General features: G+C 54.8%; 88 protein-coding genes and 2 tRNA genes (1 of these 90 running past the window's edge). 41 read left to right on the top strand and 49 right to left on the bottom strand.

Annotation, left to right across the window (positions count from 1 at the left end; translation table 11 throughout):
• Nucleotides 1-394 precede the first annotated feature (394 nt).
• Complete coding sequence (locus tag RBB63_RS14845) at nt 395-529, top strand: hypothetical protein (RefSeq protein WP_309385751.1); 135 nt, start codon at nt 395-397, stop codon at nt 527-529.
• 450 nt (nt 530-979) lie between these two features.
• Here RBB63_RS14845 and RBB63_RS14850 read toward each other — a convergent pair whose 3' ends face one another.
• A complete protein-coding gene (locus RBB63_RS14850) occupies nt 980-1,753 on the bottom strand; it encodes an ATP-grasp domain-containing protein (protein WP_309385752.1) in 774 nt (257 codons plus the stop codon).
• Nucleotides 1,754-1,845: 92 nt separating this feature from the next.
• Nucleotides 1,846-2,073, bottom strand: a complete 228-nt coding sequence (locus RBB63_RS14855) for a hypothetical protein (protein ID WP_309385753.1) — start codon at nt 2,071-2,073, stop codon at nt 1,846-1,848.
• 123 nt (nt 2,074-2,196) lie between these two features.
• Between RBB63_RS14855 and RBB63_RS14860 the strand changes: the two genes are divergently transcribed.
• Complete coding sequence (locus RBB63_RS14860) at nt 2,197-3,417, top strand: DUF1015 domain-containing protein (protein WP_309385754.1); 1,221 nt, start codon at nt 2,197-2,199, stop codon at nt 3,415-3,417.
• A gap of 242 nt (nt 3,418-3,659) precedes the next feature.
• On the opposite strand, the gene RBB63_RS14865 is transcribed toward RBB63_RS14860, so the two are convergent.
• On the bottom strand, nt 3,660-4,388 hold the full coding sequence (locus RBB63_RS14865; RefSeq protein WP_309385755.1) for a uracil-DNA glycosylase family protein: 729 nt from the start codon (nt 4,386-4,388) through the stop codon (nt 3,660-3,662).
• A gap of 42 nt (nt 4,389-4,430) precedes the next feature.
• Here RBB63_RS14865 and RBB63_RS14870 point away from each other — a divergent pair, with 42 nt between their 5' ends.
• Both RBB63_RS14870 and RBB63_RS14875 read left to right on the top strand, forming a co-directional pair.
• Complete coding sequence (locus RBB63_RS14870; protein WP_309385756.1) at nt 4,431-5,609, top strand: hypothetical protein; 1,179 nt, start codon at nt 4,431-4,433, stop codon at nt 5,607-5,609.
• 37 nt (nt 5,610-5,646) lie between these two features.
• On the top strand, nt 5,647-6,864 hold the full coding sequence (locus tag RBB63_RS14875; protein ID WP_309385757.1) for a GAF domain-containing sensor histidine kinase: 1,218 nt from the start codon (nt 5,647-5,649) through the stop codon (nt 6,862-6,864).
• Nucleotides 6,865-7,063: 199 nt separating this feature from the next.
• Here RBB63_RS14875 and RBB63_RS14880 read toward each other — a convergent pair whose 3' ends face one another.
• From RBB63_RS14880 to RBB63_RS14890, 3 genes are all read right to left on the bottom strand, one after another.
• Nucleotides 7,064-7,942 (bottom strand): SRPBCC domain-containing protein, encoded by an 879-nt coding sequence (locus tag RBB63_RS14880; RefSeq protein WP_309385758.1) that lies wholly within the window; start codon nt 7,940-7,942, stop codon nt 7,064-7,066.
• Complete coding sequence (locus RBB63_RS14885; protein WP_309385759.1) at nt 7,939-8,316, bottom strand: ArsR/SmtB family transcription factor; 378 nt, start codon at nt 8,314-8,316, stop codon at nt 7,939-7,941. Before RBB63_RS14885 ends, RBB63_RS14880 begins: the two co-directional genes overlap by 4 nt.
• 257 nt (nt 8,317-8,573) lie before the next feature.
• Entirely contained in the window at nt 8,574-9,635 is a 1,062-nt protein-coding gene (locus RBB63_RS14890; protein WP_309385760.1) for a glucokinase, read from the bottom strand.
• Between the two features lie 109 nt (nt 9,636-9,744).
• Between RBB63_RS14890 and RBB63_RS14895 the strand changes: the two genes are divergently transcribed.
• The 8 genes from RBB63_RS14895 (at nt 9,745) to RBB63_RS14930 (ending at nt 26,194) form a co-directional block, all read left to right on the top strand.
• Entirely contained in the window at nt 9,745-10,419 is a 675-nt protein-coding gene (locus tag RBB63_RS14895; RefSeq protein ID WP_309385761.1) for a mitochondrial pyruvate carrier family protein, read from the top strand.
• An 8-nt stretch (nt 10,420-10,427) separates the two neighbouring features.
• Nucleotides 10,428-10,934 carry an SPFH domain-containing protein gene (locus RBB63_RS14900; RefSeq protein WP_309385762.1) on the top strand — a complete coding sequence of 169 codons (507 nt, stop codon included), beginning with the start codon at nt 10,428-10,430 and terminating at the stop codon, nt 10,932-10,934.
• A 52-nt stretch (nt 10,935-10,986) separates the two neighbouring features.
• On the top strand, nt 10,987-13,101 hold the full coding sequence (locus RBB63_RS14905; protein ID WP_309385763.1) for a flotillin family protein: 2,115 nt from the start codon (nt 10,987-10,989) through the stop codon (nt 13,099-13,101).
• 69 nt (nt 13,102-13,170) lie between these two features.
• Nucleotides 13,171-13,548, top strand: coding sequence for a GxxExxY protein (locus RBB63_RS14910; protein ID WP_309385764.1), 378 nt, complete (start codon nt 13,171-13,173; stop codon nt 13,546-13,548).
• A 65-nt stretch (nt 13,549-13,613) separates the two neighbouring features.
• Entirely contained in the window at nt 13,614-19,088 is a 5,475-nt protein-coding gene (locus RBB63_RS14915) for a DNA repair ATPase (protein ID WP_309385765.1), read from the top strand.
• A 416-nt stretch (nt 19,089-19,504) separates the two neighbouring features.
• Nucleotides 19,505-22,045 (top strand): RCC1 domain-containing protein, encoded by a 2,541-nt coding sequence (locus tag RBB63_RS14920; protein ID WP_309385766.1) that lies wholly within the window; start codon nt 19,505-19,507, stop codon nt 22,043-22,045.
• Nucleotides 22,046-22,085: 40 nt separating this feature from the next.
• Complete coding sequence (locus RBB63_RS14925) at nt 22,086-25,277, top strand: FG-GAP-like repeat-containing protein (RefSeq protein ID WP_309385767.1); 3,192 nt, start codon at nt 22,086-22,088, stop codon at nt 25,275-25,277.
• Entirely contained in the window at nt 25,274-26,194 is a 921-nt protein-coding gene (locus RBB63_RS14930) for a cohesin domain-containing protein (RefSeq protein WP_309385768.1), read from the top strand. Before RBB63_RS14925 ends, RBB63_RS14930 begins: the two co-directional genes overlap by 4 nt.
• A 33-nt stretch (nt 26,195-26,227) precedes the next feature.
• Here RBB63_RS14930 and RBB63_RS14935 read toward each other — a convergent pair whose 3' ends face one another.
• Together RBB63_RS14935 and RBB63_RS14940 are read right to left on the bottom strand one after the other, a co-directional pair.
• Nucleotides 26,228-26,506, bottom strand: a complete 279-nt coding sequence (locus RBB63_RS14935) for a hypothetical protein (RefSeq protein ID WP_309385769.1) — start codon at nt 26,504-26,506, stop codon at nt 26,228-26,230.
• A 149-nt stretch (nt 26,507-26,655) separates the two neighbouring features.
• On the bottom strand, nt 26,656-27,585 hold the full coding sequence (locus RBB63_RS14940) for a PEP-CTERM sorting domain-containing protein (RefSeq protein WP_309385770.1): 930 nt from the start codon (nt 27,583-27,585) through the stop codon (nt 26,656-26,658).
• 126 nt (nt 27,586-27,711) lie between these two features.
• Between RBB63_RS14940 and RBB63_RS14945 the strand changes: the two genes are divergently transcribed.
• Together RBB63_RS14945 and RBB63_RS14950 are read left to right on the top strand one after the other, a co-directional pair.
• Nucleotides 27,712-28,752, top strand: coding sequence for a LacI family DNA-binding transcriptional regulator (locus tag RBB63_RS14945; RefSeq protein WP_309385771.1), 1,041 nt, complete (start codon nt 27,712-27,714; stop codon nt 28,750-28,752).
• Nucleotides 28,753-28,940: 188 nt separating this feature from the next.
• Complete coding sequence (locus RBB63_RS14950; protein WP_309385772.1) at nt 28,941-29,621, top strand: prepilin-type N-terminal cleavage/methylation domain-containing protein; 681 nt, start codon at nt 28,941-28,943, stop codon at nt 29,619-29,621.
• Nucleotides 29,622-29,694: 73 nt separating this feature from the next.
• Here RBB63_RS14950 and RBB63_RS14955 read toward each other — a convergent pair whose 3' ends face one another.
• From RBB63_RS14955 to RBB63_RS14985, 7 genes are all read right to left on the bottom strand, one after another.
• Nucleotides 29,695-31,626 carry a glycosyl hydrolase 2 galactose-binding domain-containing protein gene (locus tag RBB63_RS14955; protein ID WP_309385773.1) on the bottom strand — a complete coding sequence of 644 codons (1,932 nt, stop codon included), beginning with the start codon at nt 31,624-31,626 and terminating at the stop codon, nt 29,695-29,697.
• A 121-nt stretch (nt 31,627-31,747) separates the two neighbouring features.
• Complete coding sequence (locus tag RBB63_RS14960; RefSeq protein WP_309385774.1) at nt 31,748-33,502, bottom strand: hypothetical protein; 1,755 nt, start codon at nt 33,500-33,502, stop codon at nt 31,748-31,750.
• A gap of 133 nt (nt 33,503-33,635) precedes the next feature.
• Complete coding sequence (locus RBB63_RS14965) at nt 33,636-34,898, bottom strand: hypothetical protein (RefSeq protein WP_309385775.1); 1,263 nt, start codon at nt 34,896-34,898, stop codon at nt 33,636-33,638.
• A 402-nt stretch (nt 34,899-35,300) separates the two neighbouring features.
• Nucleotides 35,301-37,160, bottom strand: coding sequence for a M48 family metallopeptidase (locus RBB63_RS14970; RefSeq protein ID WP_309385776.1), 1,860 nt, complete (start codon nt 37,158-37,160; stop codon nt 35,301-35,303).
• Between the two features lie 92 nt (nt 37,161-37,252).
• Entirely contained in the window at nt 37,253-39,082 is a 1,830-nt protein-coding gene (locus RBB63_RS14975) for a bifunctional lysophospholipid acyltransferase family protein/GNAT family N-acetyltransferase (protein ID WP_309385777.1), read from the bottom strand.
• Nucleotides 39,083-39,166: 84 nt separating this feature from the next.
• On the bottom strand, nt 39,167-41,554 hold the full coding sequence (locus RBB63_RS14980) for a monovalent cation:proton antiporter family protein (protein ID WP_309385778.1): 2,388 nt from the start codon (nt 41,552-41,554) through the stop codon (nt 39,167-39,169).
• A gap of 68 nt (nt 41,555-41,622) precedes the next feature.
• Entirely contained in the window at nt 41,623-42,411 is a 789-nt protein-coding gene (locus RBB63_RS14985) for an aspartyl/asparaginyl beta-hydroxylase domain-containing protein (RefSeq protein ID WP_309385779.1), read from the bottom strand.
• Between the two features lie 132 nt (nt 42,412-42,543).
• Here RBB63_RS14985 and RBB63_RS14990 point away from each other — a divergent pair, with 132 nt between their 5' ends.
• The 6 genes from RBB63_RS14990 (at nt 42,544) to RBB63_RS15015 (ending at nt 47,736) form a co-directional block, all read left to right on the top strand.
• On the top strand, nt 42,544-44,097 hold the full coding sequence (locus tag RBB63_RS14990) for an exosortase/archaeosortase family protein (protein WP_309385780.1): 1,554 nt from the start codon (nt 42,544-42,546) through the stop codon (nt 44,095-44,097).
• Between the two features lie 31 nt (nt 44,098-44,128).
• Complete coding sequence (locus tag RBB63_RS14995; protein WP_309385781.1) at nt 44,129-44,623, top strand: hypothetical protein; 495 nt, start codon at nt 44,129-44,131, stop codon at nt 44,621-44,623.
• Nucleotides 44,624-45,897: 1,274 nt separating this feature from the next.
• Complete coding sequence (locus tag RBB63_RS15000; protein ID WP_309385782.1) at nt 45,898-46,437, top strand: coiled-coil domain-containing protein; 540 nt, start codon at nt 45,898-45,900, stop codon at nt 46,435-46,437.
• Between the two features lie 15 nt (nt 46,438-46,452).
• Nucleotides 46,453-46,971: a hypothetical protein gene (locus tag RBB63_RS15005; protein WP_309385783.1), complete on the top strand. Its 519-nt coding sequence runs from the start codon at nt 46,453-46,455 to the stop codon at nt 46,969-46,971.
• Nucleotides 46,972-47,017: 46 nt separating this feature from the next.
• Nucleotides 47,018-47,374 (top strand): hypothetical protein, encoded by a 357-nt coding sequence (locus RBB63_RS15010; protein WP_309385784.1) that lies wholly within the window; start codon nt 47,018-47,020, stop codon nt 47,372-47,374.
• 29 nt (nt 47,375-47,403) lie between these two features.
• A complete protein-coding gene (locus RBB63_RS15015; RefSeq protein WP_309385785.1) occupies nt 47,404-47,736 on the top strand; it encodes a hypothetical protein in 333 nt (110 codons plus the stop codon).
• A 517-nt stretch (nt 47,737-48,253) separates the two neighbouring features.
• Here the strand turns inward: RBB63_RS15015 and RBB63_RS15020 are convergent.
• The gene (locus RBB63_RS15020; protein ID WP_309385786.1) at nt 48,254-49,258 is read right to left on the bottom strand and encodes an NAD(P)H-dependent glycerol-3-phosphate dehydrogenase; all 1,005 of its coding nucleotides are present in this window, start codon (nt 49,256-49,258) and stop codon (nt 48,254-48,256) included.
• Between the two features lie 145 nt (nt 49,259-49,403).
• On the opposite strand from RBB63_RS15020, the gene RBB63_RS15025 reads away from it, so the two are divergent.
• Both RBB63_RS15025 and RBB63_RS15030 read left to right on the top strand, forming a co-directional pair.
• Nucleotides 49,404-50,633: an NAD(P)/FAD-dependent oxidoreductase gene (locus RBB63_RS15025; protein WP_309385787.1), complete on the top strand. Its 1,230-nt coding sequence runs from the start codon at nt 49,404-49,406 to the stop codon at nt 50,631-50,633.
• Nucleotides 50,634-50,762: 129 nt separating this feature from the next.
• A complete protein-coding gene (locus RBB63_RS15030) occupies nt 50,763-52,388 on the top strand; it encodes an FAD-dependent monooxygenase (protein WP_309385788.1) in 1,626 nt (541 codons plus the stop codon).
• Nucleotides 52,389-52,588: 200 nt separating this feature from the next.
• Here the strand turns inward: RBB63_RS15030 and RBB63_RS15035 are convergent, their stop codons facing one another.
• The 6 genes from RBB63_RS15035 to RBB63_RS15060 all read right to left on the bottom strand — a co-directional run bounded on the left by RBB63_RS15035 (nt 52,589) and on the right by RBB63_RS15060 (nt 56,106).
• Nucleotides 52,589-53,053, bottom strand: coding sequence for a tRNA (cytidine(34)-2'-O)-methyltransferase (locus RBB63_RS15035; protein WP_309385789.1), 465 nt, complete (start codon nt 53,051-53,053; stop codon nt 52,589-52,591).
• Between the two features lie 85 nt (nt 53,054-53,138).
• Nucleotides 53,139-53,612, bottom strand: a complete 474-nt coding sequence (gene smpB, locus RBB63_RS15040) for an SsrA-binding protein SmpB (protein ID WP_309385790.1) — start codon at nt 53,610-53,612, stop codon at nt 53,139-53,141.
• Between the two features lie 75 nt (nt 53,613-53,687).
• Nucleotides 53,688-53,903, bottom strand: a complete 216-nt coding sequence (locus RBB63_RS15045) for a DNA-directed RNA polymerase subunit omega (RefSeq protein WP_309385791.1) — start codon at nt 53,901-53,903, stop codon at nt 53,688-53,690.
• 193 nt (nt 53,904-54,096) lie between these two features.
• Nucleotides 54,097-55,011: a cation diffusion facilitator family transporter gene (locus tag RBB63_RS15050; protein WP_309385792.1), complete on the bottom strand. Its 915-nt coding sequence runs from the start codon at nt 55,009-55,011 to the stop codon at nt 54,097-54,099.
• Nucleotides 55,012-55,057: 46 nt separating this feature from the next.
• Nucleotides 55,058-55,513: a D-aminoacyl-tRNA deacylase gene (dtd, locus tag RBB63_RS15055; protein WP_309385793.1), complete on the bottom strand. Its 456-nt coding sequence runs from the start codon at nt 55,511-55,513 to the stop codon at nt 55,058-55,060.
• Entirely contained in the window at nt 55,513-56,106 is a 594-nt protein-coding gene (locus RBB63_RS15060) for a flavoprotein (RefSeq protein ID WP_309385794.1), read from the bottom strand. Before RBB63_RS15060 ends, dtd begins: the two co-directional genes overlap by 1 nt.
• A 185-nt stretch (nt 56,107-56,291) precedes the next feature.
• Here RBB63_RS15060 and RBB63_RS15065 point away from each other — a divergent pair, with 185 nt between their 5' ends.
• Nucleotides 56,292-57,806: a sensor histidine kinase gene (locus RBB63_RS15065; RefSeq protein WP_309385795.1), complete on the top strand. Its 1,515-nt coding sequence runs from the start codon at nt 56,292-56,294 to the stop codon at nt 57,804-57,806.
• A 61-nt stretch (nt 57,807-57,867) separates the two neighbouring features.
• Nucleotides 57,868-59,499 (top strand): peptide ABC transporter substrate-binding protein, encoded by a 1,632-nt coding sequence (locus RBB63_RS15070; RefSeq protein ID WP_309385796.1) that lies wholly within the window; start codon nt 57,868-57,870, stop codon nt 59,497-59,499.
• A gap of 180 nt (nt 59,500-59,679) precedes the next feature.
• Here RBB63_RS15070 and RBB63_RS15075 read toward each other — a convergent pair whose 3' ends face one another.
• A complete protein-coding gene (locus RBB63_RS15075) occupies nt 59,680-60,069 on the bottom strand; it encodes a hypothetical protein (protein ID WP_309385797.1) in 390 nt (129 codons plus the stop codon).
• A gap of 355 nt (nt 60,070-60,424) precedes the next feature.
• Between RBB63_RS15075 and RBB63_RS15080 the strand changes: the two genes are divergently transcribed.
• Nucleotides 60,425-61,426, top strand: coding sequence for a glycosyltransferase family 2 protein (locus tag RBB63_RS15080; protein WP_309385798.1), 1,002 nt, complete (start codon nt 60,425-60,427; stop codon nt 61,424-61,426).
• Nucleotides 61,423-62,301, top strand: a complete 879-nt coding sequence (locus tag RBB63_RS15085) for a polysaccharide pyruvyl transferase family protein (RefSeq protein WP_309385799.1) — start codon at nt 61,423-61,425, stop codon at nt 62,299-62,301. The genes RBB63_RS15080 and RBB63_RS15085 overlap by 4 nt, the downstream gene beginning before the upstream one ends.
• Nucleotides 62,302-62,345: 44 nt before the next feature.
• Here the strand turns inward: RBB63_RS15085 and RBB63_RS15090 are convergent, their stop codons facing one another.
• From RBB63_RS15090 to RBB63_RS15100, 3 genes are all read right to left on the bottom strand, one after another.
• Nucleotides 62,346-63,506 (bottom strand): hypothetical protein, encoded by a 1,161-nt coding sequence (locus tag RBB63_RS15090; RefSeq protein ID WP_309385800.1) that lies wholly within the window; start codon nt 63,504-63,506, stop codon nt 62,346-62,348.
• 217 nt (nt 63,507-63,723) lie between these two features.
• On the bottom strand, nt 63,724-64,815 hold the full coding sequence (locus tag RBB63_RS15095) for a hypothetical protein (RefSeq protein ID WP_309385801.1): 1,092 nt from the start codon (nt 64,813-64,815) through the stop codon (nt 63,724-63,726).
• A 206-nt stretch (nt 64,816-65,021) separates the two neighbouring features.
• Nucleotides 65,022-68,537 (bottom strand): transglutaminase family protein, encoded by a 3,516-nt coding sequence (locus RBB63_RS15100; RefSeq protein WP_309385802.1) that lies wholly within the window; start codon nt 68,535-68,537, stop codon nt 65,022-65,024.
• An 854-nt stretch (nt 68,538-69,391) separates the two neighbouring features.
• On the opposite strand from RBB63_RS15100, the gene RBB63_RS15105 reads away from it, so the two are divergent.
• Genes RBB63_RS15105 through RBB63_RS15115 form a run of 3 tightly spaced genes read left to right on the top strand, consistent with a single transcriptional unit; the run spans nt 69,392 to nt 72,039 of the window.
• The gene (locus tag RBB63_RS15105; protein WP_309385803.1) at nt 69,392-69,796 is read left to right on the top strand and encodes a hypothetical protein; all 405 of its coding nucleotides are present in this window, start codon (nt 69,392-69,394) and stop codon (nt 69,794-69,796) included.
• Entirely contained in the window at nt 69,781-70,908 is a 1,128-nt protein-coding gene (locus RBB63_RS15110) for a hypothetical protein (RefSeq protein WP_309385804.1), read from the top strand. The genes RBB63_RS15105 and RBB63_RS15110 overlap by 16 nt, the downstream gene beginning before the upstream one ends.
• Before the next feature lie 18 nt (nt 70,909-70,926).
• A complete protein-coding gene (locus RBB63_RS15115) occupies nt 70,927-72,039 on the top strand; it encodes a hypothetical protein (RefSeq protein ID WP_309385805.1) in 1,113 nt (370 codons plus the stop codon).
• Nucleotides 72,040-72,101: 62 nt separating this feature from the next.
• Here RBB63_RS15115 and RBB63_RS15120 read toward each other — a convergent pair whose 3' ends face one another.
• From RBB63_RS15120 to RBB63_RS15130, 3 genes are all read right to left on the bottom strand, one after another.
• On the bottom strand, nt 72,102-75,506 hold the full coding sequence (locus RBB63_RS15120; protein ID WP_309385806.1) for a protein kinase domain-containing protein: 3,405 nt from the start codon (nt 75,504-75,506) through the stop codon (nt 72,102-72,104).
• Between the two features lie 55 nt (nt 75,507-75,561).
• Nucleotides 75,562-76,107, bottom strand: coding sequence for an ECF-type sigma factor (locus tag RBB63_RS15125; protein WP_309385807.1), 546 nt, complete (start codon nt 76,105-76,107; stop codon nt 75,562-75,564).
• A 383-nt stretch (nt 76,108-76,490) separates the two neighbouring features.
• Nucleotides 76,491-77,336 carry a helix-turn-helix transcriptional regulator gene (locus RBB63_RS15130; RefSeq protein WP_309385808.1) on the bottom strand — a complete coding sequence of 282 codons (846 nt, stop codon included), beginning with the start codon at nt 77,334-77,336 and terminating at the stop codon, nt 76,491-76,493.
• A 129-nt stretch (nt 77,337-77,465) separates the two neighbouring features.
• Between RBB63_RS15130 and RBB63_RS15135 the strand changes: the two genes are divergently transcribed.
• Nucleotides 77,466-77,542, top strand: a tRNA-Met gene (locus RBB63_RS15135).
• A 717-nt stretch (nt 77,543-78,259) separates the two neighbouring features.
• On the opposite strand, the gene RBB63_RS15140 is transcribed toward RBB63_RS15135, so the two are convergent.
• The 6 genes from RBB63_RS15140 to prmC all read right to left on the bottom strand — a co-directional run bounded on the left by RBB63_RS15140 (nt 78,260) and on the right by prmC (nt 82,801).
• Nucleotides 78,260-78,349, bottom strand: a tRNA-Ser gene (locus RBB63_RS15140).
• A gap of 86 nt (nt 78,350-78,435) precedes the next feature.
• A complete protein-coding gene (locus RBB63_RS15145) occupies nt 78,436-79,038 on the bottom strand; it encodes a riboflavin synthase (protein WP_309385809.1) in 603 nt (200 codons plus the stop codon).
• A gap of 3 nt (nt 79,039-79,041) precedes the next feature.
• Nucleotides 79,042-79,947: an RluA family pseudouridine synthase gene (locus RBB63_RS15150; protein ID WP_309385810.1), complete on the bottom strand. Its 906-nt coding sequence runs from the start codon at nt 79,945-79,947 to the stop codon at nt 79,042-79,044.
• On the bottom strand, nt 79,944-81,215 hold the full coding sequence (locus tag RBB63_RS15155; RefSeq protein WP_309385811.1) for a hypothetical protein: 1,272 nt from the start codon (nt 81,213-81,215) through the stop codon (nt 79,944-79,946). The genes RBB63_RS15150 and RBB63_RS15155 overlap by 4 nt, the downstream gene beginning before the upstream one ends.
• Nucleotides 81,212-81,844, bottom strand: a complete 633-nt coding sequence (locus RBB63_RS15160) for a Maf family protein (RefSeq protein ID WP_309385812.1) — start codon at nt 81,842-81,844, stop codon at nt 81,212-81,214. The genes RBB63_RS15155 and RBB63_RS15160 overlap by 4 nt, the downstream gene beginning before the upstream one ends.
• Before the next feature lie 114 nt (nt 81,845-81,958).
• Entirely contained in the window at nt 81,959-82,801 is an 843-nt protein-coding gene (gene prmC, locus RBB63_RS15165) for a peptide chain release factor N(5)-glutamine methyltransferase (RefSeq protein ID WP_309385813.1), read from the bottom strand.
• A 15-nt stretch (nt 82,802-82,816) separates the two neighbouring features.
• Between prmC and RBB63_RS15170 the strand changes: the two genes are divergently transcribed.
• Complete coding sequence (locus RBB63_RS15170; RefSeq protein WP_309385814.1) at nt 82,817-83,182, top strand: DciA family protein; 366 nt, start codon at nt 82,817-82,819, stop codon at nt 83,180-83,182.
• 9 nt (nt 83,183-83,191) lie between these two features.
• On the opposite strand, the gene RBB63_RS15175 is transcribed toward RBB63_RS15170, so the two are convergent.
• The 3 genes from RBB63_RS15175 to RBB63_RS15185 form a co-directional block, all read right to left on the bottom strand.
• Nucleotides 83,192-83,905: an SDR family oxidoreductase gene (locus RBB63_RS15175; RefSeq protein ID WP_309385815.1), complete on the bottom strand. Its 714-nt coding sequence runs from the start codon at nt 83,903-83,905 to the stop codon at nt 83,192-83,194.
• Nucleotides 83,906-84,071: 166 nt separating this feature from the next.
• Nucleotides 84,072-84,617, bottom strand: coding sequence for a hypothetical protein (locus tag RBB63_RS15180; protein ID WP_309385816.1), 546 nt, complete (start codon nt 84,615-84,617; stop codon nt 84,072-84,074).
• 85 nt (nt 84,618-84,702) lie between these two features.
• Entirely contained in the window at nt 84,703-86,625 is a 1,923-nt protein-coding gene (locus tag RBB63_RS15185; RefSeq protein WP_309385817.1) for a tetratricopeptide repeat protein, read from the bottom strand.
• A 91-nt stretch (nt 86,626-86,716) separates the two neighbouring features.
• Between RBB63_RS15185 and RBB63_RS15190 the strand changes: the two genes are divergently transcribed.
• On the top strand, nt 86,717-87,727 hold the full coding sequence (locus RBB63_RS15190; protein WP_309385818.1) for a hypothetical protein: 1,011 nt from the start codon (nt 86,717-86,719) through the stop codon (nt 87,725-87,727).
• A gap of 17 nt (nt 87,728-87,744) precedes the next feature.
• On the opposite strand, the gene RBB63_RS15195 is transcribed toward RBB63_RS15190, so the two are convergent.
• From RBB63_RS15195 to ykgO, 3 genes are all read right to left on the bottom strand, one after another.
• On the bottom strand, nt 87,745-88,776 hold the full coding sequence (locus RBB63_RS15195) for a response regulator (protein ID WP_309385819.1): 1,032 nt from the start codon (nt 88,774-88,776) through the stop codon (nt 87,745-87,747).
• 245 nt (nt 88,777-89,021) lie between these two features.
• Nucleotides 89,022-89,270: a type B 50S ribosomal protein L31 gene (locus tag RBB63_RS15200; protein ID WP_309385820.1), complete on the bottom strand. Its 249-nt coding sequence runs from the start codon at nt 89,268-89,270 to the stop codon at nt 89,022-89,024.
• Nucleotides 89,271-89,289: 19 nt separating this feature from the next.
• Complete coding sequence (ykgO, locus tag RBB63_RS15205; RefSeq protein ID WP_189511251.1) at nt 89,290-89,415, bottom strand: type B 50S ribosomal protein L36; 126 nt, start codon at nt 89,413-89,415, stop codon at nt 89,290-89,292.
• Between the two features lie 166 nt (nt 89,416-89,581).
• Here ykgO and rpmB point away from each other — a divergent pair, with 166 nt between their 5' ends.
• Nucleotides 89,582-89,812 (top strand): 50S ribosomal protein L28, encoded by a 231-nt coding sequence (gene rpmB / locus RBB63_RS15210; protein WP_309385821.1) that lies wholly within the window; start codon nt 89,582-89,584, stop codon nt 89,810-89,812.
• 174 nt (nt 89,813-89,986) lie between these two features.
• Nucleotides 89,987-90,949 (top strand): nucleotidyl cyclase domain-containing protein, encoded by a 963-nt coding sequence (locus RBB63_RS15215; RefSeq protein WP_309385822.1) that lies wholly within the window; start codon nt 89,987-89,989, stop codon nt 90,947-90,949.
• Nucleotides 90,950-91,184: 235 nt separating this feature from the next.
• Here the strand turns inward: RBB63_RS15215 and RBB63_RS15220 are convergent, their stop codons facing one another.
• Entirely contained in the window at nt 91,185-91,598 is a 414-nt protein-coding gene (locus RBB63_RS15220; protein ID WP_309385823.1) for a hypothetical protein, read from the bottom strand.
• A 251-nt stretch (nt 91,599-91,849) separates the two neighbouring features.
• Here RBB63_RS15220 and RBB63_RS15225 point away from each other — a divergent pair, with 251 nt between their 5' ends.
• Nucleotides 91,850-92,887 (top strand): sugar phosphate isomerase/epimerase family protein, encoded by a 1,038-nt coding sequence (locus RBB63_RS15225; RefSeq protein ID WP_309385824.1) that lies wholly within the window; start codon nt 91,850-91,852, stop codon nt 92,885-92,887.
• A 3-nt stretch (nt 92,888-92,890) separates the two neighbouring features.
• Here the strand turns inward: RBB63_RS15225 and RBB63_RS15230 are convergent, their stop codons facing one another.
• Nucleotides 92,891-93,949 (bottom strand): DUF4034 domain-containing protein, encoded by a 1,059-nt coding sequence (locus tag RBB63_RS15230; RefSeq protein ID WP_309385825.1) that lies wholly within the window; start codon nt 93,947-93,949, stop codon nt 92,891-92,893.
• 118 nt (nt 93,950-94,067) lie between these two features.
• On the opposite strand from RBB63_RS15230, the gene RBB63_RS15235 reads away from it, so the two are divergent.
• The 3 genes from RBB63_RS15235 to RBB63_RS15245 are packed head-to-tail and all read left to right on the top strand — an operon-like array spanning nt 94,068 to nt 96,384.
• Nucleotides 94,068-94,712, top strand: coding sequence for a paraquat-inducible protein A (locus RBB63_RS15235; RefSeq protein WP_309385826.1), 645 nt, complete (start codon nt 94,068-94,070; stop codon nt 94,710-94,712).
• A complete protein-coding gene (locus RBB63_RS15240) occupies nt 94,709-95,338 on the top strand; it encodes a paraquat-inducible protein A (RefSeq protein ID WP_309385827.1) in 630 nt (209 codons plus the stop codon). Before RBB63_RS15235 ends, RBB63_RS15240 begins: the two co-directional genes overlap by 4 nt.
• A gap of 8 nt (nt 95,339-95,346) precedes the next feature.
• On the top strand, nt 95,347-96,384 hold the full coding sequence (locus RBB63_RS15245; RefSeq protein WP_309385828.1) for a PqiB family protein: 1,038 nt from the start codon (nt 95,347-95,349) through the stop codon (nt 96,382-96,384).
• A gap of 7 nt (nt 96,385-96,391) precedes the next feature.
• Here RBB63_RS15245 and RBB63_RS15250 read toward each other — a convergent pair whose 3' ends face one another.
• The 5 genes from RBB63_RS15250 to RBB63_RS15270 form a co-directional block, all read right to left on the bottom strand.
• The gene (locus RBB63_RS15250) at nt 96,392-99,538 is read right to left on the bottom strand and encodes an efflux RND transporter permease subunit (RefSeq protein ID WP_309385829.1); all 3,147 of its coding nucleotides are present in this window, start codon (nt 99,536-99,538) and stop codon (nt 96,392-96,394) included.
• A 19-nt stretch (nt 99,539-99,557) separates the two neighbouring features.
• The gene (locus RBB63_RS15255; RefSeq protein ID WP_309385830.1) at nt 99,558-100,697 is read right to left on the bottom strand and encodes an efflux RND transporter periplasmic adaptor subunit; all 1,140 of its coding nucleotides are present in this window, start codon (nt 100,695-100,697) and stop codon (nt 99,558-99,560) included.
• A 27-nt stretch (nt 100,698-100,724) separates the two neighbouring features.
• Complete coding sequence (locus tag RBB63_RS15260; RefSeq protein ID WP_309385831.1) at nt 100,725-102,134, bottom strand: efflux transporter outer membrane subunit; 1,410 nt, start codon at nt 102,132-102,134, stop codon at nt 100,725-100,727.
• A gap of 72 nt (nt 102,135-102,206) precedes the next feature.
• Nucleotides 102,207-102,815: a TetR/AcrR family transcriptional regulator gene (locus tag RBB63_RS15265; protein ID WP_309385832.1), complete on the bottom strand. Its 609-nt coding sequence runs from the start codon at nt 102,813-102,815 to the stop codon at nt 102,207-102,209.
• A 493-nt stretch (nt 102,816-103,308) separates the two neighbouring features.
• Nucleotides 103,309-104,880, bottom strand: coding sequence for a tetratricopeptide repeat protein (locus RBB63_RS15270; protein ID WP_309385833.1), 1,572 nt, complete (start codon nt 104,878-104,880; stop codon nt 103,309-103,311).
• Between the two features lie 246 nt (nt 104,881-105,126).
• Between RBB63_RS15270 and RBB63_RS15275 the strand changes: the two genes are divergently transcribed.
• Complete coding sequence (locus RBB63_RS15275; protein WP_309385834.1) at nt 105,127-105,417, top strand: hypothetical protein; 291 nt, start codon at nt 105,127-105,129, stop codon at nt 105,415-105,417.
• Between the two features lie 21 nt (nt 105,418-105,438).
• Here RBB63_RS15275 and RBB63_RS15280 read toward each other — a convergent pair whose 3' ends face one another.
• Nucleotides 105,439-106,227: a ParB N-terminal domain-containing protein gene (locus RBB63_RS15280; RefSeq protein WP_309385835.1), complete on the bottom strand. Its 789-nt coding sequence runs from the start codon at nt 106,225-106,227 to the stop codon at nt 105,439-105,441.
• A gap of 1,089 nt (nt 106,228-107,316) precedes the next feature.
• Between RBB63_RS15280 and htpG the strand changes: the two genes are divergently transcribed.
• A complete protein-coding gene (gene htpG / locus RBB63_RS15285) occupies nt 107,317-109,173 on the top strand; it encodes a molecular chaperone HtpG (RefSeq protein ID WP_309385836.1) in 1,857 nt (618 codons plus the stop codon).
• Between the two features lie 148 nt (nt 109,174-109,321).
• Nucleotides 109,322-115,343: the 5' portion of an RHS repeat-associated core domain-containing protein gene (locus RBB63_RS15290; protein ID WP_309385837.1), read on the top strand. Its footprint extends 305 nt past the window's final position; the window shows 6,022 of its 6,327 coding nt (coding positions 1-6,022); it begins with the start codon at nt 109,322-109,324; its stop codon lies off the right edge, out of view.

Below are 115,343 nucleotides of genomic sequence, written 5' to 3' on the forward strand. Positions count from 1 at the left end.
CGACGCTCAAGCCGCCTTGCTGGACACGAAAAATCACTGCGGCCTGATCGGCCAATCTAGATGAAAAGTGCTCTAGCAGGCTTGCTTCATTCAGTTAGATCTTGTCCATCTAAATGAGGTAGCGCGGAGCGTCCCCGCTCCGCAAGGATTGAAGTATTGGATCGAAGGTTCCGCTACAGGCTCGTTGCGCCCACACGCTTAAACGAACTCATCTTTCTGATTGTCGCTGCTTGCGGAGCGAGGACGCTCCGCGCCACCTTATCGGTGAGGCAACACCAAGCCTGCTAGGGACAGCAGGCTCCACCTTTTGCCACTCCATTGAAACTGCCCTGTCGATGTGTTGCGGGGGCTGAGGGGGGGGGGTAAAGTTGGTCGAAAAACTGGGAAAGAACGCATGGGACTACCCGGCGAAGACCGGCATGGGTTTCGCAAGGCGGGGACTGCAAGGAGCGGCGTGGACGTCCACGGGCAAACACCCGCCAACGCGACCATCGGCGCACGGTGGCGCTGGCCGACTATTGCAGCTTAGGAGTTCCCGCGCGCACGTGACATCGATGTCCCGCCACTGGCGGCGCCCCGCGCCGAGCCGACTTCGCCAGCGGCGAAATCAGGTCGGGTGAGCAGGACGCGTGTTGAAAGCCTGGGGGCGTCGCAGAATGGATTTTATCCGCGAATAAGCCCCGTCGACGGCTCCAGGAGCGAGCGCATCTTCATGCGAACGGAGTTACAGGGCGCACAGTTCGGCGCCCTATCGCTAGGTGGGGAAATTCGGAAAACATGGGAGAAATGGCGTTGGTGGATGGATGGAAAACGACCGTGCCGGCAGCAGACTCAAAGCCCACTCCCCCGCGCGATCAGGAGACTTTCCAGCATAGCAGCCCCGCCATTTTGCGCAAGCTATTTAAGTAAACATTTGAATATTAACAGTGAGTAGCTCTCACTATTAATCCGCGCTGATAATCAAGAGTTTATGAACGATTTACTCTAGCTCCAACGGGAAATAAAACTTACTGTTTACGACATCCTCCGCAGACGAGCATGCGCGAAGTAGCACTCGAAGGATTTCGGTTTCGTTGCCAGCATAAATGCCAGCGCCGAAGCACGGATTTGCTTCAACCACCGCCCATGCACCCGAGCGGGTTAAGCCAACGTCAATGACAACAGCCGGTGGCGTATTGCCATTCGAAGCCTGATATACTTCGGTAGCGAAAACCAGCGCTCTGGCGATATCAGAGTCCTCTCCATCGATATCCAAATCGCCATAAACCGAATATCGCGAACCGGAAACGGGTTCACCATCAAGCAGATGGATACGAAACTCCTTCTCAAAGTCGATCACCTCACTGACTAAAACCTGCTGTGTAGGCTCTAGGTCCTCTCTGGTCAGGATCGCATCAAGATCCTGATAAACGCCAGCGGTGAAAATCTTGTCGTCCGGCGGCTTGATAAAAGCGGGCAACGCAACCTGGCTGAGTTCAGAAAGCGGAATAAACTGGATTTTACGACTAGTTACTTCATCTGGGAGACCTACTAACCAATCGAGCGGAGGCTCTAAGAGCACTCGTCCAATTTGCGCAGCGACAATGCGGCAAAAAAGCGGCTCACCATAAATCGCCACCTCATCTTCGATGCATAGATCGGGCGAAATGCGCCAGCCATCCAATTGGCAAACAGACCACCCTTGCTGCATTGCTTCATCAGCAAGCCGTTTCCGGTCTTCCGTAACCCGTGGACTGAGAATTATTTGAGGCATGTTAATATGATTTACTTTCCGTGATTCAGCGCCGAAAGGCACTCTGCCAAGTTAACCTAGGTTGCATAGCTTGGGAGCTGATTTGCGAAAAATCATCTAAAGGTGGTTCTCTTTGAAGGACTGTTTGGGAAAAACACTAACTCTGTTAGCGGAGTCTCAAATTCATCGTTTGGAGCTGGACGTTCGCCGTTCATGACAACTGCCTTCTGATCGAGCCATCGGCGCACTTCTTTCTTACTGGCTTTCAATACTTTTCCGTTCCGTTCGATCATAGGCAGGTGGGCAATATTGCTAAGAATGTCTATGGCTTTCATTTTCATTACCTTATAGATATGAAATGATACAATCCATTCAACGCAAAAAATCCTCAGGCTACTCCCCCGCAAAATCCTCCGAAGCGCAGGCTTGCATGACGGGGCGAGTTCTGTTCCCTTGGCCGTCCCATGCGAATTCGTGCATTTCAAGGACTCCGACCCAAACCAGAAAACGCCGCAACCGTCGCGTCGCTTCCGTATGACGTTGTCAATACAGAGGAGGCTCGCGAGCTCGCGTCCGGCAACCCGCACTCGTTCCTGCGCGTCGTCCGCGCCGAGATCGATCTGCCCGCCGACACCGATCCCTACGACGCGTCCGTTTACGCGCAAGCGAAGCAGAACCTCGCCTCCCTCGAGGCCGATGGCGTGATCGAGCGCGAGAGCGAGCCCTGCATCTACATTTACCAGCAGAAGATGGGCGATCACGTGCAGCGCGGCGTTGTCGCCGTGTGCCACATTGAGGATTACGAAAACAACCTCATCAAGAAGCACGAGAAGACCCGCCAGGCCAAGGAAGACGACCGCACCCGCCTCAACGCGACCCTGCGCGCGCATCCGGGCCCGGTTTTCCTGACCTACAAGAACGACGCCAAGATCACTGGCCTCATGGACGCCATTACGGCGGGCGAGCCGCTGAGCGATTTCGTTGCTCCCGACGGCGTGGGCCACACCGTGTGGCGCATTGCTGGCGGCAGCGAGTTCATCGAAGCGTTTAAGGCGATCCCGGCGTTCTACGTGGCCGACGGTCACCACCGCAGCGCTTCGGCCGCCCGCGTCGGCAAGGAGCTCCGCGACGCCAACCCGAACCACACTGGCGACGAGGACTACAACTGGTTCCTCAACGTGATTTTCCCGGACAACGAGCTGAAGGTGCTGCCTTACAACCGCCTCGTGCTCAACCTCAACGGCAAGACCAACGAGGAATTCCTGTCCGAGCTGAAGAACGTTGTGCCGGTGACCGAAGGCAACGTTGACCCGTCGCCGGACGCCATTGGCAAGGTTTCGATGTATTTCGACGGCAAGTGGTATGGCCTCGACCTAACTGGCCTCGCCGCGAACGACCCGATTTCCGAGCTCGATGTCTCCAAGCTGCAGGACTACATCCTCCAGCCGATCCTGGGCATCGACGACCCGCGCACCAGCAATGACATCGAGTTCATTGGCGGCATCCGCGGCACGAAGGAGCTCATCAAGCGCGTGGACAAGGGTGACGGCCCCGTGGCTTTCTCCATGTATCACGTGACCTGCGACCAACTGATGGCCATCGCCGACGCCGGCCAGATCATGCCGCCCAAGAGCACCTGGTTCGAGCCGAAGCTCCGCAGCGGCTTGTTCGTGAACACGTTTTGACGCGGCTCGCTGGATGTAAAAGCGGCTTCCAGCCGCTTTGGTCCAGCTTGATTTACTAAAGCGGCAAGATGCCGCTTCTACTTTGAGCGCCCGATGATGAATTTCGTCGGGCGCTTTTTTTTTTGCGCCCTACCTTGCTTGAGCAGATGAAACTGCGGATCGAGACGATCCGCTCCACCTCAAAAAGAAGGATTAGGCCATTTACCCAATGGGCAAATCTACCGGTCCAGCGGGACGCTGGCTTACCAGGCGCCGAGGTTGGTGAGTTGTTTGGTCGCGGCTTCGGCCCAGCCACGGTTGGCGGCGGGGCTGGCGGGGCTCGGGTGCAGGATGCGGCCGAGTTGGTGTGGTTGGTCCCAGGCTAGGTCCGCGAGCTTTTGTTCGCCGAAACCGCCGACGCCGATTAGCCACTCGGGTTGGAGAGCGTCGAGAACAGCGCGCAGGTGGGCGTCGCAGGCGGCATACATGGGGGTGGTGACGTCGGCCTTAAATTTATCGGGGGTCAGGTTGCGGCACTTGCCGTCTGCGCCATCGAGGAAGAGGAGCGGGCAATAATTGATCACATAATGCTCGGCGAAGAAATTCTCCGGCGCGCCAAAACGCTCCATCATCAGGCCCCACAGGCGACGACCGCTGACCTCGCTTTTCGGGCAATCGAAGCCATCGACCGGACGCTTTTTGTGCTCGATCGGCGGCTTGCCCACGGGCGCTGAAATGCCCATCCAGTCGCGAACGGCGGCGATTTCGCCAAAGGGCACGCCCGTCTGCGCCATGCCAAAGGGGCCCGGGTTCATGCCGAGCAGAACAATGCGCTTTTTCGAATTCCCGTAACGCTGAATGTATTGAAGGTGGGGCTCCCAGGCGTAATCGAGCGGATTGTATACGTGCGTGACAGGCGCTTCGAAACGCAATTCGTTCATGGCGTCGCGCAGAGTGATTGCGGCATTTTCCAGTTGTTTGGCAATGGTCATATCGACAAGGTGGTCGGGATGCGGTGGATGGCGTTGTTAATTTTGAGTTGGGCAGTCAGCTTGTCGGCGGAGAAGCTGACTTCGATGGGTGATGCCCCAGACTGGTCGCGTCTGGATGAATATCAAGCCCAACTCACGATGAGCGATTTTCGTTGGTTGCTGGAGAGCCAATACGCGCCCAACGGCACCGCGCAGGACTGGATAACCGTTGAGCGCGAGCAGGCGCTGGTGCTGCGCAGCGAAGGCGACGCCGAGCCTTATGTGATCCAGTTTCGCGACTACGACGCCTCCCCTGCCCGCCCGCCGCGCTATTGGCAAACGCGCGCCGAGTGGCTCGCGATGGAGCCGGATGACTTGCCTTTGGCCGGACTAAAAATCGCGCTCGATCCCGGGCACCTGGGGGGGGAGTATGCGGCAATGGAATTCCGGAGCTGGCAGGCGAAGGACGGCCCTTTGTTCCGTGAAGGCGACTTCGTGCTGGCGGTTGCCCAGTTGCTAAAGCCGCAGTTGGAAGCACTCGGCGCGACGGTTTATTTGGTTCGCGACAAGGCTGGTCCCGTCACATCCGACACGCCGGAAAGCCTCCGACCGCTCGCGGCAAAACTCGTCGCTGAGCGCGAGCTGACGCCAGGTCTGGAAATTGACCTGGAAGACCGCGAACGGAAGATTGACGCCCTTGCGCGCCTGCTTTTTTACCGCGTAAGTGAAATCAAAGCGCGCGCGGAGTTGGTCAACGATCAGTTTCAGCCTGACATCGCGCTATGTTTGCATGTGGACGGCACGACGCCCCCCAAAGGCAAAGACCTGGCGGACCAGGGCTATGCGCATTACCTCGTCAACGGCGCCTACAGCGCGAACGAACTCAGCTACGATGACCAACGCCTGCAAATGCTCGAGCGCATGCTCAGCGGAGCTTGGCGTGAGGAGCGGGGTCTGGCCGGGGCCATGTCTGCCAGCTTTGGCGAAGTTTATCCACAGCCGCCCTACGCCTACTCTGGCTCAAACGCCGTGCGCATCAACGAGGACCCGTATATTTGGGCGCGCAATCTGATGGCGAACCGCCTTTACCAATGCCCGACCGTTTTCCTCGAACCCTGTGTCGCGAACGAAGTGGGCTTTTATACGCAGTTTGCATCAGAGCCAGATAGCCTCATTGCACTCTATGCGGACTGTGTCAGGCAGGCAATATTGCAATATTACACGCCACAAACGCCTGACTAGCTTGACCTTGAACCTAATGTATTTAAGATAAGATTTAATGTCATTAGGACAACTATTAGACGACGCCTCACGCGTCGCAGAACTCGAAGAAACCGGCTTACTGGAAGTCAAGGACGACGAGTCCTTCCAGAAATTCACCAAAGTCGCCGCCGCACTGGTCGATGTGCCCGTATCCCTGGTTTCTCTCGTTTCCACAGACCATCAGCATTTCGTCGCGTGCCAAGGCCTGCCCGAACAAGTGACGAAGGAGGCGCGCACCCCACTGAGCCATTCATTTTGCCAATATGTGGTGGGCGAAGGACGGCCGCTCATCGTCAACGACGCACGCGAAGACCCTCGCCTGTGCGACAATGGAGCCGTCGCAGACCTCGGTGTGATCGCCTACCTCGGCGTCCCCATCCGCACAAGCCGCTTCAACGTGCTGGGTTCGTTTTGCGTCATCGACACCAAACCGCGCAACTGGAGCCAGGAGGATATTCAGGAGATTGCCGACCTCGCGCACATCGTGGGGCATGAGATCGAGCTGCGTCGCGTCGGCCGCAAGCTCAAGGAGACCAACCAGCAACTCAAAGAAGCTGAGACCCGCAACGATGAACTCATCCAAATGATGCTGCATGACCTGCGCAACCCGCTATTCGGCATCACCGGCGGTTTATCGCTGCTCTCGGAATCGAATCTTTCGGAAGACGACCAAGAGGCCGTGGGCATCTGTGAAGACAGCTGCCGCCACATGAATTACCTGCTCGGCGAAATTCTCGAGACGAACAAAATGCGCCTCACGCACCTCAGCGTCAAAAAAGCGTCAATTGACGCCGCCGAGTTCCTGCGCCCGATCATCGAGCGCGAAGAGATGACTGGCAAGGCCAGTTCCATCTCGTTTAGCACCGATCTGGACAATTGCCCCAAAACCATTCTTGCGGACGAGGGCATCCTCCGCCGCACGTTGCAAAACATCATCGTCAACGCCTTCAAATACACACTCAAAGGCGGGAGCGTAGCGCTCAAAGTTTACACCCAAGACGGTGAAGTCATCTTCGCCGTCAGCGACACAGGACCCGGCATTCGCCAAGAAGACATCCACAAAATTTTTGACAAATACTCCGTCGGTGAGTCAGGCAAGAAGTCCAAAAATGAAATCATCGGCCTCGGCCTGACTTTCTGCAAAGCAGCTGTCGAGCTGCATGGCGGCCGCATCCATGTTGAAAGCGATTTCGGCCAAGGCAGCACGTTTTTTATCCACCTGCCGATGGCTTGATTTTTTAAGGGAGAAGGCAGATGGGAAATGAATAGATAGGCGCGCGCCTGCAATATTGTCTCGCTGTTTCGCGAAAGTCCGAGATTTCAGCTTTTATTCTATCTCAACACTCTTGCCTTCTTCCTTCTGCCTTTAAAAGCAAAAAAGACGAGGCGCTTTAGCCCCGTCTTTGCATTAAAAATTTCGCCGATATTCAAGCCTAGTCCAAAATATAAGCCGGCTTTTTCTCCATGCAGTCCATCGGCATCGAAATGTGTTCGTGGACCACTTTCCAGCGGCCATCGATCCGCTGAAAAACAGCACTGGTGCGAAACCAGGACTTCATCATATCGGACTCTTCCTGGCCTTCGGGTAAGAGCACGCCCTGGCAGCGAGACTGGCAGGTAAGCAGCGCTGACTCCCCCATTATTCGCACGGACACTTTACGCCGCTGGATGGTGATCTTGTCGCCGAAGAACGGGAAGCATTGTTCCCAGAGCGCCTTGATGCCGTCCACTCCGTCGACCTGAGTGCCGATGTCAAATAAGGTCGCCTCTTCGACGTAATCCTCGACGATGCCAGCGCTGTCCTTCATGCCCACCGCGATGTCCCACTCGGCCACGGCGGCGAAAATCTCGGCTTCCGCACTGGAGACAAAACCTTCCACGCGCTCGAGGCTCGCACTCCAACCCTTTTGGTGCTCGTTGCAAACGTCGACATTCGGGAATCCGGTGTGCGTCAGTTTCACCAGCGTGCCTTCAGACACGGCGCTCATTTCGATCAAAATTTCGGTTTGTGGCAGTTGCTCCATCTCGGCGTCGCCCACCCAGCGCCAACCAAGCTTAATGCGGTTCGGCGCATCGAGTTCGAGGATTTTGCCGTCCATGGTCATCTCTTTGCCATGAGTAAAGAGCGTAACGGAATACACGCCGCCAACTTGCAAGTCGATGCTTGCGCCGAGCCCCTTGGAATCCGGGCAGCCAAACCAGCGGAAGACTTGATTTTGGTCCGTCCAGGCCGCCCAAACGCGGTCGATGGACGCCTTAAACGTGCGTTGCATTTTCAGGGTATTGTCGGTTGCTTCGAGTATGGTAGTCATGATTTGTGTGTATTCGTGTTTGATTCGTTGTTGAATGATTCAGTGCCCGGATCCGTCTCATCAAGGTAACGTTCCAAGGCGTCGAAATTGTTGTCCCAAAAGATGCGGTAACGCTCGATCCACTCGTTGGCCTCGGCCAAGGGCTCGGCATCGAGCGATATCCAATGCGTTCGCCCTTCCTTCTGGCGATTCAGCAGACCCGCCCGCTCTAAAACCCGCAGGTGCTTACTCACCGCCGGCGCCGACATCGAAAACCGCGCCGCCAAATCCGCGACAGCCTGCTGTCCCGCCCGCAGTGCGGTCAGGATCTCGCGCCGCGTTGGATCCGCCAGCGCCGAGAAAATCAGGTTCAAGTCGATTGAATTATTAACCATGTGGTTAAACATCAATCAAAAACATGATCAATACAAGCTAAAATTTAACCATTTGGTTAAATATATATTTCGGGCAAGTGTGCCCGCTCATAGTGAGTTTGCGACGTTAAGGCGCCTAGAGCACTTTTATCTCAATTAATGATGCGCCTTAACCCAACCACAACAAACGACAACTACATTAAAACCGCTAAGGTTCATCATCCACTCAAAGACATCAAATCAGTTTTCTCCGAGAAAAATGATGATGATTATCGAACTTAAAGCAGCACCGCTGCATTCGCGGCGCCGTAGAGCGAGATGCTGTATTCGCGGATGATGTAGACCGGGAACTTCTGCAGAATTTCTTGGATGTTGGGCCGGAAATTTTGCTCGAAGTAATACATAAACTGCCGACCATCGACGAAGAACGCCTCGTTCTTTTCGACAATGCCGCCCGCCAGGTAAATGCCATTCCCGGGTAGCAGAACCGTTGCGAAATCCGCAGTAATCCGGCCATAAACTTTGATGAACAGCCGCAGGACGTCGCGGCAGACAGGGTTATTCGCCGCGTGAGCGCCGATCATCGCTGGTTTCGCGCTGTCGGGCGCTTCATCGATCTCCTTGAGCACGCCAAGCATGGTGACCTTGCGCACGTCACGGTAGAAGTTGAAGATATTCGTCAACCCGCGCCCGGACACCAGCATTTCGACTTCGGAAGCGTAGTTGGTGTTGCGCGTTACGTAGTGCTTGAGCTCGCTCGTCTCAGCGTCGAAATTGGCAAAACTGGCGTGCCCCCCCTCAGAGGGATAGGCCACCATTTTGCCGCCGTGGTCGATGACAAATCCGACGCCCAGCCCGGTCCCGGCGCCGATCACCAGCGACACGTCGCCTGTTGGCTCGGACAGACTGCCGTCGGAGTGCGCCAGCTGCGTGATCTGGTCCGGGTTATTCACGTCCAGCAGCGGCACGCCATAGCTGATCGCCAAGAAGTCGTTGATCACAATCGTGGGAACGCCGATTGCGGCGGCAATCTCGTCCCCATCGATATCCCAGGTCAGGTTGGAGAGCTTACAATAATTTTTGGCGACTGGCCCCGCCCCGCTGATGCAGCAGCGCTCGATTGTTAGCCCCGGCAGCCGCTTGTCGCACTCGGCCAGCGTCTGCTTGAGCGGCTCGACCAGCCCATTGATCTCTGAGCTCGGAAACACGCACTCAACCAGTAGCGTAAATTTGCCGTCGCTCTCGCCGACCACCGCCAGGTTGCTGTTCGTGCCGCCAATGTCGCCAGCCAGCAGGTAGCGCTTGAAATTGTTTTCTTGGGAATGCCAGGTTGTGCGCATAGATGTATGATTATAAACAATGGACCGTAATGTAATGGAAACGCAGTATTAACGTGGACTATACTCGACAAAACTAAGCGAAAACGACAAACACAAACTGATCCCCACCATGGAACTATTACAGCAACTATACGACGAAGCCCTGCGCTGGTATAACTTGCCGTTTACTATCCTGATGGGACTGGTGCTGATTTACTGGGCTTTTCAAATCATCGGTGGGCTCTTCGGCGCCGTGTTCGACTTCGATTTCGACTTCGATGCCGATGGCGAGATCGACCCCAGCGAAGTTGGCCTAATGGGCCGCTTTTCCTACGCCCTGAGCGATGGCGAAGCCCCTTTCATGTGGTCCCTCAGCTTCTTCATCGCCCTCATGTGGGGCACAATGATGCTACTGAACCACTTCTTCAACCCGGTCAGCGTCTGGGGCATCGGCATCGCGATTATGGCTGGCTCCATGGCCATTGCGCTCTACATTACGCGCATTTTTATGCGATTCTGCGCCCGATTGTTTCGCAATCTGTTCGGCGTCACTCCCCAGAATGAGACCTTCATTGGCGCCGTGGGCATCGTACTGACCGCCGAAGTTACGGAGAAATACGGACAGTTGGAAATCGACCACAACGGCGTCCCCTGCCGGTTTAATGTCGTGCTCGACGACGGCGCGGAAATCCTCACCCGGGGCGACCACGCCAAAATCGTGGGCAAAGACGCCTCCGGCAAGTCATACCGGATCACCAAGACCAGCGAAACCCCGCACCTAGTGGAAATGAAGGGCGCCCGATGAGGTATCAAATGGCAGCCTCGGGCAAAGCCCTGCTCCGCGAAGGCCTCGGCGGCCAGCGTGTGTCGTTCGATGGCATGTTTGCAATGCCGGTCGTTCACCGGACGCACCGAGTCGACATCAGTATTTCCACGCTTTCGCTGACCTTCGCCGGTCCGGACAATCCACTCATCTCCAAGGACCAGCAACTCTTCGACCTGAGAATCGTCTTCCACTTGCGGGTCAATGACACCCAACAGGACGTGCTCGACGCCGCTGCCCACTTTGGCGTCGAAAACTTGAACAACTTCGACGAACGCATTCCCGAACTGATCAACGACGCCGAGCAACTTGTCCGCACAGCCGCCGGGGAGCTTGCCTGGGCGGAGATCAATGACTCACCAACGTTTATCGAGGCGATTCTCCGCCGCACGCCGAATGGCTACTTCAAGCCCGGCTTGATCGTCGACAACATCGCCATTGATCACGCCGACAAATTCCCACCCGAGTTCAACGAGAGCCAGGGCGCGAAAAACTGATTTTTAAACCGCATTACAATAAAACAACCATAGCCACCAACCACAAGTTATCATGATGATATACCGCAAAACCCCGCAAGGTCAGGCGCTCGTCCGGACCGGCTTCGGAGGCATCAAAGTCTCCTTCTCTGGCATCTGGCAGATCCTCGTCTTCCACATGCTGGAAGAGATGGACATCTCTGTAAAACGAGTGCGGGTCGACCGCCGCGGCAAACAGGGCCTCATTTGTAAAGACAACATTCGCGCGGATATCACTATCGACTTCTTCGTGCGTATCAACGACACCATCGAAGACGTCAAAAAGGTCGCAACTACGATTGGTTGCGAGCGCGCCAGTGACGAAGGCGAAATCAAGGTGCTATTCGACGCCAAATTTTCGGAAGCGCTCAAAACGGTCGGTAAGCAATTCGATTTTGAAGAGCTCTACGTTGAGCGTGAAAAGTTCCGCGACGAAATCATCAAGGTTATCGGTGTCGACTTAAACGGCTACATCCTGGACGACGTCGCCATTGACGATCTGGAGCAAACGTCGATCACCGAGCTCAACCCGGACAACATCCTCGACGCCGAGGGTATTAAGAAGATCACCGATCGCACCTCGCGCGAAAAGATCCTCGCCAACCAGATCGACCAGGATCGCATCAAGACGATCACCAAGCAAAATGTCGAAGCCCGCGAAGCCGTCCTTGAGCTCGAAAAGCAACAGGCCGAGGCCGAGCAAAAACAAAAGCGCGAGATCGCCGTCATCACCTCCCGGGAAGAGGCCGAAGCTCGCCGCGTGCATGAAGAACAACGCCTGCGCGCCGAGACCGCCCGCATCGCAACCGAGGAAGAACTCGCCATCGCCGAGGAGAACAAGCTGCGTCAGATCATCGTTGCCGAGAAGAATAAGCAGCGCACTGACGCCATCGAAACCGAACGTGTCGAACGCGACCGCCAGTTGGAAGTCGTCGAGCGCAACAAGGTAACTCAGCTTGCCGACATCGAGAAGGACAAGGCCGTTGAAAAGGAAAAACGCGAGATCCAGGAAGTGATCAAGGAGCGCGTGATGGTCGAGAAGACCGTCGTCGTTGAGCAGGAAAAGATCAAGGACACCGAGGCCTTCGCTGGCGCCGATCGTGCGAAGAAAGTCGCCATTACCCAGGCCGAACAACGCGCCGAAGAACAGCTCGTTGAGAAGGTCAAGACCGCCCAGGCGAGCAAGGAAGCCGAGCAGCTCAAGGCCGACGAACTTTATTACCACGAGGTCCGCAAGGCCGAGTCCTCCAAGAAGGCCATCGAGCTGAAAGCCGAGGAAACCGTCATCTCCGCCGAGGCGCACGAAACCGCCGCCGGTCGCGAATCCGCCGCCAAGAAAACCCTCGCCGAAGGTCGCAGCGCAGAAGCCGCCGCGATTGGTTTGGGCGAGGCGCAAGTCATGGAAGCCAAGGCCGCCGCGTTCCAAAAGCAAGGCGAAGCCGAGGCAACCGTTGCCCAAAAGAAATACTCTGCCGAGGCCACCGGCATCAGCGAAAAGGGCACGGCCGAGGCCGATGTTTCCGAGAAGAAATACCTGGCCGAAGCCAAGGGCATTGGCGAAAAGGGAGCCGCCTCCGCCAGCGCCGACGAGAAAAAGTATCTCGCCGAAGCCGAAGGCATCCACAAGAAGGCCGAGGCCATGAAGGTCTTCAACGAAGCCGGCAAGGAACACGAAGAATTCAAGCTGCGCCTGCAAAAGGACAAGGAAGTCGAGCTCGCCGAAATCGAGGTCAACGAGAAGATCGCCGAGCATCAGGCCAAGGTCCTGGGCGAAGCCCTCAAGAACACCAAGGTCGACATCGTCGGCGGCAGCACAGACTTCTACGACCGCGTCGTGGGCGCCGTCACCCGCGGCAAATCCATCGACCGCCTCATGGACAACTCCCGCGCCCTCACCGACGTCAAGGACACGTTCTTCAATGGCAACAGCGACTACTTCAAGACCAAGCTCAAGGAGTGGACCGAGCAGTTCAACATCAGCAGCGAGGACATTAAAAATCTGTCCATCGCCGCCCTGCTCACCCGCATCGGCGACCAGGCCGAAGGCCAGGATAAAAAGGAAGCCAACGACCTCCTCTCCCTCGCCGACAAATACGGCCTCAGCGGCAAAAAAGCCGGTGAGTTTCTCGACCAGTTGATCCGCAATTAATGCGGGTCAACTGCCCAACCAGCGAGATGAATTGAGTTGAACCGCAGAGGACGCGGAGAACGCAGAGTCATGAACGAATTGAGCGAACAGGTGATTGGCGCAGCAATTGAGGTCCATCGTGAAATGGGGCCTGGCTTGCTGGAAAGCACCTATGAACGATGCCTCGCCCATGAATTAAGTCTTCGAGGCATAAAAGGAGTTCGTCAAAAGAAACAACCTATCAGCTACAAAGGCCTGAATCTCGATGAAGGCTATCGCCTCGATATACTTGTTGAAGGAAAAATCATACTTGAGCTCAAAGTCGTCGACCAATTGACAGACGTTCACAAAGCCCAACTCATCACTTACCTAAAGCTCTCTGGCTGCACGATTGGCTATCTAATGAACTTCAACGTCGTTAAATTCACCGATGGTCTACAACGCGTCGTTTATAATCATCCTGAATAAACTCTGCGTCCTCCGCGTCCTCTGCGGTTAAAAACCACGCATCCTAAGCACCCAATCTCCCACTCATGGCCGACACCGCCACAGAAACCGAAAACAAAGCCGCGCCAACTCCCAAGCTCGAAGGCGGCGCGTATGAAGTCATCCGGCAGCGCTTGGACACACAGTCCAGCGCATTGCTGGAGCGCTTGCAGACGCTCAATAAAAACCGGCAGGACGTTTTCGGCGCCATCGAAAACAAGCTCATCGGCACCGACCGCATCACCACCGAACACAACTGCACGGCGCGCGACATGATCGCCCTGCCCGGCGGACGTTTCCTCTTTGGCTACAATGTGAAGCTCGGCCTGAAGTCGCAGATGGAGGTCGGCGATGTGTTTTCGGTTTACCGCTTTGAGGCGAGCGACAAAACCTTCCACGTCGAGCCCCTGGACCTCATTGGCAACCGTGATTTCCAGGACGACTTCGCCTACCTCTACAAGTATTATAAGGCCACGTCTTTCGTGAAGTTCCTGCGCCGCGGTGCCGAACTCTACATGGCGTTTCGCATCAGTGAGGACATCCGCGACATCAAGGTCTTTAAGTGGATCATCACCGACGACGGGCTGGAGTATCTGGGCAATCGCTTCGACCCGGAATACACCTTCCCCGAGCAGCACTCTTTCAAGTGGACCCGCGCGCATCGCGACATGCAGCGTGGCGGTCAGCATCCGCATATTTCTATCGAGGATAAAATCTTCGTGGAATGCGTCGGCGGCGACCTCACGATTAAAGTCGAGGACAACACTGCGTCCGGTGAAGGCATCTACGCCGAGCCCGTCGATCACGTCGACCAAACCCTCGACGACGCCGACATTTTCTTTGCCGTCGTTGGCGACCTGATCCTGCTGCGCATTCTCCCCTATCAGGAGAAGCAGACGCGCTATTTCATCTACAACCACAAGGTCAAAGAAGTCCGCCGCACCGACGCCATTGGCACGAGCTGCGTCGCCCTCCCCGAGGACCAGGGCGTCATTTTTGCCAACGGTTATTACCTCCACAGTGGCGAGTGCAAACTGTTCGACAGCGAGCTAAGCAACATGTGGTTCGAGCGCCTCGTGAAGTCCCCCAACGGCGAGGATTTCCTCTATTCATTTTACGAGCGCGTCAGCGGCCAATACGTGCTGATGAGCTACAACCTCATCGAGCAAACCGTCGCCATGCCGATCATTTGCCACGGCTTCACCTTCTTTGATAATGGCGAGCTGATCTACTTCCGCGGCGACGGCGAAGCGCAAAAGCACCACTCGTTGCAAATCTGGCAAACGTCCTTCACCAGCGACGACTTGCCCCCCACGGGCAACGACGACAGCTACCTCTTCAAGGTCGGCAACAAGGAAGTCGTCCGCTGCATGAGCGAGTGCTACGAGGTCTACAACCTCCTGCAAAAAGAGGAAAGTTACACCGGCCTCTACGTCGATCTCGTCAAGCTCAGCAGCGACATCCTCGACACCTATTTCTGGCTCAATAGCGAAGAGGCCGCCAACATCCAGGAGACGCTCCAGACGATCAACAAAACGGCGCAAAGCGCGATCGACGAGTTCGACAAAGTCCAGCGCATCCGCAAGTCCACCAACGAGCAAACGACCAACGTCAGCGTGCGCGTCCGCAAGCTCACTACGGAGGTCAGTTCCACACGGCCGGACGACATCATGGGCTTCGTCCGCAGCCTCGCCGACTTGCGCACGATTCGCGGCGAGATCATCGGTCTGCGCGACCTGCGCTACGCCGACATCCCGCTCACCGAAAAGCTCGAAAAGCAGGTCAAGGAACTCTCCGACCAAGTCGCGCTACAGGCCGTTGAATTCCTCTTGCTCGATGAAGCGCTCGACCCGTATCGCAACGCCGTCGAAGAGCAAGCGGCGGCAATCGAAGCCATCGAGAAAGTCACCGAAGCCAACGACATCAACGAGCGCCTCGACGAAGCTGGCGCCGAGTTGGAGCTGCTCATTGAAATTGTGGGCAACCTGAAGATCGACGACGCGACGCAGACCACGCGTATCATCGACTCGATCTCCAACATTTACTCGCGCCTCAACCAGGTGCGCAACGATCTGAAGAGTCGCCGCAAAGAGCTGATGCTCGTCGAAGGCGCGGCGCAGTTCAACGCGCAGCTCAAGCTGCTCAACCAGGCCGTCACGAACTACCTCGACCTTTGCGAGACGCCCAAACAGTGCGACGACTACCTGACCAAGCTCATGGTGCAGTTGGAAGAACTCGAAGGCAAATACGCGGACTTCGATGAATACCTGGACCAGCTCGCCACCAAACGCGACGAGCTCTACAACGCGTTTGAGACAAAAAAGATGTCGCTCCAAGAGGCGCGCAACCGGCAGACCACCCGCCTGCTCGCCAGCGCCAAGCGTATTCTGACCGGCATTGAAAACCGCGCCAAGGGCTTCAAGGAGCTCACCGATATCAACGGCTACTTCGCCAGCGACCTCATGGTCGAGAAGGTGCGCGACATCGCAGACGAACTGGGCGAGATCGGCGAAAACCTGAAGGGCGACGACATCCTCGGCCAACTCAAAACTGTCCAGAGCGACGCCATCCGCCAGCTCAAGGACAAGCAGGAACTCTTTGCCGACGGCGACGACATCATCAAGTTCGGCCGCCACCACTTCAGCGTCAATACACAGGAGCTGGCGCTCACCACCGTGCAGCGCGAAGGCCAGATTTACTTTCACCTTTCGGGCACTCAGTTCTTCGATCCAATCAAGGACGAGCAGCTCAACGCGACCAAGCCGGTGTGGGACATGCAAACCGTTAGCGAGAGTGACGCCGTTTACCGCGGTGAATACCTCGCCTACAAACTGTTGCGCCACTTCGAAACAGTGAAGCCAGACGCCAAGTCCGAGCTGGCGATCACCGCTGGCGACTACCAAGCTTTGGATGACAAAGCTCGCTTATCCTTCGTCCAAAAGTTCATGGCCCCGCGTTACGAGGAAGCCTACATCAAGGGCGTCCACGATGAAGACGCGCAAAAGCTGATCGACGCGCTGCTGACAATTCACGGAGCTGCGGGCCTGCTGCGTTATTCGCCAAGCGCCCGCGCCTACGGGCTCGTTTATTGGCAGCATTTCCTGGGACGCACGCCGGACAACGATTTGCTCGAAGCCAAGGTCGACGCCTTTGGCGAAATGCTCCGCCTCTTCCCGCAGCACAAGACGCAGGACGGCTACATCCGCGAGCTCACCAAGCGCATTGCGGCGTTTTGCGAAGAGACGGAACTTTGCGATGCAAAGCTTGCCGAAGAAGCCGCCGAGTATCTGTTCTTCGAGCTCGTCGATGCCGAGTCCTTCACCGTGTCGCACGAGGCCGCCATACTCGCGGATAGCTTCCACCATGAGCTGGTGGCCAAACGTTTCACGGACAAGTTCGACAAAGCCCGCGCCTCTATGCGCGCCAACGCGCCGGGCGAATTCCAAGTCATCCGCGACTGGATACGCGGCTACCTGCTCGCCCAGAACGCGCCGGAAAGTCAGTTCGATTATCTCGATGAAGCTGCTGCGCATTTGCTGCGTGGCCCCATTGAAAAACGGCACGTGGTCGAGGTTCCCATCGAAACCGATATCGACGGCCTACGCGGCGACCACGAAGTCATCACATCCAAACAGCTCCACCTGCATTACAATAAGTTTCTCGCCAAGCTGCGCGATCACGAGCGCGAAGTCGTCCCGATGTATCGCCAATTCCAGGCGCGCAAAGCTGAGCTGGTGGACTTCTTCCGCGAAGACCTTCGCCTCGACGAGTTGAAGCCGCGCGTCATGTCGGCCTTCGTGCGCAATCAGCTGCTCGACAAAGTTTACCTGCCCATGATCGGTGACAACCTCGCCAAGCAGATCGGCACCGCGGGCGAAGACGCGCGCACCGACCGCATGGGCATGCTGCTGCTAATCTCGCCGCCGGGTTACGGTAAGACGACGTTGATGGAATACATCGCCAACCGACTGGGCATCACCTTCGTGAAGATCAATGGCCCGGCGATTGGTCACCACGTCACCAGCATCGACCCCGAGGAAGCGCCGAACAAGGCCGCCGCTGAGGAAGTCGAAAAGCTGAACCTCGCCTTCGAGATGGGCGACAACGTGATGATCTACCTCGACGACATCCAGCACTGTAATCCCGAGCTGCTTCAAAAGTTCATTTCCCTCTGCGACGCCCAGCGCAAAATCGAAGGCGTGTGGAAGGGCAAAGCGCGCACCTACGACCTCAAGGGCCGCAAGGTGGCCGTCGTCATGGCCGGCAATCCCTACACCGAGACCGGTGGCAAGTTCCAGATTCCGGACATGCTCGCGAACCGCGCGGACACCTACAACCTCGGCGACATCATCGGCGGGCATCGTGGCGCGTTTGAAGATTCCTATCTCGAAAACTCACTCACGTCCAACGCAGCGCTGCGCCCGCTTTCTAACCGCAGCCGCAAGGATGTTTACTCGGTCATCAAGATTGCCAAAACCGGCATCCGCGAGGGCGTTGATTTCGAGGGCAGCTACTCGGGCGAAGAGGTCGAGGAAATGGTCGGCGTCATGAAAAAGATGATGCGCGTCCGCGACACCATCTTGCGCGTCAATTTGGAATACATCCGCAGCGCCGCGCAAGCTGATGAATTCCGCACCGAGCCGCCGTTCAAACTGCAGGGCTCCTACCGCAACATGAACCGCATCTCGGAGAAGCTGCTGCCGATCATGAGCGATGACGAAGTGGAATCGTTGATCGACGACCACTACGAAAACGAATCCCAAACCCTGACCGATGGCGCCGAGGCCAACTTGCTCAAGTTCCGTCTGCTAGAGGGCAAGATCACGCCGCCCGAAGAAGAGCGCTGGAATGAGATAAAGAAGCGCTTCACGAAAAACAAGATCATGGGCGGCGGCGACCAAGACCCGGTCAACAAGGTAGTCTCCCAACTCGCCGATAACAACATGGCCCTCAGCGAAGGCCTCGCCCTGCTCGGCGAACGCCTAACTGCGATGCGCCAGCCCATTTCGTTCGACGACGCCACGCTCGACAAACTGCGCGCCCTGCTCCCCGCTCCCCCCGAGCCCAAGCCGCTGCAAATCGACGAAGCCACCTTGGCCCAGCTTGGCGCTTTGCTACCGAAGCCTCAGCCCCAACAGCCCATCCAGTTCGACGAGGAAACCATCGTGCAGTTGGCGTCCATTTTGCCTAAGCCACCCGCGCCAACCTTGGGCCTTTCGGAAGAAGCGACTGCACTCTTACAACAGCTTGCAGCCAGCTTGGAAAAGTCCGCGAAGCCCAAGCCGGCCTCGAAGCCTCAATCCACCGGCAATGCCGAGCTCGCGGCCGCCATCGAGCAGCTCGGCGAGAAGCTCGCGAACCGCCAGAGCATTTTGCTGCCCAAGTTGTCCCTCGACGAAAAGACTGACAACACGCTCGATCAAATCCTCGAGGCCTTCCACCTGCTCTTCCGCCATACGGGCATCGACACACCTGCATCAAAATCGAGACCTATTCCGCCCAATAATAGCGATGCAGAATAATAAGCCCAGCTACTTAACGCATTGCTAAAAAAAGCCTATCATAAAGTTCAGTGCATAGATTCTTGAGCCTGCCTCCAGCCTTTCCTTACTGCGCCCTTTCATCAGACTTTAAATGGGAATCATCACCTAGTCGTATGTTTCAGTAGTCATCAATAACACCGACTTTATGCTTGCCGTCTATTTTGATGGATCAGACATTAAGTTATACGATTTTGTAGAAGAACATGAAGTATTTCATAACTTTTTTATCCCTGTTGACGGCAGCTAGCATGTTCGGCAGTAATTCGATCATTGAGATTCCCCTTCGCAGCGATGAAATTTCGACCGGAGAAGGCTCCAAGACTTCCTACGGCATTTACGTGAAAATCGGCGACGGGAAGCCGCGGTTATTCCAGTTGGACACTGGCAACGGTGGCTTGTTTGCCGGCTATTCAAGTGAGGCTGATCCCAGCGAACCAACTCCAGAAGACCCAGATGCAGAATATCGGCCAGATCGCCAATACTGGGGGGATTTTGAATATATTAGTGGAGCAGTAAATCAAAGCGTATCATTTGGCAGTGGTGTCGTTTTTAACACTATCATACCCGTAACCGCATCCATTACTTTATGTGATTCAGCTGGCGCCACTTATTTGACGATTCCCAGCATGACAGTTGGCCAAGTCACTGAGGCGACGGCAGACGACCTGGCAACATCCACAACCTGGAATGATAAATTTGCCGTCGATCAGCCAGGACTTCACTCGACTTACTATGGAAATTTTGGCGCAGGCTTGTTCTCTGCCTCCAGCTCCAGTATTCCAGCAAACAGCCAATTTTTTTCTGCGCTGGGACAAATAGACAACGTCAAGGGCTTCTCCATTCATCTCGATTCTGACAATCCGGTTCTCCGCATCATCCTGGATGATACAGATGGCAATGGTTATGCTGACCAGTTTCCCTCTGCATCCGAACTGCGAGCAGGAGATGGGCGAATATTTCCAATTACGGGCTTCAATACCTACAGCGAGTATCCAGTAGCAATCGGCGGCATAACGGCCGGATACCCAAATAACTTGGTTAATATCGGGGGCGTCACAAGTCTGCTGGATACTGGTGGAACTGATTTAAAGCTGCCAGCGAACAGCCTCAGCTCTTTGAGTAATGCGGGCTTTGTCGAGTCGAATAATCTTCTGAAGGAGGACATTCGATTGATCGTTGATATTGATGGAGCCGGAAACATAGGTAGCAATCTATACGAAGCCTTTAGTCTGGAGTTTCTGTCTGGCAGTGAGCCGGGAGTAAACCAAGTGCAAATTGAGGGCAGCAAAAGCAGCGACCTGAATTGGGGCCAAGTGCTGTATCAAGAACATGAAGTGATGTACGACCTAGCTGATGGGGTGATTCGATTCCGCCCCTTCACGCAATTGCCAACTGACCCACAAGTTCAAATCATCTCGGCCGCCATGCGGGAAGGAACGACTTACCTGGATGTCGAATTCCGTATTCATAGTTTGTACGAAGAAAGCGTTAAAGCCTATCCACTGGTGTTTATCGGTTATGTTCGCGATTTCGATAATGTCATTCGCCCAATGACTTTCGCAGAGGGAACCGAAGCAAACATCGGCGATGTAATCCCCACAAACACGGACCTAACGCTGACTTGGGATGTGGCGGCGGATTTAGACGTTGAATTGGTAAGTGTTAAATTTGAGATTCTTTGCCAGGACAGCCGTGAGCTTCTAGGCTTTAGCTGGACAACTATTCCTGCTGCCGGGGAATATAGCGAACTGACATACGGCAGCATTTCTGCGAATATAGATGATCTCTTGTTTTGGCAAATTGCCCGTTTAGACCCGGGCCTCGATTTAATCGATGGCTCTGTTTACGCGAACGAAAACAGTGGTGTATTTAATGGATTCGAACTGACCAGTCCCTTTACGTCTGCGGGAAGCGCCTATGCACTTCCCTATTTCATGAGATTAACCAATAAAGCGCTGGCGACATCCGAAGAAATCGATTTGGCTGAAACGGCCCGAACAGGTATACGCGGCGAGCCACTGCCTTGGGGAGGTTACATCAACACACATCGGTATCGATGGTATGCAAATGATAAACCCTATGATGGTCTGGCCTTTATCTATGCTTGGGGGGACAATGAATTTCGCCAAGCCACCTCCATCCCAAATAATACGCAGGATCTAACACAAATTAAAGCCGGCGAAACTCACGTAACAGTGCTCCGGAACAGTAACACCTATAGCTCCTGGGGCGGTTACTCTGCTTTGCGGGGGGGCAGTTATATTTACGATGACGAGGAATTGGACCCGCAAATTACGTTATTTGACTGTGGCGGGTCTTACATTATTTATCAGAATGAGGGAGGTTACGTTGATGTTATCAACTATGATGGCGGCTCCTATGTGAGCACCCCAAATGAAGCCGATAACAGTGTGGCGCTCGCCACCAGCGGCAGGCATATGTTGGCTTTAAAGGCAGATGGCACAATTATCGGCTGGGGCACTGATTCGAATGGCGAAACGATCCCACCCGAAGGTTTGGATGACGCCATTGCCATTGCTGCTGGCTACCGTTTCTCTCTCGCACTGAGAGAAAATAAAACTGTGGTCGCCTGGGGTTACAATAGTTCAGGGCAATGCGATGTGCCCGAAGATTTGGGTAACGTTAAGGCAATTGACGCCGGTTATAGATTTGCCATGGCGCTGAAGGAAGATGGTACGGTGATAGCCTGGGGTAATAATAGCGATGGTCAGTGCAACGTGCCAGTCGGTTTAACAGACGTCATCGCCATTTCCGCAGGCAGAGAGCACGCATTGGCGCTTAAGGAAGACGGTACTGTCGTAGCGTGGGGAAATAATGACTATGGCCAATGCAATGTGCCTGCGAACCTGAGCAAAGTTCGGTTAATTGCCGCCGGGGATAAGAATTCCTACGCGGTCACGGAAAAACTCCAATAGATTACCCGTTATTTTACGCATGCCAGTTGGATATTGCCAGATGCTTCGTCTTCGTGAGGTTGCCTTTCCACTGAAAGCTGCCCTCTCTGCGTTGCTCGTGTTTTTCGTGATGTCGACGACTCAATCGGCAACAGTTGCGCTTAATCAAGAGTCGGTAAACGATACAGATGGCACAGTCATCAACGCAATTTACCCGTCGACTTCTTATCGAACAACCGGTGAAACTTACAAAACGAGCACCGCGCCAACACCTTTCGAGGACTACCAATTCACTCATTGGACCATTGATGCCTACCCCCTCGAAACATATCGGGATGCCTGGGGGCGGTCAATCAATCCGGCCTCTTTCGTATTACTCGAAGAAACGACTACGACTGCCCATTATTTACCAACCCATTTTGACTCAGATGGCGATTTGCTTCCGGACTGGTATGAAATAGAGTATTTTGGAGACTTGGATCAATCCTCCAACAGCGACGACGATAATGATGGAACAACACTGATGGAAGAATTTCAGACTGGAGCCCACCCCCGATTCGCCCAATCAACAACCAAGGGAGGTATTTTCTGGGCAGATTCAAGTTCGGTGGCCATCGACTTTAAGGATGGCATAACCTTCCTGCTCCGCTCGGAACCCTCAGGTTTATATGAATACACCAAAGAAGTGGATTCCGGCTATAAAGTAACTTCAAAAGACTTTGCATTTGAAGAAGGCTTTGGCTACTGGACACTCGATGGTGTGAGGCAGGAAGACTCCTGGGGCGTAGCCGTTACTCAATTGGTTTTCCAAATGGTAAATGCCGATCGTGAAGGTATCGCCTATCTGTTTTCCGAGGATAGCGATGCAGATGATTTACCGGATTACTACGAGTACTTTTATTTTGGAGATCTATCGCATGACAGATCGTCTGACCCCAATAATGATGGAGTAAGTATCGGCGAGGATTATGATTCCGGTGCCTCTCCGGTCTTTGCCAATTATAGCACAAAAGGCGGTATTTTCTGGGCTGATTCCAATTCGGTAAGCATTAACTTTGGCGACTTCCATGAATATCGAATCGCCAGTGAGCCTGAAGGAATCATCACCACACAGATTCGCACGGTCGTCAATGGGCACAAACAAACGACAAATAGCATCGAAGATCCTAACTTCGCCTACTGGTCCATAAATGGCATTCGAGTGAGCGATGATTGGGGAGTCTCGTTAAATCAAGTCCAGTTTGTAGTAGACGGTGAGGATATGAATGTGATCGCACACTTCTTAGAGGGAGACTCCGACAATGATCTGATAGCAGACTCCTTCGAGTACTATTACTATGGATCATTAGACTACCAGGCCGATTCAGATAGCGACAACGATGGCCATACCCTTCTGGAAGAATACAATGAAAGCAGCAGCCCCATCTTTAAAACGAGTTCCACCAAAGGCGGCGTATTCTGGGGCGATTCCCAATCAGTCATTGTCGATCTGCAATTCTATGAGAACCTTTCACTTGCCTTGGTCGACGATGTATTAACGCCTTTCTTTGCAACGAACACCACTAGCCTCGACGGCGTAGTTACAGACGGCCAGGCGTCTACTGCCGTCGCTGACTGGGATGGCGATGGCGACTTCGACTTATTTGTCGCTCATGCGGGCGGCTTATGGATATACGAAAACATCGGCAACACACGCTTTTTAAATTTCCATAAAATTGAAGCCCCGCAGCACATAGCCGACCTCATCGCCGCTATCGACGACCCGGTAATCGCTGGTGGTGACTGGAACGGCGACGGCCTGGACGATCTCGTGGTTGGAGGTGATAGCAATATCCTTTATTTAATTCCTTCACAGGGTAGCTTGAATACCAGTGGAGCCGCCCTAGAATTAGCCATGGCGACTAGTCCGCTGATTCCTGCTTTAGCTGATTTTAACGATGATGGTTACGCAGACCTGCTCGTCATGTTATCCGATGGCAACGTGCGTTATTTTCAAAACACTGAAAGCGCCCCATTTTTTGAGACTTACACCGATGACTTCCTTGGTCAACCTGTCACCAATGGCGTCAGTCTGAGCGTCAGCGACATTGATCAGGATAACACGCTGGATGTGCTGGCTTCCGATCAGGAAGGACGTATCTGGGAGTTCCACAATGACGGCGCCAATAGCTTCAACTTGATTAGTAAAGTCTGGGGTGGCGCTTACCCTGGCTTTGCTCAAGGTCTGAAAATTACGGCTGTCGATTTGGAAAACGATGGCGACACCGACTTGATTGCCGGGCTTTGGAATGGAAGTTTAATCAGCTTGTCCGACCCGCATGTTGGACGCCCATCTGGCTTGGAAGCGGCCAGTGGCGCGGACAGCATCCTGCTGACTTGGAACCCCAGTTGGCAATCACGCATCGCGGGTTATTTCGTATACCGCGCCGAGGAACTTGCCGGCCCCTTTACAAACCTATTGACAGAGGTGCGCCCACTACCTGAATACCTGGATCAGACGGCCACCATCGGGGATCTACTGCACTACCGGGTAACCGCCATCACCCACTACCTGCAACCTGGCAATTCGAAACAAATTTCATTGGAAAGCTCGCCTTCTGAAATAGTATCCGCAGGCGCAGGCAATGTCAGCTTATCGTTGCGATCAATAAGAGGTCAGCCCGCGAAGAAAGTTAAGGTGCTGCTGTCGATTGATAATTCGCTGGGACTCACCGGCGAAGGCTTGTCGATCGATATCAACTATGATCCTGCGGTCATCACGCCCCGTGAACAAACTGACGGCCAACCCAGCGTGCTGCCGACTTCGCTAAGCCGAGACCTGGTTTTCAGTGATAATGGAGCAACCGCAAATGGCCTATTATCGATCACTGGATTGAGCGGCACGATACAAGGCGGATCAGGAAAACTCTTTGTCTTGGAATTCCATGTCGAGGATTCCGCGAGCCTTGGTTTGCATACGACAATCTCCTTCCAAGCGGCAGAACTGTTTGCTACGGCAGGATACCCAGTGAGCATTGACCTCAGCGACGCAGCTAACTTGGAAGTTACCGATATATATTTCCTCGGAGATCTCAACGGCGATGGCCAACTCGCTGCTGATGACGAAGACCTGCTGAAAACGTTGACCAAACCCAATTCACCCACTCCAACCGAGTTCGAACTCATTGCAGGAGACTTGAATGGCGATGGTGCATTAACCACAGGAGACATTGTCCTTCTGAAAAGATTGCTAAAGGGGCTTTCCATCGAATGATCAGAAACTTCACACGGATTCTAAGCTGCGCATTGACGCTCGTTGGGTTCGGCCTGCTCCCTGTCCATGCTTATCAAGTCTCGCTGCCTGACTATGTGGCGAGTCCGGGCTCCATTGTCCACGCACCGATCATAATCGACGATGTTGCTGGTATTGCGTCCATAGATATCCAACTGAACTTCGACCCAGCAGTAGTACAGCTGACCGAAGTCATTCCCGGTCAATTGGGCGTTAACTTCGACTTGGAGCATGAGGCAAATAACGGCGTCTTAAACCTCTCATTCATTCGAGCAGAGAATATGACTAGTGGAGGTGGTCAACTGGCAGTTCTGGTATTTTCCGCCAATGCAGGGGCAACCACTGAGCTTTACTCGGATCTGGCGATCGCCGCTTTCAAGATTGGCGACGAACGCTCGCTGACCAACTTAGCCCTCACGAACGTCATCCAGGTCAGTAATGGCTCTATTCGAATTACGAATGATCCCAATTTTGATAATGCGAACAATGGCTTGCCGGATTCGTGGGAAGCTCAATATGGATTAAACCCACTGAATAATGACCCCCTATCGGATCCCGATGGGGACTCAATCAGCCAAATCTTTGAACTGGCGTTTGGAGGAAACCCAATCGCGCGTGATGACTTGTCTATCATGCCGCAGTATCAGCAGGTCAAGATCGATGACTCAAAGTACATCACTCTACGATTTCGCCGCAGCATTGAGGAAACGGACGGACTCACGTTTAGGCTATACGAATCTGACGACTTAAATGCCTGGACCCTCATACCTATTGCCAGTGTCATGATTCAGGAGGAGTTCATTGACGAAGAGATGAAACTCATCACTGTGCGAAGTAGCCGACCTGTCGGGAGCTCCGTCAATGAGCAATCGATATTCCTGAAGCTAAGTGTACAGTAGCGGTTAAGAAGCACTTTTTCAATTAGCCAAGCATCACGGCTTAATTCTCCCTTCGCCCCAAATCAGATCCCCAGTCGTGGCTGGGTGGCGCCGCACGACGCGCAAGGTGCAATCACCGCTCACCTCTTCCGAGATGCGGACCAGTAATTCCTGCTGGGTGATGCGGACAAAGCGGCTTGGGATATAAGTGTCGGCGTCGGGGAGGAACTGGCCGTTGGCGTCGATGGCTTTGACCTGTTGGATAATCGGCGCCTTGGACTGTGGATTGACGTGTTGGCGGATATGGTCGCAAATGCGCCGATAATTAATCACTCAAAAAGGCTTGCGAATACGATGCTTCGCAAGCCCAGCCTGTGAGTGAAAAGCCAACGCCGCTGAACACGAAAAATCACTGCGGCCTGATCGGCCAAGGTACATGGAAAATGCTCTCGTTAAGCAGCTTTGCCATATGTGACTGCGCGCTAATGACGAGAGAGATTCCTTCTACGGCTATATACCAGCCCAGCGAGCAAGCCAACGCTCCCCAGCAAGATGGCCGATGCTGGCTCAGGGATCGTCGAGAACCCAATGTTATCCAGGTACAGCGTCGTGCCACTGGAAGGTCCGCCAGTGAAAAACAAACTAACTCCAACATTGGCCGGATCCATGTCCACTTCGCCACTTCCGGTTCCAAAGGTGATTGAATGCGTCAGGTTTTCCCCAATGGTGCGGACAACGGTTCCACCAAAAGCATCGATTTCATAAACATTTGTGCTGAGGCTCGCTCCAGTGTTGTCTGCATTGTTGGCAAACATCAGCTCCATGCGCAGAAAGGTATCGCTATCTGTGTTGATTGCGCCGCCGCCCACGGTCGTGTTGGTGAAGAAATTGAACTGGAGATTTTGCGCAGTTTGATAGCGAATGATGTCGTTTCCGCTCCCGAGGAAAATACCAATGCCGATGCCCGGTTGCACATCAACCCCGGTACTCGCAGAATTCCAAAGCCCAAAAGTCAGGGAACCGTTGTTGTCCATCGTGGTTGACTCCCATTCTGTCACAAACGTGGCCGACTGGCCGCCAAGGATTGCAAAGCTGTCAGCGGAATCCGTCGAAGAGGGGCTTGAATCATATACGGTGGCCGCAGTGCCGTTCGAAAAGATCAAATAATTATTGCCGGACGCGTTACTGCTGAGGTTGATGTTCGTGCCTCCCGAAACGTCACGGAAGTCGCCCGTTGTTTGTGGACTGCCGTTATCATAGTCCGCAGCGCCGTTCTCGAAATTAACGGAAATGTCCGCTGCGCTCAACGAGCCAACCGAGAGGCTGAGCGTAATCAGCCCAATCGCTGAAAGGGTTCCACAGCGACATGCATTCAGGCAGTCAGGGTGCATCATTAATGAGGTGTGTTTCATAATTCGAACAGTTTTGGATATTATGGGGTGAGATCAAACAGTGGGACTCAATGGGCCCACTCAACGAAACAACCAAAAACGCGAAATTCATTTGCATCGCAAACTACGATCCATTCTATACGTAGAATGCCCCCCAAAAGAGTTACCCTGCGTGACATAGCAGAACGCGCTGATGTCCACGTAACCACCGTTTCGCTTGCAATGCGGAACAGCCCCTCCCTGCTTCCGGAAACCCGCAAGCGCATTCAAAAGCTCGCCAAGGAAATGGGCTATTCGCCAGACCCGGCATTGTCTGCCCTGCAAGCCTATCGTCGCATTAACCACGTGAAAAAGTCCAACCTGGGCATAGCCTACTTAAGCTTCAACCCCACGAACGACTGGAAGCAGGTAGGGCCTTCCCACTTTGAAATTTACTCTGGGTGCCAGAAACGTTGTGAAGAGCTCGGCTACCACATGGAACTGATATGGGTCAAAGATCCCCGCCTCACCACGAAGCGACTCACCAGCATACTGCGCACTCGGAATCCTGCAGGGCTGGTCCTCTCGGCGCGTCATGGCGGCCGTGGACACTTTCGCCTCAACCTGGACAACTACTCCGCTGTCCGGGTGGACCAGGGGCTCGTTCATCCCCGTCTGCACGCGGTCAGCAATAATCAGTTCCAGATCGCGCAACTAGCAGTGCGCAAGGCTTATCACCTGGGTTATCGTCGTGTCGGCTTGGCGTTAATGAGCACCTTCAACGAGCAGGTAAACTGTTTTTGGTCGGGCGGTTTTTGGTCGGAGCAACAAAAGAAAAAAGCAGAACAATGGGTCGTGCCTCACCTGCCGTCAAAGTGGGGTAAAGAGCCTTTTGTCCGCTGGTTCGAAGATCAGCGACCGGACGTTGTCATTTCCAATCATGCCGATAACACCATCCCCCAATGGCTAAACGAAATTGGCCTGCGCATACCGGAAGACGTCGGCTTCATTCAGTTGAGCATGACGGATACGAAATCCAAGTGCGCAGGAGTCATGGAAAATAACCTTTCTCTCGGTAGGACAATCATCGACAAGCTTGTGGCGGTCATACATCGCAACGAACGCGGCATTCCGGAATGCCCGGAACTGACACTCATTGATGGAACTTGGATCGATGGCGACACCGTTCAGAGCAAGGCCAATCGCTAAAGGCATCTGACCCACCAGACGAATTCGACGTCTCCCGCACCTGATTACAGAAGCATTCTACGTATAGAATGGTCAGCCACTTGTGCAGTGAGGAAAAATGTAAGATAACCGCGTCAACCTTACGCCTCAGCAGCTAGAATAGCTTGCAGGGCAACCGTTATCCACCCCTCAACTTCTCATCAGGAAGCATGCCCCCACATCTAACCGACTCCCTCCTTCCACAGTCCAGCCAGCCTCAATTACTGGCTAAGCGTGGATTCACCTTGGTTGAATTGCTGACCGTTATCGCGATCATCGCGATACTCGCCGTCATACTAATTCCAGTAGTCGCCCGCATACAGAACTCCGCCAAGGACAATAAATGCGCCTCCAACCTGCGGCAGATCGGCATGTTGGCGCAGCTCTATGAGACCGACCATCATGGCGAGATTCCCTATTGCAAAAACTACCAGACGAATACCCACTGGTTCGAAGCGCTAGCGAAATATGCCGGCAATGATCAAGGTGGCCTAAACTACAACCAAAACCGGGAAATTTTCTACAGCTGCCCGCACTATGAACTCGGAAAAGATAGCGAAGACTTTGAGGTCTGGAATCCTGGCTACGGTCTCAATCGAGAACCAGGGCTGCCCGATGAAAAGGATCGCAACTGGGCAGGCGCCCCCGGGAGCAACCAGCGCATCTTCCGGATGTCCGAGATAACCGATCCCGCCCAACGCGTCTACTTCGGCGATTCTCAGGACTACCATATGGCAGCCGCCAATGTGGATACGGACCGACATGGCGACCATGCCAATTTCGTTTTCTTCGATGGCCATGTGGAACCACTGACAGCCGAGCAAATCGAGTCTGCCTTCTCCCCATACTGAGTTTTATTTTCATTCATAAAAAAAGCCGCCAGCAATCTGCTGGCGGCTTTTTATGGCATCTTTTTGCACTTCGTTAATCTGATTGAAAAACAGATTTGAGTGCGTGGTAGGCCGGCTTGGGATTGCCATCAAAATCAATGATCGCGGTATTCGACGGACAAGGAAATGCATCATGCCCCATCCACAGGATGAAGCCTGCGTGCTCTGGGAAGCGACGCTTACAGGCTCTGGCTGCCGTGGCCAACGCCCTCGCCTGCCGTTCTTGCGACCAAGCAACATAATCTGCAAGGGAATTGCCTTCTGGAACCTCACGTTGAAAGTCTTCCCATTGCAACCACCAGGCGGAACTATGACGCCAGAAGTCGCTTTCCAGGGTTGGGGGCCAGGCATCATCCTCACTATAACGCTCAATTGCTGCCGCAGACATTGCGCCGGGGAACCCTACTTCACTCCGCAGATGCGAGTCATCCTGATTCCAATATTGCTCCCAACCCGCCAGGTCGCCCTCATGATTCCAAGGGCCGTGCACGTGGTGGTGCAAACTACGGCCGAAGTTTTCTTCGTTAGCATAGAACGACGGGCCACTGGGCGATGTCGGAATAAACAGCGCCTGCGGATCTTCTTCCGCGACGATCTCCTGCAGTGCCTTCAACGCTGGGTGTGTCGCATCCAACGGAACTTGATATCCCCAAACTTCGGTAGGCTTCGTTTGCAGTTCATTGCCTCCGCACCAGACCAACTTACAGGCGTGATGGCCTCGACGCCGTATGTAATCCCGTGCGATGCCACGCAGCGTTTCGATAACGATTGGGTCTTCGGGCGCATAGTTTTCAATGCCTGATGACGACAGCGGAAACTCCTGCCAAACCAGCAGACCGTATTCGTCACACAGACGATAAAAACACTCGCGTTCTAAAAAACCCCCGCCCCATACCCGCAGGACATTGCACCCCAGACTGCGGTAAAGTTCAATCAGTTCGCGGTACTGCTCTACGTCGATGGCATGGTAGTCTAAACGGATCGGCGTCCAGTTCACCCCCTGCATAAAAATCGGCGCGCCATTGATTTCACAGAGCAGCGGAAGCGTCCCTTCAGGCGCTCTCGAGTGGCGCCTCCAGTTAACTGACTTAAAGCCAGTCCGCGCATCAAACACGGTCGATTCTCCCGTCGAAACATGCACGCGATAAAGTGACTGCGCGCCCATCCCATGGGGCCACCAAAGCTGCACATCTGGCACAATAAGCTCGATCATCGACTCACCTCTCGGCAGCGTAGCGTCGCGCACGATAACTGGCTGATGCCCCGGCTCTTGTTCAACGGTGATCAGACAACGGCACTCTTCGCTCTGAGCATTGACGAGAAACCGTAACATGCCGACGCCTTCGATCAACCTACTGTCCAGGCGGAGAACTTCAATTGGCGCACTGCCGCACACTAACCGCAACTCATCCCAAACGCCAACCGGCGCCAAGCGGGGACACCAGTCCCAACTGAAATTATAGCGGGGTTTAAAATAATGTGAACGCGAAGTAAAGCCGACCTGTCCCTGCTCCTCCGGCGGTGTATCAAAGATAAGGCTAAGCCGATGCGCCTCGCCATCTCCCAACCACGGAGTCAGGTCAAAGCGATGGCGAATCAGCGCACCGGAGAACTCAGCGATAATTTGAGTATCCACCACAATCCAGCCGGAATAATCCAGGCCGTCGGCTTCAAGTTGCAGCGATTGATCCTGCTCAATTTCTCCTCTGGCGAACTCAGTGAAAAACTCCCAATGCCGATGCTCCACCCATTCACAGCTACGCGTATTGAGCCCGTAATTCCAGTCGGGTATGACTTTCTGTGAGCGCAACGTCGTGTGCGCAGACCCAGGCAGCGTAGCCTGCATGGGACCACAGTCCGGAGAAAACATCCCGCCAGTCTCAAGCGAACGACGTAGTTGCCAATTGTATGGACGCCAGCCTTGGAGTTGCCAAGGGCGTTGAAGCAGATCGATAATGTGGTGCATATGAATGTTTACTGACCCAGGTGACGGTTAACTTTGCATGACAAAGCCGAGGTCATTCTATCCGTAGAAGAACCCCGGCTCAGTTCAGTGAATTTATTCAAAAAAGATCGGTGGCAATGGATCAATCTGGGTTCACAACGATGTAGTCCATCGTCACCGTTCCTGACCATGGCTCCGCGCGCACCGCAATACCGCCACTCGTGTAGACAGATGCCGTGTCGAGGTAATCAATGTGCAGATTGCCGTCGACGTAGCCGCGCACGCGAACGCCTCCTGCTTCGTCCCGAACTGAGAGCTTGAGCTGGCGGAAGTTTGCGCAGTTGTAGAGATTGGAAATGGACGTCGTCGCGACGACTGTACTACCGCGCAAAACGCTGAGATTGTGCGAGTATACGCTGCCATTTACCGCCAGTCTCAGGTAATAGCCAGTCGAGCCGGAGCTATGCCGAGCAACCAACCCAGCTGACTTCCATGCATTGCTGAAACTGATATTCGCAAAGGCGTCATAATCGGTCCAACTTGAGTCTCCTGTATGGCTGATTGCGGTATTCGCATTGTGTACGTTGACGTAAGCGTTATTCGCAACTGACCAGGTACTCGGCGTCACCACCCAGCCATGATCATTTCCATCATTGAAGTCATCAATGAATACGCCACTCGAAGATCCGCCATCGCCCTTATCCGCATTCGCGTATGTGCTGTAGGCAGTCTTCGCCGTAAGCGTTGCCGTATCGAGCGCAATGTTTCCACTATACGTAATCGGGTTCGAGTTATTTAACGCGACTATCCCATAAGCCTGTTGCACGTAGATGTTACCAGGCTCATCAAATAACTCATACCAATAGATGCGCTCAAGGTTCGTGACATGGCCCGCCGACAACACTTCCAAGGCATCCTGCAGGTGTGTGTTTTGCTCGGCAAATGACAGTAAGCGCTGCGAATGATCTGCGGTGCTCGAGCGCGCCAAGCCTCCCAGCTCGGTGCACCAGTTCGGCTTCAAGTGATCGCCATTGGCCATTATCTTAGCCCAAATAGGTTCATTGCTGGCCGTCAAGCGACCAAGCACCGCCTGCTTTTGATCAGCTGGATACCAGCAAGCGGGCAGCTCCGGCGGCAACCAGCCAGTCGAGCCACAGTGCTCCCAATAGCTATGCCACGAAAAGAAATCATAGTAGTCAGTGACATCGGGCACTGCGTAAAAAGCATCGATCCAGGAATCGCTGCCACTGGCGCTCCAGGCAGCATCATGTGGGTTGGCAATGACAGGCGCGCCAATCAAAACATCCTGCGCGCCAAGGCTGTTGCGGACGCTCAGCAATCGCCCTCCAGCGACTTTCACCATGTTGCCATAAATGGTTGCAGCGGCAGGTGAATTTCGCGGATAGCCCTTGAAAAATAGATCGCACAAGTCCGGCTCATTCCAAAGTTCAATCGCGTCGAGCACGCGCTCGCCCGATGCGGTTTGATAGTCGGCATAGCGCCGGAGAAACCACTCCAGGAAATCTGCATATTTCACATAATCGAGCGGTGGCCAACCGGCGCCCGCATTGCCCCCATTGACCCATGATGGCGCATAGGCGACCGAGGCCAAGATACGAACATTCTCAGTGGCGCAACGTTGAAAGAAATCATCGAGCGTCGCCAAACGTGTGCCGCTGTAAACATCATCGGATGGCTCAAGCGTATTCCAGTCGACATTGATACGCACGAAGCGGGTATCGCTATCGTCGTAGACATCGAAGGTTGTATCGAGTTCAGCACTCGTACGGTAGAGTATGTGATCGTTGATGCCGACCACAGCATCGGCCTGAGCGTAACTGATAGCCAAGCTGACGCCGAACAATAGCCCGGCAAGGGTATGGATTTTGGGTAACATATACGGGGATGTTGGGGGTTGAGTAAATGCTGTATGGCGACGCATAGCCTTGCCATACAGCAGCGGTGTAGAAAGACATTCAAACTGCCGACGAAACCTGGACTGGCAAGCGGCTCAACTGCATGGAGAAAGCCTAACGCGCGGCATGACGACGTGGCAGCGAGCCACGTTTCTTTGCCGTGCGATAGGCATCATAAGCCGGTTTGGGCGTGATGTCCGCACCGGAAAGTTGAATCGACTTATCCACGTATTCGATCGGCATGCTGTCATTAAGCGCCAGAATGCCATAAACCTGCTGGCTGGGGTGCGCATAAGGCTCATCGAAAAGTTCATACCAGTAAATGCGCTCCAACTGATTGACCTTTCCTTCTGACAACACCGTAAGCGTGTCTTCCAAATGCGTTCGCTGCTCGCTGAGTGAAAGCAATCGCTTGTCGTGAGCAGGACTGTCGGTTCGGGCTGATGCCCCAATTTCCGTACACCAATTGGGCTTCTGACTATCGCCATACGCTTTCATTTTCGCCCAGATATTTTCCTCGCCCGGCGCCACGAGCTTCCCCATAACGGCCAGCTTTTGGTTCGCAGGATTCCAGCAAACGGGCAGCTCCGGCGGAAGCCAACCCGTCGTGCCCGCATTCTCCCAATAGGTATGCCAGCTGAAGAAATCATAGTAATCCGTCACATCCGGCGTTTCATAAAATGCGTCCATCCAGGATTGCACGCCAGCCGGACTCCAACACACGGCATGCACATTGGAAATAACCGGCGCGCCGATCAGCACATCTTCCGCGCCAAGCTCTTTTCGAACTGACTGCAGACGCCCGCCTGTCACTTTAACGATCTCGGCGTAAGCCCTGGCCGCATCAGGCGAATAACGGTTGTAGCCCTTGAAAAACAAATCACACAAATCCGGCTCATTCCAAATTTCGATCGCTTCCAACGTGCGTTGACCATCGGCGCCTTTTAAGTGTGCGTAACGGCGAAACACCCACTCACAAAAATCAGCGTATGCCTCATTGTTCGTTGGCGGCCAGCCATGCCCTTGCTTCCCGCCATTGGCCCACGATGGTGCATAGGCAATGGACATCAGCACGCGGATTTCATGCTTGGCGCATTGTTCGAAAAAGTAGTCCAACGCCGGCAACCGCGATGTGCTATAAACACCTTCCTCCGGTTCCAGCGTATGCCAGTCGACATTGATGCGCAATTGCTTCGTGTCGCTTTCAAGGTAGTATTGAAATGCGACATCCTGATCCGCATTGGAGCGGTAAAGGATGTGGTCGTTAACGCCAAAAGCGTACTCGTTCACATCACCCGCGAATAAATGCGCGGACAGCTGGAGCAGCAGCGTTAAAAATAAAAAACGATAAGGTTCTACAATGGATAAGCGTCTCATAATTGCTTTGCAAGGGGTGGTTCGGAATCAGTTAGGGCACTCCACACATCAAAGAAATGAAATGCGCAGGAGTGAGCTGAGTCTTGCTGCCACCAACAATGAACCGCAAAGAATATAGCTTTCTATTTGTAGAATGAGTCGCTTGGGTGAGGAAAACAAAACGACCCGCAAACCACTACTAAGAGCATTTGTCATCGAACTTGGCCGCATTAAGTGAGGATAACGATTGGATGCAGCGCAAGGCGGCGTTGATTGAGCAGGCTTGTAGTACGCCACACTCAAGCCAACGCCGCTGAACGCGAAAAATCACTGCGGCCTGATCGGCTGAGCTCGATGGAAAATGCTCTAGTTAAGACTCCGATTGTTCAAAGTGACGTTCGAGGATCTCTGCTCCGAAAAACGCTAACGCTCAAACTGCTTAACATACTCGGAGCCAGTTTGCTTCAGCGCCTTCTCCAAAAATTTATACGAGGCATGGTTGACCGCCAGGATCGTGCCTGAGGCAAAGAGCACCTTTTCCAACTTAGACATCAACTCATCCGACTGCTCTCTCTGCAGATGAGTCACAACGCACAACACATAAACTGGATAATGGGTGTAGTGTTGAGTTTCCTTTTCCAGCAAGTAGATGGCGTGGATGCTGTCATCGGCGTAAAAGCAGGTTTCGAAAATGTATTCCCATTCATTCTGGCGCATTTGCGGTGCGCGAAAGCTATCCTGCTTACTGACGACTGCGCGCTCAAACAAGTAGTCATCCGCCTTGTCATAGAAAGTGTTGATGTGAGTCTTGAGCGTATCCGCCGTGGTTTGGTCGTTGACGCGCAAACACCACTCATAGGCGTGCATCGCGCCATCGAGGTAGCACATGGGGTCTCCCTGCATCGCCTTGTACAGGTAGTTCAGGCAATCCGCTTGCTCCAGCCGCAACTTCATGACGCCAATGGCCAACTGGATGCGCGCGCAGTTCGGAAACTCACGACCAAAGTCCAAGAAGTATTTTAATGAATCCCTGGGTCCAAAAAGCTCGTACGTCATCACCGCCAGCTTCCAGCGCAGGAATGGCATCGGTTCATTTTTGACAGCTGAGCGCAAGCGCTGGATTTCCCTTTCCTGTTCACGCAAGATCGCATGCTGTATGCGCCAAGTATACATAATCTCCCGGCACCAAAGCTCATCTATTTTTTGCACCAACTGATTGGAGGCGGCTCCAAAGTAATAGTCGCCAGCGCTGGACTCGATGGCGAACTTCAAATGCGGCTCGGCGTTGACTGATTTCAGCCGATCGGCCAGGCATGGGTGTGTGTCGGTGGGCAAAGTTTTGGCCTCCATCGCGCGCATGACGTAGTAGGGCCCACGGCGAAGCCATAAGTCTTGCGTAGTCAGCTTGATAATGCGCTGCATCATGCCGCTCGGTGGTTCTCGGTGGTAAAAGGTTTCCATGCGCATCCGCTCTTGAATTTCCTGATTGAGGAAGCCCATAGTCGCCTCGAGTTTGCACAAAGATGAAGCCACATGCCGGGCGTCAGCATGGAGGGCCGCAAAGGCATCCGCCCGGTATTCCGCCTGCCGCCCCTTTACCTGCTGCCACGCAGTCAACCGTGGCGCAATCCTGCGGTAGATCGGCAAAAACAATAAATGCCGCAGACTGCGCCCTGGTTTATCCAGCCCCGCCAGCCTCCCCCAAATCTGCCCCAAGCGATAGAAGAACGAACCCGACGAGCCATCACGATTGACAATGTGCCCCATCTCATGCGCCAGCACCGCCTGGAATTGCTCCAAGGTTAGCATGTAGAGCAGCGGTAGGCCAATCATCAGGTAATTCCGATGCCAAAAGATGCCCAATAATCGAGGCTGCTGCGTAATGCAGGCGTTTACATCGTGCATGAAGAGGATGCGATGAATCTTCGGGCATTTCGTACGCTTACGCATGTTGCGAATGTCGTCGTAGAGCGCTTTTCCCGTTTTCTTGTCGAGTTCCAGCCCTTCGGGCGCCTCAGTCTGATGCCAGAAAGAACGCGCCATAACGGACAAGATCAATAACCCAACACAGAGAGTGAGCAATTTCCATAAATAGCCGTCTCTTGACTCGGCTAAAAGCCAGCCTCCCAGCAATATCATCGCCAAGCCCAAAACGAGCAGTAGCAGCGGATAGCCAAAGGTCACCAGACAAAGGCGACGGTAACGCTTTCCAAATCCAGATGGATTCTTTTCCGATAGCTCCGTCAGGTTACGGATTAGCGTTTCGTACTCAGCCCTGTTCATATCTAATACAGCGTTAAGGAGTGGCAGACTGCGCAATATCTGCAACTCCAAAAAGCGCCCAAGCCGATCATGTGGATGCGATTCCGTGCGACTTATACCGACGCTTCGACTGAGTGAAATTCGAGGAAGCTTTTCAGCCCTTCCGGGGTCAGGTAATTCTTCAGCAAACGTTGATCAGACTTAGTGAAATCGACCATGATCAGGCCATCCAGGCAATTGCCAAAATCCGCGTCGACGTTAAATGAGAGCAGTGTCCCCTTCAGCTTCAGGTAGTGCTTCAGCAGCACTGGAATGCCCTTCTGGTCGAGTTCGATTTCTGAAATGAGCGCCGATACGTCATCAATGCTCCGAACTGACGACAGCATCGCTTCCTTTTCGCTGGCGCCAATTTTCTTCCCGCCCCGCGGCGGGTGTTTGGCCTTAACGAGGTTAGCAAGCTCGTGGTGAAGCTTGTTCTTTTTCAGAAACTTCACCATCAAGTCCTTGGACACGGCGTTGTATTCCTGACTAATGCTCACTGGCCCAAAGAGCGTGCGATACTGCGGATGACGCACTACAAACAGCCCAATGCCACGCCAGATCAAGGATAGCGAGGCGTGTTTTTTCTGGTAGTTCACTGCAATAAACGAGCGTCCCACCTCCAGCGCAGGCCCCAACTTTTCAAAGAACTCGGGTTTGTAATTAAAGAGCGACGCGGTGTAGAGGCCAGAGCGTCCTTGCGTCAGGAGAATTTCATCGGTCAAGCCGATGCGGTAAGCCCCCACAATCGCCTGCGCGCCCGCATCCCACATAAACAGATGGCGGTAGTGCAGGTCGTAGCGATCGAGGTCAGTCGACTCCCCCGTCCCCTCCCCGACCACGCGAAAGGTGCGCTCACGCAGGCGGCCCAACTCCTCCAGCACTTCAGGGATTTCGGCGGCGTGGGCCCAATAAACTTTAAAGTCCCCATGCTCGGTCAGCAGTCGGTCTTCCGGCAGTTCGGCAATTTCTGCAGCCAGCACTTCCGGCGGCGCTGAAGGGTCGATCTCCTTCATCGGCGTTTCCCGCTTGGGCAACTTCGGAAAGGAGAAGCGTCGTCGTGGCTTGGCGTCGGCCTCGCGCTTGGCCAGGATGTAAGTTTTGACCCGCAGAAAATCCATCAGCGCCTTCGACGTCGGGAAGTCCTGCAACTGACGGTAAGTCAGTGGCTGTCCGATCCGTAAACGCACCACACTGTTCGCCTGCTTCGCCAGTTCACGGGTCAGCGAAAGCGTCCGTAAACGCGGATGAATCATCCCTGCGGCTTGAAACGCCAAGCTGTTGCGGCCTTCGAAATAAAGCGGCACCACCGTCGCTTCGCTTTTGTGGACAAAGCGCGCCGTACTGTCGAGCCAGACTGGGTCCGTAATCTGCCGGGTTTTCCAGCGCCAGTGTGAAACTGTCCCCGAGGGAAACGTGCCAATGCAGCCCCCATCTTTCAGGTGTCGGATGGTTTCCTTGATCCCGGCAAAATTGCTCCGCGCCGCCTCGGGGCCGCCAAATGGGTCGATGGCGATCATCCACGGCTGAATCTCAGTCATTTTGGTGAGCAGGTAATTGGCCAGGAGCTTGGAATCATCGCGGATGCTGGTCAACAAGGCGCCAAACACCACGCCATCGACCATGCCAAAGGGGTGGTTGCTGACGACCAGCGTCGGTCCTTCGCGGGGTATTTTCGCCAAGTCTTCATCGCTGATTTCATAGGCGACATTCAGCGCCCGCAACGCCCGTTCGTAGAAATTAATCGTCGAGTGATCCTCAGTCACGCGGCGATAATACATGTTGAGCGCGGAGATGCCGGCAAAGTCCTCCAAAGGCTTGCCGCCCAACGAGTAAAGCGTGCGCTGCCACCCCGTAAGCGAATCACGGATATTGATCAGCGGCTCAGACGATCCAGACGGCATAAAAACCCAACTCTAGGCGGCCCGTCACCAGCCACAAGCACGAAAGTACGACCTGATGGATTCCCCCCTGCCTCGAAAGGCCGTTTAGCTTTCTGGTTTTCCGGGGGGCTCGTCGGCAGGATACTCGGCCTCACCTTCAGGGACCATCTCGTCCATCACCCCGATATCCTGGGCTTGATGCGCCTTGATAAAAGCGTTCACGGCATCAATGCGGCCAGCAATGAGCAGCAGATCGCCAAGCTGAATCAACTCCGACGCCGGCGGGGTCACAATGCGCTTTTTGCCGCGCTGAATGCCCAAAACCGTCACCTGATGCTCCTTACGCAACTGAGAGGTGGCCAGGGTGCGCCCCACCAGATCCGAATGCCCGCCAATGTAGGCTTTTTCAATACGGAAGGCTTGCGCATCGGTGCTGGCTGGCTCGACTTTGCGCGTCGTGTCCATCATCCGGATCGCGGAGTCCACCTGTTCGCTTTCGCCGTAGAGGATCAGGTTATCGCCTGGAAATAGAAACAACTGCGGCGAAGGATCGAACCGCGTCATCCCCCCCCGGGAAACCGCGATTACCTGCGCGCCGGTTTCAGAGCGCAGTTTCAGTTGGGCCAGCTCTTTACCACAAGCAACCGAATCCGCAGAGAGTTCGTACTCACGGATTTCGGCCTTCCAGGGATTGCGGCCCGCAATTTCCTTCAACGCCGTTTCACGGCCCAGTTCGTCACTTTCGCGGGAGTGCTCCTGAAAGCTCTGATAGAACAGGAATTCGATGCGGCTGTTAATTTGGTTAATCGAACGCCAGAAGAGCACCAGCGCCACACCACAGAGGATCAGGAAGATCGCCAGCGTAATGCCAGAAGGGAAAAAGTAGGACGCCGCCGATAGATACAGCCCACCGAAGAGCACCAGGACCACGCAAAGCAACAGCGTGTGGAACAGGTTTTTCATCCCACCAAGCAAGGTTTGCCGGTCACGGGATTCGCCGATCACGGACTCCGTGACGAGCATGATCAACACATCGAGATTGCGCAGAATAGCCGTCAAGAACGGCAAACAAAGACCGGCGGCGACGATCCAGACTCCCATTTGCGTAATGTCCTCAAAGCCGTGCACCTGTTCCCAGTTTTCCAGCAAATGCGAGCCCAGGTAAGCGCTGGCGATGATCGAATTAAGCACCAGGAAATAAAACACCACCTGCATCAACGGGCGCCGTGCGAGCCGAAAAAACGCGCTGCGGCCAATGTAGCGCCCCACGGCGTCCAGCATGCTGGCGTATATGCGGGTCGCGCGCTTGAGCACGTCCGGGCAACGATTCGCCATGGTATGAAAGAGGCGATCCGGTTTGGCGTTGAAAAAGGGCATGATCAGGTAAGTCGTGATCGCGAGCCCCACCGTCATGCTGGTCAGGCCGTCCCCGGTAATTCCAGAGCTGTAGCCCATCGCCGCTAAAATGAAACCAAACTCGCCCACGCTCGCCTTGGGCAACGCAGCACGAAAACCGACCTCGGGCGCCGCACCGCCCATGAAGAATCCCAGCCAGCACGCCGTTAATTTGCCCACGACGACCAAGAGCGCAATGCCCAGCACGGCGACCAGGTTATCCCAGATCCAAACGGGATTAATCAGCATGCCGATCGCCACAAAGAACACTGCGCAAAACAGGTCGCGCAGCGGCTCGGTAACGCGCTCAATTTCCTTCGAAAGATGGCTTTGAGCAAGGATTCCTCCCGCCAGAAACGCCCCCAACGCCACCGATAAATGCAACACGCTGGCCAACCAACCGACCCCCAGCACCAGCGCCACCGAGACCAGCGTAATCAGCTCTACGCTGCCAGCCCTTTTCAGAAATGCAGTCAATTTGGCGGCGGCCATGCGACCGAAGAAATACACCGCGACCACGAAGATCGCTACGCCCAGAATCACAAACGGCGCCTGTCCAAAATCAATATGACCAGAGACGGAGACTCCGCCCAAGATCACCAGCAGCAGCACCGCCACGATGTCCTCAAACACCAACAGGCCCACTGCCAATTGCGCTTCCACGCTGTTGAGCCGACCTTTTTCTCGCAGGATGCGGATGCAGACCATCGACGAGGAGTTCGTCAGAACGGCGCCCAGGAAAACGCCCTCGATCGCCGTGTAACCCACAAATGGCGCACAGAGCATCCCAATAAAAAACGCCAGCGCAGTCTGCAAAGTCACCGCCAGCAAGGCAGGCCAAAAAACGCGCTGCACCCGCCCCAGATCAAAGCCCAGGCCGATGGTGAACATCAGGAAGACGACGCCAAGCTCGCTGAGCTGATTGATAACCGATGCATCCTGCAAATTCGGCAGCTCCGGCAAGTAAGGACCGATCAGCAACCCGGCCAACAGATACCCCAGGATCACCGGCAAACGCAACAGATGAAAAATGACCGTCACGCTGGCGGCAACGCCGACGACCAGAGTCAGATCGCGCAATATGGTTGGTTCTTCCACGAGCCGTTACGATGGAGAGTCCCTCACCGCCGATCAATGACGAATTATCAACATTGCCGTTCGGGCAGCTACTTCCCCACACCGACCTCTTCGCGCTTTTCCTGTGCCTTTTTCGCGTAAAATTTCTTCTCCCACTCCTTCTGGTTCTTGTTGGCTTCCTTCAGGTAAGGGGTGTGCTTGGCCAGATTGATCACCATTGTGTTCAGCCAGTTGCCGAAACCAGTCATCGGGCGCTGAACGTCGACAAAAAGAACCACGCGGATGCCGTCGGTGTCATTCCAGACTTCATGATCAAAACAGTCGTCGAAGATGACTCCCTTACCTTCAGACCAATTGTAGAACTGCTTATCCACCCGTATCTTACAGTTTTCACGCGGCTCAGGAACAATCAGCCCCAAGTGGTAGCGTAAAACGCCGTTGTAGGGCCCGCGGTGCGCCGGTATGTGCTTCTGGGGAGAGAGAATCGAGAACATCGCGGTCTTCATGCCCGGGATCTTTTCCAAGGCCTTGACGGTGTTGGGACAGCGCCGACGGTTTTCCTCACACTCGATGCCATACCCCGCCAGGAAGAAGGTTTTCCAGTTGTTGTCGGTGGTGATCGTTTCGACTTCTTTGGTGATCTCGTGGAAGCTCGGCAACGCGGCGTGATCCTTCATCACCTCATCGAGCTCGGCGCGAATCAGTTCCCAATCCTCTTCGAATGCGGCAGCCCAGGGGAACAACTCATTGTCGTAAATGGGTGGGTTGCCGTGAACAGAATATTGAATATTCTTCGACTCCACCCAACTAATGAGCGCGTCGAATACCTTGTCAAAAGTGCTGCGGTTCTGCTTGAGGGGAGCTTTTTTCGGTTCCATTATAATCGTAGTTGCCGCCGTTGAAATTTTCTGACCGACAATAAAGCCATCTAGCACAATAATTTCCACATCTTTTTTGAAATTGGGTCACAATTAAGTAACGCTGCGGTCCCAATTTAATTCGCTAAACACATGAACGCCGACTCAAAACCTCCTCTGCAGGGCTGGATTAATCTGGCTGCGCCGCTGGTGCTCTGGGGGTTGCTGTGGTCGGAATTATCGGCCGAATGGATGCTCAACGACCAGTATGGCTATGGGCTTTTCGTGCCGGTGCTGGGGGGCTATCTGCTCATGCGTCGGTGGTCTGACCGCCCTGAGCCAGCGCCCAAGGGGGAGGGCGCCGCCGCGCTTTGGCTGATGATTGGCGTGATGACGCTCCTGCTCTTTCCGTTTCGCATTATCTATGACGCCAATGCCGACTGGCGGCTGCTAACTTGGATTCAGGGGCTACTGACCTTGACCGTGACCTTGGCGTTTCTGCTCTACTGGGGGGGGAGGCCCTGGGTGAGGCACTTTGCACCGGCCATCGTTTTTTGGCTCTTTGCCAACCCATGGGTCGTCACGATTGAGAAGCCGATCGTCAACGGCCTCATGACGATGGTTGCCGGCTGGGTCGTCGAGTCCGCCAATCTGTTGGGCGTCTTTGCTGAACGCAGCGGCAACATCATTAAGCTGTCCCGGGGGCTAGTCAGCGTGGAAGAGGCCTGTAGCGGAGTCCGTTCCCTGCAATCCACCCTGATGGCGTCGTATTTCCTGGGGGAACTGCTCCGCTTCCAATGGCGGGTGCGCATCGGGCTGATTGTTTCCGGCTGCCTGCTGGCGGTGTTCTTTAATTACGTGCGGACGCTGGTGCTGACGGTTGTGACGGCCCGGGAGGGGGCGGAGGTCATGGAGCGCTGGCACGATCCGGCGGGTTACATGGTCTTCGTGATGAGCCTGTTTGGGCTGCTCATGCTGACGGCGATTGCCCAGAAGTTTCGCCCAGACCACATTGGCGCCGTTGATGGCGCGCCGCTGCCCGAGGACTTCTCCCCTCGCCTGCTGCCAGCCACGCCACTCGTCGTCGCCATGGCGGCGATGCTGGCCTCCCTGCCTGCCGTCACGGCTTGGTATGCCTGGCGATCAGAGCCCGTCCGCCTGACCGGCTGGGACTTCAACTGGGAGGCCATGCCGACGCAAGTGGAATTCCAGTCGATCAACCCCCGCATCGAGGAGGTGCTCCACTACAGTGAGGGGGAGCTCGCTCAATGGCAAGGGCCGGGCAAATTGACCTGGATGGCTTATTTTTTACGGTGGGACAGCGCCCGGGCGGCGCAGTTGGGGGGGATTCACCGCCCGGAAGCCTGTCTGCCCGCCAGCGGGTTTAAGATGGTCCGGCGGGATGACGACTTCTTCTGGCAGGGGCCGGAGGGCTTGGAGCTCGCCTTTAACACTTATCTGTTCCGCGATGGCGATGACGACATGTATGTCTTTTACTGCCAATGGGATAAGACCAACTTCCCTTATCATCAAAAGACCGGGCGCTTCCAACTGGATCGCTTTACCGACACCTGGAACGGCGAGCGGAAAGACGGCAAGATCAAGCTGGAGATCTTCGTGTTCAACGCCCGTACCCGGACCGAAGCACTCAGCGGCCTCAAGGACATTCTGGCCAAAGTCATCGAACCAGAAATCAGCCAATCATAACGAATGGCATGCTTTTAGCTAAGCTTTGCCCGTGTCTGCGATTGACAAAGTAGAGCGTCGCGTGCGCTGCCTTTTTGACTTATCCCACGTAATCGGCGTATTCGTCATGGATGTGGAGGGGGATACCTTCGCCAGCATGACCTACCCGGGCCTCACCGAAGCGGAGAACGCCGGTAAATACGTGCTCAAATATTATCAGGACAACCGAACTAACATCGGTAATGACCAATTGAAGTCACATAACCGGGGCAGTCTCACCATTCACATTATACGTGGCCGGGAAGGCGCTGTGGCGGTGGCCGCCCAAAAGCAGGCCAACCTGCCCGGCATTCGCATTCTGGCAAAGAAACTCGCGGGCGACCTGACTTTGGCCGTCATGCAAGCTCTGACTGATGCCGCCGAAGTGGACGAGGAACGCGCTCCGAAGCTAGATAAGCCCAAGAGCAAACCGCCCATGCCGGACCCCTCGCTGAAGAAAAATCCTCTGGAGAAGGAGCCTGCAGAGGCCTCGTCGGCCAAAGAGTAGCTGCACCCCTGGAAGCGGGAGAAATAAGTGGCGCAACGTCGTTTTTAGCCCGATGCCGCGTGACATCGATTGGCTGAAGCTGGCGCAAGAATGCGTTTAAACCGGTATGCCACACCGCAACGTCTGTGAAGCGGCGATGACTGCATCGGTCCAGCCCCAGGCGCAACACTCACGGCTGCGGGGGCAACGACTAGACTGAGGACGATGCGTACGCTTACGTCTCGGGCGCCGGCACAACTGCGCGGCTGAAATTTGCTGAATATTTCATGATAGGATGGCGTTGATTTGCGTTGGGAGTCTTTCCCAATGATCGCTTTTCAATATAGAGTAAACGCATAACGATGCAAGCAATTTCAGTGAACAATTTAACATTTAAACACTCGGCCACTATTTTCATTTTGTCGCGAGGATCAAATTCTAGCCACTTACAAGAAGCTCAGAATGAAAAAACGCCAATCGCCAACTGGCCCTATCGCCACACCGCCATGAGGCCCAAGCAATGACTTTAGCCTCCATCATTGTGGGTTCAGCACTAAATATTTCTTGGTAACAATACACATACCAGCCTCAAACCCGGAGTCAGTCCTGAATTTCACGGCCATAATGGCCAGAAATTCGCCCCAGTGGCCATCACCACGATAGCACATTCAACACTGTATATCATTAATACAGTATAAGCAACAAGCACAGATTGATTAAACGATGGACTTCAAAACCGCCCCAGCGTCACATCCTACGCATCGAAACAATACAGCCTACACTGTCTTAAACATACAGCTTAGAGCTTATTCATATAGAACATCCAAAAACCCACAACCCACTAACAAAAGAACCAAATCTCTCCTTAATTTCATCTCACACATATAATGCATAATCAAATTTAACCAATGCCTTATTCAAAATAAGAAAGCCTAAAACTGACCTAAACATTTGCAAACAACCTCGATACCAGTTGACGGAAAGGACCGAGGATATTCTGATAATAGTCATACGAATGCCATTTATAATCCCATCAACACACTATTTCCTCTACCAAACACCCCCTACCCAAAGCATTCCATCAGTCACTACCAAAAAGCAGTCAAAAATTGTGGCTTCAATAATTAGCGCATCAATCAGAAATAAAATAAAAGCGATGTAGTTAGTTATCCATAACCAAAATTGAGTCTAAAATATCGAACCTACCACCTAGACCTTAAGGCTTAATTCATAACTTCCCGGACATGCGCAGACCATAGCGCTTAAATCGAAAAATCACCTACGCTTTTTAAATAATGAGAACGAGTCATCTCAAGAAAATGATCCAAGACAATGGCTGGGAAGATGCGTGGTGGCTCTGCTGCGACCGGGAAATACACCCTGAAGTGCTCAACACCAATCAGGTCGACGTCTACCTCGTTCACAATGAAACCCGTAACATTGCCGTCCTGCACGTCAGCGAAGCTGGTCAGGAGCACGAAAACTGGCTCTACCTGACCAATGAGCCGGAGCCAGCGGCAAAAACTGTCGAACCGACGCCTACCCCGGCGCACAACTCAGAGCTAGCTGACGTCAACGCGCAAATGGCGCAGGCCCAAGAGCTCATCAGGGCGCTAGCTGATCGGGTTTCCCTGCTGGAGCGTCACATCATGACGCTGAACAAGCCGCTCAGAGAGGCCATGGATATCATTGATGAACGGGCGCGCTTCCTCAGCGAGTCCGAAGAAGCGCTCATTGCCCGAATGGATGAGCAAGAGCGCACACAAGCCGAGCTGGATCAACTGAGAGAAGAGCTCGCTTCCCGCCAGGCGTTTAAAGTGGTTTCCAGCTCCTAACCGACCTTGCGGACAATGCCCAACACCCAACTATCCAAGCTCAAAAAGGAAATCTCCGAGCTCGAGAACGAGAAGGCAATCAAGCTGATCCTGGGCTACGACGCCAACACCGACCAAACACTCTATTGGTACTCCACTAAATCTTACAATGAAGGGCAAAAAAGCGCGATTCGCGAGCTCGCTTCACAGCGATTGGATAAGAGCACTGGCATCACCACCACGATGGTAACCCAGAATCGCAATGAAATCATTCTCTTCTCCCACCGCGATTCCCTGTCCGCAGTCATCATAGCCGACTCCAAAGCAATCACCACCGCGTTAGCGCGGACCCACTCGCTCCTTCTAATCGATTTTCTATCGTGCCTCCTTCAATCACGCAGCGAACACCAGGAGCCAAACGCCAACGATGCCCAAGCAACCGAAACCCTCGCTTCTCCGCAAGCAAAGCAACCCCGGCAATACCCAAAGCCAAGAAGCAAGCCGCAGAAAATCAGGAGAAACTATCCTAAACCCAATTCGCTCCCTCCTTTCTAAACTTCACCTGCACAAAGCAGACACAGAACCACAAAATACGAATACTATGAAACAAGTAGAACTCGACGAACTGACCTCAATCAACGGCTTCATCGGCGCTTGCCTCGTCGACTCCGACAGCGGCATGGTCCTCGGCATGGTCGGCGGTGGACAGATCAACCTGGATGTAGCCGCAGCAGGCAACACCGAGGTTGTCAAAGCCAAGCGCAAGACGATGCAAAGCCTGGGGCTCGACGATAAGATCGAAGACATCCTCATCACCCTGGGAACCCAATACCACCTGATCCGCCCCTTGAAATCCAACGAAGCCGTTTTCCTCTACATTGCCTTGCTTCGCAGCCAAGCCAACCTCGGCATGGCTCGTATCTCCCTCGCTACATTTGAAAAGGGAATCAGCCTTTAAACCTGGGCCGTAACGAGTGGCCATGATCCATGGAAATACCTGATGCATTTGTCCAAATGGCGAAGGCTTCACAAGGCCTCACCATTATAGTTGTCAAAGGTAACGGGCAACCACTCTTCGCACATCCTGCTCAGGCTGCCAAGAACAACGTCGTCAAACCGACGGTTCATGTAGTCAACCGCATCTCGAAAATTACCAATGGGTCCGAGAAGCCAGAACTGGTGATCTACCAAAGCGATCAATGCGTAAGGATCATCGGCCAGATTGACCAATCCTCCTGGCTTCAGATCTGCGACGAAACCTGCCCTAACCTAGGCTTAGCCATCCGGCAATTTGAGCAATACGCCAATTTATTTGCCTAAACTGCGAGCCTGACTCAAGTGGCGCGACCATCACTACCCAAGGTCGCGCCACTTTTAAAACAATTTATACGAATAAAACCCAGGATATTGAGGATCGATACGAAACGTTTTAAGTGAAGAGCTAGACTCTTTAACCAGGTGAATGTCGCGACTGTGCGCACTTCACGAGGCCACCGACTCCGCCCTGGCCGCTCTTCCCCCCAATTAGCATACCCTCGGCATCAAGAGTCCAAGCAAGAATGCGACAGAAATAAAAAATAGGCCTGTAACTCGCAATTTGGGATCACTTTTCCACAGCGAAATGGTGAATACAACCATTCCCAATGCACTGATCCAAAACATTTTATCGAGCAGTATCGTCCTATGACTATGAGGAATTCCGTAAATGTGCGTTTGTGAGTTTGCTATGATAAGATGAAAAATCACATACCCATAGAACCATGTAATTGAAGCAATTAGGCCGATACGCGAATATTTTTTCATATTTCATCCAAGGAGCGGAACGCCGTAGAATCAATCAAACCGACTCAGCCTTGAGGTCGCGGCCCATCAGGTTGCGCACGGTTTCGACTGGGTTGCCGTTTTCGTAGCAGACGCGGTGTATCTCGCCCAGAATCGGCGCTTCGACTCCGGCCTGCGTGACGATTTCCTTTACGCATTGCGCGGCCCAGTAGCCCTCGACCACGGTTTTGCGCCCCGTCATGAGTTCATCAATGCCCTGCCCTTGCGCCAGCGATTCGCCAAAGGTTCGGTTGCGGCTCCACTCACCATTGCAAGTGGCCACAAGATCACCAAAGCCACTGAGCCCATACATGGTCTCCGGCTTGGCGCCGATCGCCGCGCCAATGCGCACCATCTCGGCCAAAGCACGGGTGAGGAACGCAGCTTTCGCGTTGTCGCCCAGTTGGAGCCCGTCGCAAAGCCCTGCCCCGATGGCGTAAACATTTTTCAAGCAGCCGCCAAGCTCCACACCACGAAGATCACTGCTACGGTAGACGCGAAGGCTTTCGCTGCTGATTGCATGCTGCGCTTCCGTCAGTTGGGACTTATCCCCCTCCGCCGCCAGCACGATTGCGGTCGGCTTGCCCGCAGCGACCTCTCCGGCAAAAGTTGGGCCGGACAGCACTGCGGCGGACAGCTCCGGCAGCAACTCCTGGACAATTTCCGCTGGAGCGCGGAGCGTTGAGCGCTCATAGCCTTTGCACAGCGCAATCGCCATTTTAAGCTGCTCCGCGCCTGAAAGCGCCGGACGGATTTTTTCGCAAAGCTCGCGTAAGCCAGTCGACGGGCACGCCAGGATGACATAGTCCGCCTCCATTAGCACGGGGCTGATTTCGTGACCGATCTGAATGCTGTGGGGCAGTTTGTAGCCGGGCAGGTAGTCAGTGTTTTCACGCTCGGAAGCGAGTTGCAGGGCTTGCTCCATGCGGCGGGGAACGAGGGTAACGCTTTGTCCAGCGCGGTGCAGGCTGATGGCCATCGCTGTGCCCCAGGCGCCAGCGCCAAGTATTGCAAAATTCATGGCGCGAGCTAAACACGCCAACTTACCGGAGTCGCGCAAAAATTGTTAGCCGCAATAAGTTTTCATATAATCCTGTGCTCATGGTAATTTGGTCTAGAATGCGCTGTATTCTGGCTTTACTGTAGCGTTTTAAACGCTTCGAGCCATGAGATCACACAGTGACATCGTCATCGTCGGCGGCGGAATTATCGGACTCGCCTGCGCGTATTACCTGCGCAAAGCCGGACGCAGCGTGTGCCTGGTGGATCGCGGAAAAATCGGCCAGGGCGCTTCCCACGCCAACTGCGGGCTCGTGACCCCCAGCCACGCCCTGCCCCTGACGCAGCCCGGCATGGTCGCCAAAGGCTTGAAATGGATGCTCCACAGCGATTCCCCCTTTTACATCAAGCCGGATCTTGATCTGCCCAAATTTCTGTGGCTGCTCAAATTTGCCCTGCGCTGCAATGAGCGTGACATGCTCCAAGCCATGCGAGGCCGCAAGGCCATCCTCGACAGCTCACGTCAACTCTATGACGAGCTCTTCGCCGAACATGCGATGGACTGCGAATGGCATGACCAAGGCGTGCTTTTCGTCTTCAAGGAAAGCGCGGGCATGCACGCCTACGAAAAGACCAACGCCATCCTGGCCGAGCAAAACCTGGGGGCGACCCCGTTAACTGGCAAGGAACTCCACGCACGCGAGCCCGCCCTCTTGGACGACGTCTACGGCGCCTGGCACTATGAGATGGACGGGCATTTGCGGCCAGATCGCCTGGTCAGCGAATGGTTACGCGTCGTGCGTGGCCTGGGAGTGAAAATTGTCGAAGACTTTCAGATCGGCGCCATCGACGGCCCCACCCTTTACAGCGCCAACGGCGAACTGCGGGGCGACCACATTGTGCTGGCGACAGGCGCTTGGTCATCCCGCCTGAGTCGCGCACTGGGCGCGCATATCCCCATTCAGCCCGGCAAAGGCTATAGCATCACGATGACCCGACCGACCAATCCGGTGAAAATCCCCTGCCTCTTCCAAGAGGTCAAAATGGTGGCGACGCCATTCGACAGCGGATACCGACTGGGCGGCACCATGGAGTTTGCCGGCTTTGACGAGCGGCTGAACGAAACGCGCATCCAAGCCATCCGCCGCAGCGCAACGCAATACCTCCGCGAGCCCGAGGGTCCGGAGATCACCGAGACATGGTATGGCTGGCGCCCCATGACCTCAGACGGCCTGCCGATCATTGCCCGGGCGCCTCGCCGCCCTAATATCACCATTGCCGCAGGTCATAATATGCTGGGCCTCAGCATGGCCCCCGCCACCGGAAAACTGGTCGCTGAATTGATCACCGGTGAGACGCCGCACATCGACCCGCATCCATATCGCTTTCAGCGGTAGCCTCAGCCAACCGCGCCAGCACAGTTAATTAATTTTTCCGGACGATACCCGTTGCGTTCGGTTGGAGAAGTTATAAAGATGCACGCGGAATTATCTCCGCCCTGCTGTTCAACTATTTACCAGAACCTGATGTCACCTAAAGTCCTCATTGTTGGCGCTGGACCAGTCGGTCTGTGCCTGGCCTGCAACCTGACGCGCTACGGCGTGCCATTCCGCATCATTGAAAAACGCCCTGAAGCTTCCAAGACATCCAAAGCCCTGGGCATCCATGCGCGTTCGCTGGAAATGCTGGAAGATATGGGGCTGGTTGAGCAATTCGTCGAACGCGGGCTCAAGGTTCACCGCATTAATTTCTACGCTGAAGGCAAGGAGCTGACCCACGTCAACCTGAGCGAGGTGGACAGCCAGTTTAACTTCACGCTCGACCTGCCGCAAAGCGAAACCGAAGGCCTCTTCATCGACTGGCTGAAAGAGCGCGGCGTCGAAGTGAACCGCTACGTGGAGCTGATTGATCTCCAGGATGAGGGCGACCACGTAAACGTCGAACTCCGCAAAAAAGGCGGGGTAGTCGAGCGAGCCGCCTACGACTACGTGATCGGGTGCGACGGCGCGCACAGCACCGTGCGTCACAAGCTGGATCTACGCTTCGACGGCGACGCCTATACGGAACACTTCGCACTGGCCGACGTGCGTATAGACTGGGGGCTTTCGCCGGACGAAATGCACATGTTTTTTCATGGCGAAGGTTTCGTGATCCTGTTTCCTATGCGCAACAAGCGCTACCGCGTCGTGGCCACCGTCACCAGCGCCAAAGAGCCGGAGCTCGATGAAGCCTACCTGCAGAAGCTCTTGGATGTCCGCACCAAGCGTCAATCCCACGTCAGCGACGGCGTGTGGTTCTCAAACTTCCGCATCCACCACCGCATTGTGGAAAAATACCGCAAAGGACGGACATTTCTGGCGGGGGACGCCGCCCACATCCACAGCCCCGCTGGCGGCCAAGGCATGAACACTGGCATGCAGGACGCCTATAACCTCGCTTGGAAGCTCGCGCTCAAGCTTCAGGATAAGTGCGATTTGCTCGATAGTTATTCGCCCGAGCGCCTGCCCGTGGGGCACAGCGTAGTGGAGCTAACGGACCGCATGACAAAGGTCGCCACCTTGCAGAACCCGTTGGGCGCGGCGATTCGCAACCGTCTGCTCCCCGTGGTCGCCAGCCTTGGAGTCGTTCAACACAAGATGGTCGATTCCATTGAGGAAGTCAGCGTCAACTATCGCGACACGCAGTGGGTGGATGAGTATCTGGGCGCCGCCGGTTCGAGCTCACGCTCCCCCTTTGCCCACGGACCAATGCCCGGCGACCGCGCGCCAGATGCAATCGTCACGCACAGCGTTAGCGGCAAACCTCTGCGCCTGTTTGATCTTTTTCACGGCACGCATTTCACGCTACTGCTCTTCACCAGCTCAGACGCCAAGGAAGACCAACTTCAGCGACTACTCCAAGCATCTGAACTGGCCACAGTCCGCCTGGGAGACTGGGTGCAAACCGCGTTTGTCTCAGGCCGCAAACCGCCCAAATCGCTCTGTGAACGCAGCGTTTACCTGGATGCGCGCTCCACCGCGCATAAGAACTATGGAGTGGCGGTCAGCCAAGCCTTGTATTTGATCCGGCCAGATGGCTACATCGCCTTCCGCAGCATGCCCATCAGCATCGATGCGCTAAAAGCGTACTTCGACCGGCTGGAAATAAAGTAGGTATTCCCGCCTAGAACCAACCGCCGCTGTCACGGACAACGCCGTGCTCGTCCGTATCGGTCGAGGAGCAACCGGAACCAGCAGCCAATAACGCAAGGGCTGTCAAAGCCAGAAGAAGGAGTCGCTTGATCATGAGTAGTTATGAGCAGTCAACGCGCCGATTTCGTCAATTCTGAAATGTCGTCGAGCACACCCCAATGCTATTTTCCCACCGCATGCCGAACCTGGCGCAACGCTTCGTAAACCGCGATGCCCGCCGCGGTGGATAAATTAAGCGACCGCAGGTTCGACGCGAATTGAGGAATCGTAATCCGCGTGGCGTCCAACTCATCATGCAAAGAATCTGGCGCGCCATGCCCTTCGTTGCCAAAGACCAGCGCGTCCCCATCGGCAAAATCCGCGTCCCATATCGTGCGTTCAGCCTTCGTCGTGAGCAGCCAGGCGCGCGGCGGTCGAACGGTTTTCCGGAATGCAGCCCAATCCGCATGATGCTGGACATCCAGCTCCTTCCAATAGTCCATGCCACTGCGTTTGAGCTGCTTGTCGGTGATGATAAAGCCCAGCGGATGAATCAGGTGCAGCCGGCATTCCGTAATTGCGCACATCCGGCCAATATTACCCGTATTTTGCGGAATCTCAGGTTGGTGCAGGACGACGTGGAGCATGGGGAAATCGGAAATTCAAAAAGATAAATATCAAAACCGAGCAGCCGATTAACGTTTTTACATTTTGAACTTATACTTTTGCATTCTATCGACGCGCTGAGACGTAGCGGTCGGCTTCGCGCAGTTGCTGCTTGGCCTTGAGGGAATCGCGCTTGTCGTGGAGCTTTTTGCCTTTGCAAAGGGCGATCTCCACTTTGATCAACGCCTGCTTAAAATAGAGTCGAGTCGGAATCAGCGCCTGGCCGCCTGCTTCCATTTCCTTCTTCAGACGCTCAATTTCCTTCCGCTTGAGAAGGAGCGTGCGTGGGCGCGTGGGGTTGTGCTTACCACTGCTGTCGAACTGAAATTCGTCGATGTAGGCATGGTAGAGCTTGGGCACCATGTCGCTGTCGATGCGCACGAAAGCCTCGGTGATTTGCCCCTTGCCCGCACGAATCGACTTCACTTCCGGGCCAGTGAGCTTGACGCCCGCCTCGAACTTATCGCCCACGAAGTAGTTGTGGAACGCCTTGGAATTGCGCACCTCCTTGAAGTGGTCGTTTTTCTTGTTCTTGGCCATGGGAATGTATCAGGAATAAAAAACGGATTGGCCGTTATCGAGCCAATCCGCTGGAAAGTGTTGTTGGCTTCTCAATTAAAGAGCCGATTCGCTACCGTGGTAAAGTTCGTAGTCGATCTTACCCTCGATAATTTCGCGTAGCGCGATGTCTTCGGGCTCGAGCTTTTCGAGAGACTCAACCAAGGGCTTCATCCCATACTTCAACTGCTTGACCCGGCGGCTCACCAAGTTGATCAGGATGTTGGGATCTTCGATTTTTTTCTGGGCTTCGATTAAGTATTCGTCGCGCATGTAACTGCTTAGGTTGAATATAAATTTGGGAAAACCGCCAAAAATTGACGTCTGCCCCCTCGATGACAAGCAAAAAAAACGTGAGTTAGTTCGGAGTGACGAGCCGTGAGTTTCGAGTATTCCGCTCATCAGGAAGAGGCAACGCAATGCCCGTTCAGGATAACGGTCACTAGCGTTAAGGAATTTCCATGTTCTACTCCGCAGAGGGCTTCTCCACAATGTATGGCTCTAGGTGGACCGTCACATCCAATAACGCGGGAAACTGCTCAACCAAATGGTCTTTCACTTCGTGGCCCAGAGCGTGTCCTTCAAATATGCTCATCGCGCCATCGACCTGCACGTGGATCTCCACAAAGTAGCCTGAACCGCTCTTGCGAACCCGACATTTTTCAATGAGGCAAACCTGCGGGTGACGGCTGGCCTCCTCGCGAAGCGCCTTGACCAGGCTCGTCGCCACCTTGCCATCCAGCGCGTCGTGCAGCGACATGCGGACGATGCGGATTGCGTTGGTGAAAATGATGGCGCAAGCAATGAGCGCGGCCCAGTCGTCCGCCGCCGCCCAATCCGGGCCGCCAATCAGCGCGATGGCAATGCCGATCGCCGCCGCCGCCGAGGTGAGCGCGTCACTGCGGTGGTGCCAGGCGTCGCCCTCCAGCGCGCGGCTGTCAACGGTGTCTTGAGTCAGCCCAATGACTTTGCGGAAAAGCAGCTCCTTGGTCGCCACAACCACGAGCAGGACCGGCAAGGTATACCACTCGGGCACGGCGTGTGGGTGGCGGATTTCCTGAATCGAAAAGATCGCGATGCCGATAGCCGCCGCGAGCAAAGCCAACCCGGAGATGATGCCCACCAGCGATTCGATTTTCCCATGCCCGAACGGATGATTTTCGTCCGCAGGCTTGAGTGACAGCAAAAAGCCGCCCCAGGTGACCACCGAGACAAATACATCGCTCGCGGACTCCACGCCATCGGCGATCAACGCATAGGAGTTGCCTACGTAGCCGACGCCGAGCTTGATCAGCATCAAGACCACATTTAGCCCCAGCACCACGATCGCCGTGGTGAGCAAGGTCGAATTATTGGATGAATAAGAGACTTCGTCGCGCATGCGTTACGAATCAGGGGGGGAAGGAATCTCAGCGTGCGCGGTCTAGTTAAAAGTCACGCTGGCGGGTGTCAATGATCAGCGTGACAGGACCATCATTGTGCGCTTCGATTTTCATATCTGCCGCAAAGACGCCGCTGGCCACCGACTCGCCCAGCTCCACCGATAGCAATTGCTTGAATTGCTCAAAGAGCTCAGTCGCCAAGTCTGGCGGAGCTGATTTATTAAAAGACGGGCGCGCGCCTTTCTTCACGTTGCCAAAGAGTGTGAACTGGCTGATGACCAACGCGCCGCCCCCGCGATCAATCAGGGATTTATTCATGCGCCCCTCTTCGTCCTCAAACACACGCAGCGCGGCGACCTTGCGCGCCAGCCAGGCGGCGTCTTCCGCGTCATCCCCCTGCCCCACGCCCAGGAAAACGAGCAGCCCGGCGTCGATCTCGCCCGTGGTTTCTCCATCCACACGGCAAACCGCGCGGGTGACCCGTTGAACGACGGCGCGCATCAGGCTGGTTCAGCGAAGAAAGATTCCACGCGGGCAATGATGTCATCCACAGGCGCCAATTTTCCGGCGCCCTCATAACCACAGGCCAGCATGCCGTTGGCCTGAGGCTCGATGAAACGGCATCCGCGCTCGCGGAGCGTTGCAATGTTGGCCTGCGTCGCTGGGTGCGCCAGCATCTTACCATTCATCGCGGGCGCGATCATCACCGGGGCAGGCGTGGCTAGGTAGATACTGGAAAGTAAATCCGGCGCCAAGCCATGCGCAAAGCAAGCGAGGATGTTTGCCGTCGCCGGCGCCACGAGCAACAAATCCGCCTTATCGGCCAGCTCAATGTGCCCAGGTTGCCAGCCCTGCCCCTCGTCCCATAGATCAACGCTCACCGGATTGCGCGAAAGCGTCTGCAGGGCGATGGGGCCAATAATTTTCGCCGCATTTGCGGTCATCACCGGAAATACCTGTGCTCCTCCTTGCGTAAGGCGCGAGGTAATATCCGCCGCCTTATAGGCTGCAATGGAGCCAGTGACGCCCAGTATGATCGTTTTGCCGGAATAGGACATGATGCCTAAGGTTACGCGCAAAAATTCGGAACTCACGTCTAAAATTTGCCACAACCAAGCGTACCGGCAGCGTAACCTGACTGTCTCAATTGGCAAAATTAATTAACGCATTATAAAAGCGACTTCAGTCTCATTTGTGGCACATCATTCGCTTTCTACAGTGATTCACCGAACTAAGAGTGTCCTTACATTTACTGAATAGATTACATCGTTTGTCACCAATGATGCTCGGCGTGGTTGCCGGGTCGTTGGCGTTTGCTGTGGTGGCAACCTGCATTGCGTTGTTTTATTTTCTGGCCGAGCAAACGTATGACACCCGCGTTCGGGATCGCGTGGAGGACTTGGCCTTGCTCGCGTCCACCGTCGTCAATGTCGAGGAACACGCTCTGCTCCGTGACCCGCAGCAACAAGGCGGCGAGCTTCACCAGAAATTACTCAAACCACTGGTCGCCATTCACCGGAAGATCCCGGAGGTGCATTACCTCTACACCATGATCTATAAGGACGACCAAACGTTTTTCGTCCTCGACACCGCGCAGGATAAAGCCATTGCCCAACGGCCCGACACCAAGGCCTCCACCCTCATGGAGCTTTTTCCAGACCAAAATCCAAATGACGCCAAGGCGCGACAAACGCTGGAAGCCGGGAAGCCCTACGTCTACCCCGACTTATATGAAGACTCCTACGGCAGCTTCATTTCCGCCGTGGCGCCGCTGATGACCGACGACGGCAAGTTGGAAGGCTATGTCGGCGTGGACTTCCGCATCAGCGCCGTTGAAAAACAAATTCTCCAACTACGGAACACGGCACTGATCGCACTGCTGGTCGGCGGCTTTGGTTCGGTGCTGCTAGGCGCTCTTTCGGCAAACCAGCGCGGCCAAAGCCAACAGCAAGTCGACGAGCGAATGTACGCCGAAGAGGAAATGCGCCAAGCCAAGGAAAACGCCGAGCAAGCGCTGATGGCTAAGCAGGAGTTATTATCCATCGCCGCACACGACTTGAAGAACCCGCTCGCGGCCATCATTGGCGTGTCCGACCTGATGCAAGTCAGCCTGGAAACCGTCCCCAATCGCTACATTTCGTCCACCACGCGCGAGTTATTCCAAAAGATTCCCAAATACGCCAACAACATGCTGGGCATCATCGAGGAGGTGCTCAAGGCCGACACCATCGAACGCATCGGCATCCAGGTTGCCGACAAGCCATTTAACGCCACCGAGGCCGCCAACGAAGTGGTCGAGTTCAACCGTTTTGCGTCCAAGAAAAAGAACATCACGATCCACTACGTGTGCGAGCGCGCCTACTACATCATGGGCGACCGCGATCGCATCATGGAGGCGTTGGACAATCTCGTCAGCAACGCCGTCAAGTACTCCCCGCCGAATTCCCGTGTGGATGTTGCCCTGGGCTGCGACCTCGCGCAAACCATGCTGCGTTTTTCAGTCACCGATGACGGCCCCGGACTCAGTGATGAAGACCAGCTCAAGCTTTTCCAGAAGTTTCAAAAACTCAGCGCCAAACCCACTGGCGGGGAAAGCTCGTCCGGCCTCGGCCTGTCCATCGTAAAGCATATCGTGGAAGCCCATGGCGGACGCGTTTTCTGCGAGAGCGAGGAAGGTTTTGGCGCAACATTCGTGATCGAAATACCGATCGTGAACAGCCGCCCGCTTTATTCGCAAATGGCCAGCGATAAAAAATCCCTGCCCAGCGACGCTCCGGTTAGCTCTGTCTGGTGATTTAATCGCCCCTCAGGAAAAAGACCTGACAAAGACGTCCAGGCATGGAAGCTTTGCCTGCATGTCAGCCCGCTTCGTCTGCGCCCTAACCTGCCTATTTTGCCTGCTTCTACTCGGCTGTGGCGACCGTGAAACGCCAGTGGATCGCGCCAACCGCGAGCAAATTCTCCTGCGCGCCAACGGCAGTGAGCCCGCCGCGCTCGATCCACATCTCGTCACGGGCGTCACCGAGCACAATATCCTCACCGCGCTGCTCGAAGGCCTTGTCCACCCCCACCCCAAAACACTCAAGCCACAACCCGGCGTAGCCGAGTCGTGGGACATCAGCGACGATGGGCGCATTTACACCTTTCACCTGCGCGACGACGCCAAGTGGTCCAACGGCGACCCCGTTCGAGCAAGCGATTTCGTCTTTGCCTACGAGCGCATTCTCTCGCCCAAACTCGCGGCTGAATACGCTGGCCTGCTCTACCCGATGGTCAACGCCGAGGCTTTCAATACCGGCGAGCTCACAGACTTTTCCCAAGTCGGCGTCAAAGCGCTCGATGACCGCACGCTGCAAATCACCCTGAATGACTCGACGCCCTACTTCCTGTCGCTCTTGACGCACTACACGTGGTTTCCCGTGCACCCGCCAACCATCCTGAAGCATGGCGACATCGACCAGCGAGAATCACGCTGGACACGCCCGGGCAACTACGTCGGCAACGGCCCCTTCACCCTGGAAAAATGGCGCGTTCACGACCGCATTGAGGTAAAAAAGAATCCGCTCTACTGGGACCGCGAACACATTCAGCTCAACGGCGTGCATTTCCTCCCCTTTGCCAACCTCAACGCCGAAGAACGGGCCTTCCGCTCCGAGCAAATCCATATATCCTACGCCATTCCCACGCACAAAATCGCACCCTACGAAGAGGCTGACGACGAGGCGCTCCGCATCTCCCCCTACCTCGGCACGTATTACTACGCGTTCAACACCGAAAAGCCGCCACTCAACGACGCCCGCGTTCGCCGCGCGCTGTCTCTGGCGATCGATCGCGCAGGCATCACCCAAAACATCACTCAGGCCGGGCAGATTCCGGCCAGTCATTTTACCCCGCCCGACACGGGCGGCTACACCTCGCAGACGCAGTTCAGCCTCGATCTCGAAAGCAACATCGCTGAAGCCAAACGCTTACTTGCGGAGGCTGGCTATCCCAATGGCGAAGGCATGCGCGAGCTCGAACTCCTTTACAACACCTCTGAAAGCCACAAAGCCATTGCCGAGGCCATTCAGTATTTCTGGCAGGAAACACTCGGCGTTAAAGTGCGTCTGGTGAACCAAGACTGGAAGGTATACCTGATCAATCGCCGCGAGGGTAATTTCGACGTACTCCGCGCTGGCTGGATCGGCGATTACAACGACCCGAGCACTTTTCTGGATCTACTGTCCAGTTGGAACGGCAACAACAACGCCAAGTTTAAAAACGAAGCCTACGATGCGCTCATCCGCCAAGCCGCCGCCGAAGGAGACGCCGAAAAGCGCTTGGCAACCTTTCAACAAGCCGAGGCAATTCTCCTTGAGGAGATGCCCGTCGCGCCGATTTATTTCTATGTCAGCGCTTACTTGGTCAATCCCGCAGTTCAGGGCTGGTATCCAAACATCCTCGATCAACACCCCTGGCAAGGCATTTACCTGGACCCCGATAAGTGAGGTCACAGCCAGTGTGGCATACGCAAAATTCGCCAACGCCACGCAAGGCGCCTGCAAAGGCTTCATGCCTCCCTCGTTGCATCGGCAACTTCAATTGGAAAACACACCAACGGGCTACATTAGAGCATTTTTCATCGAACTTGGCCGAATCAGGTGGGGCCAAGTTCGATAAAAAGTGCTCTAGATAATGTAGCGCTTCATCAGGTGGGCAACATCGTCAATCCCCTTGGCCAGCCAGATCACGCCTCTGGTGATTGCTTCCTCACCTTTGCTTATTTGCGAATAATCCAGAACCCATGTCGGCTCTACAGAGTTTAAATTAATTCGATATGCAGATATCAAGTGAATTAATTTTTCCGCATGATTCAGGTTCGCCATATAACCGTCAATATCCGTAGAGACTATAAGCCCTATCCAGTCATCTAAGGTTTCAATTAACTTAAATCGGTCAACGTGCGTCGAGCTCTCTGAGCAAAAGCTCAAAAAACGGTAATCTGCATCCAGTTCATAGGCTATGGACTCTACGATACCATCTGACTGATATATCTTGCGGTGTTGATAAAACTCCATCGATTGAGCAATTTGCCCTATGCTCTAGCAGTGGAGTTTGAAAAACAAACCATCAAACCCATCCGAAATACGGGATTTGAAAATTTGACTTTAGTGCTTCGATATGGCATTTTAGCAAATCAATTGCTATCACAACAAGCCCTTTAGAATCCCACACAGACCATTATTATGAAGTGCCAATAACATTGGCTATCCACAACCCATTAAGACTATATTCATATTGTAACCTCTAATTATTATTAGGCAAGCACTGCTTATGTTTAACTTTTAGGTGCAATATTCATGAAGCGTTATTGAATCAGTCAGACGCTTTACGGTTGCAAGTACGAGGTGGGCGAGCTTGCATTTCGGATCAATGCCACGTGTGAGTGTCATCATCCCCTGCTACAATGCTGAGAAGTATCTGGAGGCTGCCATCGAGAGCGTATTCAGCCAGGATTACGACTCGTTCGAATGCTTGGTGGTTGACGATGGCAGCAAAGACCAATCCCGACAAATTGCAGAGCGACTGGCGCAACGCCACGACTCCTTGAAAGTCATTTCCAAGGACAACGGCGGTCGGGCCTCTGCGATAAATTACGGTGTCCAGCATGCTTCACCAAACGCGGAATACTTGGTTTTTTTCGACGCAGACGATCTCCTGCAAACTGACTTCCTGACCCAAACCGTCCAATACCTGGACGATCATCCTCAAGCCTGCGCGGCAATGACTTGCTTTTGGGAACAGTTTTCATCGGATGGCGATTTACGGCCTGGGGTTCGATCTCGTTTTATCCCGGCATGGCCGATGCCTCACAATTTGCGCGAAACGCGGTCTGTCACGCCATTCATCGCCTTCTACTGCGCCACGGGCCAAGGCCCCTTCGCCCTGATTCGCCGCAAAGCCTTTGACCAGACGACTGGCTTCGAGGAACGCCTGAATCAGCATGGCGTGCATGGCCATGAAGACACCGATCTTTATTGCCAGCTTTCGGCGCATGGAGAAGTCCATCACCTCAGCGAGCGACTCTACATCAAGCGCACGCACAATGATAACGTCACCAAAACACGAGACATGGGCTATGGCCGGTTCCGTGATATCTGGGACAAGAAGCTGTCTCAACACATTTCCGACGCCCATGCAATCAAGCTGATTCGCGCCTATTACCACCGAATACATCAACCACTGCGCTCGATCAAGGTCGGCGTCAAAGCGACTAAACAATTCTGCGCCAAACCATCACTTGGTTCGCTGCGTTGGGCCTTTCACCTAATGCGTCCAGCGCTCTTCTTACCCTTTAACCTGCTGTGGTACTGGCTCTGTTTTTTGCCTGCCCTGAAGCAATTTGATCAACAAACTGTCCGCATATTTCGATGATTGATTGGACGCAGGATGCATACTTCAACTGGTTCTCGCAGCAGGCGGGAGCCAGAATTTTCATTGTCGGCTATCCTGGAAATCAGGGAGATAAATTGATTACGCTTGGCACGCAAAAGCTCCTGCAGAAGGTCGGATGCCAGGAAGTCGATTCGCCAGAAAAGGCAGACATTCACGTCTATCCGGGCGGGAATATTTCGGTCTGGCGTTCGGACGTCAAGGCGCTCACCCATACAGTCGAAGCGGCTGGCCCAAACGTTCAATATGCGATTGGCCCCAGCGGCTTTCCAGCCTCCTTTTATTCACTGAGCCAGCCCTTGAACAATCCTGTGGTCAAGGCAGCCTTTGCCCGGGACCACGTCAGCCTTCGTCAACTAAAGCGCTACACTTCACGCTCGGACATCCAAATCGGCTTGGCCCACGATCCAGCCTTTTATTTATCAGACGACATTTGGCTGGATGAGCTGCGCCGCAATAGCACGAAGACTCACATTCTCGGGGCGTTTCGGCAAGACCGGGAGGGCGATCTGTACTGCCATCAACTGACGTCTAAAATTCTGCCGGTCATCCCCTATCGGGCAAGCCGCTGGCTGTCGCAGAAATTAACACGCAAAGGCAATGTGGAGAAATTCCGCCAACTAACGGCGAACCGTTCCCAACCAGTCGTCTATCGAGACGCGTCCAACGCTTCTTATCAGGACTTCTTGTCACTGATCCAAAACGCAGCCGAAATCCATACCAACCGTCTGCATGTTTTTATTCTGGGGGCGATGCTCGGCAAACCAATCTTCGTCTACGACACCCCGGCTCACAAACTGGAAAACATCTATCGGGCGAGCATGGAGCCCTGGCTCCAAAACTGCGAATTCGTGTGATGCAGCCGAAGCAATCATTTGCCTAAGCCAGCGACTACCCGACGTTATCCTTGGCGATTGCGGCGACGCCAAATAACCAACGCGAGCCCCGCGAATCCAACCAGCATTGCGTAATGCTCTGGCTCCGGCACGGAGGTCGGATCGATGACCCGCATTGCGTGACTGAAGTTCGTGTAGAACCAAGTATCCTCCTGGAAAGGCAAGATCTCCACGCCCGGCGGCGCTAGCTCTCCGTTCGCATCCAAAATGGCCGGTAGATTGTCATGACTACTGATGACTAAGGGAATGTCCGAAGCGGAGCCATCTTCCAGCGTGCCATAAATCCCCAGCCACATAACGACATGGGAAATATACACCTCGTCTTGCTCATTATGGGAGAACATGAAGAGCAGGTCGCCAGGGCGGAACATGCCGATCAACCCCTGCAGCGACCCCGCCGCATTGGTATCACCGCTCACGTAATTCGGGCCATTGATGAAGCCAGGTTCGATGTATTCTCCATCTGGTGCGATAATCGGGTTGTTCGTGAGCGCGCCAACTTCCTCATCCCCCAGAGCACCGACGGCCGAAACCATCTGAATGCCGAGCGCCACGTTGTAAATGTAGGACGCGAAATTACTGCAATCAATGCCAGCCGTGCCTTTTCCGTATTCATCGAGCCAAGGATTGGGCATCGTCCCCCCGCCAGATACATTTAATGGAGTCGTATCGCTTACCGGATTCCAGTCCCAATAATTCGGCGCGCCTTGCACTGAGGAATAGCCATGCGCGTAGGGGTTCCAAGTCGGGTTGTGGTGGTGCTGGTAGGGCGTGCCAATGAGACTGCTCGCCACACTGATCACCCGCTGCTGTTGATAAGTAACGGCATCCACGCCCAATGGAGCACTGGGAATCACGCCACCGTTAATCACCTGCCGTGTAGGTAAGTTGAGCGTGTGCGCAGGCGTGTCAGTGCTGTAAAGCTGCGGAACCGACACCCCCCACTCCTTGCTGCTGCCTACCCAGTTGGCGCTATTGTAATCATACCAATCGTCTGTCCCCGGCGTCGAATGCGCATTGACCAAGTCGATCCGCCCTGAAATATCCGCCGTCCAACTGCCTATATCCGCATCGAGCGTAATGGCATAGGGCGACGTATAACTCTGCCCGTGAACAACAACGGAAACCAAACCAACAATTCCTATCAAACAAACAGTAGCACGCATGGGTATAATCATGAACGCTCCCCATTTTTCAGTCAAGAACACCCTAACCTCCTCCAATAAAATATTCAGCAGTCCATTGTGCGGGCGCTTTTCATCAAAGGGTCAGGTCGTGCGTTCAAATCAAAGTAGTTGATTACGTCATTGTAAGCTTGTTCCACCCGCAAAAAAGCCGCCGGGATCATCCGGCGGCTTTCGCGTGAAAAGTATCAAGTTAAAGTTACTTCTTCTTTTTCTTGGAAACCTTAGATGCGGCCTTCTTGGCAGCCTTCTTAGCGGCAACCTTTTTTACGGCAGCTTGCTTCGGCTCTTCCTTTTTGGCTTCAACCTTCTTCGGAGCAGCCTTGGCTTCTTCTTTCTTCGGCTCAGCCTTCTTGACTTCAACCTTCGCAGGTTCGGCCTTGGCGGCAGGCTTGGCGGCTTCCTTGTTCACGACCGGAGCGGCAACCTTCTTAGCTACGGCGACCTTCTTCTCCTGCGTCGGGCCATCCTTCAGCGCGGCCTTGGCCAGAGTTGGTTCCTTAACGGAAACCTTGGCAGTCACCTGAGCAACCGGAGCATTGAAGGCATCAGCTACAGCGCCGCCCACCGGAGGCAGTTCGATGGCGGTTTCGCCAACGATACGGTCACGCACGAGGTAGCCAGCCGGAGTCCACTCACGCAGCACCACTGCGGGGAAGAACTTGCCCGTCGGGTAGTTCGGGTAGCCATTGAACTCAATGCTGGAAGAAACTTCGCCGCCTTGAGCGGAGATGTACTCGACGCCACCGAGGTGGAAATCGCTGCCAGTGAAGCCGCCTGGGTTGGCGAGAGCCCAAAGCTCAACGACGAGGGAGCCGCTGGTCGTGCCAGATACGCGGGGGTTGCTGACGCCGGCTACGGAAGCTGAGAAGCCATCGCTGCTGAGCTTAGCGGCGGCAGGCTGGACGAGCTGCGGATGGTAGAAGTCCACCAGGTCAGGCATCACCACGATATCGTCGTAGGAGCCGGACTCGCCAGCGCGCGTCACGACAAGCGCGATGGTGTAAAGGCCACGTACGCTGTCCGCGAGGGCTGCGTCGAGGGAAATGAATTCGAGATAGTAGCCACCGTAGAGGGTCTGCGTCTCGGCCTCGGCCAAAAGCACACCGTCGATTTCGTCACCGGTCGGGGCGCCGTAGAGGGCCCATACCTGCAAACGCGGGGTGCTGGCTTCGCCGTAGTTGTCCAGACGGCCAACATAGATGGAAGCGCTGTCACCGTTGATGACAACACTGCTGTGGCCGCCGAACTGGAAGCCACTTTCTTGGGATTTTCTGCTGCTTGTGATCATTTTCGTTTGGGTTTCTGATAGGCTGAGACTGCGATTAACCCGGTAGTCAGTACAATGATGGTTTGTTGAGGATCAGCCTAAAAAGAGTCTTGGGATTTGTCTTATCAACCGCAGAGAACGCGGAGAGCGCAGAGCCTTGCTGGCTCATCGAGTAAATAAAAAAAGAATACTCTGCGTTCTCCGCGTCCTCCACGGTTAAAATTCAATTAGAGGTTATTGAGGGTTTGGGGTTGGCGCAGGTCGAGCGTCATCGGGAAATCGATGGAGTGCTTTTCGCGGCGCGACATGGTTTGAGCGCCCGGCGTGTGGCCGATCTTCTCAAAGCGGCTCAGGCGACGGCTTTCCGCCGCCAGGGCGTTGACCGGGAAGTCGTCGTAGCCACGGCCACCCGGGTGGGTGATGTGGTGACGGCAACCGCCGATGCTGGTGTTGTTCCAGATGTCTACGAGGTCAAACGTGAGTGGCGAGTCGATGGTGATCGTCGGGTGCAGGGCCGAAGGCGGCTGCCACGCGCGGAAACGCACGCCAGCGACGTATTCGCCTTCCACGCCGCCCGGAGTTAGCGGCACCTTGTAGCCGTTGCAATACAGGGCGTAGCGCTCGGGGATGAAGTTTTCGATCTTCACCTGCACGCGCTCCACGGAGGAGTCCACGTAGCGCGCGGTGCCCTGCCCTGTGGCTTCTTCGCCGAGGGTCAGCCATGGCTCGAGCGCCTGGCGAATTTCCATGCGCATGCCGTTGTAGCTCACTTCGCCAAACTTCGGGAAGCGGAACTCCAAATGCGGCGCAAACCAGTCGATGTTGAACGGCATGCCCCACTCCTTGAGGTCTTCCAGCACTTCGCTGAAGTCGCGGAAATTCCAGTGCGGCAGCATCCAGCGGTCGTGCAACTGCGTGCCCCAACGGACAAGGCGCTCCGGCTCGTAAGGGTTATCCCAGAAGCGGTTGATCAGCGCGCGAAGCAGCAGGTGCTGCGTGAGCGACATGCGAGCGTGCGGCGGCATTTCGTAGCCACGCATTTCCAGCAGACCCAGGCGGCCCGTGTAGCTGTCCGGCGAGTAAAGTTTGTCGATGCAGAACTCGGCGCGGTGGGTGTTGCCGGTCAAGTCGGTGAGCAAGTTGCGGAAGATGCGGTCGACGAGCCATGGCGGGCATTGCTTGCCGTTTTGCATCTGCGCGTCGAGTTCGCGCATCGCGATCTCCATTTCGTAAAGCGAGTCATTGCGCGCTTCATCGATACGCGGCGCCTGCGAAGTCGGCCCAATAAACTTACCGCTGAACACGTAGCTGAGCGACGGGTGCTGGTGCCAGTAGGCGATCAGCGAGGACAAGAGCTTCGGGTTGCGCAGGATGGGTGAATCCTTCGGCAAGTCGCCACCGCAGACAATGTGGTTGCCCCCGCCGGTGCCGGTGTGCGTGCCGTCCTGGTCGAACTTGTTCGCGCCGAGGCGGCAATGCTTCGCCGCTTCGTAAAGGAACTCCGTCTTTTCGACGAGGTGCGCCCAGTCGCTCGAAGGCTGGACGTTGACTTCGACCACGCCGGGGTCCGGGGTGATCTTGATGCTTTCCAAACGGCGGTCAAGCGGCGGCAGGTAGCCTTCGATCACGACTGGCATGTTGAGCTCGCCGGCGGTCGTTTCGATCGCGGTCAACAGGTCGATGTAGTCTTCGATCGACGGCGTCGGCGGCATGAAGACGAACAGGTTACCCTCGCGTGCTTCGACGCACAGTGCGGTGCGGATGATCCACGGCGCGGTGGTGTTGTCCAGCGGCGTGGTGTCCGGGCGCTGCATCGTCTCGGGACGCGGGCGCATGTGGACTGGGATTTGCCAGGTGCCGGGGGTCGCGCCAAAAGATTTCCCCGGACCAAAGCGGCGCATGTAGTCTTCCCAAGGGTCAAAACGGTCGCTCTGGGGCACGTTTTGCAGACCACCAGCGCGGGAATGGGGACCACTGCCCAGGTCGCCTGCGGAGGCGCCGTCGCGGCGGTATTGGCTGGCCAGCGCATCGTAGTCCGGCAGCGGCGGCGCGTCTTCCGGCATCGGCGCTTCACCCATGAAGCGGTAGTCTGTCGGCGCTTGCCAAGGCATGGAGTCCAGCGGCAGGCGCAGGCCCATGGGCGAGTCACCCGGGAAGAGGAACAACGTTTCCGGACGCAGGAACCACGGACCGGTCAACCACGCGTAGCGGCCATTGACCCAGCCACGCTCGATCGGCAACGCGCAGCCGATGACCTTCTTCAGCCCTTGCTCGAAGACCTTGGCCAAGCGCGTGCGCTCTTCCACGTCTTCGATTTTGTTTTGCAGCGGGTTGACGTTGGTCGGCAGGCGGCGCTCACGCCACATGTAATACCAGGCGTCTTCATAGCCGTCCATGGCCATGTTCGGGTCGAGGTTCAGCTTCTCACAAAGGAGATTCATGAACGTGCGCGACTCGACCTCGGTGAAGCCGTAGTCCTTGCGGAGGTCCGCCAAAAGCGCGGGGTCCTTCCAAATCGTTTGGCCGTCCTTGCGCCAAATGCAGGAGTAAGACCAGCGCGGCAAAGATTCGCTTGGATACCACTTGCCCTGACCGTAGTGCAGGAAGCCGCCCTTACCATACTTCGCGAAGAGGCGCTTGAGCAGGTCTTCGGACTTGTTGCGCTTGTCGAGGCCAACGGCGGAAATGGTCCACTCTTCGCTCTCAAAGTCGTCGATGGACACGAAGGTCGGCTCACCGCCCATAGTCAGGCGGATGTCCTTGGCGTCCATGTCCTTGTCGATCTCGGCGCCCAGCTCGACGATGTCTTTCCATTGCTCGTCGTTGTAGGGATAGGTCACGCGCGGTGTTTCGTGCACGCGCTGAATCCACATTTCGTGCTCGAAGTCGTCCTTGACCTTCTGGCCCTCGTCAACGGAGAAACCGCCGGTGATCGGCGCTGCGGTGCGCGGGTCCGGAGTCGCTGCCAGCGGGATGTGGCCTTCGCCGCAGAACAGGCCGGAAGTCGAGTCGAGGCCAACCCAACCAGCGCCTGGCAAGTAAACTTCGGTCCAGGCGTGCAGGTCGCAGATATCCTCTTCCACGCCAGATGGACCGTCGATGGCCTTTTCGTCCGCACGCAGCTGAATAGAGTAACCAGATGTAAAGCGCGCGGCAATGCCCAGGTGGCGCAAGATGTTGACGAACAACCACGTAAAGTCGCGGCAGGAACCGATGCCGAGCTCGAGGGTTTCCTCGGGCTCTTGGACGCCCGGGTCCATGCGCAGCGTGTATTTCAGCTCGCTGTTGATGCGTTGGTTCAGTTCGACCAGGAAGTCGATCGTCTGCTTTTTGCTACGGTCAACGGAGTCGACCCACTTTTGCAGGAGCGGGCCAGGCTTCTCTGTTTTCAGGTATGGCTTGAGGTCGTGCTCGGTGGCGTCGCTGTACTCGATCGGGTAATGCTCGGCATTGGTGTCGAGGAAGAAGTCGAACGGGTTGAACGCCTCCATGCGAACCGTCAAGTCGACGATCACCTCGAACAGGTCGGTCTTCTCGGGAAAGGCGACGCGGGCCAGGTAGTTGCTGAAGGGGTCCTGTTGCCAGTTGACCCATTGGCCCTCGGGCTCGATTCGCATCGAATAAGCAACGATTTGTGAGCGGCAGTGAGGCGCCGGACGTAGGCGCACAACCTGCGGCCCCATCGTCACTAGCTGATCGTAACGGTAAGAGGTCCGGTGGAATAATTTGACGTCGATAGCCATATCGCTGTCTTAGAAAAGCAGTTATCAGCCCAAGTCGTGTTCGATCTGATGAACACAACATCGGGTAGCGTGCAAGTGGGATTTCAGGATTCTGGTGACTAGAAAAGAAGTGAGAGTCAAAGTCGATTGTTCGTATGCGTTAGCTCCAAACAAGCCACTCAAAAAAACCGCGTAACGTGAATTTCACAACGCCTGTTCGTCAATATCAAAATTTGCACAAACCCCTGAATATTAGTGGTATGAAAAAATTTCATACATAGGCGGACTTCATCACTATTTTTCTGCATAGCTCCAAATTAGACTGCTTATGATTAGAATTCTCGATGAACTAAAGCTGTTATGTGTTCAACATTAGTGACTTGTAGCGAAGCATCGTTACCAACCAGCAAACTGACAATCAGAGATTGTTCAGGAAAAGCCCCTCTTTTAGGCTGGGTTGGACTTGGTTGCAGAGCGGTATGCTGGAGGATGAGTCCCATCAGTCAGCGAAAATTTTAAGCAAAATCAGCCCTCAGCGCAGAAAAACGCCTTAAAATCCCCCATCCCCAAAAACCACTAGTGTTTTCTGACGAAATGCCCATGGGCAAACTGACAAAACCCACTGGTGTTTTTCGACAGAATGCCCCAGTGTTTTCCGACGCAACCAACCAGTGTTTTCCGACGCAACTAACCAGTGTTTCCTGACGCAAAACACCTAAGGGTTGTGACACAAAACACTGGGGCATTCTGTCAGAAGACACCGGGGAGTCGCGCCTCCAAAACACCAGTGGATTTCAGAGCAAGCACGACGTTTCCACGGTGGAATACGTAATGATGGCGGAAAAATCGCAAAGCGCCCTGCTCAGAGGCTTCATTTGGATAAAAAATCAAAAATTACTTGCCCGCATAATCCATCAAAAATATCCATTTCGAACATGGAAATTTCGAACGAAGTTCAAGGCGTCCTGGAGCTAGACATTTCACAATTATTCTCAGACATTGGCGCTACGGCGCCTCAGTTTGGCTTTGGAATGGCAGACCAAGATGATGAAGAAAAAGGCCGAACTTGGTTTCAAAGGCACAAAACCGAGCTCAGAGAGAAAGTCTGTGGCACTTACTTGGCGAAATTGGCCGCCGATGAAAATGGCGGATGGGATCGCGTGTTGATTGTTGCTGGAATCGCTGATCTAATCGCCAACCGATGCGTCGGAGTTTCTCCTCTTTCCGTAGCCGCCCTGATACTAAAACTTGGCCTAAATTCTTTGTGCCAGCAAAACTAGACCCTGCCAAGGAACACGAATTAGCAGAACTCTCCAAAGAGTTTATGGAGAGCTTTATTTCGCGTGCGAGGCAAGCAATGCTTCTGTCATCAAGGGAGCTAGGTAACAATAAGCCCTTTCAATTTATTGCCTCATCAAATCTGAAATTCAATGCCAGCATTGAATGGGATGGCTCGGGGCCACTTTATTACATCTTGAACTGGGGAGCGTGCCTTGGCTTATGCGATGCAGCCATGACGATCAGTGCGCATTCAGATTTCTGTGAAGCATATGGCAAGGAGATGGGACGCTTCGGAAAGATTGAAGACATCGAAATTGTTCGCCAGCGATTCTGCGACTATCGCTCGCCAGAAAACCGGGAGGATATGTGTTCAGCCCTGCCTCTGCCCACGTACAATCTGTCTCAACCACGTGAGCATCTTGGTGACGTACTTTTCGACCTAACTACAGCCATTGTCAGTCTACATGAGCAAGGGCATGCTCTTTGTGGACACCTGCACTTTGCAGCCAAGGTGGCAAAATCCGGATTTGAGTGGTATGAGTTGGAATCAAATGAAACCAGTAAAAGGCAAATCGACCAAGCTACCGCTTATGCCTTTGAACTTCAGGCAGACGCATTTGCTTTTGAATACCTGCTGATCGTTTCAAAGAACGAGATCATTAAACAGTTCTTTCCAGACAGTCCACTCTTTGCGGATGGTAATGACGGACGCATCGATTGGATATTCTTTGTGACGATGGCAGGCGCCATAGTATTCTCTATTCTGGAAAAAAGTGAGCAGGGAATGGATCAGTTGGATCGTAGGCATCCACCCGCCAAAACCAGAATGTTGGCGTTCATGGCTACCTTGAAAAAGGCTCTCCAAGCATTTTTACCAGACGAAACACAAAGAAATCAGTTTTTAGTTATTGTTTATAATAATCTGTTCGTCGTATTCGAAGTAATCGATGTAAGCCCAATAGAGCGAGAGGCCTTCAATGAATATTTTTCAAAAACGCTTGATGACCTTACCCACCCATCATGCCTGATGCTTAAAGATGCAATCGAATGCCTGAATAGATTAGAACCAGAGCTAAAGCCATTACTTGAATTAGCTCACCAACAATTTTAGGCATAGCGCTTATTAAAGATGGATGATTCTTATTTATCCTTACTCAATGAGATTGGGGCCGAACCATTGCCAACCGAGATGATGCTCGAAGGCGATGGGATGTACCAGCAGATTGCTCACATCTACCAGCAACATGTGGATGCATTTCGCGAAGCACTGCTGCCATCCATGAAGCAAATACATATCTCCATGTTTTATGGCACACGCTTTAATGCAATCGCGGCCACCGATAGAAAAGGTGAAAACAGTATTATAGGCTTCAATCATGCGCTTTTACTGCTGCTCTTCGATATCACTCATAGCCTCCTGGCGAGAAATGATGTCCTCATTGGGTTCGGTGAGCCGAACTTAGAGAGATCCGATACCTATACATTTACCACCGATCTCTCGACGCAAATTCAAGGCAACGAATCATTTGATGTAACTCTACCCCAGGCAATGCCACGGTGCCCTGAGAGGCTATTGGCCGCGAGAGCCCTCTTCGCTGTGGCCCTTGATTTCGTTTTCCTCCATGAGCTTTCTCATATACTTGGGGGGCATACCCGCCATCCAATCGTCCGTGGGTTTGCCGAAGGCATGTTTAACGCCACTACTAGCAAGTCTATTAGCGCTTCCGAGCGCGCCTGTCTGTTTCATGCTTTTGAGGCGGACGCTGATTGGTTCGCATTTCGTTTGCTGATTAGCATGTCACATAATAACCAGGCTCTTCTTCCTGCCTTTGGCGAGCGAGACTGGACGCTGGAGCAAAGACTGAGCTGGGCAAGCATTGGCACTCTACTCGTACTCTATTTTTCAGATACGGTTGGAAAACATTGGGATATTTGCTTAAATCGCACCCACCCTCATCCACTTGTTCGGCAAATAACCTTGCGCGATTTTTTCCTCGAAGGAATTGGAGAATTCGAAGAACAAACCAAGTATGAGCCTCTGTTCGATGCAGCCCTCAAAGAAGTTCAGAAGCTAGAGCAGTTAAATTTGGTTCCCCACTGTTTATCGCGGGTTAACGACCAGATTCATAACGATGTCCAGGATTGGATAAGTGAGGTAGTTGAGAAACAACAATCTCTGCAAAAAGGCCTAAGAGCACAAGGTCTTGATGCACGCATGATGGAAGGCATCAACGTTAACTGAGGCCAGGTTCGGGCAGACATCCAGAAAATCAGCAAAAACACATATTTTTCAATTGGTGGATTTTATTCGCTATACCCGGATAAAAGAATGCCAGGCGTGGCGTCCCAGATCCGCAAGCCGCTCGACTTCCCAACCGAAGCCAGACGGCGACCATCCGGCCCCCAGGCGATGGCGTTAATTTCCGAATCCTCAACGGCCAGACTCAAGGTAGCCTCAAAGTTATGGGTATCCCACAAGCGGATTTGTTGATCTCGGCCAGCCGTAGCCAGGCGATGGCCGTCCGGGTTCCAGTCCATGCCTTTAACCGGCCCCTGGTGCGCTTTAAATTCGAAAAGTTGATCGCCGGTTTCCGTTGAGAATATGGTGACCACGCCTTCGCCATTGCCCGTCGCAAAGCGGCTGCCATCAGGACTCCAGGCATGCGCACTTTCGTCGAGTTCCCTGGCCTCATTCAGTTGATCGATAACGATGGCGCCCGACAAGGCGGACCAGACCGTAATCCGTCTCGAATCTCCCGATCCAAGCAGGAAACGACCGTCCGGACTTAGAGATAATTTCCGGTATTCCGCCCTTTCGCGATAGGCCGGTTTTTCAAAGTCGACGGCTTTGCTTTTTCCCCGTGTGCGCACCGCCTCGATCTCGCCATCTGCACTCAGCGCCAGAAACTCCTGTGGACTGAGCCAAGCCACGCTCCTTAAATTGCGTATATTCAGCTCATAAGGCTCTGTCCGCATGTCCTTTCCGCCACTGGTTTCCTCGACTAGTTCACGCTGTCCATGCCCCCTTCCCGCCTTCCGTCCAATGGCCAAATTGCCCACCAGTGGATTCCAGGCAAACACATCCTTATCGTCTAAGGCCCCAATTGCGTCCTTCTCTCGCGCTTGTTGGTGGATTGCATCGACTCGCCAGATAACGCCATTTTGCGCTAGTACGCTGAGGCTCCCCCCATCTCGCTGCCAGCACAACGACCGCAGTGGACCAGCATCTTCCAGCATCACCATCTGCGAGGGGGGCAGTTCCACACGCGTCATTTTTAAGGCTCCATCTTTGAGCCCAGTGGCAATCGTGTAAGCCTCCGCACTCCAGGCAATTGCGGTGGGCGACTCCACCTTGAAAATGGGTTCAGTCGATGAATTCAACAGATTGGCCTCGATGACCTCGTTGGACTCATCCTGAATGAAAACCAGCATGTTGCCATCCGGGTTCCAGGCAATGCCGTGGACAGCGCCAGCATCCTGCCTCTCCGCGCGAGCAACTCGTTCACGGGCTGGCACGCCCCATATACGCAGAACGCCCCCTTCACTGCCGGTCGCAAGCCAAGACGCGTCCTGTTGCCATGCCAGTGACGTAACCGTTGCCCAGTGCCCCTGATAGACGTCTGGCGCTCCATTTAACCCTTCGCCTGGCCAGACATAAACATCTTCAGAATCGCCGATCGCCGCCAGGTAACGGCCATCCGGGCTCCAGGCAATCTTCGTAAGGCGAACTTCTGGCAGATTGAATTGATCGATCATTCGGTAACCTCCCGTATCGAATGCTTTCCATATGCCGATTTCGCCACTGGCTTCGAGCACCGCAAGCTCATAGCCATCGCCGCTCCAAGAAATCGAAAGCGCCTCGCGGCCTTCTGGCAGCAACTTTTCCTGATGCCCCGATATCGGATTCCAAATGATCACCTTGCCTGACTCCGTCAGTGAGGCGATAAATTCATCATCCGGGCTCCAGAGCGCCTGCACATGCGCCTCATCGTCGAACAAATGCCGGACGACGATGCCCGTCAGCGTATTGCGAATCGTGCAACCGGCGCCATGGGTAACCAACACCAGACCACCAAATCGAGAAAATGACGTCGAGGTCACCGGCTCGCGATGGTGAACCGTCTTACCCTCCTGATTCATTTCCCCGTAGGTATAATACCACTCCCAACCCCGTAAGTCCGCCTCGTCGCCCTTCGGCAACCAGGCAGTAATCAAGGCATCCGGCGCCAGCTTGGTGATCTCACGAAATTGATTCGCCAGCGCAATGAAGCGCATGTTGGCGGTGTAAGCGTAGCGGCGATTGGCGTGAGCTTGTTTCGCGGCTCTGTCCGCCGCCTCGATGGCCGCTTTTTGAGAGTTTTCCGCCTCACGTCGTGCAGTTTCAGCTGTCAGTTGGGCCTCTTCCGCCTGATGCTTTGCATTTTCCGCTGCATGTTGCGCCAGTTCCGCTTGTTCGCGAAGGCCTGACTCCCGCAGAGCGGCAACCGGACCGCCAATGCCCAACGTTAGCAGCAGCAACATTCCAACCAGAAAAAGCGCCGCATGCAGCGGGCGACGACGCACCCACTTGCCAAAACGCTCTGCGGCGCTAATCGGGCGTGCGATGATGGGTCGATGCTCACGCCAGGCCCGCAAATCATCCGCCAACGCGCTCGCGGCGCCATAGCGTCCCTTCGGTTCTTTATCCAGGCATTTCAGCACGATCGTCTCCAGGTCACGATCAACTTTCAGATCTTGAGAGCGCAGTGACCGGGGGGCTTCGTCGCGAATTGCCGCCATCATCCCCATCAAGGAATCTGCCTTGAAAACCGCTACGCCAGACAACAATTCGTAGAAAATCGCGCCAAGGGAATAGATGTCAACTGCGGTCGTGTAGACGCCACGATGCCCCCCCTGCGCAATCTCAGGCGCCATGTAGAGCGGCGTCCCCATGATCATGCCAGTCAGTGTCAGCAAATGCTCATTATCAATGCGACAGGCCAAGCCAAAATCACCGACATGCGGTTCGCCATGCTCATCGATCAGGATGTTCTCTGGCTTGAGGTCACGGTGGATGACACCGCGCTCATGCGCAGCCGCAATCGCGTCGGCAAGACACAGAATCAGGTCCACGGCTTCGCCGGGAGAAAATCGCTTCTCGAGCATTTTCTGCCGCAAAGTGCCTCCCGAGATCATGGGCATGCTGTAAAACTCATAACCGCCTTGAGAGCCCACTTCATAGATCGGCACGATATGCGGATGTTTGAGCTGAGCGGCTGCCTCCGCTTCCACTCGAAAGCGCTCTCGCTCCTCCCGCGAAGCCAAAACCGCGTTTAAAATAATTTTCAGGGCGACCTCCCGCCCTAGCAGTAAATGGCGCGCTCGAAACACCACCCCCATCGAACCACGACCAATCTCTTCAAGCAGTTCGTAATCACCGATTCGCTTATGCTTCAAATCGACTTCATTGAGAAAGCAGACATCCTCGGTCAGCGAAGCAACCACTTCGTTACGCTCTTTCCGAAGCCCTTCATAGGCGTCAGGGTCCAGAAAATCAGATGGCAGTCTGTCTTCTGAGCGCAGGAGGTCACTGACCGCATCGAGTAATTCCACGTCTGAACCACAGGCTTTCTGCACATAATCCGCTCGCTCTTGAGCGTTAGTAATATCGATTGCTTCAAGAAAGATCTCCTTTTCAAGTGATGCAGCCGCAGGTTCGGGAATATCCATGGCAATAATTAGAATTACGCAATTTCCCGACCAAATACGCCAAACATCCTACTGGCTAATTGACGGATAACCGTCGCGCGAGCCAAGCGCGCGCATAAGCCCACTGCCGATGCAGCGTACGACTGGAAACACCCGTGGCGTCAGAAATCTCCGCCAATGTCAGCCCTGCGAAAAAGCGCAATTTCACCAACTTGGCCGCTTCAGGGTCACTCACCTCCAGTTCGCCCAACGCTTCATCAATTTCCAGCAAGCGCTCATTACTCTCTTCGGATTTAATAATGTCCTCATCAAACTCGACATGCTCGAAGGCGCCGCCGCGCTTTTGCCGATTTTTCGCGCGAATGCGATCAATCAGGATGCGTCGCATCGTCTCCGCCGCAGCCCAATAAAAATGCTGCTTACTTTCCCATTTTTGGACGGAGCCTTCTTTGCCCAATCGGATGTAGGCTTCGTGCAACAAGGCTGTCCCGGTCAGGCTATTGTGTACGGCATTGCCTGAAACTTTCCGACGCGCTAGTTGACGGAGCTCTTCGTATAGCTCAGGCATCAGCGAATCAGTCGTTCGCTTCGGGCTATTCGACTTGCTTACAGTAGGATCCACGTTGGCTACTATTGAATTTCCCCACCGCCATCAGGCAAGCCGATACCCAGTCGTAGATTCAGTACGATCGATGTTAGTCCCAAAACACCTAGGTATTAGGGCTTATTTTTGGCGTAAAATGTGCGAATTCGACGGGTTTATCGGTGAGGACGCGCTTTTGGCGGCCATTGCCATAACGCCAAATCCGAGAAGTATGACTCTCCCAACAATGCCTCTCACCAACTCAACAGTGTTAATCATCAAGTGTTAGAAAGCGGAATTAGCATGTCTCCAAACGATTCCGACCTGGGACGCCTGCGCATACGTTTGGCTAGCTAATTCTCGCAACGTGCATAGCCAGGGCAGGAAAAAACTGCCCTGGCCTTTGCCGTTTGAGGCAAATGTCACAAGCCGTTCACCATGCTAGGAGGCATGCCCATCGTTTTGCGAAACACCCGGGAAAAGTGCAACGGATCATCAAAACCCACGCTCAGGGCGATATCCATTACCCGCATGCGGCCCTCTTTGAGCTGACGAAACGCTTCATTCATTTTCATGCGCAGCAGCGCCTGGTAAGGCGATTCGTTGTGGTAACGCTTGAATATCCGGCACAGATACTCCGCGCCATAGCCAGTGCGCTCAGCCAACTCCGCCAAAGAATTGATCGCACTGAAGTCTTCACGCATAATGCGCATTGTCAGCTCATATACTTGGGCTGGCCCGTCAACCGTCGTTCTTGATTTGGAATGATCTCGGCGAATGTAACTCGTCAGCACGAGTTCCAGTGCATTTAACACCTGGACCTTCTCCGCATACCCCTGTGCTCCATCAAAAATCAAGTGATCCAGCACCTCACAAAGCGATGAACTGAGAGTAGATTGCTGAACGACGCCTGGCGTGAGCCCGCAATGACGCCAACGCTGGGGAAAAGCTAGGTCCGTCCGGCAGAAAAAGTATTTATGAAACGGCTGTTGCTCATGATTGAAAAAATGAATCGGAATTCCGGGCCCGTAACAGATCAACGCCCCCGGCTCCAATACATGCTTCTTTCCGCGAATTTTAATTTCCCCTCGACCTTCACGGATAAACTCAAGCATCCAAAAAGGGAAATTTTCCCGATTAATCAGAAAATCCGGCGCACACACCTCGAATCCCGCATAAAACACACAGTCTACCTTGGGGCGCTTCGTCAGGGAGAGGTATCTGGATTCCTTAACCTGCTGTGAAAGCTCAACTGCAAGTTTTGTCATGCACAATCGCTTATCAAAAATGTCCATGCCAAACCAGCATTTATGGGCTTCTCCAAACTTTTTTAAAAAAGATGAATTTTTCCCTTGCGCGAAGGTCGGTCACTCTGTTTGTTTCTCGGCTTTCCTCATTGCAGGGTGGAGCAGCCCGGTAGCTCGTCAGGCTCATAACCTGAAGGTCATCAGTTCAAATCTGGTCCCTGCACCCAATTTATAAGGCCGCTAAGTCGTTGACTTAGCGGCCTTTGTTTTACCCCAAGGATTCACCGTTGTTTACAGCAGGCTTCAGCAGCCATGTACAGTTAGTTTCGATGCAGTGAAAGATAGCGTATTGGCGGGACTGCTCAGGATGCCAGGTCGTATCCGCCGTCGAACCATCTTCAAGATGAAGAACTGCTGGGAGACGAATTCGAGTTCAAATGCCCAGATTGAGCCCTTCTCTATGCTATCTCTAGCTACCTCTCTTAATAGCCTTAGCAGTAGCGTCCCATCTGTAGCTGTGAAAGCCCTTTGAACTAGCTTAGCTCGTTCCTTAGGTGGAACTTTAAAGACCTCTCTAGCTTGTCCTTCTATGTCCACTATTGAAGACGTGACGGAAGGTAAGATTTAAGCACCTAGGAGGCTTTCCATCAGCCGATAGGCTGACTTTAGTCAAAGTCCACTCTTCCTCTCTACAATGCTCCTCAAACGTCCCATATTCCTGACAGTAGAGCCTGCCTGCACGGATTGCTTGAAAGGAGTCACTACCTCTACAAAGGTTTTGAGACAAAAAATCAGGAGCGGCTTCATTGCCTAATCCTGCTCTTCCCGCCAAACGATAGTTTGAACCAAGAAAAACAACCATCAACCAAGGCTAAAAAATCTGGCACTGATCTTGGCGCCACCGCAACCACTCGCCATCAACAAACCTCGTAAGTCGTTGGTAATGGCGGAGAAGGAGGGATTCGAACCCCCGGACACGTTGCCGCGTCAACTGATTTCGAGTCAGTCCCATTCGGCCACTCTGGCACTTCTCCATCCGAGAAAACCTCCTAACACATAATTCCGCGCGAGAATTGCAATAGCAAATTCGGGGTGTTTATGAGGCAGGCTGTTGAGGGTGTTATTGCTGCTCAAGGCGAGCGACCATTTGGCGCTCCACATATTTGGCGAGCAGGTCAAACTCGAGGTTCACCTTGTCTCCAACTTTACGCTGCTGAAGGTTCGTCACCACCAACGTGTGAGGAATCAGCCAGACGGCGAGGCTATCGTCATGCACCTCGGCCACAGTCAACGACATGCCGTCAATCGCGATACTGCCCTTGTAAACCAAGTACTGACGGAACTCCTTGGGAGCCGATACCCGTAGGTAATGGTTTTTACCCCGTGGCTCAAAGTCCAGGATCTCACCCGTACCATCGATATGCCCGGACACCACGTGCCCGCCAAACCGCCCATTGGCCGCAAGACTGCGCTCAAGGTTGATCAACGAGCCGGCCCCAATGCCAGCAAACGAAGTCAGGCGCACAGTCTCGTCGAGCAAGTCAAAGCTCAGCTCGTTGCCGTTTTTTTCGACTACGGTCAGGCAGCAGCCATTGCAGGCCAAACTATCGCCAATGCCGAGGTCCTCCACTACCATTTGGGCGCGGAGAACCAGACGCCAGCTTTCTGCTCCTTCAGTAAAGGAGACGACCTCACCCGTTTCTTCTACAATTCCGGTAAACATAAATCAGTGATGATGGCGGCGGCCTCGCTTCCGCGCCTGTGGGCCACGCAACGAATCTCGTATGCGGGCGCGCTGACGCTCAGCAATCTCACCTGGGGTTGGTTGGCGGGTTAAGCCCTTTACCCAGTCCTGGTTTTTACCGAGCATGCCTTCGAATTCTGACGGCAGCGGAGATTGCGCAGAAAAGCGGACGATATCTCCATTCAAGGCGAAGCGCACTTCGATCTTCGCCGCGTGCAGAAACAACCGCCTGAGGTTCGTCACGGACTTCACCTTGCGATTGAAGCGAAAGTCGCCGTAGGTGCGATCCCCGACGATGGGCATGTTATTTTTTGCGCATTGATAGCGCAGTTGATGCGTCCGCCCAGTATGCGGATTCAGCCGCATCAAGGAAAGCCCGTAGCGGAAATTATCCCCACGCTCCCACTTAAACGCGGTGCGCGCAGCGGTAACTCCTCCCTGAGATGCATACACAGGGCCACGTCGGCCATGGCGATGGTTTTTCTCCAACAAATCTGCCCACAGACCATGCATCCCAGGTCGCCCAGCGCCCTTAACGAGAGCAAAATACGTTTTTTCCACGTCGTGTGACTGGAAGCGCAGCTTGATTGCCTCTGCGACTGCTTGATTCGTGGCCAGCAAAATAACGCCAGAAGTCGCAGAGTCCAAACGATGCAGCAAGTAGGCTGCCTCTGGAGCCGCGTCATTGGGAAAACCATGATAGCATTCACGCTCGTGATCGTAATCAGCAACCAGTAGCGATCGCTCGCGATCATCAGCGTGCTCCTCGTTAGGATGCGACAGAACGCCAACGGGCTTTTCCAGCGCCAACAGGCCAACCGGATGGCTACCGAGCAAACGCACGCCCTTGCCCCACGGCAGCCAGTCATTGTCGCCCGCTTCGCTCATCGGAAATAATACGTAATGGTGATGCTCTGACTCTCCCCCAAGGTCTGCGCCATTTCCTTGGTCCAAATGCCAAAGGGCGCCCGCGACTGAATGGACTCAATGCAGATCGCCGTCGCTGCACGACTGGCGCTGGAATAGAGCACCTCCATCTGCGTGATCTCGCCCTGCTGATTGATGGAATACTTCACAACCACGCGCGACCCCAAGTCCGCCATGATCGTGGACTGAGAACGCACCAACAATTGCCACTGCATGTCGATTGCCTCGATCATTCGGCGTAAGTAGGCGCCAAATTTATCAAACTTGGCGTCCACCGAAATAGAGCCAACGCGATTTGTCGCGCGCTGTTCTCGCTTGAGCGGGCCAGAAGTGGTCTGCACAAAATTCAAACGCGGGCGCGCTTGTGGGCGAGCTTCACTCGATGGCGTGGCTTGCTGGGTGGCCTCAGACACCATCACCTCTTCCATGTAAACCTGGACGCGGCTGTCGTCTGCCTTTTCCGGTTGTGAGGTTTTCTCCACCGTTTCCTCGGCCTTTTCTTCGGCTTCGCCGGTTTTCACTGCGGCGAGGATGCCCTCTTCCGCCTCTGGCTCCTCCTCCACTTCCAACGCCTTTTGCTCTTCCATGCCGGGATCAGATTCAGCCACTTCTTCGGGCGTATACTCCGGTTGCTCGGCTTCCACCGTCTGGTCCTGTGGCTCCTCCGGCTGCTCCTGTTGTTCGGTTGGTTGCTGTTGCTCGGTCGGCTGCTGTTCGGCCATTTCCTGCTGCTGCTCTTCAGGCTGCATATTAGCAGGCATCTCCGGTGCAGGCTCCGACATCTGCTCGGGAGCCGCTTCTGCGGGCTGAGCCGTTAAATCGCCAGCAACAATTTTCTCCGAATCCAACATTTCGCCATCCACCGCCGGCGTATCGTTATCCTGCGTCGGATCAGGCGTCTCCTGCGCGGCGGCGGTGTCTTTGAATGAAATCTTGTCGGTGTCGACCTTCTCCTCGGGAGCCATTGGATTAGCTTCAACAAACTCCGGCATGGGGGGCGGAGGAGGCAGAAACTCGACTTCGAGGGGCGGATTCGTGGGACGCTCTTTTTCAATGATCCCGATTTCGCCCCAAGGGAAAATCCAAACCGCCAGCAAGTGAATGAGGATGGTGATGGCCAGGCCAATGGGCACCGTTTTACGACGCAGCTTGTCTCCGGCGGTATCATCGGTCCACCGCGGCCATTCGTTGGATTGCGGTTTTTGTGGTGGTTCTTCAAGCGCGCTCATCGGCTGACCTCCAGTTGCGACCACAGGCCAAGCTGCTCCAAGCGCTCACGGAGAAATTCCGTGGGCAGTCCCATCACGTTGTTCAACGAACCATTCAGGCTCTCAATGATCAGCTCACGCCCTTCCTGAATGCCGTAAGCGCCTGCCTTGTCCAGTGGGTTGACGATCTCAAAGTAGCGCTCCATATCTTCACGACTAAGCGGGCGAAACGTCACCTCACTCGTCACAAAATGCGCTTCATCCACCCCGCCATTAAGGGACCGCAGACAAACGCCGGTGTAAACCGTGTGTATACGGCCGGAAAGCTTGGCGAGCATCGCGAATGCATCTTCCAGAGTCGGAGGCTTATGGAGCACTTCATTATCCAAAGCAACCGTGGTGTCGCTGCCAAGCACCAGAGAATCTGGCTGCAAACGGGCAACCTGCTCGGCTTTGATGCGCGCATTGTGCAGCACTGTCTCACGCGGGCAACTATCCGGCTCCTCATGCTCCTCAACATTTGCCGGGCACACGGTGAACCGCACTCCTAGCTCTTGGAGCAGGTAACTCCGGCGCGGCGATGCGGACGCCAGCACCAAGTAGTCATACTTGGCGCCCGAGGTCACGGGGTCTGTTGTGGTAGTGCTCACAAATCCTGAATTTCCAGCAATTAACGGCTCACATTACGCGCCCGCGGATAAAATCCAAGCATGAAGAGGTATTTCGGCCACATTGAATATCGGTCCGCGAATGCCAACCTCATCCTATGCAGACCAAGCCCAGAAAAAGCGGGACCGCCCATCCAAATCCTTAATCGCCTCCCATTTGGCGAGACCTGCCTCCTCGGCCAAACGCGCCAACTCGCCATGTTGGGCAATGCCGGTTTCGGCGGCAAACAAGCCTCCAGCGGCCAAAAACTTCGGAGCCCCAGCCAGAATAACACGCAGGTCATCCAAGCCATCAGCGCCAGAAACCAATGCAGTTTCCGGCTCATGCGAGATCACTTCCGGCTCTGCAGTCGTCATCTCTGCCTTCGTCAAATATGGTGGGTTGCTGATGATTAAATCGTATTGCCCCCCTACTCGCTCAAACCAATTCGACTGAATAAACTCAACCCGCTCCAAGCCATTGGCGGTCGCATTTTCCTGCGCCAGCGCGAGAGCGTCAGGGCTGACGTCCACAGCGGTCACCTGCGCCTCTGGCCAGGCCATCGCAAGGGACAGAGCAAGCGCCCCGGTTCCAGTCCCCAGATCCAGAACATGGCTCGGATGCTCTTGGCCAAAATGCTGGATGATCAAATCCGCCAGCTCTTCAGTTTCTTGACGCGGGATCAACGCCCGGCGATCACACTTGAGCTTCAAATCGAGAAACTCAGTTTGGCCTAAGATATACTGCAACGGTTCTCGACGCGCACGCCGGCCAACTAAAGGACGCAGCTTGTCCAACTGCTCCTTCACCAGCGGCCGCTCAAACTGCAAATACAGATCTAAACGACTACAGTCCAAAACATGCGCCATGAGCCGCTCGGACTGCAATCTTGCCTCCGGCACGCCTTTCTCCTCGAAATACGCCGTTGTTTTTTGCAGGATCTCCAGAACGCTTTGCATACACGAGCCAACACGATGCACTTTAGCCGCGAAGTCAATAACCTGATCGCCAATCTCCGGGGACTGCCCGAAGATCGGGGCCGCTCGGTGTCGCGTCAGGCCAAGCCGATTGACAGCATTGTCGAGGTCATCGTCGAACGCTACAAAATCGGCAAGCCGACTGCGGAGGAAATCATCGTCAAAAACTGGAAGGACATCGTCGGCGAGCAAACCGCTCACCGGGCGCGCCCAATGAAAATCGTCAACGGCAAGCAATTGGTGATTTTGGCCTCGAACTCTGTGATCAAGCAGGAGCTGCTCTTCGCTGAACGACAAATCCTCAAGCGCATCCGCGCCCTCCCCGAGTGTGGCGCGATCCGCGACGTGAAAATCACCGGTTAAGGTGCTGCTCTAGAAAGAGGTCTTCGTCGGCGTAATAACTAAATCGCGCACGCAAAGATGTGGCGGCAATTCGTAGCAGTAGCTCACGACGTCGGCAAATTCTTCCGCAGTCATGAAATCCGGATGTCCGAGCAATTCGCAATATTCATCAAACGTAATGCCCATGCCTGCATGGATGTTGGTGCGAATGTAAGCTGGTGATAGATTGATAACACGCACCCCGGCAGCAGCGGCGGCTTCACGCAGTGATTCCGATACGCTGCGCAAGCCGTATTTACTCGCCGTGTAGCCCACGGCAACCGGACAAGTTTTACGATCAGAGATCGATGTAACGTTGATGATGGTTCCCTTTTTCCGCTCGATCATGCCATCATATACGGCTCGAGTTCCGTTGAGCGCGCCGAGTAAGTTCGTGCGAATTTCGCGCTCATAATCTTCGGGCTCAACTTTTTCAAAGGGTCGCACATCCGCAATGCCCGCATTGTTGATCAGGCAGTCCGTTGGCCCAAACTCCGCCTCAGCGTCCTCGATCGCTTTTTTTAGCGGGCCATAATCACCGACATCAACTTCGGCATAGCTGGCATGCGGCAAGCCGAGATCCACCTTATGCCGCGCAATGAGCAGTAAAGCATACCCATGCGCGGAAAGTTTTTCAGCGATGGCGCGACCGATTCCGGAGCTCGCGCCAGTGATTACGACTAATGGCTTTGATGGAGCACTCACGGTTAATACAAAGTCATCTCAAAGCAAATGATGTCAATGGAATAGCCAAAGGAGTGCCTGGAGAACTATCCAAATAGTACAAAAAATTGCCGCCCTGGCGAACCAGGACGGCTGCGTTTGCTGCTGTTATTTTTTACTAACCCTAGTTTAGTAAAAAGTTGTTGGCTTATTCGAGGCCGTTGCGGGCAAAGCCTTTGCCCTTGGGCCCACGGCCAGGAGGCACGCCGAGTTCACCGGCGATATCGCTGTCGTTGTGGATCGAGTCGGGGGAGTTGGTGAGGTCGACTCCGGCGTCGGTAATGTCGATGTAAGCGCGCTTGGGCCCATCTTCACGACCTGCCAGACGCACGGTGCCGCGTAGTGTCTTGGACTCTGGTCCTTGGCCGCGATCACGCTCCAGGTTGGTGCCGTAACGGCGAATCAAGGTGTCCTTGTCTTCCTTGTCGGCTACAACGAGTATCGCGCCGCCCTTGGCGACTTCGTCTTCATCGATCGTTGCCGCCCAAAAGAACACGTAAGGAACATCATCAGGGGCATGGCGATTGACACGGATAAAGACCACATCGAGGCTAACTTTTTCACCTTCCAGCTCCGGCGCCATGGCCTTCACGTGGGATGCGGTGTTGACGCCTGATGTTCCGGCGAGTGCAACGAAGGGAGAAAAGCCAATGAAGGCTGCGAGAGCAATTTTGAGAGAGGATTTGATTTTCATGATTAAGAGTTGGTTACGCTTTGGAAAACCAACCCCCACATGAAAAGTTGCGGAAAAGCAGAAAAAATATTACCAGAAGATTAATCTACCGCGGCAACGTCTGTAATTTAGCCTGGATATCCGCAGCACGCGGATGGTTAGGCGCCATCTGGACGAACTCTTCATACAGGAAGCGCGCATTGCGCGTGTTGCCCATGATCACTTCATAGGCGCGCCCCAACGCCAGAGTGATGTCTGGGCTGTTCGGGAAACGTTCCTTGGCCTTAACCAGTTCTCGCATCAAAGCGTCGCGACTCATCGTGCGCTGAATAGCGCGCAAATAATTTAAGGTGTAACGGACATCGTTGGGCGCCAGACGGGTTGCTTCCGAAGCATAGATTTCCGCTTCACGGTACTGACCGTTGTTGTAGTAGGCGCGGGAAAGATTATAGGCCAACTCAGCATTTCGGTAGTCGGAAGCAATGGCTTCCCGGTAAAAACGAATCGCAGTCATGTAGTCCTCAGCCTCATAGGCGAGCTTGGCGCGATCAGCAGGCGACATATTCGGTGCTGGCGGGTCAATTTCAATGCGGCCTTGTTCAACCTCGATTTCGCCATCCGCCAACTCCTGGGCATCCACCGTCGTCACTTCAACGCCGCCATCGGGCGTGCGGGTAATTTTCACTTCCTTCACTTCCGCCACCGTCTCTTCGGTCGGCGCCTCCGCATCTGCTGTGGCAATCGTGACCTCATCAACTTCCAAGGCGCCTTCATCTTCCGCCATATCCACGGTAGGCGGCGCCTGCATTTCTTCAGTTAAATCCAACTCTTCGACGCTCGGAGTGGGCAATGCTTTTGCCATCACAAGATCTGGCTCATCATTGACGTTGCCCAAACTGGTTGCCGCTGGCGGTTCTTCCGAATCGGTGTTCGACACGACCAAATCACCTGAAGCCGTGGGCGTGATCACGCCCTCATTCGTGGCCACTGACACCGATTCAGTCGGTGTAGCCGCAATATTCGTGTCGACCGCAGTCGGAGTTTCTTCAACGGCTGTAACCTCCGTGACGACGGTTACGTTTTCAGCGACCACGGCTGGCGCCGCAGCGCTGGCAGCCAGCAATTCTTCTTCCGTCATCTCGACTGTTTCGGCCTCCGCAACAGCAGGCGCCTCAGCTACGGGTTCCTCAACCACTGGTGGTGGCGCGCTCGCGCCAATCGTGCCACGCAAGGCGTTTTGCGCCGAACGCCACTTGAGCAATTCCTGACGCGCCGAGGCGTAAGGGCCACTCGACAATTCGCCGGGGAATTCCTTCTCAATCTGATCCATCAAATCGGCTGCGTGCGGCCATTGCTTGTCACGCAGCGCGATCTCGAACAAACCGAGTTGTGCGTTGAGTCGGTCAGCAGGCGCCCCCCCCGGACGCAGGGCCTGCATGTACCACTTCGTGGCTTGGGCGCGATTATTCAGGGAATGATACAGATGCCCGATCAGGGCCGCCTCTTCGTGGGTTGGTGTTTGGCGGCTGCGGCGAAATGCCTCCAAATAGGCGTCAAGCGCCGCCTGAGTATGCTTTTGCTCAAACTCCACCTGCCCCAAGGCTTTCCACGCAGCGGCATCGTCGGGATTGAGTTCCAGGTAATCACGGTAAGCTTGAGTCGCAGCCTTGGCGTTGCCGCTTTCCCGATGAGTCGACGCGGCATAGAGCGCAAGGTCGGCATTGGTCGGATTTAATTGAAACGCCTGATCGAAATAAAGCGCCGCCATCATGGGGTCTGGCTGCTTCGCGTAAGCAAATGCCAGCGCTTCGATGACCTGCGGATTTCCCGGCGACTTTGCTTCGAGCTCCTCCAGACGCTGAATCGCCAAGGGAACCTGGTTTTCGTAAACCAGTTCATTGGCCGCAGAAATGGCCTGTTGGATTGACGCTTCATCCGGCGGACCATCCTTACCGCCACAAGCGGTTAGAAAAAGTATTGCCAGCAAAAGCCAAAGGCGGGCAAGCTGTGTGCGATATTGCTGTTTCATGCAGAGGCAGTTATAAACCACGACCCTACCGATAACGAGTCAAGCGCTGATAATGTTGGGCACACGTCTATTTACACAATTTTTTGCAGTCATGCTGCTGGCAACCACATCGTGGGGCCAGGATTACCGTCCATCGTCGGAGGTAAAGCCATACGTTTGGGAGTATCCCCTGAACGGCTTCACCGAAACCGATTATGATTACGGAGTCGAATCGCTGATTGCGCACTGGGAGAAAACCTCGGGTAAAAAACTGACCCCGGGAACAACCGGCCAAGTAGGCATCAAGGTCTACACCGCCTCTGGCCCTGGCCTGATGACGCCTCCAAACCTGACCAAGGCCGTCATCGACTCGCTCGTGAAGCGTGGTTACTCCAAGAGCTCGCTCTTCATCATAGATAACAATGAACAGCGTCTACGCGAATGCGGTTACCTGCCATCCCGTGAAGGCATGAGCGAAGAAACCTTCGACGACGTTCCCGTTTACGCCCTGGACACCAACAAAAGCCTCACCAGCGACGTCTGGTTTTACGACAGCAACCTCCCCTCCCGCGAGCGCATGGCCCGGGCCATTTCCTCCGGCCGCGGCTTCTCCTTCGAGGAAGATCCCAACGACCGCAAAAGCTTCCTGCCCTCGAAGCTGTTCCTGGACACAGACTTCTGGATCAACCTGCCAACGGTGTCCGACAACGAGGCGCTCGGCGTCAGCGGCGCAATCGCCAACGCCACCCTCTGGAATGTGACCAATAATCAGCGCTTTTTCCAGAGTTCGGCGAACGCCCCAGTGGCGGCGGCGGAAATCGGCGCGATTCCCGAGCTTTACGAAAAGTGGGTGTTCAGCATCGTGTCCCTGGAGCGCTATCAATACCTGGGTGGGCCTCGCTTCAACGCCTACTACACCGGCACAGAAAAACGCCTTTGGCTCAGCGAGAACCCTGTCGCCATCGACTACTTGATGTGGCGCAAGCTAATGAAGCATCGCCGCGCGGCAAAGTTTGATGTCCAGGAGGGCGAGCCACCGCTCTTTGAGTACGCCACCACACTCGGCCTCGGGCCGTATAAGCTCAACGAACTCAAACTCCGCAAGCTGGCCTCAGCCAACTAAAGAGCGCGAGCGCAGCCTCAGGTATTGGGAAACGCCAAGGTCAAACGGGCCGCGCTGACGCTTTCACGGACCAGAGACACATCCCCGAAGTGACGTTTCAAGATGATGCTGCTCAGGCAAAGCGGCATATCTGCGGAATTGCCTGAGACATTGCCGCTCAGCTCATGCAGTTCCGGCACATGATCCAGTTGCTCTGGCGAAGCTTCCCAGCAAATTTCCAGTTGAACGCCATCTGGCGCCGGAGCGGTTTGAACAGTCACGCCGCTTGAAGGCGAAGCCAATGAAATGACCCAAGGCATCAACTGGCCGAGCATCAAGTTGACCATCCTCACATCGGCATAAATGTCGGTTTCCTGGTCACCAAGAAACTCTAGTTTGATCCCCTTCTCGGCCAGACAATCATCCCACTGAGTCCAGTCAATTTCCTGCCAGAGGTTCAACATCGAACGTAAAGTGGCGTCATTGCCCGCGAGCAAATCTCCCCACTGTCGGACATTTGAGAAGAAGCGCTGCAATCCCTCGATCTGGCTCGAAGCAATAGCAGGCTCAACACCATTAGCATCCCGGTGCAATGGCTCCCAGCTTACAGACTGGCGCTTCACCTCTTCAATCAACGCCTGACTAAACACCTTCTGTTCCTGCGCCAGGCGTTGTAGCCGCTTTTGATTGCCATGAGCCTGCAAATGCTGGCGGACGCGCAAGATGAGCTCTTCCTTATCGAAAGGCTTGATTAAATAATCCGACCCTCCGACTTCCAGACCTCGCACAATCTCTTCTTTGCGCCCAAGCCCCGTCAGGAAAATGACCGGTATATCGCGAAACCGGGGATCCGAGCGCATTTTTCGGCAAACCTCATAACCACCCATTTCCGGCATCATGATATCGAGCAGGACCAGGTCGATTGGCTGTTCTTCCAGAATTTCCAGAGCTTTGGCGCCATTTTCCGCTGGAAACAGTCGGCAGCGGTCGTCCTCCAAAAAGCTTTTCAGGATAATCAGGATGCTAGGCGCATCGTCCACAACGAGCAAATTACCCGATACTTGCGGCAAGGTTCTAGTGGAAGATTTCAGCATTTCGTCTATGCGATTAGGACGTTTAGTCGATTGAGCGATTATCAATATCGTCGAGTAACGGGTAAACTTTACAGCAAGCAACTGATTGATGAAGAATACTACATATTTCTATGCGAGTCCATGAACTATATTCCTCACCCGACAGCTAGTAGCCGTTCAATAAAAACCCCCAGTTCATAGAACCGGGGGTAAAAGCACTTAAAAAGTTGTTAAGCAGCGCCTTAGCGACGACGGCGGCGGAACTTGCTTTCGAACTTCTCAACGCGGCCAGCGGTGTCAACAAAACGCTTTTCACCAGTATAGGCCGGATGCGAATCCATCGTCACATCGCAAACGAGAACGCTGTATTCAACACCGTCAATGGTTTCCTTCTGCTTCGACTTGAGAGTCGAGCGAGTCAGGAACTTCTTGCCGCTGGAAACGTCGACAAAGCAGACCGGATTGTAGGAGGGATGTAATTCGGTTTTCACGATAAAAAATGGGTGCTGATTAACCTTGGCGCGCCTTAAAACGCGGGTTGGTTTTGTTAATGACATAGATGCGACCGCGACGGCGAACGACTTGGCAGTCCGGGTGGCGGTGCTTCAGCGACTTGATGGAAGATACTACTTTCATGATTGTGAAAATTTGGAAAAGGGGAGAAAAAAGCTTTTCGACAACAGACTGTCAATGGCATTTTAGAAGAAATAAAAATTTTTCTTAAAAATGATCTTGCCAATGCGTAAGTCGACCGGCACTTTCGTCCGCTTTTTATAAGACAAATCTCAACCATTTGGCAACTATGTCCCGAATTTGTTCAGTAACCGGCAAGCGCCCAGTCAAGGGTCGCAGAATTCACCGCAGTGGTCTCACCAAGAAAAGCGGCGGCATTGGCACGCACGTCACCAAGACGGTTAAGCGCACCTTCCGCCCGAATCTTCAGCACATCCGCGTGAAGCTGCCCAGCGGCCAAGTCAAGCGCATGTGGGTTTCCGCTAAGGCCATTAAGGCCGGTAAGGTCGTCAAGGCCTAACCTTGCGATCCGAACGGAGCTAATGCTTTGAAACAAACCGTCGCAATCGCGGCGGTTTTTTTGGCCCACTGCCCTCCCCGCTTGCCCAAGTTGCCGATAACCCATTGATAAAGTCGGGGGTTATGACTTGCCAATCAGGGAGATAATTCTGAGTGTAACTGCCGGTTTCTACCCATGCCAAGCAAGAGTTTGAATCGTCATTATGCGATCCCCTATCTGGACTTCACAGATTTCTGGGATATCTGCGGCTACCTGCTCCGCGTGCAACCACAATTTCCCAAAGTGCGCTACAGCATTTATGCATCCGATGGCGCTATTGTGGAGGACGAGCACGACATCTCGCTCATTCTAAAAATCTTACACGACAAGGCCACTTCCGTTTGTCGTTTTCACGCCACGCTCTACAACGGACATATGGACAGTGGCCCCTGCGCTTCGCTGGATTACGTGACAGAAGAAGGCGACACCAAAACCAGCCCCATGGGCCTTACGGTGGCCACGCCCGAAATTTCGCGACTCAATACCTTCGAATTCGAAGGCGTGCTGCTGGAAAAATATCAGCTTGAGGCCGACAATGAGCCCCGTATCGAATTCGGCATCCCCTGCGAAGTCCTGACTGCGATCATCGACCTGCGTGGTTTTTCCGCCTTCTGCGAACAACCACAGATTGAGAGCCCCTACACTTGCGGGCTCATGTACGCCTTTTATCAGAGCGTCGAGCAACGCTTTAACAAGTACCGCCCGGACCTGATCAAATACCTGGGCGACGGCGTTTTGACATTGTGGGAGACGACCTACGAAGACCGCCCGGCCGCCTTAGAAGTTTGCCTCAACGGGCTACGTGAACTGCAAGACCAGTGGGACATCGTCCGCCGGGCGCCGCAATTCAGCCACGGAGCGCCCAATGAGGTCGCCGCTGGGCTGTCCTTCGGTCTAGCCAGCCAAATTCCGGGCGCGCAGGATTACATCGGTCGCCCGATCAATGTAGCCAGCCGCCTTTGCAGCGTCTGCGGCGGCTCGGAGATACTGGTGGATAAATCAGTCCCTGGCATCGATCCCGCAATTCCCAAGGACGATATTTCAGTCCACATTAAGTCTTTCGGACGCTATCAGGTATGGCGCGTGCGCACACGCTAGAGCACTTTTCATCTAGATAGGCCGATCAGACCGCAGTGATTTTTCGTGTCCAGCAAGGCGGCTTGGGAGTCTAAAAATTAAAGTGAGTAAATTAAAGGTCGGCAGATGAATTCGGCAGAACATCACGTAAACGGATAATGCAAATCACGCATCCCCGAGCATCTAAAACGACCGACCAGCCGTTTACGCCCGATCTTTAATTTTAAATTTGCCCACTTTAATCCCCCTCCGCGAGCTAACGCGCGTCGGGAAACCAAGATAGAAATGCCGACTTGGGCGCCTTCTCCCACGTCGTCTGATCGCAACCAAAAATTTCCTGAAAAACGCCAGGGAATTCATCATCGATGCGGGAAAGCGTCTGCTCGTCGCCTTTACCGCCCACATACTGCACTTTGCAGATCCAGTGATGGCCTTGGAAGGCGTCTGCCCACAGCGTGAAGACCACTTCCGGCATTTCCTTAGAGAGCTTTTTCAACGCCTTGAAAGGCGGTTCCCACTCACAGTGGAAGAAAATCCGATCTTCGCTGGTCTGCACTTTATCACCCGCTTCGGCTGCAATTTGCTTCACCGCTTCGAGGGCGGCTTGGCGTTGTTCAGCGTCTTCAGACGCCACGGCAATTACGTTGTCGATATCAATGTGCAAACTCATCTTACAAGCAAAGTCGCGCACTTTGGTGTGGTGACAAAGAATTGGCCAGTCAAAAAAATGTAGAATGACCGATCCCACATTCCTGCTTCTTTCCACAGTCGCAAAAAATGCTTCAAAAAGGTGAATTCACCCCTCGTTCCAAGGGCAACGTAATTTTCCGATTGAATAACAACCTCAAAACGGTTGGATCAAAGTTGCTTACGCAATTCCTCCCTCAGAAACCCTTAAATCCCTCCCCCCATTAAATAGTCATGTCTCGACCTGTCACGCTATTCACCGGCCAATGGGCCGACCTGTCACTTGAAGCCCTCGCCCCCAAAATTAAAGAAATGGGCTATGACGGCGTTGAACTCGCCTGCTGGGGCGACCATTTTGATGTGTCGCAAGCCGGTAAGAAAGCTTACCTGAAAGAAAAATGGGAGCTGCTCGCCGATAACGGCCTAACATGCCTCGCCATATCCAATCACCTGGTTGGCCAGGCCGTGTGCGACCTCATTGATGATCGCCACAAATCGATTATCCCTGACCATGTCTGGGGAGACGGCAAGCCCGAAGGCGTCCGCAAGCGCGCCGCCAAGGAGATGATCGCCACCGCCAAGGCCTGCCGCAAGTTCATGGACGCCAAGCCCAAGGGGCTCGACAACTGCAAGCTGCCTGCCGTGGTCAATGGCTTCACTGGCTCCAGCATCTGGCACTACTTATATTCTTTCCCGCCCGTCACGCCGAAAATGATCGATGAGGGCTTCAAGGACTTTGCTGATCGTTGGAAACCGATTCTTGACGCCTTCGACAAGGTAGACGTCAACTTTGCGCTCGAAGTGCACCCAACGGAAATCGCTTTCGACATCGCCAGCGCCGAACGCGCGATCAAAGCCCTCAAGGGTCACAAACGTTTTGGCTTCAACTACGATCCATCGCACTTGGGCTACCAAGGCGTCGACTACGTGAAATTCATCCGCACTTTCAAAGACCGCATCTACCACTGCCACATGAAAGACGTCTGGTGGGATCACGGCAATGGCGACGTTGGCGTGTTTGGCGGTCACACTGAGTTCGGCGACCCGCGTCGCTATTGGGACTTCCGCTCGCTGGGTCATGGCGACATCATGTTCGAAGACATCATCGTTGCGTTGAATGACATCGGCTATGCTGGCCCGCTCTCTGTCGAGTGGGAAGACATCCGCATGGACCGTTTTCACGGCGCTTCGGAAGCCGCAGAATTCGTCCGCAGCATCGATTTTCCAACAAGCGATGTCGCCTTCGACGCTGCTTTCGACAAGGAAAAGTAAGCACTATTTCAGCTTCAACCGATCTGGTTCACTCGCCCAATCCCGCGCTTGGATGAACTCTTCCTCGCTGCGCCAGGCGCGCTTGAGATAGCGGTTATTCAACAGTTTGAAATATTCATTCGCTTTGCGATGGTCTCCTGTTTTCCAGGCCATGCGCGCAGCTGTGGATAGCAAGTTTATCGAGTTCGGATACTTCTCCAGCAGGATATCCAACCCTGCACACGTACGCGCCCATGAAGCGTTCGTTTGGCCAAACAGGTTGTCATAATATCCAGACTGATTTATTACAATTCGGGCATAGACCTCATCGCCCAAGCCATCGAGCCGATTTGCCGTTTCTTCGGCGAACGCCTCCCAATCACCAGGTTCGCCGTACCATCTGGGCAATAAAGCGAACGCCAGCTCCGTATCATACCCCCAAAAGGTAGGAAACGCTGCATGCGCTTCATCGACTAGTGCTAAATAAGCGTCAGCATTCCATCCTTGGCTGCGGGCCAAACGAAGCGCGATCAGATAGAACATCGGATCCTCCCCTGCATGCGCTTCGACCGACTTCAATATTTCCGACGCCTTGGATAAACGCTCATCAAAAAGACGCCAGCCATCGTCAGATACGGTATCCGCGTATCCGCCTCCACGCGCATTCCAAGCGTAGTCTTCGTAGAAGTCCGCATAAGCAAGTTTAGCTGTAATCGACTCCGGATACGCGTCAATCCACTCACGGTGTATTTCATCATGAAGCACCCACATTGAGTCCAGCTCATCGTCACGCGGGGCAAACGCGGTATAAAAACGGTAGATTTTCCAAGAGCCATTTTCAAAGACCGGATTACCAGAACGCAATTCGTTGGCCATGGCTTCCAGCGCTTCGAAATCCCGATTATTGTAAAGCATGCGAGCGTCATAGCGCATGAGCTGGATATCCTGCTCGATGGAGTCTTCTACTAGAACCAGCGGCCGACTTGAACCCTCAGCCTGCTCAGCGCTGTGCTTCGGATTATCGTTGCCACAGCCAACCAATCCCAAAATCACAACAATGACGCCAATTGATCGAAAAAACATACAGCATGCTTTCGCACCTCGGCCCGTACGGCAAGTCATGTATTCCAATACTGGGTCATCTCATTTTCATGGGAATCTGCATTGCTACGGCAGAGCAAATCACCTTCAATAGGTTCTCGTGGAAGATCAGGGGCTGCATACTGGTCGTGAGTGGGTCGCATGTCCAAGCTGCGATGCGCTACATCGTCGACCGAAATCAGAGATGAGCGGCGATGGGCTTTGCACTTATTGCGGACACAAACTGTTTAGCAGTGGCAAGAACCCAATCCAACGCACATTAGCGCTTTCACTGGCTGGTCTCGTGCTTTTCATTCCGGCCAATGTATACCCGCTGGTGTCGATCAGTTCATACGGCGTGCATTCTTCCAACGAACTGTTTACCGGACCATTGGACTTGCTGAATGTTTATCACATGCCGGCAGTGGCGACCCTGGTCTTTCTCACCAGCATGGTTTTTCCCCTGATATTCCTGCTGGGCATGGCGGCGGTTACCATCTGCGCTCAACTGGGCAAATATCCCCGCTGGTTCGCCAGACGCCTGCGCTTGACACAAACCCTCAGCCGCTGGGCGATGATCGACGTCTACATCCTCGCGTGTCTGGTCACTTTTGTGAAGCTGGCCGATCTGGCCGAGGTCGATCCTGGCGAAGGGCTTTTCTGCCTGGGCGGCGTGCTGGCCTGCACCCTGCTCGCCAGCCTGAGCTTTGACTCAGCGCTTCTCTGGGATCGTTATGCTCAAAATCAACGGAAGGCCTCACGATGAGTCAGCGCCAAACCGCCCGCAGCCATCAATTAATCGCCTGTGAAACCTGTGGGCAACTCTCGCGCATGCCCAGCCAACAGCAAGCGGCATACCGATGCCCTACCTGTGGCGGTAAGGTCGAGAGCAGAAACGCCAACATGATTGCCCGCACCTGGGCGTTGGTAATTTCTGGATTCATCCTCTACATACCAGCGAATTTATTTCCGGTGATGACGATCAATATGGTCGGCGACGCCGAGTCGGACACCATCATGACTGGCGTCATTGAACTCTTCCAAAGCGGCATGTGGGCAGTCGGGTTGCTGGTGCTTTGCGCCAGTATTTTCGTGCCGCTGATGAAACTCATTGGACTCGCCTACCTGCTCATCACTGTCCAAAGCAAAAGTCGCCTGCGCAAACGCGACCGCACCCGGCTTTATCGCATCATTGAGCTCATCGGTCGCTGGTCGATGCTCGATGTATTCCTGGTTTCCATCCTGATTGCGGTCGTCGACCTCGGACAGGTCGCTACAATTAGCCCGGAAATTGGCGCAGCTTTTTTTGCCAGCGTGGTCATCCTCACGATGTTCGCCGCAAATATTTTTGACCCGCGCTTAATCTGGGACCACGCCGAATCCTCTCAATAAACTTTCCTATGGAACAAAAAGATAAAGACACCTTGCCAGAAGTCCAACTGACCAAACATCAGCGCTTCTCCATCGTCTGGGTCGTGCCCATCATCGCCATCGCCATCGCCGGTTGGCTCGCCTACCGTAGCCTCGCCATGCGCGGCCCTGAAATAGAAATCACCTTTAAAGACGGCTCGGGCTTGGTGGCAGGAAAAACCGAGATCCAATACCTCGGCATCAAAGTAGGCTCGGTCGACAAAGTTCACCTCGACGAAAAGCTGTCTAAAGTTGTCGTGAAGGCGCGGCTGGAAAAAAGCGCTGCGGAAGCTGGCATTGCCTCTGAGGGCGCGGCGTTCTGGGTCGTGCGCCCACAGATTGGCATTGGCGGCGTGCGAGGCCTCGACACATTGCTCAGCGGCCCTTACATTGGCGTTTCTCCAGGCAACGGCGGCAAGACAATCCATCAGTTTTCCGGCCTGCCGGAGCAGCCGCCCGCTGGCCCGCGCGAACCTGGATTGAACATCATTTTGCAGGCGGAAAAGCTCGGGTCCCTCACCGATGGCGATCCGGTATACTACCGCGAGTTTCAGGTCGGCGAAGTGGATCAGGTTTACCTCGCCAGTGACGCACGCACCGTCCATGCCCACATCCATATCAAGGCGGAGTATGCGCCCCTCGTTCGACAGAACACCAAGTTTTGGAATGCCTCCGGAATCGGCATGAGCTTGGGCTTATTTGGCGCCAAAGTGAAAACTGAATCCCTCAGCTCGATTCTCAAGGGTGGCGTTTCGTTCGCGACTCCGCCTAATGACGAAATGGGCGGATCAGTCGAGGACAACGATGTTTTCAAGCTCTACGATGAACCCGAGGACGAGTGGAGCGAATGGGCGCCAACCATTCAGCTCACTGACGTCATGGCTCAACTTTCTCAAGCCGTTTCCGCAGGCGGCATCCCTCCAGAGAAGGATGTCACCGTAGCGGACCCCGCCGGAGCCGCCCCTGTCAAAACTCCGGCGGAGAAAAATTCTCAGATGCCGACCCGTCCGCCGGGCCATCATGAGTAATGCACACTCAAGCTTGGGCGTGCGGACGGCGCTTGGTTAAACGGCGTATCATCACGTAAAAGACTGGCGTGAGGAATATCCCCACGAGCGTGACGAACAGCATACCGCCAAACACTGGCGTGCCGAGCGCCTGACGCATTTCCCAACCGGCGCCGGTTGCGACCATGAGCGGGACAACGCCCAGAATGAACGCAAAAGACGTCATCAGGATCGGCCGTAAGCGCAGGCGTGAGGCTTCACTTGCGGCCAGATATGTATCAACGCCCGCATCCTCCTGTTGCTTGGCGAATTCCACGATGAGAATCGCATTCTTCGCCGCCAGTCCGATCAACACCACAAAGCCAACTTGGTTCAGGATGTTGTTATCCATGCCTCGCAAGTAAAGCAGCCAGATGGCGCCAAACAAACACAGTGGAACGATGATGATAACCGCCAGCGGCAGTGACCAATTTTCATACTGGGCCACCAAAACAAAGAACACAAACAGCACGGCCAGCGGGAAAATATACAGGGAGGAATTGCCCACCTGCTTTTCCTGATAAGCCAAATCCGTCCACTCAAAGCTCATGCCCGGCGGCAGGATTTCATCAGCCAAACGCTCCATCGTCGCCAAAGATTCACCCGTGCTATAGCCAGGTGCGCTCACGCCCTGCAGTTCCGCCGCTGGATACAGATTATAGCGCACCACGCGGTCCGGGCCAGCCACAGACTTGACATTCACCACCGATCCGAGCGGCACCATGTCCCCGTTCGCATTGCGCGTTTTCAGGCGCGCAATGTCTTCCTTTTCATCGCGGAATTGGGCATCCGCCTGAGCGGTCAGTCGGTAGGTGCGCCCAAACATATTCACGTCGTTGACAAACAAGGAACCCAGAAAGACCTGCAGCGTCTCAAACACGTTGTCCAGCGGAACGTCGAGCATCTTGGCTTTCTCCCGGTCGATGTCGACATAGAGCTGCGGCACGTTGGCGCGGAATGGCGTGAAGACTTGCGTCAATCCTGGCTCCTGATTCGCAGCCATCATGAGCTGCATGGTAGCGTCTTGAAGCGCCGAGTAACCGAGACCTGCCCGATCCTGGATCTCCATTTTCCAACCACCACCATTGCCAATACCGCGCACTGAAGGCGGAGGAATCACAATCACGAATGCATCGCGAATGTCCGCCAAGCTCGCCCGGAGTCGACCAAGAATCGCATTACCACTCAGCTCTGGATCTGTGCGCTCATCAAACGGATCATAAGCCACAAAGATCGCAGCTGCATTGGTCGCGTTGGCAAAAGTTGCACCGTTAAACCCGGCAAAAGCCACGGCATTGCTGATGCCATCAATCTCCAATGCCCGAGCAGCGACTTCCTGAACGAGCGCATCAGTGCGATCCAACGACGCGCCATCGGGCAGTTGCAGCACGACAATGCCATACCCCTGGTCAGTCGGTGGCACAAACCCGCCGGGCACCAGCCTGAAGCCCCAGGCTGTCAGCGCCAGTAAGCCGGCAAAAATCATTGTTGCAATGAAGCCCATTCGCACGAATCGCTTGACCACTGCAGAGTAGCCATTGGTGAAGCGCGAGAAGACCCAATTAAAGCCCTTGAAAAACCAGCCAAAGCAGAAGTCAATCACCCGCTGTACGAAATCGGGCTTAGCTCCATGAGGCCGGAGCAATACAACACCCAGCGCCGGACTCAAGGTCAGTGACACGAAGCCCGAAATCGCAACGGAAAATGCAATCGTCAGCGCGAACTGCCGGTAAAACTGTCCGGTGATGCCTGGCAAAAATGCGGTTGGGATAAAGATAGCCGCCATCACCAAAGTGGCGGAAATCAGCGGCCCGGTAATCTCCGTCATCGCAGTGCGCGCCGCCTCGCGGTTGGACAAGCCCTGATCCAAATTGCGCTCAATATTTTCCACCACCACAATGGCGTCGTCCACCACAATGCCAATTGCCAGCACCAGCCCGAACAACGTCAGATTGTTAATCGAAAAATCAAAAGCCGCCATCGCCGCAAAAGTCCCGATCAGCGATACCGGAATAGCGGTCAATGGGATGAGCGATGCGCGCCATGACTGCAGGAAAACAATAATCACCACGACCACAAGAATGATGGCTTCAACAATGGTGTGGAACACCGCGTCAATCGACTCACTGATGAACACGGTTGGGTCGTAAATGATGTCGTAGGCCAACCCCGGAGGAAAGGCCTTCTCCAGCTCATGCATCTGGGCGCGAATCTCCTGCGCTGTCGCCAGAGCATTTGAACCAGGACGCTGCTGGATGGGCATGGCGACCGCAGGCGTAGTGCCCATGTAGTTGTTCACGTTGTAGTCGACTGCGCCTAATTCCACTCGCGCCACATCGCGCAGGTAGACAATCGTGCCGCCGGGGTCCCGCTTGACGACCACCTCTTCAAATTGCTCCACCTCATTAATGCGCCCCAGCGTGCTGACGTTGAGCTGATAATCACCGGCGGACCTCATCGGCTGCTGACCGATAATCCCCGCAGCTACCTGCACATTCTGCTCGCGCAATGCGCCCACCACATCACCCGCAGTAATGCTCAGGTTCGCCATGCGCTCGGGGTCGAGCCAGACACGCATGCTGTATTCGCGGGAGCCAAAAGTACGCACTGCCCCCACCCCATCGATGCGGCGCAGGGATTCACGCACCTGGCGGATCGCGTAATTACTCACGTATTCCTGATCCAAAGAGTTGTCCGGCGAATACATCTGCACGACCAACAGCAAGTCAGGCACACTTTTTTCAACGGTCACGCCGATCTGTCGGGTCTGGTCAGGCAATCTCGGCTCAGCAACTGCGACACGGTTTTGCACCAGCACCTGCGCAGTGTCCAGTTCCGTGCCGAGTTTAAAGGTAATGGTAATCTGCACCGTGCCGTCAGCCGTACTCGACGAGGCCATGTAGAGCATGTTTTCAACACCGTTAATTTCCTGCTCCAATGGCGCGGAAACAGTATCAGCCAAAATCTCAGGCGTGGCGCCGGGCAAGCTGGCCCGCACCACAATTGTCGGCGGCGAAACCTCCGGAAACTGAGCCATCGGCAGGCTGAAATAAGTCAAACCACCGATGATGATGATGACGAGCGACAGCACCACGGCAAAGCGTGGCCGGTCAATGAAGTAATGTGAAATATTCATAGCGACAGATAGTCGTAAATTATTCAGCAGCAGCGCGTGGCGTCACCGGCATCCCTGGCTGCAGAAACTGCAAGCCCGATACGGCGATACGCTCACCAGGCTCCAACCCGGAGCGTATAATGCGCTTTTTCTCGTGCAGAGGCCCCACCTGGACAGTGCGACGCTGCACCACGTTATCCGGCCCAACGACCCAAACATATTTCAGTTCCTGATCGGTCAACACCGCTAAATCGGGCGCCAACAAACGCTCTGCTTCCTTCGAAGCAGGTGTGCGCACACGGGCAAACATGCCAGGCGTCAGGAAGCCATCCGGATTCTGAATCAGCCCGCGAAGACGCATGGTGGCAGTATTAGTGTCGAGTTGATTGTTCTTAAAATTAATAACTCCAGAGTGCCCGAACGTGTCTTCGTCAGATAGCTGGATCTCCACTGGAAGACTGTTCTTATCGCCGCGTCCCGGAAGCTCGCCCGATTGAATCCGACGCAATCCTTCGAGGTAGGTTCGCTCGTCGATATCGAAGTAGACATAGATGGGGTTCTGCGGCACGATCGTAGTCAAGAGCGTCGCATCGGCACTCCCGCCTTGCACCAGATTTCCCTCGGTCAGCCCGTAGCGCCCGGCGATGCCGCTGATAGGAGCGGTGATCTTCGTGAACTCCAAATCCAGCTGAGCCCGGTCGACCTCGGCTTGCGCAGCGAGTTCATCTGCCTCCGCCTGTAGCGCCTCACTGTTGCGGATGTCCAATTGCTCGCGGGAAATGGCGTTGGACTTGATGAGATCTTCCGCGCGCTTTTTATTGGCGTCGGCCAGGGTTTTCGCGGCCTGCGCCTGCGCTAATCGAGCCTTGGCGGAGTTAACTTCAGCCTCGAACGGCCTCGGGTCGATTTCAAATAGCAGGTCGCCTTTCTGGACTTCCTGTCCTTCTTCGAAATTAACCGATTGCAGGTAACCGCTCACGCGAGCACGGATCTCGACCTGCTCAACGGCTTCCAACCGCCCCGTGAAGATGGCCCATTCCGTAAGTGTTTCCAACGTAGGCTCCACCACGTTAATATCCAAAGGCGGATGCTCGGCTGCGGCCGGAGCCTGCTCTTTGCAACCTGCCCCAAACAGCGCCAAGGCAAGTGATGTTGTGTAAAATAGCTTCTGTGCTTTCATGTCAGATAGGAGTCAAATTTTGTGTGTTTACCAACTGCCGCCGATGGCTCGAACCAGGAGCACGGCATTTTCGTATTCTGCGCCAATGGCGACCGCCAACCTACGCTGACTTTCAAGCGCGGTCCGCTCGGAGTCCAAGGCGGTGATGAAATCAATGAGTCCGCCGTCGTACTGCTGGGCGGAAATATTTTGGGCGCGGATTGCAGCGTCACTGGAACGCGCCTCTGCCTCACGCTCCTGCTTCAGCCATCTCCACGAGTCGACAGCGTCCTCTACTTCAGCGAAAGCCGTCAACACAGTCTCCTCGTAATCCGCAACTTGCTGGGCATATGCCAGCTTGGATTCGTCTAGATTAGCCCGCAGGCGGCCCCCTTCGAAAAGCGGTAGCGAAACCTGTGGAGAAATTGCCCAAAAGCCTGCGCTCGATTTCATCCACTGCGCGGCGTCCAAGGCAGATAGCCCGATGTCGCCAGCAATGACGAAACGTGGATAAAAATTGGCCGTAGCAACGCCTATGCGCGCATTGGCTGCCTGCAGCAATCGCTCGCTCTGCCGGATGTCTGGACGCCGCAACAACAGCTCGGATGGCACCCCGGCTGGAATATCAGGCGGCGTCCCCTCCAGTGGCTTAGCCGACACTTCGAATTCGGAAGCAGGCTGCCCCGTTAATACAGAAAGCGCATTGATTAAAATGGCCTGCTGACGCTTCAAACGAGCGTAATCGGCCCGGGTGCCCGCCAACAAAGATTCCGCCTGGGCGACGTCCAAATCACTCACGGCTCCGCCCTCAAAACGCTTGGTAACCACCTCTAGCGACTTTTCCCGCGTGCCCAAACTTTCTTCCACGTAAACAAGCTCCGCCTCGGTCGCACAGATTTGAAAATACGTAATCGCAACCTGCGTCTCGATGTAAAGTTGCAAGTCGGCCAAAGCTTCCCGTTCAGCGTCGGCATCTGCCGACGCCGCTTCAACCAAGCGCCGGACGCGACCAAACAAGTCCAATTCCATTGAGGCGGCAGCACCAACGTTGTAAACATTTTGAGTCGTATCGCCGCCTTGTAGCAGGGTTTCTTCGCTCAAACGCTCTCGCGTGTAACTCGCCTCCGCGCCGACCTGTGGCAGCCCTTCTGCTTTTTCCCGGCGGATCAATGTTTCCGCCCGCAGCCAACGATTATAGGCTGCCCGCAAGGAGCGATTTTCCGCTGCGGCCTGGGTGATTAGCTCGTTGAGCGCTGCGTCGTTAAAGACAAGCCACCACTGCCCGGCCTCAGGCATCGCCAAGGGGGCGCCCCCCTGGTCCTGCAAGCCAGAATACCCTGCAGGCGCAGCAAATTCGGGAGCCTGATAATCAGGCCCGACCGTGCACCCAGTGGCAAAAATTCCCAACGCTCCCCCTAGCAGCAGCAACGAGGTTTTCGATTGCAATAAATCAAACATCTGTTTTAATAGATGACTAGTTAGTCAACAAAACGAGTATTTCAAGCAAACGAATGAAAAAAAGATAACTTTTTACGCAGTTGGCGCATTTACCCCAAGAATGCGCAGGTAACTGCCCTTGAGGTCCTTCATTACTTCTGGGTCATTGGTAATGCGCGCACGGGAATACATCCCCTCAAAGCAACTGTAAATACAGTTGGCAAGCCCCTCGATATCGTCTGTTTCGATCAACCCTTCGCTAGCGGCGTCACGCACCGCTGTAGTAAAATAGCGCATGTGCATCTCCATGAAACCGTTGATCGCATCACGCAATTCCTGATCCACATTGCACATTTCCTGGCCAACCGTAAAAATGCAGCACGCCAAGCATTTACCGTGCTTTTCTTTGATTTCCCTAGTGCGCTGGAGCTTGAAATCGGCGTGGTCGATTAGTCGCTGAACCCCATTCTTACTAGGTGAAAAAATCGAATCCAACACCGAACGTATATTCTCCTCCCAGTAGGCATTGAGCGCATCCAAAGTCAGCTCAGTCTTCGATTTGTAGAAGTAGTAAAAGCTGCCTTTTTTCACATCAGCATGCTGGCATATCTGATCGATCGTCACCATCCCGTACGAACGTTCCCACATTAAATCAATAATGGCTTCAATGAGTCGCGTTTTGGCGTTACTGGATCGTCCCATAAGGGTATAAGATACTTGACTATTTAGTAAAGTAAAGCCCGCCGAGTAATTTGGGTGCAAAAGTAGAATTTACGAAAACAGGCATTATCCAGGTGAATTCTTAGACCAGAGCACAAGCATTAGTCACTCCTTAATGTTCGGATAATCGCCACCTCTACCACCAATGCCTCATCTCCAGCAGAATTAAGCGGAATTCAATGAAAAAAAGAATGGCATGACAGGAGGAAACTCCAAGCCGCCACATAGCCCATAAGCCACTGATAACAATTACCTTACACAAAAAAAGACAATCCTCAAACTTTACGTTAACGCCCTTAGCATGCTGAAGCAGGTCAGCAGACCCGTAAGACGGGCTGGCTTGCCTCCATGCGGACATTGTTTCGCAGTTTAACGGCAAAACCATTTAGCAGTGGCCAGTCGACAAGCACATCACATCCGCCTGCATCCATCCACGAAATTAAATTCGATCAAATAGCGCAATCAACAGCCTAAACTACTCCTGCTTGGTCGTCAGCGAGAGCTTGGCAGCTTGATACAGCTCCAGCTCCTCCGGCAGAAGATCGTTTACTTGAAGCCCTTGCATAAATTTTTGCGCGATGTCGGTATCTCCCTGAGCCTTCGCAATGAGCATCCCCAAAAGGCGGCAACTAGGCACTTGATAAAACTTCGGGTCCAGACGCGCGTAAAATTTCTCTGCCTCATCTGTCTTACCCTGTTGGTATAAACAAAAGGCCAATGCCGAATTGAGCGCATTGGGCCCCCCTTGATCCAGCATTGTCTTCAATTTTTCTATATCCTTCTCGTTGGGTCCCTGCAAAAGCGCCTGCAAATAGACACGGTTATTCACCATGGAAATATTGGCGGGTTCAAAACGCAGTGCTAGATTCGTGAGCTCCAGCATCTTCTGGGTATTACCATTTTTCTCCAAAAACAACAGGGCGCTCGGAATTAGCCTAAGCTTATCATCGGAACTGGAATATGTCTCGATTGCAGCCACCGTAGCCTCTTCCGCCTCCTGACTCCAGCCCTGCTGAAGCGCCAATGCCCCCAGTGCCTCAAGCGCCTCGGCATCTTCCTGGGCTGTGGCCAGCTCAAAGGCTGCCAGCCAAGGCTCTGATGGCTCCAACTGCCTTGGCGCCATGCTGGCCGAGGCATAAGCCAGCAGCATTGATCGGCTGACCTCATCCATTGGCAAATCACTATCTGCGGTCAGGTAACGAACGCACTCCGGGTCGCGCCCCATCGTCGCGAGCAAGTCCATATTCCAATCACCACCCTGCATGACGTTCTGTCCGTTTGAACTGTGTAAATAGGCCCCAAGCGCTTCATAGGCCTGCTGCCCAATCAACCACTGGACAAGGAGTTCAGGCTCATCTTTTCCTTCACGTTTGACGGCGTCTCGTATCACGCCAACTCGCATCAAAGGCTGCATGATGATTCGTTGTGAATCAGCCAACAAACGCTTCGTTGCGGTGCTGGAACGCGGATCGCTTAGCTGGCGAATCAGCCATTCACGATCACTGTCAAACATCGGCAAATCGGGGGTCGTCGCCAGCAGGACAAGAGCCTCGAAACTCAAAGGATCCTGTAAACTGGCCACTTGGCGCAAGCTAGCCTTAGCCTGGATTCGAGCCGCGCGGTTATCGCTGTCGAGTAAGATCTGAGCACGCAAAAAATGCCCCTCCGCACTGTTCGGATTCATCGTCGTTAGGCTGTCAATGCTCCTCAGCGCCCGATCAAAGTCTTTGCGACTGATCGCTATTTTGGCCATGAGCAGTTGGAAATCCGGGTCCGCAGACATCGACTCCTCCATTCGCTTACTGAGAGCATACGCAGGCTCAAACTGCTCAGCATCAACCAGATACTCCAGCATACCCATGCTAATTTGCGGGTAGTCTCGGACGTCTTCTTCCAGCAACAACGCCATGACCTCCCGGTTCGCCCGCTCCGGGTCCATCAATACGAGCGCGCGCAGGCGCAACTTCTGCGCCCGTTGGCGATCTGGACCAAACGCAATCAGGCGATCAGCATAAGGAATGACTTCCCGGTAGTTGCGCTCGCTCATGAGGCGATCGGCGCGAAAAAACGAAAAAGCCTGCCAGAGCCAATACCCTCCCCCCAACAGTGTCACCAAAAGTAGCAAAGCCAACACTTGCGGCAACCAACGTACGAATATGGATCGATCTGAATCGGATGACATACCAAACCGTTAAACAATCTTAAGGCAACGCAAAGAATAAAAAGCGCCGGAATCAGCTCGCGCCCCTTACCTAGTTGAATAATGTAAACTCCGGCTCTCCTAAAAATACTGATGAATTCCAACTTTGCATGCCCAATCTGCGGCGCCTCGGTCAAAGCGAATGCGCTCTCCTGCCCCGAGTGTGGGGCAGATGAACGCACCGGGCTCTATCGGACAGACAACGCCAGTGAATCCATTTACGACGGCTTGGATCTACCCGAAGACGACACCTTTGATTATGATGAGTTTGCCGAACGGGAATTCGGCACAGCCCGCCCAAAATCCGGCAAGGAAATCATCATCAAAATTACCGCAGTGATTCTAATCCTTATCTTTGCGGCGATTTTCGTCTTCTGGCCGTGAGCTCGTTCATCGCGAGGCGCATCAAACCAAGCCCGGAATCTTCGACTTGAGTCGCTTGAGGTCAGCCGGCGTAAATTCCTTCCCTTCCAAGACGAGAATCAGCGCCTTCAAATCTGCGTTATCGAGCTCGTAGCGAGCCTTGGGCGCTGCTTTGGCCATGTCTGAAATACGCGTCTTGGCAGAGCGGAAATTGAGCGGCTTTTTCGGCTTCTTTTCCTTGAGCTCTTTTTCCGCCTTTGCCGCGGCCTCGTCTTCTTCGCCCGCCGGGGCCTTGATCAGCTTTTGGCAAGCGGCCTTCGCGCGGTTCCAACTCGTTTCGCCGTCAGACAGCATTTGATGAATCTTGGGCGGCATGACGGGCGCATAGCGGAGGATTTCCTCCACCCAAGCCGTACTGCGATCAAGGAATTCGGCAATGCGATCCGTGGACCAGTTAACGTTGTTCAAGTAGATCACTGTATCGAAGTAGTCCGTGATCTTCGTGTCCACTCGGTCGGCGTTGAGCTTAAGGTTCAGCGCACGCATTTCATCAGCAGACCCCGCCACTACGCGCACGTCTACGCGGTCGAAATAGCCCGGGTTTTGCTCACGAATCTTGTAAATCGCATTGATGCGATGAAAACCGCCGATGAGGTAAAACTCACCAGGTGATTTCTCCCACACCACCAGCGGTTCCAACAAGCCGTTGGCCAGGATGTCCTTGGAGTAGTGATCCACCTTGGACAGGTTCAGGTTGCGGTGGTTGACCACCGTCGGGTGCATCTGGATCTTGTTAATGCCCAGATAATCGAAGCGTTTTGTCGTAATCATGGTTAGTAGCGGTAGCGAACAGACACCCAACTGATGCCGTTTCACCGATGAGGAAACAGCAGATTTCTTGCCCGTGCGAACTTAAAGTTCCTCCCGGCGAACATGATTTCACCCAAATTTTGTCTGCACATGACGAGGGCTTCTCAAAAGTTGCTCGATTGGCGCCCCGGGGGGGGGGTAAAACCGCCGCAAATAGATTTCAAAGAACACTGCCCTACCCGCCCGCTCGCCGGGACGAGGCGCAGGTGGGGCGCAGGCGGCTCAGGGGCTGCCTACCGGAGCGGCGGATAACTCCGTTGCTCACACGTCGACGCGGCGCTGACCAGGCTGGCATAGGGCGTCGTGCAAAGAGTGGGTCGGACAAAACTGGGCGTCGCGAGGCTGGTTGCTGTCACCAAGTCAGCCTCCGAATAAGCCCGCTTGTCCGTCACGCAATGCACGTGGCCCGAATGGCCCCGCATGGCGTCGACTAGGATACCTCAGCCAACGTGCCGTTGGATCCAGAGTTTGCCGCAATGCGGCAAAGGCGAAATTGATGGGAGTGTGGTGCATGGAATGGGGGGAATGTGGGTAAGGTTTGTAGGGTGAGTAATGTGGGTAAGGTTCTGGGGAGGTGCATTGGCCGTAGCATAGGCGTCCCGCCTGTGCCCTACTCCATCTAACTGCGCACAGGCGGGACGCCTATGCTACGTCTGAGAGGCAACGCCGAATGGGGAAATAAGGTGATCAATAACACACTATCCATACAGCACCTGATCACAACCTAAAAGTGAACGCACGAGCATTTTATTAGTGAGTAGCTTTCACTATTAACTCGCACTGGTAATCAACGACTTACACAGGCGAAAACGGCGATTCCAACCATCTCCTGAGCCTGTAAGCAGCAAGAATCGCCGATTCAACTCCTTGCAAAAGCACACATCCCCTCTCGCCTTTCACGGCCTCTGCGCTCTCCGCGTCCTCTGCGCTCTCTACAGTTTCCCCACACACATGATGAGCTTCAGGCAGAAAACGACTTGAAACCTGCCCGCAGATTCTTTCAGTTAGCGGGTTTAGCCATTTTCAAATAAACCCAACGCATAAATAACCATGAGCACAACCGCGCCCGAAACCCACGAATTCCAGGCCGAAGTCAAGCAGGTGCTGGATATCGTCATCCATTCCCTCTACACCGACAAGGAAATCTTCATCCGCGAGTTGGTGTCCAACGCTTCTGACGCGCTGGAAAAACTGCGTCACACCCAGCTGACCGAGAAGACCATCCACGACGACAGCCTCGCGCTGGAAATCAACATCACCTCCGACGAAGAAGCCGGCACGATCACGATCCAGGACCACGGCATCGGCATGACCCGCGATGACCTCGTCGAAAACCTCGGCACCATCGCCCACTCTGGCACCAAGGCATTCCTCAACGCCGTCAAGGAATCCGGCGGCGCCAACGAAGCGCTGATCGGCCAGTTCGGCGTCGGCTTCTACTCCGTCTTCATGTGCGCCGACGAGGTGAAAGTCTACACCCGCAACTGGCAGAGCGACGGCGCCGGCTGGTGCTGGACGAGCGAAGGCGCTGGTAGCTACACCATTGAAGAAGCTGAAGGCCTCAACCGCGGCACCAAGATCGTCATCAAGCTCAAGGAAGACGCCAAGGAGTTCGCCACGGACTACCGCGTGAAGAGCATCGTCGAGCGCTACTCGGCCTACGTCGATTTCCCAATCAACCTGAACGGCGAAAAGGTCAACACCCAGCAGGCCATCTGGCTCAAGGACAAGTCCGAGATTACCGAAGAGGACTACAAGGAGTTCTATAAGTATCAGGCCAAGGCTTTCGACGAGCCGCTCGACTGGATGCACTTCCAGGCCGACGCCCCGCTCGACATCCACACCCTGCTCTACATCCCCGGCTCCAATCCGGAAATGCCCGGCTTTGGCCGCATCGAGCCCGGCGTCGCCCTGCATTGCCGCAAGGTGCTGATCGACCCGCAGCCGAAGAAGCTCCTGCCCGAGTGGCTACGCTTTATCAAGGGCGTCGTCGACTCCGCCGACCTGCCGCTCAACATTTCCCGCGAGTCCATGCAGGACAGCGCGCTGCTCAACAAGATCGGCACGGTCATCACCAAGCGCCTCCTTAAGCACCTTGAGAAGATTGCCAAGAAGGACGCCGAAAAGTATGAGAAGTTCTGGCAGCAGTTTGGCTTCTTCATGAAGGAAGGCGCCATCAGCGACTTCACTTACCGCGAGCAAACCTCCGAGCTCCTGCGCTTTGAGTCCTCCATGCTCGAAAAGGGCAAGCTGACTTCGTTCGCCGAATACCTCGACCGCGCCAAGGACGGTCAAAAGGAAATTTACTACCTGATCGGGCCGAGCCGCGCGGCGCTCGAAAGCGGTCCGTATTTGGAAGCGTTCAAGGCCCGCGGTCTGGAAGTGCTCTTCCTCTACGAGCCAATCGACGAATACTTGATGACCAATCTCCGCGAATACAAGGAGAAGCAGCTCAAGTCCGCCGACGCCGACGATCTCGAGCTAGAAGACGCCGAAGTCGAAGGCGAGCCGCTGCCCGAAGATCAGGTCAACGCCCTCTGCGAGTGGCTCAAGACTTCCCTCGGCGAAGAGCGCGTCAAGAAGGTTGCCGCCGGCAAGCGCTTGGTCGACAGCCCCATCGTCGCCACCAACGCCGACGCCATGATGTCCGCCCAAATGCGCCAGATGATGCGCGCCATGGGCCGTAATGACGAGATGCCCGATGATCAGGTTTCCGTGAACTTGGAAATCAACCCGCGCCACGGCCTCATCAAGCACCTGTCCGCGCTCAGCCAGTCCAACGAAGACACCGCAAAGCTCATCGCCGAGCAGCTCCTGGACAACGCGCTGATCAGCGCCGGTCTGCTCGACGACCCGCGCAGCATGATCAACCGCCTCAACGCCATCCTTGAAAAGGTGGCCAAGTAAGCAGCGCAGCTTAGCGATTCCTTTCAACGGGGGCGGTCCAGTCGGGCCGTCCCTTTTTTGTGCATAGCGGCTGACAGAAGCAGCGCTAATTGATTTTATAAAATTCAGATTGGAATACAGGGACTAAGTACTGTATCTAATCTAGGAAATGCTTCGGGTGCTGCTACTGCTTCCCTGCGCCCTGGGCGCTCAGTCGGTAAATTATCTTTACGATGCGACGTTGCTCGATCCCAACCCGATCGAGCAAGGTTGGGGCAGCAGCGAAGTCACGGCGCCAGGCGCGGATGCAGCCCCCGTCGATGGACTCATCGACGCGCCCGCCAATGTCGGCCCGATCAATGACGCGCAAGGCGCCTCCTGGCAGATCGTTGACCAACTATCGGCAACCAGCCTGGACTCGCCCGCGTATCCCATCACCTTCGAGCCGGGGCAGTTCGAGGCCCTCTACGATCACGGCTGGGAATACGAGTTCACCGTCAAGGCCGTGCAGGAAACCGACTTTTCTGGCTTCACCGGCTGGGGGCTCACCGCCGCCAACGACCCCGGCTGGGGCTTCTCCGGCAGCTCGGCGCGCGTTGGGTTTTTCTTTGGCGTGAACGACAACAACAGCTTCTGGGTCAGCATCAACAGTGGCACGAAGCACTACGTCCTCGAGTCGGGTGACGACTTCCACACCGTCCGCGCAATCGGCGCGCCCGAGTCGACGGAGTTTGAGTGGTTCATCGACGGCGTCAGTCAGGGCATTGGCAACCTGGAAAGCATCGGTGCGCACGAGGGCCTCATTTTTCAGGCGGGCTCCTCTCCCCGCATTGGCGGCGCGGCGAACTGGAAAAAAGTCTCCCTGCAAAGCCTGGATGCGGAAACCGTTTACCCCACCACGCCGATCACGGGGACGGTGCTCTTTGGCGGCGACGAAGATTATTTCAACGAAAACGGCGTCGAAGGCCTGCTGACATTGTCCCCCGCCACGAGCGAGGGTGTGGTCATCGAAGAAGCTTACAGCGACTCGGGCTATTACCGCCTGAATATCCTCGGGGTGAACGACGTAAGCTCCGGCGCGCTGCTGACCAGCGTCGCGCAAAACGGCCGATTTCAGACGGTGCCCAGCGGGAGTGATTTTGCGACGAATTCCATCCTGCCGCTCGCGAGCCTTGAGCGCTACGCCATCGTTACGAGCCGCACCAGTGATTTTGAGGAGTACAATATCGACGCCGCCTTTGGCTGGTTTCCCTACAGCGCCTACCTCGCGGGCGTAGCCAGCGGCGTGGGCGCCAATCCTCCCCTCACGCAGCTCACCGCATCGGCTGGCATCGAACTGGGCGAAGAAGTGACCGCCACCGGAACCGGCGTCGCGGTCGTCGATTTGACCAGCCTCGGCGCCAGCTCGGCTGACGGCATCCTGCTGGCCTCGGCGGCGGAGAGCGATGACAACATCGCCCTCGTCACGGCGGAAGCCAACGGCACGTTCACCGTTCACGTGCGCCAGAATAATTCATCAGCTCTGGAGCAAGGCGCGTTCTCTTTCGTCTACCTGCCCTTTGCCGACGCCGGTGCGCCGGACCAAACCCTGACCGCGCTCGGTCGCGTACGCAGTGATGGCGCGGCCCCGGAATCCGGCGGTAACTTCGTCATCACCAAGCATAGCGTCGGCCGCTGGTTGCTCGCGATTCCCGGGCAGACGAACGACACCGGCGCCCTGCTCGTGACGCCGGCTGGCAGCGGGCCAGACAACGCCGACAACATCGTCACCTACGAATGGGACGACAGCCAGGGCGGATGGTTCATCGAATGCCGCGACGGAGACTTTGCCAACTTCGGCCTCGACGATGGCGCCACCGACGACGAGGTGATGTTTAACTTTGCCTTCTTCGCACTGGAGCCGCCTACCCCTGTTGAGCTGCCGCCGATGCTAGACCATCAGGCCGCGCGGGAACTGCGCGCCAACTCCGACAGCCTGATCGGCAACGGCATCGATACGGCCAGCGGCGCACTCGTGCGCGGCGTTGAACTGCTGCGGATCGAAGGCGTGCGCCCCATCACGTTTGAGATCGAATACAACTCGCTTCTGACGAGCTTCGACGGGCCCGTCGGCCCAAGCTGGAGCCATAATTATCAGGCGCGCCTTTACGGAACCAACGGCGGAGAGATCACCGTTTTTTGGAACCAGCACCGCTACTCGCGCTTCGAGTATTTGGACGAGCCGGAGCACGGCCTCACCTACCGCGGGCTCGATGAGGACGTCCGCTACGCGAGCCTTGTCGCGCGCACGCCCGACAGCGAATACCCGGACTCCTTCTGGATCCTGGCCACGCCCGAAGGCGAGGCGTATCACTTCGGCGTGGACGGGCGGCTCGTGCTGATGGAGAACGTCATCGGCCAGCCAATCGAGCTTACCTACAACGACGCCGATCAACTCACCCAGCTGACCGATCCCTTCACCGAAGCCTACATCAGCATCGGCTACAATGAGGATGGCCGCATCTCGATGGTGTCCGATGAGCTGGGCCGCCAAGTTCTTCTGACTTACAACGCCGCGGGCAATTTAATCACCCTGCCCGCCGCCGTAATGCGCGAAGCCATCAGTTGGGGCGAGCCGTTTGTCGCGATGCCGATTCCGGATAACAACCCCGCTGGTATTAGCGTGCCGATCGACGTCACTGAAGGCGGCTACGTGAGCGGCCTGACGTTTGACGCGCTGGAAATCCAGCACAGCGATCCCGAGCAGTTGGAGGCTTACCTGACCACGCCAAGCGGCAGGGAAATTTCTCTCCCGCTCACCGTGATGCCGCCCGACACGATCAACCTGGCAGGCCTGTCCTTCACGCAAATGCCCGAAGAGGATCGCATGGGCGAATGGACCCTGCACATCGTCGACAACGAGCCCACGCTCACGGGAACGCTTCATGCCTACGAGCTGTCGTTCTACAGCTCGCGCCGCGCGGTCACTTATATTTACGACAGCGAGAACCGCATCACCCAAGCCATCGACACGGTGGGTGATCAGCTCTTTGCAGCAGACTACGACGCGCAAGGCCGCATCGTTCGCCAAGCAGATGGTCGGCCTGAAACGCCGGACGCGACCGTGGCCTACAACGCCATTTCCGACAGCATTGAGACGGTTTACACCGACCCGCTGGGCAACAACTGGCGCTTTGTCCACGACGCGGAGCACCATATCTTGTCGGTGGAGAATCCGCTCGGCGGAACGGGCTCGTTTACCTACGACGAAAACGGCAACCGCCTGACCCTCACGGATGCGCTCGATCGCACCACGACCTTTACCTACACCGAGCGCGGCGACATCGCCACAATGGAAGACCCGCTGGGCAACACCACCACGTTTACCTACGGCGACGCGCACGACCTGTTATCGATCACCGACGCACTCGAACGCACCACAACGTTTACGCGCGAGCAAGGCCGTCTGCGGACCGTTACCGACGCGCTGGATTATAGCCAGTCCCGCGACTACTACGCCAACGGGCAGGTATCGAGCTACACCAGTCCCGATGGCGCCACGGTGCATTACGGACTCGACAGCAAAGAGCGCGTCAACACCGCGACCAACCCGCGAAATGGCGAAGTCGGTCTACCGGATTCCGAGCAAGAGGCCAGCTACGATCTAGCCGGGCGTACGATCTCGCAGATCGATTACGGCGGCAACGTCACCACAACCGTTTACACACCGACCGATGAAGTGCGTTCGCAAACGGACCCCGACCTCAACACCTCGCGCAATGATTACGATTACCGCGGCCACCTCATGCGCAGCATCGATAAGCTAAACGCAACCACCACTTACACTTACGATGGCAATGGCAACATCCTGACCGCCACCAACGCCATCGGCGAAGTCACCACCTTTGACTACGACCACGACGACCGCCTGACCAGCATCACCAATGCGCGCGGCTCGACCGTGAGCTACGAATACGATGCGCTGGGCCGCTTGACAAACACCACGGACCCGCTGGGCCGCACCGACGAGGTCGTCTACGATGCCGTGGACAACATCATTGCGCGCTACGATCCATCCGGCACGCGCATGCTGCTCATCGAATACGATGCGCGCGACTTGCCCGTCCGCATGGAGGACGCGCTGGGCCACGTGATCACTGCGGAGTACGACGCCGTCATGCGGAAGGTCAGCTCAACGGATGAGCTTGGCCGCACGACCACGTTTGAATACGACGCGCTCGACCGCCTCATTTCCGTGACCGATCCCGAGGGCCGCACCAGCGCCAACACCTACGCGCGCGACGACATGCTCGACACGTTCACCCAACCCGGCGCGTCAACGCATTACACCATCGTCTATGATAATGGGAACAACCCGATCTTCATTGTCGACCCCTTGAACGGCACAGAGGATTTTGCCTTCAACACGCGTAACCTGCTCACGCAGGACAACAAGGATTCCGGGCGCGAAGTCGTTTTCGATTACGACGATGTGGGCCGCCTGTTAACGTCCACGCCAGACAGCCCAACGGCCAACGACTACCCCCGCAGTTACACCTACGATGCCGACAACAAACTGCTCGAAGTGAGCGCCGAAATCGATGGCGTTGACACGCTCCGCACCAAGCGCACCTACGACGCCATTGGCCGCATCGCCACCTACACCAGCTACCGCATTGAAGGCGGCGCTACCATCGGCGAGACGCTTATTTATGGTTACGATGAAGCAGGGAATCTGTCGCGTTTGATTTACCCCGATGGCGCGGACGTTCGCTACGAATACGACGCCGCCGACCGCCTCGTAAAAGTCATCGACTGGGTCGACCGCGAGACGCTCATCACCTGGGACAATCAAGACCGCATCGCGCGCATTGATTTCCCCAACGGCGCTCAGCGCAACATCCGCTACGACGCAGCGGGCAATGTCATTTACCGCGAAGACCTCGCCAGCGACAGCTCGATCATCATTGCCTACGCGTATAGCTATGACGCCGCCGGGCGGCTGCAATCGGAGCACGCCACGCCGGAAGTTTCCACCCTCGCCCCAACCGAGGCGACCTACAGCTATGACGAGCGTAACTGGATGACGCAGTTCAACGGCAACAGCGTGTCATCCGATCCCTACGGCTACCTGCAAAACGCTAGCACGCCGACGCTGAACAACGTGCAGTTCAACAACCGCGGCCGCTTGATCAGAACGCAGGGTTACGCGTTTATCAACGACGAGGAAGATCGCCTCAACGGCTGGCAACCGTTTGGCAGCGCCGAATCGCAGCGCACGAATTTCTTCATCAACCCCGAGGCAGGCATGAGCCAAGTGCTGCTGCAAACGGGCCCCAGCCAATCCAAGCGCTACGTTTATGGCGTCGGTCTTTTCTACGAAGAAGACGCGACCACGGGCGAAATCAAGGTGCTGCATTACGACAACCGCGGCAGCACCGTGGCCATCAGCAACGACAGCGGAGAGCTCGTTGGCCAGATCGCGTATTCGCCCTACGGCGAGATCACCGAGCGCATGGGCGACACCGACACGCTCTTTTTGTACAACGGCATGTTCGGCGTGATGACCTCGCCCGATGGCCTTAACTACATGCGCTTCCGTTGGTATTCGCCCAAGCTGCGCCGCTTCATCAGCCAGGACGCGCACTATGGCTCGATCCGCGATTTAAACACGCTCAACCGCTACGCTTACGCGGGCGGAAATCCGGTGATGATGGTCGACCCTGAAGGCGAATTCTGGTGGATTGCCGGAGGCGCGGCAGCAGGCGCAGCGGTCGGCCTGACCGTTACCTTTGTCGTCGATTTGGTGGACGACGGGCAGATCAATACACCCGGCGAACAATACGCAGCCGCCGCCATCGGCGGTGCGGTGACCGGCGCGATTCTTTCAACCGGCGTCGGCCTGACCGGGGGCGCGGGATTTGCGGTGGCGGCCTTGGCCGGAGGCGCCGGAGCGGCGGCCGAGAACTTGTCCCACGCCGGGCTGACCGGCACGAAAGTCGACGGCAAACAGCTCGCCATTGAGACCATCACCGGCGCTGTGCTGGGCGCCGCCAGCCATGGCGCGGGTAAGGTGGTCAGCAAGGCCGGATCGAAGTTTTACGCCAAGAGTTTCGGCAGCACGAATCGCTTCATCAAGTTCGCCAGCTCCCTAGCACGCCCGGACAAAGTCTCGCGCCGCCTCGCCGTCAGCAGCTACAGCAACCTCGTGA

This window comes from Cerasicoccus frondis, from assembly GCA_031296915.1.
In the GTDB taxonomy this organism is placed as follows: domain Bacteria; phylum Verrucomicrobiota; class Verrucomicrobiia; order Opitutales; family Cerasicoccaceae; genus Cerasicoccus; species Cerasicoccus frondis.

Bases quoted from the DNA above. Each gene is read 5' to 3' on its own strand.
- RBB63_RS15190 (WP_309385818.1), top strand. From the start codon at position 86,717: ATGCTGCTGGCAACCACATCGTGGGGCCAGGATTACCGTCCATCGTCG.
- RBB63_RS15185 (WP_309385817.1), bottom strand. From the start codon at position 86,625: ATGAAACAGCAATATCGCACACAGCTTGCCCGCCTTTGGCTTTTGCTG.
- RBB63_RS15240 (WP_309385827.1), top strand. From the start codon at position 94,709: ATGAGTCAGCGCCAAACCGCCCGCAGCCATCAATTAATCGCCTGTGAA.
- RBB63_RS14855 (WP_309385753.1), bottom strand. From the start codon at position 2,073: ATGAAAATGAAAGCCATAGACATTCTTAGCAATATTGCCCACCTGCCT.
- RBB63_RS15065 (WP_309385795.1), top strand. From the start codon at position 56,292: ATGATGCTCGGCGTGGTTGCCGGGTCGTTGGCGTTTGCTGTGGTGGCA.
- RBB63_RS15090 (WP_309385800.1), bottom strand. From the start codon at position 63,506: ATGCGTGCTACTGTTTGTTTGATAGGAATTGTTGGTTTGGTTTCCGTT.
- RBB63_RS15245 (WP_309385828.1), top strand. From the start codon at position 95,347: ATGGAACAAAAAGATAAAGACACCTTGCCAGAAGTCCAACTGACCAAA.
- RBB63_RS14965 (WP_309385775.1), bottom strand. From the start codon at position 34,898: ATGAGACGCTTATCCATTGTAGAACCTTATCGTTTTTTATTTTTAACG.
- RBB63_RS15030 (WP_309385788.1), top strand. From the start codon at position 50,763: ATGTCACCTAAAGTCCTCATTGTTGGCGCTGGACCAGTCGGTCTGTGC.
- RBB63_RS14960 (WP_309385774.1), bottom strand. From the start codon at position 33,502: ATGTTACCCAAAATCCATACCCTTGCCGGGCTATTGTTCGGCGTCAGC.
- RBB63_RS14985 (WP_309385779.1), bottom strand. From the start codon at position 42,411: ATGGAACCGAAAAAAGCTCCCCTCAAGCAGAACCGCAGCACTTTTGAC.
- RBB63_RS14895 (WP_309385761.1), top strand. From the start codon at position 9,745: ATGGAACTATTACAGCAACTATACGACGAAGCCCTGCGCTGGTATAAC.
- RBB63_RS15270 (WP_309385833.1), bottom strand. From the start codon at position 104,880: ATGAGCGAGCGCAACTACCGGGAAGTCATTCCTTATGCTGATCGCCTG.
- RBB63_RS15075 (WP_309385797.1), bottom strand. From the start codon at position 60,069: ATGGAGTTTTATCAACACCGCAAGATATATCAGTCAGATGGTATCGTA.
- RBB63_RS15015 (WP_309385785.1), top strand. From the start codon at position 47,404: ATGGAAATACCTGATGCATTTGTCCAAATGGCGAAGGCTTCACAAGGC.
- RBB63_RS14930 (WP_309385768.1), top strand. From the start codon at position 25,274: ATGATCAGAAACTTCACACGGATTCTAAGCTGCGCATTGACGCTCGTT.
- RBB63_RS14890 (WP_309385760.1), bottom strand. From the start codon at position 9,635: ATGCGCACAACCTGGCATTCCCAAGAAAACAATTTCAAGCGCTACCTG.
- RBB63_RS15035 (WP_309385789.1), bottom strand. From the start codon at position 53,053: ATGCTCCACGTCGTCCTGCACCAACCTGAGATTCCGCAAAATACGGGT.
- RBB63_RS15085 (WP_309385799.1), top strand. From the start codon at position 61,423: ATGATTGATTGGACGCAGGATGCATACTTCAACTGGTTCTCGCAGCAG.
- RBB63_RS15265 (WP_309385832.1), bottom strand. From the start codon at position 102,815: ATGGGACGATCCAGTAACGCCAAAACGCGACTCATTGAAGCCATTATT.
- RBB63_RS15095 (WP_309385801.1), bottom strand. From the start codon at position 64,815: ATGATCACAAGCAGCAGAAAATCCCAAGAAAGTGGCTTCCAGTTCGGC.
- RBB63_RS15130 (WP_309385808.1), bottom strand. From the start codon at position 77,336: ATGACAAAACTTGCAGTTGAGCTTTCACAGCAGGTTAAGGAATCCAGA.
- RBB63_RS15215 (WP_309385822.1), top strand. From the start codon at position 89,987: ATGCCAAGCAAGAGTTTGAATCGTCATTATGCGATCCCCTATCTGGAC.
- RBB63_RS14845 (WP_309385751.1), top strand. From the start codon at position 395: ATGGGACTACCCGGCGAAGACCGGCATGGGTTTCGCAAGGCGGGGACT.
- htpG (WP_309385836.1), top strand. From the start codon at position 107,317: ATGAGCACAACCGCGCCCGAAACCCACGAATTCCAGGCCGAAGTCAAG.
- RBB63_RS15280 (WP_309385835.1), bottom strand. From the start codon at position 106,227: ATGATTACGACAAAACGCTTCGATTATCTGGGCATTAACAAGATCCAG.
- RBB63_RS14910 (WP_309385764.1), top strand. From the start codon at position 13,171: ATGAACGAATTGAGCGAACAGGTGATTGGCGCAGCAATTGAGGTCCAT.
- ykgO (WP_189511251.1), bottom strand. From the start codon at position 89,415: ATGAAAGTAGTATCTTCCATCAAGTCGCTGAAGCACCGCCACCCGGAC.
- RBB63_RS15070 (WP_309385796.1), top strand. From the start codon at position 57,868: ATGTCAGCCCGCTTCGTCTGCGCCCTAACCTGCCTATTTTGCCTGCTT.
- RBB63_RS14915 (WP_309385765.1), top strand. From the start codon at position 13,614: ATGGCCGACACCGCCACAGAAACCGAAAACAAAGCCGCGCCAACTCCC.
- RBB63_RS14970 (WP_309385776.1), bottom strand. From the start codon at position 37,160: ATGAACAGGGCTGAGTACGAAACGCTAATCCGTAACCTGACGGAGCTA.
- RBB63_RS14925 (WP_309385767.1), top strand. From the start codon at position 22,086: ATGCTTCGTCTTCGTGAGGTTGCCTTTCCACTGAAAGCTGCCCTCTCT.
- RBB63_RS14955 (WP_309385773.1), bottom strand. From the start codon at position 31,626: ATGCACCACATTATCGATCTGCTTCAACGCCCTTGGCAACTCCAAGGC.
- RBB63_RS14990 (WP_309385780.1), top strand. From the start codon at position 42,544: ATGAACGCCGACTCAAAACCTCCTCTGCAGGGCTGGATTAATCTGGCT.
- RBB63_RS14860 (WP_309385754.1), top strand. From the start codon at position 2,197: ATGCGAATTCGTGCATTTCAAGGACTCCGACCCAAACCAGAAAACGCC.
- rpmB (WP_309385821.1), top strand. From the start codon at position 89,582: ATGTCCCGAATTTGTTCAGTAACCGGCAAGCGCCCAGTCAAGGGTCGC.
- RBB63_RS15080 (WP_309385798.1), top strand. From the start codon at position 60,425: ATGCCACGTGTGAGTGTCATCATCCCCTGCTACAATGCTGAGAAGTAT.
- RBB63_RS15275 (WP_309385834.1), top strand. From the start codon at position 105,127: ATGAATTCCAACTTTGCATGCCCAATCTGCGGCGCCTCGGTCAAAGCG.
- RBB63_RS15120 (WP_309385806.1), bottom strand. From the start codon at position 75,506: ATGGATATTCCCGAACCTGCGGCTGCATCACTTGAAAAGGAGATCTTT.
- RBB63_RS15260 (WP_309385831.1), bottom strand. From the start codon at position 102,134: ATGTTTGATTTATTGCAATCGAAAACCTCGTTGCTGCTGCTAGGGGGA.
- RBB63_RS15180 (WP_309385816.1), bottom strand. From the start codon at position 84,617: ATGAAAATCAAATCCTCTCTCAAAATTGCTCTCGCAGCCTTCATTGGC.
- RBB63_RS15250 (WP_309385829.1), bottom strand. From the start codon at position 99,538: ATGAATATTTCACATTACTTCATTGACCGGCCACGCTTTGCCGTGGTG.
- smpB (WP_309385790.1), bottom strand. From the start codon at position 53,612: ATGGCCAAGAACAAGAAAAACGACCACTTCAAGGAGGTGCGCAATTCC.
- RBB63_RS15010 (WP_309385784.1), top strand. From the start codon at position 47,018: ATGAAACAAGTAGAACTCGACGAACTGACCTCAATCAACGGCTTCATC.
- RBB63_RS15220 (WP_309385823.1), bottom strand. From the start codon at position 91,598: ATGAGTTTGCACATTGATATCGACAACGTAATTGCCGTGGCGTCTGAA.
- RBB63_RS14900 (WP_309385762.1), top strand. From the start codon at position 10,428: ATGGCAGCCTCGGGCAAAGCCCTGCTCCGCGAAGGCCTCGGCGGCCAG.
- RBB63_RS15025 (WP_309385787.1), top strand. From the start codon at position 49,404: ATGAGATCACACAGTGACATCGTCATCGTCGGCGGCGGAATTATCGGA.
- RBB63_RS14850 (WP_309385752.1), bottom strand. From the start codon at position 1,753: ATGCCTCAAATAATTCTCAGTCCACGGGTTACGGAAGACCGGAAACGG.
- RBB63_RS15100 (WP_309385802.1), bottom strand. From the start codon at position 68,537: ATGGCTATCGACGTCAAATTATTCCACCGGACCTCTTACCGTTACGAT.
- RBB63_RS15230 (WP_309385825.1), bottom strand. From the start codon at position 93,949: ATGTTTTTTCGATCAATTGGCGTCATTGTTGTGATTTTGGGATTGGTT.
- RBB63_RS15115 (WP_309385805.1), top strand. From the start codon at position 70,927: ATGGATGATTCTTATTTATCCTTACTCAATGAGATTGGGGCCGAACCA.
- RBB63_RS15045 (WP_309385791.1), bottom strand. From the start codon at position 53,903: ATGCGCGACGAATACTTAATCGAAGCCCAGAAAAAAATCGAAGATCCC.
- RBB63_RS15050 (WP_309385792.1), bottom strand. From the start codon at position 55,011: ATGCGCGACGAAGTCTCTTATTCATCCAATAATTCGACCTTGCTCACC.
- RBB63_RS15155 (WP_309385811.1), bottom strand. From the start codon at position 81,215: ATGAGCGCGCTTGAAGAACCACCACAAAAACCGCAATCCAACGAATGG.
- RBB63_RS14945 (WP_309385771.1), top strand. From the start codon at position 27,712: ATGCCCCCCAAAAGAGTTACCCTGCGTGACATAGCAGAACGCGCTGAT.
- RBB63_RS14885 (WP_309385759.1), bottom strand. From the start codon at position 8,316: ATGGTTAATAATTCAATCGACTTGAACCTGATTTTCTCGGCGCTGGCG.
- prmC (WP_309385813.1), bottom strand. From the start codon at position 82,801: ATGCAAAGCGTTCTGGAGATCCTGCAAAAAACAACGGCGTATTTCGAG.
- RBB63_RS15005 (WP_309385783.1), top strand. From the start codon at position 46,453: ATGCCCAACACCCAACTATCCAAGCTCAAAAAGGAAATCTCCGAGCTC.
- dtd (WP_309385793.1), bottom strand. From the start codon at position 55,513: ATGCGCGCCGTCGTTCAACGGGTCACCCGCGCGGTTTGCCGTGTGGAT.
- RBB63_RS14950 (WP_309385772.1), top strand. From the start codon at position 28,941: ATGCCCCCACATCTAACCGACTCCCTCCTTCCACAGTCCAGCCAGCCT.
- RBB63_RS15225 (WP_309385824.1), top strand. From the start codon at position 91,850: ATGTCTCGACCTGTCACGCTATTCACCGGCCAATGGGCCGACCTGTCA.
- RBB63_RS15150 (WP_309385810.1), bottom strand. From the start codon at position 79,947: ATGAGCGAAGCGGGCGACAATGACTGGCTGCCGTGGGGCAAGGGCGTG.
- RBB63_RS14880 (WP_309385758.1), bottom strand. From the start codon at position 7,942: ATGACTACCATACTCGAAGCAACCGACAATACCCTGAAAATGCAACGC.
- RBB63_RS14865 (WP_309385755.1), bottom strand. From the start codon at position 4,388: ATGACCATTGCCAAACAACTGGAAAATGCCGCAATCACTCTGCGCGAC.
- RBB63_RS14905 (WP_309385763.1), top strand. From the start codon at position 10,987: ATGATGATATACCGCAAAACCCCGCAAGGTCAGGCGCTCGTCCGGACC.
- RBB63_RS15170 (WP_309385814.1), top strand. From the start codon at position 82,817: ATGCACTTTAGCCGCGAAGTCAATAACCTGATCGCCAATCTCCGGGGA.
- RBB63_RS14975 (WP_309385777.1), bottom strand. From the start codon at position 39,082: ATGCCGTCTGGATCGTCTGAGCCGCTGATCAATATCCGTGATTCGCTT.
- RBB63_RS15000 (WP_309385782.1), top strand. From the start codon at position 45,898: ATGAGAACGAGTCATCTCAAGAAAATGATCCAAGACAATGGCTGGGAA.
- RBB63_RS15255 (WP_309385830.1), bottom strand. From the start codon at position 100,697: ATGAAAGCACAGAAGCTATTTTACACAACATCACTTGCCTTGGCGCTG.
- RBB63_RS15020 (WP_309385786.1), bottom strand. From the start codon at position 49,258: ATGAATTTTGCAATACTTGGCGCTGGCGCCTGGGGCACAGCGATGGCC.
- RBB63_RS14940 (WP_309385770.1), bottom strand. From the start codon at position 27,585: ATGAAACACACCTCATTAATGATGCACCCTGACTGCCTGAATGCATGT.
- RBB63_RS14875 (WP_309385757.1), top strand. From the start codon at position 5,647: ATGTCATTAGGACAACTATTAGACGACGCCTCACGCGTCGCAGAACTC.
- RBB63_RS15145 (WP_309385809.1), bottom strand. From the start codon at position 79,038: ATGTTTACCGGAATTGTAGAAGAAACGGGTGAGGTCGTCTCCTTTACT.